This is a genomic window from Rhizobium sp. CC1099, assembly GCF_029714385.1.
In the GTDB taxonomy this organism is placed as follows: domain Bacteria; phylum Pseudomonadota; class Alphaproteobacteria; order Rhizobiales; family Rhizobiaceae; genus Rhizobium.
Genome location: NZ_CP121642.1, coordinates 1,492,086 through 1,606,282 on the forward strand (window position 1 = coordinate 1,492,086; position 114,197 = coordinate 1,606,282).

The following is a 114,197-nucleotide window of genomic DNA, read 5'->3' on the forward strand; positions in this document are numbered from 1 at the left end:
TGGGCCGCAGAGAAAGGCTACCACCGCACGCTCGTGATTTCGGATGCCTTCAACGCTTCACGCATCGATGCTCTCGCGATCCAAGGCGAGGTCGCAGTGTTTGGCGATGTCACACCGGAACCCGACATCAGTAATCTCGACAGGGTGCTGAGTGCCGCCAACGCCGCCCGGGCGGAACTCATCGTCGGCTTCGGCGGCGGCAGCGCCATGGATCTTGCCAAGCTCGCCTCCGTACTCGCCGGTTCGCCGCAAAGCCTGCGCGAGGTCGTCGGACCGAACAAGGTTCAGGGGCCGCGCAAAGTGGCGCTCGCACAAGTGCCAACGACATCCGGAACCGGCAGCGAGGCGGGCATCCGCGCGCTGGTGACCGATCCGGAAACGATGGCGAAACTTGCCGTCGAAAGCGTCCACATGCTCGCCGATATCGCCGTCATCGACCCGGCGCTGACCTTTACCGTTCCGCCCCGCACGACGGCTGCGACCGGTGTGGATGCAATGGCGCATTGCGTGGAGGCATTTACCAATCGCAAGGCGCATCCGATGATCGATATCTACGCGATCGAAGGCACGCGGCTCGTTGGCAAATATCTGGCACGTGCTGTCAGGGACGGTGCCGATGCAGAAGCGCGCGCTGGCTTGTCACTTGCCTCCCTTTATGGCGGTTTCTGCCTGGGACCGGTCAATACGGCGGGCGGTCACGCCCTCGCCTATCCGCTCGGCACTCGCTGGCATGTCGCGCATGGCGCTGCAAACGCACTGATCTTCCCGCATGTGCTAGCCTTCAACACACCGTCCGTTCCGACGAAGACGAAGGCGGTCATGGAAGCTCTCGGCCATCCCGCTTCGGATGAGGTCAAATCCGTCTTCGCAGCCGCCTATGAGTTCTGCGCGGAACTCGGCATCGAGATGAAGCTGTCGGGTTTGGGTGTGCCGGAAAGCGGCCTCGACCAGATGGCCAACGATGCCTTTGCCATCCGCCGCCTGCTCGATAATAATCCGCGCGATCTGACACGCGACGACATCCGCTCGATCTATGAAGCCGCCTTCTAGGCCGGCCCTTTCAAAGGGAATTTGACTGATGGTCAAAAATGCAAAAGTCGCAGTCACGCTCGGCGATCCGGCAGGCGTTGGCCCGGAAGTCATCGTCAAGGCGCTTGCGGCAATGCCAAGACAAGAGCGCCGCGATTTCGTGATCGTCGGCAATAGCAAAGTACTGGAGCGCGCCTGCCGCACGACCGGCATCGACCTGCGCTTCGGGCCATCTGCATCGGAAGACGGATCAACCATTGCCGTCGAGGAGGTGGCGCTTGACGGCAGCCTTCCCGAAATCGGAAAGATCAGTCCCGTCGCAGGCGACGCTTCCGTTCGCTACATCAGCCGCGCCGTCGAGCTTGCGATGTCGGGCGATGCGGACGTCATCGTCACCGCGCCGATCAACAAGGAGGCAATGAACCTTGCCGGACATCACTTCGACGGCCACACGGGCCTGCTTGCGCATCTGACCGGCTCGAAGAGTTCGTTCATGCTGCTTGCCTCTGACCGCCTCAACACGATCCATGTTTCGACGCATGTCTCGCTGCGGGGTGCCATAGAGCGCGCCAAGACGGACCGCGTCATTGCAACGATCGAAGCTGGCCATAACCACTTTGTCCGCCTTGGCAAGAAACCGCGGATCGCCGTTGCCGGAATCAACCCGCATTGCGGCGAAAACGGCCTCTTCGGCACGGAGGACATGGAGTTTCTCACACCTGCGGTCGAACTGGCTCAGGCCAAGGGCATTGACGTGGTTGGCCCGATTTCGGCCGATACCGTCTTTGCGCGTGCCTATAACGGCGCCTTCGATCTGGTGATTGCCCAGTATCACGACCAGGGCCACATTCCGATCAAGCTCGTTGCCTTCGAAACGGCCGTCAATGTGTCGCTCGGCCTTCCGATCGACCGCGTCTCCGTCGATCACGGCACCGCATTCGATATTGCTGGCACCGGAAAGGCAAACCACGCCAACATGCTTTCGGCGATTGCCTATGCGCAGCTGATGGCGCGTTCGCCCCGCCAGCGCGCATAGTCAAAACGTTACAGATAGTCTACCCACACGCCGCCGGCATCGGCAGAGCGCACGCAATTTTCCACCCAGCGCACGCCTTCGAGCCCCGCATCGATCCCCGGAAACGCCAGGCCTTCGATGCCCTCCGGTGCAAGACCGTGCTCCTTGTTAATGGCGAATCCGAAGCGCCGGTAGAGGTTTGCCCAGGCCTCAAAGAGGCCTTCTGAATGGCCGCCACCGATGCGGTCGTCGATCCTTGCTCCGGGGTAGAGATAGCCCATGCCACGTTCCAAAATGCGCGCCGGCTCTCCCTGGACCTCGTAGGAAAGCTGGTTCGGCCGCTCGTCCCACCATTCGATGCTCGCCTTTTCGCCGACGATGCGCACCTTCTGTCCGTGCATGGAGCCTGCATTGACGGCGCTCGACCAGACGGTGGCGATAGCACCGTTGTCGTATTCCATCAGCGTAACGGCATTGTCTTCAAGGGGCGCGCGGCTTTTGACAAAGCTCTGACGGGCGCACATCAACTGCTTGATCGTCAAATGCGGCAGGATCACTTCCGAGATATAGAGCGGGTGCGTTCCAACATCGCCGAGCACATAGCTCGGGCTTGCGGTTGTCGGATCGACGCGCCAACGCGTGGAAGGGTTCTGATCCTCGACCGGCGCACTGTGAAAACCATGGGCAAATTGCAGATTGACGATGCGAATCTCGCCGAGATCGCCATTCTTCACCATAGCCCGCGCCTGCTCGATCATCTGATGACCGGCATAACCCATATAGGTGAGCGCATGATTGAGAAGCTCCTGAAGAAGGTTGCGGATTTCTAGAAAGCGCATTTTTTGTGCATCCGTTTTTTATGCTTAATTTTGCGGCTTTTAACTTGCCTGTTTTATTGCGGTGCGTCATAAACGGCGCATGAGCCGTTTCGACCTGACAATTCTGGTCATAGATGAAAATGCGATCCGCGCCTCGATCATCGAGGAGGGGTTGCAGGAGGCCGGCCACACGCGCGTCACCGTCATTCACGAGGTCCAGGGCGTCGCGCGCATCATCGAAACGCTGAAACCGGACGTTATCATCATCGACATCGAGAACCCGAACCGCGACATGATGGAGCACCTATTCCAGCTGACACGAACGATCAGTCGGCCGATCGCGATGTTTGTCGATCGATCCGATACGGCTTCCATCGAAGCAGCCGTTGATGCCGGCGTCTCTGCCTATATCGTCGACGGGCTGAAGAAGGAGCGGGTCAAACCCATCCTCGATATGGCCGTCAGCCGGTTCAATGCCTTCAGCCGCCTGCAGCGTGAGCTCGCCGATGCAAAGTCGGCGCTCGAAGAGCGCAAGGTCGTCGAGCGGGCCAAAGGCATCCTGATGAAGATGCGCGGCCTTTCGGAGGAACAGGCATTCGCCCTGCTGCGCCAGACGGCGATGAACGAGAAGAAGAAGATGTCCGAAATCGCACAAAGCGTCGTGACGGCCGCAGGGTTGCTGATGTGACCCGCCGCCACGGCCAATCGATTGTCCGGAGGACTGCGGAGTGAATGCGGTGACGAGAATTGACACACAGCAAGGGCGTGTCTCAGCGCCTTCAAGGCTCAGCAGCGAAGGCCCGCGTGTTCTTCGCGCCGGCTTCATTCCCTTGGTCGACGCCTCGGTGCTGATTGCGGCCGCAGAATTCGGATTTGCCGAGAAGGAGGGCCTGACCCTCGATCTCGTCAGAGACGTTTCATGGGCGAATGTTCGCGACCGCCTGGCCTTTCGCCAATTCGATATAGCCCATATGCTCTCACCGATGCCTGTTGCGGCAGCGCTTGGACTGGGCTCGAACCCCTCGCCGACCATCACACCCTTTTCGCTCGGGCGCGGCGGCAACGCGATCACCCTTTCGACGCGCCTCTTCGAACGGATGCGCAAAACCGCAGGTCTTTCCGAGAAAGCCGGCGCCCTCGAAAGCGCGCGCGCCTTTGCATTGGTGCTGAACCAGATGCGGCTAACCGGCGAGCCGGTGCCGACACTCGGGATGACCTATCCCTTTTCCTCGCACAATTACGAATTCCGCTACTGGCTGGCCGCAGGCGGCATTGATCCCGACAAGGACGTGAAGCTCGTCGTCGTCCCCCCGCTGCTCACCTCCGACGCTCTGGCCGCCGGCGCGATCGACGGCTTCTGTGTCGGCGCGCCGTGGAACATGGTGGCGTCTGAGCGAGGCGTCGGGCGGATCGTTGCGACAAAACAGGACATCTGGCCGTCAGCCCCGGAAAAGGTCGTCGGCATGCGGCCGGATTGGGCACAGAGCCATCCGGAAACGGTCTCCCGGCTGATCGTGGCGCTCGATGCGGCAGCGCGCTGGTGCGACCATGCCGGCAACCACGATGCCTTGGCCGCGGTACTCGCCGATCAGCGCTACATTGCGGCACCCGTCGACATTATCCGATATGTGCTTGCCGGCGAGTTCAGCCTGGACGCCAAGGGCAACCGCCGCGTCATCGACAATTACTTCATGTTCCATGGCGGCTTTGCAAACTACCCGCGGCCGAGCCAGGCATTGTGGATCTATAGCCAGATGGTCCGCTGGGGACAGGCGTCAATCAGCCTGAATAGCGCGCGCGCGGCAGCTTCCGCCTATCGCCCCGACCTTTACAGGACGGCACTCGGCGAGGCGTGCACGCCTCAGGACGCCGATATCCGCATCGAAGGCGACAGCGACTACGACCGCTTCATGGACGGCCGTATTTTCGATCCGGCGCGGCTCGTGGAGTATGTCCGCGGATTTACGGTTAGGAGCACCCTGCCCTTTGCACCGGACGTGGCCGAAATCTAATTTCTCCTGCTTTGCACAAAAGGCTGGCAGCCGTCTGCGCATGAGAAACATCATTTGCACAATATATAAGCATTTCTATCATAAGCTCAAAAATTATGCATATGAGCTTAAAGCGCGGATCTTGATTTAGTTTCAATGATCTATAGTTCACATCAAAAACTGGCACACGGCTTGCAAGGGTGATCTTGCCCGGATCAATGGCGATCTTGGCGACAAGCGCGCGATCAGCGCTTGCAAAAGACATCGACGTCGCACGGGCTTTGCTGTCCGGGAACTCTCCCTTCCCGCAGACGCAATCTCCGGGCGGCGTTTTTTTATTCCGAAAATTCCTGCGACGACCAACAAGGGGAACCAGCGCATGAACAAGATCCTTACGACCGGCATGAGCCGCCGAAGCCTCCTGAAAACGACCGCCGCGGCTGCCTTGATCGGCGCAGTCCGCACAGCTTTTCCGTCCGGCGCCTTTGCAGCAGCCGCAGCACCTGAAGTCACGGGCGCCAAACTCGGCTTCATCGCGCTGACCGACGCTGCCGCGTTGATCGTCGCCAAGGAGAAGGGGCTTTTTGAAAAACATGGCCTTCCCGATGTCGAGGTCGCCAAGCAGGCTTCCTGGGGGGCAACACGCGACAATCTGGTTCTCGGCGGGGCTTCGAACGGTATCGACGGCGCCCATATCCTTTCGCCGCTGCCCTATCTGATGCATACGGGCAAGGTGACCCAGAACAATCAGCCGGTACCGATGGCCCTGCTCGCCCGCCTGAATTACGACAGCCAGGGCATTTCCGTCGCCAAGGAATATGCCGATACCGGCGTCCAGCTCGACGCATCCAAGCTGAAGGCGGCCTTCGAAAAAAAGAAGGCCGAAGGCAAGGAAGTGAAGGCCGCAATGACCTTCCCGGGGGGCACCCATGACCTTTGGATCCGCTACTGGCTTGCCGCCGGCGGCATCGATCCGGACAAGGACGTCTCGACCATCGTCGTGCCGCCGCCGCAGATGGTGGCAAACATGAAGGTCGGCAACATGGACGTCTTCTGTGTCGGCGAGCCGTGGAACGAGCAGCTCGTCAATCAGGGCGTCGGCTTTACCGCAGCAACGACCGGCGAACTCTGGAAGGGACATCCGGAAAAGGCGCTCGGCATGCGCGCCGACTGGGTCGAGAAGAACCCGAATGCCACAAGAGCCCTGCTGATGGCCGTGATGGAAGCCCAGCAATGGTGCGACAGCATGGACAACAAGGAGGAGATGGCGACAATCCTCGGCAAGCGCCAATGGTTCAACGTGCCGCCGAAGGACATCCTCGGCCGCCTCAAGGGTGACATCAACTACGGCAACGGCCGTGTCGCCCATGGCACCGATCTTTACATGAAATTCTGGGCAGGCGGCGCCTCCTACCCCTTCAAGAGCCACGACACCTGGTTCATGGCCGAGAACGTCCGCTGGGGCAAGTTCGCACCTGACACCGACATCAAGGCTCTCGTCGACCAGGTCAACCGGGAGGATCTCTGGCGCGATGCGGCCAAGGCGCTGGGTGTCGCCGCCGCCGACATCCCGTCTTCTCCGTCCCGGGGCAAGGAAACCTTCTTCGACGGCAAGGTCTTCGATCCGGAAAATCCGTCCGCCTATCTCGATAGCCTTGCCATCAAGGCCGCATCCTGATCCCCACCTCCGGCGCGTCACAGGCGCGCCGGCCTTTTGTTCACGACGAGGAGCGCCTCATGTCCGCCCTGGCAAAGAAAGAACCCATACCGGCAAAGACTGCGCCGAAGGCCGCAAATGTCGTCCGCCTTGCAAGACAACCGGGGCCCCGGATCAATGTCCGCGGCGTTGCGATGGTGGCCGCGCGCAGCATCGTGCCGCCGCTTGTCGTGCTTACGATCATTCTGACCATCTGGCAGGTGCTCTGTTCGTCGCCCGACGCCTCACTGCCCTCTCCGCACCGGGTCTGGCAGGAAAGCTTTGATCTGATCGCTTATCCATTCTTCAACTACGGCTCCCAGGACATCGGGCTTGGCTGGCGCGTCATCATCTCGCTGCAGCGCGTCGCCTACGGCTTCGGCCTTGCCGCAATCTCGGGTGTCGTCATCGGCGCCGTCATTGGCCAATCGGTCTGGGCCATGCGCGGGCTCGACCCGATCTTTCAGGTATTGCGCACCGTCCCGCCACTTGCCTGGCTGCCGCTGTCGCTCGCTGCCTTCCAGGATTCCAATCCTTCAGCAATCTTCGTGATCTTCATCACCTCCATCTGGCCGGTGATCATCAACACGGCCGTTGGCGTGCGCAATATCCCCCAGGACTATCGCAACGTGGCACAGGTGCTGCGGCTCAACCATTTCGAATTCTTCTTCAAGATCATGCTGCCATCGGCTGCGCCCTACATCTTTACCGGCCTTCGTATCGGCGTCGGTCTGTCGTGGCTTGCCATCGTCGCAGCCGAGATGCTGACCGGCGGCGTCGGTATCGGCTTCTTCATCTGGGATGCGTGGAACTCGTCGCGCCTGCCAGACATCATCGTCGCCCTGGCCTATATCGGCGTCGTCGGTTTCGCGCTCGACAAGCTGGTGGCCGCCGCAGGCCGACTGATCACCCGCGGCGCTTCGGCCAACTGAGAGGAACGATCATGACTGCCTATCTCAAGCTCGACCATATCGACAAGCATTTTGACCGGGCCGGAACGCGCGCCGAAGTGCTGAAGGGCATCAACCTGACGATTGCCAAGGGTGAGTTCGTATCGATCATCGGCCACTCCGGCTGCGGTAAATCCACGCTTTTGAACCTGATCGCCGGCTTAACGCCAGTTTCGGCCGGTGCAGTGCTTCTCGAAAACCGGGAAGTCAATGCGCCCGGTCCCGAACGCGCCGTCGTGTTCCAAAACCACAGCCTGCTTCCCTGGCTCACCGTCTATGAAAACGTCAACCTGGCCGTTTCCAAGGTCTTCAGCAGCTCAAAGAGCAGGGCGGAGCGTCACGAATGGGTCATGGCCAATCTTGATCTCGTCCAGATGGCCCACGCCAAGGACAAGCGGCCTTCTGAGATTTCCGGCGGCATGAAGCAGCGTGTCGGCATCGCCCGTGCGTTGTCGATGGAGCCGAAGATCCTCCTGCTCGACGAACCCTTCGGTGCGCTCGACGCGCTAACGCGTGCCCATCTGCAGGATGCGGTGATGGACATCCACGCACGTCTCGGCAACACGATGGTGATGATCACCCACGATGTCGACGAGGCCGTGCTGCTCTCTGACCGCATCGTGATGATGACCAACGGGCCAGCGGCCAAGATCGGTGAAATCCTCGATGTGCCGATCGAGAAGCCCCGCAACCGCATCGAACTCGCTTCGGACCGCACTTATCTCAAGTGCCGCGAGGCCGTTTTGAAGTTTCTTTACGAACGTCACCGCTTCGTTGAAGCCGCGGAGTAACTTACAACGATTACCGCTGTGCAGATGCCTTGTTCGACCACTCGGCTAGGGACGGACCCCGTTCGCGCGGGCAGAGCATGGAGATCAGGCAGCCAAGATACTGCTTGATTTTGTGGCTGTATTCGCGCATCTGCGGCGTCGTGTCCGTTGGCTCCTGCACCATCGGCGCGCCTGTAGCGAATGAATGCCAGTAACCCGTGGCGCGGTCTCATGAAAGCTAACAGTCTGAATGTTCTGGTCATTGATGAGAACCGCATTCGTGCGTCCATCATCGAGGACGGTTTGCGCGAGGCCGGTTATGACAGGGTCACGATCATCGATGACATGAATGGTCTTGCCAGGCGCATCACCGAGATCAATCCCGATGTGATCGTCATCGATCTCGAAAACCCCAACCGCGACATGTTGGAAAGCATCTTCCAGATATCGCGTGCGGTGAAGAGGCCCATCGCCATGTTCGTGGACAAGTCCGATGAAGCCTCGATCGAAGCTGCGGTCGAGGCAGGGGTTTCCGCATATATCGTTGATGGCCTGAAGCAGGAACGGGTCCGACCCATCCTCAAGATGGCGATCAGTCGTTTCAATGCGTTTGCGCGATTGAGTCGAGAGCTGGAAGAAACTCGCGGCGAGTTGGAAAAACGCAAACTGATCGATCGCGCCAAGGGGTTGCTGATGCGCACCCGCGGGCTGTCGGAAGAGGACGCTTACGCGCTATTGCGGCGCACGGCTATGAACCAGAACAGGAAAGTCGTCGAGATCGCTCAAAGCCTCGTCACCGCGGCAAACCTGCTTGATCCTGGAGCGGACGTATGAGGAACAGGCATGACATCACCGCGGGCTTCGTTCCGCTTCTCGACAGCGCGCTGCTCGTCGTCGCCAAAGAGAAGGGCTTTGCTGAAGCGCAGGAAGTGGCCCTCACGCTCGTGCGGGAGCGATCCTGGGCAACGATCAGGGACAGGCTGGCGGTCGGCCATTTCGAAGTCGCTCATATTCTTGCCCCCATGCCGATCGCCTGCAATCTCGGTCTCATGGCCCCCGCGCCGCGCATGATCGTACCCATGGCGCTTGGGCTTGGCGGAAATGCCGTCACCGTTTCGGGCGCCTTGTGGCGGGAAATGGCCGACGATGGCGCAGCCGATGCGCTTGATGCGCGCTCAAGCGGTGCGGCGCTGAAAAAAGTGATTTCGCAGCGGGCAGGCGACAGGCTTCGTTTCGGTATCGTACACCCCTACTCCGGACATAACTACGAATTGCGCTACTGGCTTTCTGGAAGCGGTATCGACCCAGACCACGAGATCGAGATCGTGACCCTTCCGCCGCAGGATATGGGTGACGCGCTGAGGTCCGGTCTGATCGACGGCTATTGTGCTGGAGAACCGTGGAATACCTTCGGCGTCCTCAAACGCGGCGCGCACCTTGCAACCGTCAAGGCGGCGATCTGGAAATCCAGTCCCGAAAAGGTGCTGGGCGTGAACAGTCGCTGGGGCGATAGCCATCCTGACGCACTCGTGGCCCTCCTGCGAGCGCTTTACAATGCCTCACTCTGGTGCGCCGACCCCGCCAATCATGAAGAGCTTGCCCTATTGCTTTCGGGTCCGGCCTATATCAACAGCCCGGCAGAGTGGCTGCGTCCATCCGTCACCGGCGTGCTTAAAGTTGGCCGCAACGCAACGCAGACGGTCAGCGACTTCTTCGTCCCGCACGCCAAGGCGGCGACGTTTCCATGGAAGAGCCACGCCCTTTGGTTCTACACGCAGATGGTCCGCTGGGGCCACGTCGATCACACCGCGGCCCACCAGAACGTGGCCGGCAACACCTACCGGCCGGATATCTACCGCAATGCTCTAAAGGCGCTCGGCGTTGCAATGCCGGCTGCAAGTTCGAAGGTTGAGGGCGCCTTGCGCATGGAAACGCCAGTTGGCTCCAGCGGCACGATGACGCTCGGTCCGGATGGCTTTTTCGACGGCAATCTCTTTGATCCCGATTGCGTCGATGCGTATATTGCTGCTCAAAAGCAGGCATAGCATGACGCCTATTTTCTATGCATTGCATAATTTTTGGCCGAAGGAACCGGCGGTCTCGCCCTAGTCATCCTGACCAAAAAGGCTGACTTGCGGAGAGAAAAGACGAAATTCGCCTAGATTTCGAATTGGCACGCCTCTTGCATTGATAATCACGAGGCCGAAAGGTCGCATGTTTCGGCGTCCAAAGACGGGCGCCTCAGGCAAAGCCGCTGATCAGGATATCCCGCGCATTCGTGTGTGCGCGACCTGGCCAGCGGCTTTTTGTTTTAACTCTCAACGATGGATTGGCACGACATTGTCGGGCCCTGGAGAAGCCATGCCTTTTTCTGAGAAACCCCAGTCTATGTCTGCTGGCGAGCCAGCCAGAGCATTGTGGATTTCGACGGTCGCCTTCACCGTTTGCTTCGCCGTCTGGACGATCTTTGCGATTATAGGCGTTCGTATCAAACAGGAACTCGGCCTCAACGAGGCAGAATTCGGATTGCTGGTGGGCACCCCTGTGTTGACCGGCTCGCTCGTCCGGATCGTGCTTGGCATATGGACGAGCCGCTACGGCGGTCGTCTGGTCTACACGCTCACCATGGTGGCAGCGGCCATAGCGACTTTCCTGCTCTCCTACGCAACAAGCTACACAGAAATGCTGATCGCAGGACTCGGGATCGGCCTCGCCGGTGGTTCCTTCGCAGTTGGTGTCGCATATGTCTCGCCGTTCTTTCCGCCAGAAAAGCAGGGAACCGCGCTCGGGATTTTCGGCGCCGGCAATGTCGGAGCCGCGGTTACCAAGTTCGCGGCGCCCTTCGTGCTCATCGCCTGGGGATGGCAGGCGGTTGCTGAAATCTGGGCTCTCGTTCTTGTGGCGATGGCAATCGTCTTCTGGTTTTCGACCACCGACGACCCGGCCTTTCGCGACCGCCGCTGTCGCGGCGTCGCCTCTAAGAGCTTCCTCGAAGAATTCGCTCCTCTCAAGAACATCCAGGTCTGGCGTTTCTCGCTTTATTATTTTTTCGCCTTCGGCGGCTTTGTCGCCCTGTCTTTGTGGTTGCCGCGCTATCTGGTCGGTGTCTACGGATTCAATCTGGAAATCGCCGGCATGATTGCCGCGGCCTATTCCGTGCCAGGCAGCATCTTTAGAGCATTCGGCGGCGTTCTATCCGACAAGAAGGGCGCAAGAAGCGTGATGTACGCGATGCTGGCCGTTTCCGCCGCCGCCACCCTCATCCTGTCTCTACCGGCTGCATCTCCATCGGGACCCGGGCCTGCGTTTGGTATCACGCCAGCAATCTTCATCATCGTCATCTTCGTGCTCGGGTTCTTCATGAGCCTCGGCAAAGCAGCCGTCTACAAGCACATTCCGGCCTACTATCCAGAAAGCGTCGGCGCAGTCGGCGGCGTCGTCGGGATGATGGGCGGCCTTGGCGGTTTCATCCTTCCGATCGCTTTCGGCCTGCTCAAGGACATCACCGGCCTTTGGTCCAGCTGCTTCCTGCTGCTCTTTGCGATCGTCGTGACGTCGCTCATCTGGATGCACCTGTCCGTAAAGCACCTGTCACGCCAGGGGCACGCCGTGCCTGCAGTGGCGGCAACCTAATCTAAGGACTTGTAACTATGACAGAAAAACTCGTTATCATCGGCAACGGCATGGCGCCCGGGCGCATGCTCGAGCACCTCTTCGAAACGGCCCCAGGCCAATACGAGGTCACAATCTTCAACGCCGAGCCGCGCGTCAATTATGACCGCATCATGCTCTCTCCTGTTCTTTCCGGAGAAAAGGACTATGAGCAGATCATCATTCACGGCGACGGCTGGTACATCAAGCACGGCATCACGCTCTACAAGGGCCACAAGATCGTTGCGATCGATCGGCACGCGAAGACCGTGACCTCCGACCACGGCGTCACCGAAAGCTACGACAAGCTGGTGATCGCCACCGGCTCCGTGCCCTTCATCATTCCGGTTCCCGGCAAGGATCTACCTGGCGTCATCACCTACCGCGACCTCGACGACGTGCAGGCAATGCTGCTTGCTGCCCAGTCACGCGAAAAGGCGATCGTCATCGGCGGCGGCCTGCTCGGTCTTGAGGCGGCAGCCGGCCTTGCCCAGCGTGGCATGGACGTGACCGTGCTGCATGTCATGCCGACGCTGATGGAGCGTCAGCTCGATCCTGCGGCCGGCTATCTGCTGCAAAGGGCAGTCGAGGAGCGCGGCATCAAGGTCATCACCAAGGCCAATACCAAGGCAATCATCGGTGATGGCAGGGTCGAGGGCATCGAGCTCGACGACGGACGGATCATTCCGGCAACGCTCGTCGTCATGGCCGTCGGCATCCGTCCGAATGTCGGCCTGGCGAAAGAGGCTGGCATCGCGGTCAATCGCGGCATCGTCGTCGATAACGGCATGCAGACCTCGGACGGCAGCATCATGGCGCTCGGCGAATGCGCAGAAGTCGGTGGACAGGTCTACGGTCTCGTCGCTCCGCTCTACGAAATGGCCCGCGTTGCCGCCGCCCACCTCTGCGGCGACACCTCGGCGACCTTCGTTCACTCCGACACCCCGACCAAGCTCAAGGTCACCGGCATCGAGCTCTACTCGCTTGGCGATTTCGCCGACGGCGACGACCGCGAGGAGATCGTCCTTCGCGACGCTTCGGCTGGTGTCTACAAGCGCCTGGTGCTGAAGGATAACAAGATCATCGGAACTGTGCTCTACGGCGAAACCGCAGACGGCGCCTGGTTCAACGATCTCAAGAAGAAGCAGACCGATATTTCCGAGATGCGCGAGACGCTGATCTTCGGACAGGCCTACCAGGGAGGGTCCCCACTGGACCCTATGGCGGCCGTTGCAGCCTTGCCGGATGACGCGGAAATCTGTGGCTGCAACGGCGTATGCAAGGGCAAAATCACCTCGACGATCACGGCCAAGGGGCTGACCTCGCTGGACGACGTGCGCGCCCACACAAAGGCGTCGGCGTCCTGCGGCTCCTGTACCGGCCTCGTTGAGCAATTGATGGCGCTGACGCTCGGCGATAGCTATAACCCTGCCGCCGTACAGCCGATGTGCACCTGCACCGAACTTGGCCATGACGACGTCCGACGCCTGATCAAGGCCAAGGGGCTGAAGACCATTCCTGCCGTCATGCAGGAGCTGGAGTGGAAGACATCCTGCGGTTGTGCCAAGTGCCGTCCAGCGCTCAACTACTACCTCGTCTGCGACTGGCCGGACGAATATGCCGACGATTATCAGTCGCGCTTCATCAACGAGCGCGTCCACGCCAACATCCAGAAGGACGGCACTTATTCGGTGGTGCCGCGCATGTGGGGCGGCGTTACCAGCTCCAAGGAGCTGCGGGCCATCGCCGACGTGGTCGACAAGTTCGAAATCCCGATGGTGAAGGTCACCGGCGGCCAGCGCATCGACCTGCTCGGCGTCGAGAAAGAGGACCTTCCGGCCGTCTGGGCCGATCTCGGCAAGGCAGGCTTCGTCTCCGGTCAGGCCTATGCCAAGGGCCTGCGCACGGTAAAGACATGTGTCGGCTCCGACTGGTGCCGCTTCGGCACGCAGGATTCAACCGGGCTCGGCATCCGCATTGAAAAGTTCATGTGGGGCTCCTGGACGCCGGCAAAGCTAAAGATGGCTGTCTCCGGATGTCCGCGCAACTGCGCGGAGGCGACCTGCAAGGATGTCGGCGTCATCTGCGTGGATTCCGGCTACGAAATTCACTTCGCCGGTGCGGCCGGTCTCGACATCAAGGGCACCGAGATCCTCGGTCTCGTCAAGACCGATGACGAAGCGTTGGAGCATATCGTTGCGCTGACGCAGATGTACCGGGAGCAGGCACGTTATCTCGAGCGCATTTACAAGTGGGCCAAGCGGATCGGCCTCGACGAGATTCGTCGCCAGATCATGGGCGATGCCGAAAAGCGCAAGGCCTATTTCGACCGCTTCGTGTTCAGCCAGAAATTCGCCCAGGTCGATCCCTGGTCGGAGCGTGTTTCCGGCAAGGATAAGCATGAATTCAAGCCGATGGCGACGATCGGCTATCCGCAGGCTGCAGAGTAAGGAGATCAACATGAACTGGATTGCGATCGGTGATATCTCCGACATCCCGCTGCGCGGAGCGCGCTGCGTGAAGACGCCGCAGGGCAAGATCGCCGTCTTCCGGACGGCTGAAAACGAAGTCTTCGCCATAGAAGATCACTGCCCCCACAAGGGCGGCCCTCTCAGCCAGGGTATCGTGCATGCCAAGGCGGTCACCTGCCCGCTGCACAACTGGGTCATCTCGCTCGAAACCGGCAAGGCGCTTGGCGCCGATGAGGGCGCGGTGCGGACCATTCCGGTCCGCAACCAGGACGGCGCGCTCTTCATTGCCCTCGAAAGCTTGATGATGGCGGCGGAATAGATGGCAGAAGAGATCAAGACAACCTGTCCCTACTGCGGCGTCGGCTGCGGGGTGATCGCCAAGATCGCAGATGACGGCAATGTGTCCGTCATGGGCGACCCGGACCATCCGGCCAATTTCGGGCGGCTGTGCTCGAAGGGCTCGGCGCTGGCCGAAACGATCGATCTCGACGGACGCGCATTGCATCCGGAGATCGCGGGACGGCGGGCCGGATGGAATGAGGCTCTTGATCTCGTGGCGCAGCGCTTTTCGGATGCCATTGCCGAGCACGGGCCTGACTCCGTCGCCTTTTATGTCTCCGGCCAGCTGCTGACCGAGGACTATTACGTCGCCAACAAGCTGATGAAGGGTTTCATTGGCTCGGCCAACATCGACACCAACTCGCGCCTGTGCATGTCATCTTCCGTCGCCGGCCACCGCCGCGCCTTCGGCGCCGATACCGTGCCCGGGACCTATGAGGATCTGGAACTGGCCGATCTGGTCATCCTTACCGGGTCCAACCTCGCCTGGTGCCATCCGGTCATCTATCAGCGGCTGGCGGCCGCCAAGGCGGCGCGTCCCGGCATGAAGGTCGTCGTCATCGATCCGCGCCGGACGATGACTGCCGACATCGCAGATCTGCACCTAGCGATCCGGCCAGACAGCGATGTCGCTCTTTTCCTCGGCCTCTTCGAGCACCTGATCGCAAACAATGCCATCGACCAGAATTATGTAGCCGAACACACGAACGGCTTTGCCGAGGCTTTTGCATCCGCCTCTGGTGTCTCCTTCAACGAGGTCCTGGAACTGACCGGCTTACCGGCAATGCAGCTTCGCGAATTCTATCGCCTCTTCGCGGCGACCGAGAAGGCCGTCACCTGCTACAGCCAGGGCGTCAACCAATCCTCGTCAGGGACCGATAAGGTCAACGCCATCATCAACTGTCACCTCGCCACCGGACGCATCGGCAAGCCGGGCATGGGTCCCTTCTCGCTGACGGGCCAGCCGAACGCGATGGGCGGCCGTGAGGTTGGCGGCTTGGCAAACATGCTTGCCGCCCACATGGCGATTGAGAGCGCACAAGACCGCGATCGCGTGCAACGCTTCTGGCAGTCGCCGGCGATTGCCGAAAAGCCGGGTCTGAAGGCCGTCGACATGTTCAAGGCAGTCGGCGACGGCCGCATCAAGGCGCTCTGGATCATGGCGACGAACCCGGTGGTCTCGCTGCCGGATGCCGATGCCGTCGAGACGGCGATCAAGGCCTGCCCTTTCGTCGTCGTCTCGGATATCCTCAAGACGACCGACACCGCCCGCCATGCCCACGTATTGCTGCCTTCCCTTGGCTGGGGCGAAAAGAGCGGTACAGTCACCAATTCCGAACGCCGCATTTCGCGCCAGCGTTCCTTCATCGACACCCCCGGCGATGCGCGCGCGGATTGGTGGCAATTGGCCGAGGTCGCACGCCGCATGGGTTTTGCCGATGCGTTCGCCTTTGCCTCTCCGTCAGACATTTTCGATGAGCATGCCGCGCTTTCCGCCTTCGAAAACAGTGGCAACCGCGATTTCGACATCGGCGCCTATGCCGGCATCGAGAAAGCTGCCTACGACGCGATGACACCCTTTCAGTGGCCGCAGCCCGTCGGCGACGAGAGGACTGTGACCCGCTTCTTTGCGAAGGGCAGCTTTTTTCATCCCGATCGCAAGGCACGCTTCGTGCCGGTCGAACCGCCCGCATCCGACCGCACCAGCGCCGACTACCCCTTCACGCTTAACACGGGACGTATCCGCGACCAGTGGCACACGATGACGCGCACTGGCAAAAGTGCGCGCCTTTCCGCCCATATCGCCGAACCCTTTGCCGAACTACACCCCCGAGATGCGATGGAAATCGGTATCGGTAATGCCGGTCTGGTCGAAATTGAAAGCCCGCAGGGAAAGGCCGTCGTGCGCGCGCTGATCACCGAACGCCAGGCCCGCGGCAGCATTTTCGTGCCCATGCACTGGAACGATCAGTTTGCCGCCAAGGCTCGCATCGACGCAGTGGTTGCCCCGCTCACCGATCCGTTCTCCGGCCAGCCTGCCTCCAAGAACGTCGCCGTCGCCGCCCGGCCATTGAAGGCAGCCCGCTACGGCTTTGCAGTCTCGGCGGGCAAACCGCAAAACCTTGGCGCCGCCTATTGGGCCTTGGCGAAAGCAGATGGCGGCTGGCGACTGGAACTCGCCTTCGACCACGCGGTCGAAGACTGGTGCGGCTGGTGCCGCAGCACCTTTGGTATTCCTGCCGAGATCGAGCCGCTCGGCTACGCGGATCAGCAATCCGGCGATCTGCGGCTCGCCTTCTTCGACGGCACGCGCCTGCTTGCTGCGCTGTTCCTCGCCCGCGAACCGGTCGCCGTCGCTCGCAGCTGGGCGATCTCACAGCTTGCCGCCGACCATGGCGACTTGCGCAAGCGCTTTGCTCTTGTCGCCGGCCGGCCGGGCGCCGACAAGCCGGACCCAGGAGCCACGGTCTGTTCCTGCTTCGCCGTCGGCGTCAATCAGATCGTAGCGGCGGTCCGCGGCGGCTGCCGCAGCGTCGAGGCAGTCGGTAAAGAGCTCAACGCCGGCACCAACTGCGGCTCGTGCCGCGCCGAAATCAAGGGGATCATCGATGGATGTCTTGCAGCAGCCGCGGAATGACAATCCCGCCCGCATGGAGCCGCTTGCAAAGCTGCCCGTCTTCTGGGCGCTTGAAGGCAAGCGGTGCGTGGTGGCCGGCGGCTCCGACGCCTGCGCCTGGAAGGCGGAACTTCTTGCTGCCTGCGGCGCTCATGTCGAAATCTACGCCGAAACGCTGAGCGGCACCTTCAAGGCGCTTCTCGCCCGCAATCTCGAGCACGCCGCGGCCAGACTGATCCATCATCCGGGGCACTGGCAGATGGAAGGTCTGACCGGCGCTGCCATTGCAATTGCCGACTGCGACGACGAGATTGAAGCTAGGCGCTTCTTCGACGCGGCATGCGCGACGGGCGTTCCGGTCAATGTCATCGACAAGCCGGATTTCTGCCAGTTCCAGTTCGGATCGATCGTCAACCGCTCCCCCGTCGTTGTTGCAATCTCGACGGATGGCGCAGCACCCATTCTTGCCCAGACCATCCGCCGCAAGATCGAGACCTTGCTCCCGCGCACGCTCAAATCCTGGGCTGGACTTGCCCAGTCGATACGCGGCAGGGTCAACGGGCTCCTTGAAACCGCTTCCGCGCGGCGACTTTTCTGGGAAAAATTCGCCGACATGGCTTTCGACGGTTCTGCTGTCAACCAGGCCGAGGCGCAGCTTTTGCTTGCTGCTCGGGGCTTGAAATCCACAACAAGCACAACCGGACGCGTCACTCTCGTCGGCGCGGGCCCTGGCGATGCCGAGCTTCTGACGCTGAAGGCGGTTCGCGCGCTGCAAGCCGCCGACGTTATCCTTTTCGATGATCTCGTTTCCACCGAGGTGCTGGAACTCGCGCGCCGCGAGGCCAAGCGCATGCTGGTCGGCAAGCGCGGCGGCCGCAGCAGCTGCCGCCAGGAAGACATCAACGCGATGATGGTAAAACTCGCAAAGGCGGGCAAGCGCGTCGTCCGCCTCAAGGCCGGCGATCCCATGATCCTCGGCCGCGCCGGCGAAGAGATCGCTCATCTTGATCGCGAAAACATTCCGGTCGACGTCATTCCCGGCATCACGGCCGCAAGCGCCATGGCCTCACGCCTCGGCATTTCGCTGACCCATCGCGAGCATGCCCAGTCTGTACGCTTCATCACCGGCCATTCCCGCCATGGCGGATTGCCGATGGATGTCGATTGGACCACCGCTGCCGATCCGCATGCGACCACCGTCTTTTATATGGGCGGGAGAACAGCGCCGCTCATTGCCGACCGGCTGATCGCCGAAGGCCTGTCGCCCGAAACGCCAGCCGTCATCATGAGCGACGTGAGCCGCACGACGCAGCGTCAGTGGCACGGGAACCTTGCAGGTCTTGGCGAAGGCATCAGCGAGATCGGCTACGAAAACCCCGTCCTGATCGCAGTCGGTGACGTTTTCGCCGCCCGGCAACACGCCGTGCACGCAGCACCTTTGTCGGCCGCTGCGTCCTGATAGGTGCTTTTCAACTGCTGCGACTGCAAAGACCTTGCGCATAAAGGAGAAAACGGCCGAGGGGCAGCGAGATTCTGCGTTGGACTTCCTTCGAAGGAATCTCGCAAAAGGGTTTACAAATAAGCCGTTCGGCAGACTTCTGAAACGAATGGTTCAGGCTGCAGCTCGCAACGGCTGCAGCATCGTCATTGACCCATTTGCGGGCAAACTCTCTCGGCGGATTTGCTCATAACGGCAAGGAGCGTCAGGGTTACCCAGAACTCATTAAGCTCTTCCTGTTGACCAACGAGGGCATCAGCAGAAGATGCTCCGGTTCGCTACGACCCTCGATCCTTGACAAAAGCGTTCGCGTCGCTGCTTCCCCGAGTTCCCTGCCCGACTGGTCGATGCTTGCCAGATTGACCAGGCTGAGTGCTGCGGTCGTCGAATTGTCATAGCCCACGACTGCCAGGTCTTCGGGTACCCGCACGCCCATTTCCGCGGCTGCGCTCAAAAGCGTAATCGCATCAAGATCGCTCCAGCAGAAGATGGCGCGGGGCCGATCGCTTCGCGCCATGAACACCCGCATTGCCTCCTCGCGCTTAGGGGAATGGACAGGAATGTGGCTAATCGGTGCTGAGGAGCTCAGTCCGGCACGCAGCATGGCGCGCCGGTATCCGATTTCACGCTGGCGCACGACGGAAACCTTGTGACCTTCGCGAGCTCCCAGGCTGAGCATTTCGATGTCGCGATAACCACACTTCAGCAATGCCTCTACCGCTATCTCTGCCCCTCGCTGGTCATCGGTGTTGACCGTGTCGAAGGTCTTTGCTTTCGGATCATGATAACCGACAGCCACGATCGGAACTTGTGCCGCAAATTCTGCAATGATTTCCGTAGGAAGGCGCGGAGCGACGAGGATGAGCCCATCCATCTTATAGTCGATCATAGATTCGATAAGAGAGGTCTCCAGTTGCATGCGGCCCTCGCCGACGCCGATCATTGCCTGGTAGTGCGACGGCGCCAGAACGCCGTTCACGCCGTCGATGACTTCGGGCAGGAAGGGATTGCGTATGTCGACAAGGAGCAACCCGATCGTGAACGTACGACCGCGCAGGCCGCGTGCGGTCCTTGACGGTCGATAACCCAGTTCTTCAATCGACCCGGTCACCTTGGCGCGAAGGTTCTCGCTCACACCATATGCATTTCGCATGACCTTCGAAACCGCCGCGACAGATACGCCTGCATGCGCAGCAACCGTCCGTATCGTCACACGATCGCGCTTTGCAGGCTTCGACTTCTCTTTGATTGGCATGAAATCCTCAGATTCGATCTGCAGGCCCTTAAGCCTCACCAAATCACCATGGCAGACCGGTCGCAAAATATCTATTGCGCTTCTGAAAAAAATGTAGAACGTTATACGAAGAACGTTCTACAAAAGATGTGGAGGATCTGATGAATTTTCAGCCGGTGGCGGCCAGCGACAATCTGGTTTCACGAGACTGGACCAGCGATATGATCGCGCCGCTGTCGGATCGCGGTCAGGGAACGGCCGCAAGTTTTGTCGCCAAGACGTTCAACTGCGATGGCGTCGAGACGCCTGCTGAACTCTTCATTTCAGCACTCGGCCTTTATCGCTGCTTCATCAATGGCAAACGGGTCGGCAACGACCTTCTGACACCCGGCTGGACCAGCTACGATCATCGCCTGGCCTATCAGCGCTACGACGTCTCAGACCTCATCAAGCCTGGTCAGAATCGCATCGAGATCTGGCTTGCGGACGGATGGTACCGGTCTCCGCTCATGTGGGGTCAAAAGGCCATTCCCAATTGCTGGGGTGACCAAACGGCAGCCATTGCAGACCTGATCGGGCCGAATGGCGTCATTGTCTCAACCGATACCACGTGGCAGAGCGGGCTGCTGCCGATCCGCAAATCCGGCATCTATTTCGGTGAGATCTATGATGCGCGCGAAGAAAGGCTTGCCGACACTCACGGCACGGTGAGGCTGCCATTCGACAAGGCGTTGCTCGTCGCGCACGAAACAGCGCCGGTCCGTGAGTTGCCGCCGATCGCTCCGATTGACAATTGGACCGACGCGGAAGGGCGAACGATCTACGACTTCGGCCAGAACATCGGCGGCTATGTGCGCTATACGGTCCGCGGGGCAGCAGGCGCCGAAATCCGCGTGGAACATTCGGAAGTCTTGGGGCCTGGCCGTCACTTCGACAACCGCAACTACCGCACCGCAGAAGCCCATACGATCTATACGCTGGGCGGAGACGGCGAACAGACCTACGCGCCACACTTCAGCTTTCAAGGCTTCCGCTATGCCAGAGTGACGGCTACGGGCGAGGCACGTATCTTGGCAATCTCGTCGGTTCCGATCTCCTCCGTGCCCAATCCGACTGGCGGCTTCCAGTCGGGCAACGCGCTCGTCAACCGGCTTGTCCAGAACACGATCTGGTCACAGCGCGCCAATTTCATCGAGGTCCCGACCGATTGCCCACAGCGCGACGAACGCCTCGGCTGGACAGGCGACGCTCAGGTGTTTGCTGCAACGGCCTGCTGGCTGACGGACAGCCAGACCTTCTTCCGGAAATATCTGCGCGATGTTATGGCCGATCAGCGTGAGGATGGTGCCATTTCCCACTTTTCGCCCGACCCGACACGCCTGCATCCGAAGAACTTTCCGGGATTTGCCGGTTCGACCGGCTGGGGCGACGCCATCGTCGTGATCCCCTGGGTTCTTTACACGCATTACGAGGATCGGGCAGTTCTTTGTGAATGCGTGAATGCGATGGTGCGCTGGGTCGACTTCGTCTGGTCGATATCGGACGGCCCGATCGTGCGCCCGCCGTCCCGCTGGGGCGACCGCGGCTTCACATTCGGAGACTGGCTGCAGCCGATCGGCGACAACCGGAAGCCGCGCCCGACAGTTGCCGACGATTGCGCTGCAACACTCTACCACTTCATCTCCACCGACTTGCTGGCGAAGATCGCAGCGATCCTCGGCAACCAGGCTCTGGAGGCGCGCATGAAGGGCCGTGCTGAAGAAATTCGACGTGCGTTTGCGCACGAGTTCATCGCACCATCCGGACGCATTGCACATAACGACCAGACGTCTTACGCGCTGGCGTTCCTATACGACCTGATCCCGGCTGCGCACCATGAGGCTGCCAAGCAGCACTTCAGACAGGTGATCATCGATGCGGACTACAAGATCGGCACGGGCTTCATAGGCACCCCCGCCCTGCTGCCGGCTTTGACGAAGCTCGGAATGGACGACCTTGCCGAAAAGGTGTTCCTGCAGGAGGAGGTTCCGGGCTGGCTCTATCAGGTGTCCAGGGGCGCAACCACGATCTGGGAGCGCTGGGATTCAATGGCGCCGGACGGCACCATCTACGAGCCTGACATGAACAGCTACAACCATTATGCCTATGGCGCCGTGTGCCAATGGCTGTTTGAGAGCGTCGCGGGCATCTCGCCAAGCCGAAGCGCACCTGGTTTTTCCGAGGTCATCGTCGATCCGGCGCCGATCGCCGCGCTCTCGCCCGTCACCGCCTATCATGACGTGCGTCAAGGTCGAATTGAAGCTCAATGGGAGTGCAGCGGCAACAGGGTCACCTATAAAGTGACGCTTCCAGAAGGCTGCGTCGGTCGATTCCGGCCCGGACGACGGCATCAGAATCCGGTGCTTAACGGCGAGCCTGTCACGGGGGAAGCCGTCCTTCGAGCGGGAACACATGAGCTGATCTTTTCTCTTCCCCATCTTTGAGGAGCATACCTGCCACCGTCAAACCGTTCAGAGGAGGAACGTCATGACAAACCGCATCAAAGTCATTCTTGCCGGTGCGTCGGTGCTCGTAGCGCTGATTGCCGCAGGGCCGTTGCACGCAGAAACGACGCTCTCGTTCCTGATCGATAACAGCCCCGATACCGTCGCAGCCGCCGAGGCGCTGGTTGCAGCTTACGAGAAGATCGCACCGGATGTAACGATCGAAATCGAGCAGCGGCCGGGTGGTGGCGAGGGCGACAACATCGTCAAGACGCGGCTGGCGACAGGCGAGATGTCGGATGTCTTCCTGTACAATTCCGGCTCGCTGATGCAGGCGCTGAAACCTGCACAGACGCTGGCCGACCTCAGTGATCTTTCGTCGCAGGCAAAAGTAGACGAGAGCTTCAAGGCCGTGGTCCGCGCTGACGGCAAGCTATACGGCGTTCCCTTCGGAACGGCGATGGCTGGCGGGATCCTCTACAACAGAAAAATCTATCAGGACCTCGGCCTGCCCGTCCCGAAGAGATGGGCCGAGTTCATGGCCAACAACGAAAAGGTGAAGGCGGCCGGCAAAGTCGCTGTTGCCCAGACCTATCGCGACACCTGGACCTCCCAGCTCTTCGTTCTGGCGGACTATTACAACCTGCATCAAGCCGCGCCGAACTTCGCAAACGACTATACGGCCAACAAGGCGAAATACGCGACGACGCCTGCGGCCATGAAAGGTTTCGAGCGCCTGAAGGAGGTTCATGACGCCGGCCTGATGAACGAGGATTTCGGTGCAGCAAGCTATGACGACGGCCTTAGGATGGTGGCGACAGGCGAAGCCGCCCATTATCCGATGCTCACCTTTGCCGTCGGCGCTTTGAAGCAGAACTATCCGGAAAATCTTGAGGGTGTCGGCTTCTTCGCGCAGCCGGGGGACGATGCGGCCAAGAACGGTCTGACGGTCTGGATGCCGCCTGCCCTTTATGTCCCGCTCGCCAGCCAGAACGCGGATGAAGCCCGGAAATTTGTGGATTTCGCCGGAAGCGTCGAAGGCTGCAAGATCATGGTTGAAACCAACACGGCCCAAGGTCCGTCCCTCGTCGACGGATGCGCGCTGCCGGCCGACGTCCCGCCCGCGGTGAAGGACATGCTCCCCTATTTCGAAGCGAAGGCGACTACGCCGGCGCTGGAATTCGTGTCGCCGATCAAGGGACCGGCCCTCGAACAGATCACCGTCGAGGTCGGGTCCGGCATCCGCCAGCCAGCCGAGGCGGCCGCGCTTTATGACGATGACGTGCGCAAGCAGGCAAAGCAGCTTGGTCTACCCAACTGGTAGTGGCCCTTCGGGAAAGCTGACCTCGCCCTTCACGGGCGAGGCCCACCCGATCGAAGAGGTAAACATGATCGAAACACGCCTCCGCTCACGCAAATCGCCCTATCCCTTGTGGTTTTTTCTTCCTGCCGCAGCCGTCTACGGCGTGCTGTTTGTCGTCCCTACGGTGTCTTCTCTCTGGTTCAGCCTCACACGTTGGGATCTTTCGAGCGCCGAGTTCATTGGATTGGAGAACTTCCGACAGTTCTTTTCCGAGCCGTTTCTGGTCAAGGGCCTCGTCAACACGCTGATCTATGCCTTAACGACATCCGGCCTGAAGACGATATGCGGGCTCCTGCTCGCCGTGCTGCTGACCGGCAATATTTTCGCTCGAGGCTTCCTGCGCACGCTCGTTTTCTTTCCAGTTCTGGTATCGACAATCGGCATCGGCATCGCCTTTACCGTGATGATGCACCCGACAAAGGGCATCATCAATGCCATGCTTGAAACGCTCGGCATTCCCGGACCAGGCTGGCTGACCAATCCGGCGCTTGCTCTTTTTTCCGTGGCGCTCGTCGATCTCTGGAAGGGCGTGGGTCTTGCCACCTTGATTTTTATCGCCGGCCTGGCAGCAATCAGCCCCGATTACTACGAGGCTGCCAGAATTGACGGTGCCACACGTTTCCAGCAGTTCTGGCGCATCACTCTGCCTCTTGTGCGTCCGGCGACGATCACCGTCATCACGCTGTCGTTGATCGGTGGCCTCCGGTCGTTCGATCTCATTTGGGCGATGACACGCGGTGGGCCGGGCTTTTCCTCGGATGTGATCGCGTCGGTCATTTATAAGCAGTATCAGGCGGGATTCTACGGTTTGTCGACTGCGGGCAATGTCATCCTGTTTGCGCTGATCGCCATCATCATTCTACCGCTTACCGTGTGGCTCAACCGGCGCGAGGTCGAACAATGAGACAGATGCGGCCCTATACGAGCGGCGCGATCGCACTTGCCGTCGCCACGGTCATCTTCGTGCTGCCCTTCGTGTTCATTGCGCTCCAGGCGGTCAAGTCGAAATCCGAGGCATCCCGGCTCGACTTCACGCTCCCGGAACAGTGGCTGTTCTGGGACAATCTCGCAGCAGTGTTCCAGGCGCGCGACTATCAGCTCGTGCTGGCATATTTCAATTCGACGCTGATCACCGTCGTCTCGGTCACCATACTGATACTGTTTTCGGCGATGGTCGGATATGTCATGCAGCGCCGCAAAACCCGCTGGAATGCCGTTGCCTCGGGTGCGCTCTTCATGGGCCTGATGATGCCACCGGCTGTCGTTCCGACGATCGGACTGCTTCAGGAAATCGGCCTCTTCAAGACCATTACCGGAATGATCCTGATCCAGGTCGCCTATAATCTCTCGTTCTCGACCCTGCTCTACCGATCGTTCATTTCGACCATTCCCCGCGATCTCGATGAGGCGGCACTGATCGATGGGGCAAAGCCTTGGCAGATATTCTTCCGGGTGATCCTGCCTTTGCTCAAGCCGGTGACGGTGACCAATATTGTCGTGCAGTCGATCGCGATCTTCAATGATTTCACGAACCCGCTCTATTACCTGCCAGGCAAAGAGAACGTCACCGTGCAGCTGACGCTCTATAATTTCCAGAGCATGTACACGAGCCAGTACAACCTGCTCTTCATGAACATCCTGCTCGTTACGGTCCCTCCCCTCATCGTTTTCATCTTCTTCAACAGGCAGATCGTGGCAGGCATGACTGCCGGCGCAGTGAAAGGTTAGTGTAAAATGGCCGAGCTCACCCTCACCCGGATTTGCAAGAGCTTTGGCGCCCTTGATGTCATCAAGGGCATCGATCTGGAGGTGCGTTCCGGTGAATTCGTCGTATTTGTCGGGCCGTCTGGATGCGGAAAATCCACGTTGCTGCGGATCATTGCCGGGCTGGAAGACTCGACGTCCGGCATGCTGACGATAGGCGGCAAGGATGTCACGGACGCCGAACCATCGAAGCGCGGTATCGCCATGGTGTTCCAAAGCTATGCGCTTTATCCGCATATGACGGTTGCGGAAAATATCGGCTTCGGGCTTTCGCTTGCCCGCCGCCCGAAATCCGAGATCGAGGCCAAGGTCCGCGCAGCAGCCGAGACCTTGCAGCTTATCCATTTGCTCGACCGCAAGCCGAAGGCGCTTTCCGGCGGGCAAAGGCAGCGCGTTGCCATCGGCCGCGCGATCGTTCGTGATCCGAAGGTCTTCCTGTTCGACGAGCCGCTCTCGAACCTCGACGCATCTTTGCGAGCCCAAATGCGGCTTGAGATTGCAGAACTCCATACCCGCCTGAAGACAACCATGATCTACGTTACCCATGACCAAGTCGAGGCGATGACGATGGCCGACAAGATCGTCGTCTTGAACGGTGGCAAGGTCGAGCAGGTGGGCAGCCCGATGGAACTCTACCGCAAGCCGGCGACGCCCTTCGTCGCGGGCTTTATCGGCAGCCCGAAGATGAACCTTTATACGGGCGAGGTTGCGCAGCGCTTCGGGTGCCAGACCTACGGGATCCGACCCGAGCATATTCGCCTTTCCCAAGCTAAAGGCGCGTGGCAAGGCAGGGTTAGACATATCGAGCGCCTCGGCGCCGATGCCATCCTCTATCTGGATGTTCCGCAAATCGGCGAAATGGTGGTGCGCGCCGAAGGAGAGACCGCCTTTGCAACAGGTGCCACCGTTTGGGCAAGTCCGGTGGAAGGCGCGGCGCACAGATTCGGCGCATAGCCGGCTCGTCGAGCCGGAATCAGAGAAAACTTGCCTCGAAAAGTTCGCGTGAGTAATCGGCATGGGTGACACCTGATTGAAGATCGGCTTTCGTCAGTTCATCGACGAAAGCACCATCTTTCATGATAAGGACCCTGTCGCACATGTGCGCGATCACTGCGAGATCGTGGCTCACGAGCACATAGGTCAGCCCATGCTCGTCGCGCTTGTCTGCAAGAAGATTGAGGATCTCGGCCTGAACGGAGACGTCGAGTGCCGAGGTGGGCTCATCGAGCAGCAGGATCGCCGGCGACAGGATAAGCGCCCGCGCAATGGCAACGCGCTGACGCTGGCCTCCCGACAATTCATGGGGAAACCGGTTGGCAAAGCTGTCGGGCAGTCCCACCTGCCGTAGCGCCTTTTGAACGGCAGACCAGCCATCACCGTGTCCCATCGAGCGGAGAGGCTCGGCCAGGGCCGTCCCGATGCGATGACGCGGATGAAGCGAACCATAGGGATCCTGAAACACCATTTGAGCGCACTTCAGCTCATTTCGCGACCGGATCTTTCCGATTGCCTTGCCGTCGAGTTCTATTGAACCCGTCCATCCCTGCTCAATACCGGCCAGAGACCGCAGGACCGTTGATTTGCCGCAGCCGGATTCCCCGACGATGCCAAGCGTTTCGCCCTTGCCGACCTCAAAGCCTACCCCTTTTACGACGTGGTTGCGCGTTTTGCCCGCACCATAGACAACATCGAGATTGCTGATCCTGATCATTGCGCCGCCTCTGCTTCCAATGCCTTCCTGTCCAGTACTTTCAGTCTGCGGACCGGATGACGGGGGTCGGGAAGCGCCGCAATCAGGCCACGGGTATAGGGATGCCGGGCGTCTTCGAGGCTCGTGAGCGTTTCAACGACACGACCCGCATACATGACCAGGATCCGCTGGCAGAAAGCCGCGACCATGCGGATATCGTGGCTGATGAGGATGAGGCCGGAATCATTTTCCCGCACCAGTTCGTCGAGCAGGACGAGGACGTCCTTCCTGACACTGACATCAAGTGCCGACGTAGGCTCGTCGGCAATGACCAGCTTCGGCTTGGCAAGCAGCATCATCGCAATCATCACGCGCTGACCCATGCCGCCGGATATCTGATGCGGGTAAAGTGCCATGACGCGGTCTGCATCACTGATCCTGACGCGTTGGAGCATGCTTCTTGCACTCTCCATCGCTTGAGCGCGACCAAGGCCAAGATGAAGCCTTGCCGCCTCCGCCACCTGCCTGCCGATGGTCAGCACCGGATTAAGCGAATAGCGTGGATCTTGCATGATAAGCGCCATCTCCTTGCCGCGCAGTGCACCCATCTGCCGTTCGGTCTTTTCAAGCAGCGGACTGCCGGCAAGATCGAAACGCTCCGCCGAGATCGCGGCGCTCGGCGAAAGAAGGCGCATGATCGCCCGTCCGGTTGTCGATTTTCCGGAACCGGATTCGCCCACAATTCCTAGCCTTTCCCGCCCCAGGTCGAAGCTGACTTCGCTTACGGCCGGTATTGAACTGCGCCCAAAGCGCACGTTCAAATTCCGGACGGAAAGGATGGTTGAGGTTTCACGATCTTGCATGGCGCGGATCCAGGATATCGCGCAGCGTATCGCCGGCGATGTTGAAGGCGAGGCTCGTGAGCAAGATGGCAATGCCCGGCATGACGGCAACCCACCAGTAATCGAGCATGAACTTGCGTCCGCTTGATATCATCGCGCCCCATTCGGGCGCCGGCGGCTGCGCGCCAAGCCCGAGGAAGCCGAGCGATGCCGCCGTCAGGATGATGCCGGCCATATTGAGCGTCAGGCGCACGATCACCGACGGGACGCACATGGGTGCGATGTAGAGAAGCAATATTCTCAAGGAAGACGCTCCATAAAGGCGGGCTGCGGCGACGTAATCGGCGTTGCGGACGACCAAGGCCTCGGCTCGGGCAAGCCGGGCAATCGGCGGCCAGGCCGTTAAGGAGATCGCGATGATCGCCGTGTTCAATCCCGCTCCAAGGGCGGCGGCAAATGCAAGGGCAAGGATCAGCGAGGGAAAGGACAGGACGATATCGGTTGCACGCATCAAGATTGCGTCTGTCCGACCGCCGAAAAAGCCGGATACGATGCCGATGAGCAAACCCACAGGGCCGACAATTATGGATATCGAGAGAACAGTCTGAATGGTGATCCTTGTCCCATAGACGAGGCGGCTGAAGATATCGCGTCCAAACTCATCTGTCCCTGCAAGATGTGCAAGGCTGGGCGGCTGCAGTGCATCACTCAGCATTTGGACATTTGGATCATAAGGCGCAAGCGCCGGCGCAATGATTGCGACGATGCAAAGCACGGCGAGGATGAGGAAGCCGGAGAGACCGAGCGGCTCGTCGGCAAGCTGGCGTCCGGCGCGAGCGAGCGAGGCGGCGATGCGGGCCGGGATTGGCGGCCGCCTGATCTCGCTTTGAGAGTGAAGCGCGTCGGTCATTGCGTGGCCTCCCGGGTGCGCGGATCAAGCAGCGCATAGGCAATGTCTGCTACAAAGTTGAGGAACATGAAGATGAAGCCAACGATGATTGTTGCGGCCAGGATGGCGTTCATATCGCCGATCATCAACGCATTCGTCATGTATTGACCGATCCCCGGCCATGAAAAGACGATCTCGGTCACGACGGCGCCTTCCAGAAGATTTCCATAGGAAATCGCAAGGACGGTGATCAGCTGCACGGCAATGTTCGGCAGAACATGACCGATCACCGTATTCGCCGGCCCGACCCCTTTGGCTCGCGCTGCGATGACGTAGTCCTGATTGAGCTGCTCAAGTGTAAAGCTGCGGGTCATGCGGGTGATGTATGCCATCGCGGCGTAAGCAAGGATGATGGCTGGCAGAATGATGTGCGAGAGCGCATTCCAGAAAATTTCGGGCTCGCCTTCAAGCAGGCTGTCCAACAGCATCAGACCGGTCCTTGGGGTTACGATACCCTCGTAATAGACATCGACCCTGCCCGGACCGCCGACCCAGTTAAGCCCGGCATAGAAAATTACCAGCCCGACGATACCGAACCAGAAGACCGGTATCGAATGACCAACGAGAGCCACGACCCGCGCCGTCTTGTCGATCCAGCTGTCGCGGAAAAGTGCTGCCGCAAGTCCGAGCGGCACACCTATGAATGTCGATATGATGACCGCCAGGGTGGCAAGCTCAAACGTTGCCGGAAATGCCTGCGCCAGATCCTTCGAAACGGGATTGCCAGTCAGGATTGCCGTTCCGAAATCACCCTGCAGCAAGCCCGTCAGATAAATGAAGAACTGCTGATAAAGTGGCAGATCAAGCCCAAGGCGCGCGCGCATCGCCGCGTAGGCGGCAGGGTCGGCAAGCTCGCCGACCACTGCGCCGACGGGATCGGCGGGCATGACGCGGCCGATCACGAAGGTGACGCAAAGCAGTATGAACAGACTGACGATGAGTTGGAGGACGCGCCTTCCAAGCTCACTCGTGGACAATTCCTTCATGATCGGCTGCCTGCCTCGGTTATTCGGTTTCTGCCTTGGTCACGGCTTCAAGTCGCGTCGTCATGTTCGGGTGGCCGACATAGTCTTTAACGCGCGCATTAAGAACGATCGGCTCATAACGCTCGAAGAGCGGCAACACTGCCGGTTTGAGGTCGACGAACATCTTTTGCATTTCGACATAAAGCTCGCCGCGTTTCTTGGCATCCGGCTCCAGCGAAGCCTTTGCGGTCAGCTTCGTCAGTTCGGGGATATCCCAGGCCGAGCGCCAGACGAAGTTGCCGGCGTTGTTTGCCTCCTTCGAATTGTCCGGATTGCTGGAGAACTGCTCCATCGAGCCAAGGACGTTCGGCATGTAGGCGCCTGTCTGCGGGATCAAGAGGTCGAAATCGCGGGCACGGTGGGCCGCGATGATCTCCGATCCATTACCCTGCTGGATATTGACCTTGATGCCGATCTGCGCAAGCGAGGCCTGGATAGCTGTAGCAAGATCGATACGCGGCGTCTGCGCGATCGTCTTCAAAGATAGCGAAAAGCCATCCTTGAACCCGGCCTCCGCCAACAGCGACTTGGCCTTTTCGACATCGAGATGCCAGTCAGGGCTCGAAATGGCATATTCGTAATTCTCCGGCACCGGCACCGTCCGCACCCTGCCGTAAGGCCCCATGATCGTCTTTTCGATGCCGGCATAATCGATGCCGTAGGCAATCGCCTCGCGGACCTTTGGATGAGACAGATATTGGTTTCCGGCATTCATGGACAGCACATAGAACCCCCCGGTCGGCACGCGCTGAATTTGGAATCCCTGCTTATTTTGAAACGTCGCAAGATCAGATGCGCTCAATGCGCTTGCAATGTCGATGTCGCCGCGCTCCAGCATCAGGCGCTCGACCTGGCTTTCGGGAACATGCCGGATAACGACGCGCCGCATCTTCGGTTCGCCCCCGACATAATCCTTGTTGACGTCCAGGATGACGATCTCGTTGGGTGTCCAGCGATTGAGCGTGAAGGGCCCCGAACCGGCAGAGTTCGTGCGCAGCCACGCGTTTCCATAGTCGTTATCCTTGACGTGCTTCTCAACCTCGACGCTGTCGACAACGCTGGTAGTCACCATGGCGAGACGATAGAGAAGCAATTCCGGGGTAACCTCGCCCGAAAGATCAATGCGCACTGTACGCTCATCGGGTGCCGTCACCAGCTTTTCAACATTGTCAGCATTGTAGCCGACTCGCTTCAGGTTGGCCGCAGCCGCCTGGTTCATCTTGAGGAGACGCGTCAGCGAAAAAACAACATCCTTGGATGTCACGGGATTACCGGAGGCAAACGCCGCTTCCCTGAGCTTGAACGTGATCCCTTTGTCATCGATCGCCCAGCTCTCTGCCAGTTGCGGTGCGATCTTGCCCCCCGGCGTCGCCAGGACCAGACGGTCATAGAGATTGCACATGATTTCATTGGCCTTGCCTTCCGTCGCCTGCTGCGGATCAAGCGACAACACCTGGGCAAGCGACGTGCCGATGACGAGTTGGTCCTTCGGCGTTTCGGCTACGGCGGCAGAAGCAGTCAGCGCCAGCAAGCTGATGGCGGCTCCAACGAATAGCCCCTTACGAAAATGCTTCATTTCAATTCCTCCCTGGTCTACTATAGAAGACATATTATGTCATCGGTATGTCGTATTATGATTTACAGAACTTCCCGCGGGTTGGCAAGAGCCGCCCATGGGCATTTGCGACAGGCGCTGTGAGGGGTTGGGATTTAAGAATGCGACGGAGCCGAGAAAGACTTGCACAGCAGTTGATCGATCAGATGCGTGCCCAGATCGAATCAGGAAAGCTCAAAGAGGGCGACCAGTTGCCCACCGAGCCGCAACTGGAGGCGACTTTCGGCGTGAGCCGCACCGTTGTTCGCGAAGCCATCGCGGATCTTCGCTCAGCCGGCTATGTCCGGCCGATCCAGGGAAAGGGAGTGTTCGTCAGCAATCCATCGGCACAAAAGGCGTTTTCGTTAACGCCGGTAGAAATCAAGAGCATCCCGGAAACCCTTGAATTGCTTGAATTTCGCATGGCCGCGGAGGGAGAAGCGGCAGCCATTGCGGCCTATCGAAGAACAGCTGAACAAGAGGCTGCGATCCGTGCAGCCAACCGCAAGATGGCTCAGATGATCGAAGATGGCGCCCCCACTGTTGAAGCAGATTACGAGTTTCACATGGCGATCGCAGCGGCGACGAATAACCGCTTCTATGTCGACGTTTTGCGGCATTTCGGGCCTCGCGCCATCCCCAGAGGGCAGTTCCCGACGCTGCCCGAGGCTCATGATCGCGCCTACCTCGACAAGGTCCACGCAGAACACATCGAGATCCTTGAGGCCATTGCGGATCAGGAGCCTGAGCGGGCGCGGCAGGCCATGCGCGCGCATTTGCTTGCCAGCCAGCGGCGCTACCGGATGCTGGCCGAACAGCAATAAGATACTCGACACCTCTCAAAATTCATATTATGTCATACGACATTACTGAATTGGAGAGGATTTCAAAACATGTATGTTGGAACCCAGGTCGCGGTTCGGGACGACGACGATTTCCGTGTTTTCGCACAGCTCGGGCTGAAGCATATCTGCGCCGACCCACCCGGACCGCCTGCGAGCTGGACCCTTGACGATTTGGAACGCCACCGCGACAAGGTCGAGAGCTTCGGATTGATTCTCGATATGGTCCAGCTGCCCCTTCCCTCGCGGCCGATCGAGAACGCCTCTTATCCAGATATTCTTCTTGCCGGTCCTAAGCGTGATCGTCAGATCGATGCCGTCTGCAGACTGATCGAGGGGATTGCCGCCGCAGGCATTCCAGCGGCGAAGTACAACCTCAATCTGATCGGCATCCCCCGCACGCCGATGGAACCGGGCCGCGGCGGCTCGATGAACGAGGCCTTTCGCTGGGAGAAAGTCGATCAGGCGGCGGCGCCGGGCCTAGCCGGGGGGCTTTGCGAGGACGAAAACTGGGAAAGAATCGATTATTTCCTCAAGCGTGTCGTGCCGGTTGCCGAAACCAATCGCGTGCGGCTCGCCTGCCATCCGCATGATCCCTACACGCCCCCCGGCTATCGCGGCGTCACCCGCGTCCTTGGGACGGTCGACGGTCTGAAGAAATTCGTGACCATGCACGAAAGCCCCTATCACGGACTGAATTTCTGCCAGGGGTCGATCGGCGAGATGCTTGAGAACCCGCGTGAAGAAATCGATGACATCATCCGCTGGTTCGGAACGCGTGGAAAAATATTCAATGTCCACTTCCGCAACATCAGAGGCGGAAAACTGTCCTTCATGGAAACCTTTCCCGACGAGGGCGACATGGACATGGTCCGCTCTGCACGGGTCTACAAGGAGGTCGGCTACAAATACATGCTGATGCCCGACCACGTCCCGACGATCAGCGGCAAGGATCCTTCCGGCGTCGCCTTTGCCTTTTGCTACGGCTACATCACAGCACTCATCGAAGCGCTTGAGACAGCGTCTGTTTAAGCCGATCCCGCATCCCTTCATCAACGAACATCGAACAGGAATGAACAATGGATCCAATTGAACTCAAGCGAGCGGTGGGCAGCGGGCTCCTCTCCTTCCCGGTCACACATTTCCAGCAAGATCTCAAATTCGACGAGGATGCTTACCGCAAACACATCGAATGGCTGGCCGGCTATGACGCAGCCGCTTTGTTCGCCGCGGGCGGTACAGGCGAATTCTTTTCGCTCAATCCGCAGGAAATTCCCTCGGTCGTGGCGGCGGCAAGAGGATCGGCAGGGAAAACACCGATCATCTCCGGCGCCGGATACGGCACCTCGCTTGCAATCGACATCGCGAAATCCGCCGAAAAAGCCGGCGCAGACGGTCTATTGCTTTTGCCGCCCTATCTGATGTTCAGCGAACAAGCCGGCCTCATCAACCATGTGAGGGCCGTCTGCAAATCGGTCGGCATCGGTGTCATCGTCTATAACCGTGATAATGCGGTCTTGACGGCGGACAGCATTGCAAGGCTTTGCGATGAGTGCCCGAACCTCATCGGCTTTAAAGACGGCGTAGGTGATGTCGACAAGGTGATCGAGATCACAACCAAGCTTCAGGACCGTCTGGTCTATGTCGGCGGCATGCCGACACATGAGGTGTATGCGCAGGCCTATTTTGCAGCCGGCGTCACCACTTACTCCTCGGCCGTGTTCAATTTCGTACCGGCGCTCGCCCACCGTTTCTATCAGGCGCTTCGCTCAGGCAATCAGCCTGTTGTCGACGAGATCCTGAAGAATTTCTTCTTTCCCTTTGTGGCGTTGCGCAATCGCAAGAAAGGTTACGCGGTCTCGATCATCAAGGCCGGGCTGCGGGTGCTTGACCGGGACCCCGGCCCCGTCCGCCCGCCGCTTATTGATCTCAGCCCGGAAGAGACGGCACTGCTTGAGCGTATCGTTCAGGCAAACGACATCGACAAAATCGCAGCGGAATGAAGAGGCAGCAGGCTATACGGTGCCCTCCCAGCCGTCCTGAACCACCTCTTCAAGAACGGCCGCGCGGCATTATTGGACCCGCGCGGTCGTCTGCTGACCAGGCTTTTAGCCTAACGGCAGGATCAGCACATCGCGCGGCGAAATTTCGATCTGGCCGCCATAATGGCTCCAGCCGATGGGCCATGACGCTCTTTCGCCAGTAAACGCTGCCCTTCCCCCGGCAAGCTCGACCCTGGTCGCCTGCGCGTTGCGCATCGGATTGACGAACCAGAGAATGCTGCCTTTTTCGCCTTTGTGGAGGCGGGAAAGCCGCGCCCTCTTCAGAGCGCGGCGACTTCTCGATCAGTGACAGCTCAGTCCTTATTCGGCAGCCTGCAGTGCCGGCACGCTCACGTCACCATTCTCCGGCAACTGACCGGCCATTGCCGCAGCAAATTTCGTCTGGTCCAGTTCGTTCTCCCAGCGCGCGACGACAACGGTGGCGACTGCGTTTCCGACGAAATTCGTCAACGCGCGGCATTCCGACATGAAGCGGTCGATGCCGAGGATGAGCGCCATGCCGGCGACGGGAACCGACGGAACGACCGAGAGGGTGGCAGCGAGCGTGATGAAGCCCGCGCCGGTAATGCCTGCAGCACCCTTCGAACTCAACATGGCGACCAGCAAGAGCAGGATCTGGTCGGCGAAGGACAGCGGCGTGTCTGTCGCCTGGGCGATGAACAGGGCTGCAAGCGTCATATAGATGTTGGTTCCGTCGAGGTTGAAGGAATAGCCGGTCGGGATCACCAGCCCGACGACGGAGCGTTTGCAGCCGGCTTGTTCCATCTTCGCCATGAGGCCGGGAAGGGCTGCTTCCGACGACGACGTACCCAGAACAAGCAGCAGTTCTTCCTTGATGTAGCGGATCAGCGCCAGGATCGAGAAGCCGTTGTAGCGGGCAACCCCGCCAAGCACGACGAGCACGAAAAGCAGCGATGTCAGATAGAAGGTGCCGATGAGCATGGCAAGGTTGGCGATCGAACCGATGCCATATTTGCCGATCGTAAAGGCCATCGCACCGAAGGCTCCGATGGGGGCCGCCTTCATCAGGATCGCTACGAGGCGGAAGATCGGCGTCGTCAAAGCCTGCAGGAAATCCACGACCGGCCGGCCGCGGTCGCCGACCATGGCGAGCGCAATACCGAACAGCACCGAGAAGAACAGCACCTGCAGGATGTCGCCGTCGGCAAAAGCACCGACAATGGTCGTCGGGATGATGTTCATCAAGAAGCCGGTAATGGTCGAGTCATGGGCTTTTTCGGCATAGGTCGCAACCGCCTTGGCGTCGAGCGTGGCCGGATCGATGTGCATGCCCGCACCCGGCTGGATGACGTTGGAAACGACAAGACCGACGGCAAGTGCGAGCGTCGAAAAGACGAGGAAGTAGATCATCGCCTTGCCGGCGACGCGCCCGACCTTTTGAAGATCGGACATGCCGGCGATACCGGTTGCCACCGTCAGGAAAATGACCGGTGCGATGATCATCTTGACGAGCTTGATAAAGGCATCGCCAAGCGGTTTCAGCGCCGTGCCGACCTCGGGGTAGAAGTGCCCGAGCAGCATGCCTGCACAGATGGCGAAAACGACCTGCACATAGAGATGCCGGTAGAATGGAACTTTGCCGCGCGCCGGCGCGGCTGGAATTGCTACACCCATAGTGTCCTCCATAAAGCCCCAAACCGACAATGGCCTCCCGGGGCGGATGATGCGGATATCTGGTAATTCAACAGCCACCCGGCTGTTTGCAGACACTTTGCAACGGGCGTGCCAGTTTGCTTTTATGCCTCTAAAGCGCTGTTTTTTCGTATCTTCTTGAAAAGCCGCTCAGGAAAGCGAGCTCGCTTGGGCGTCTTTTCGCACAAAGTGATTTGACCATTGTGCGAGATTGCGCACATTCTCCGTCATGCTTCAGCGATCAACCACAGACAACGTTCGAACCCCGCCGGACGTCATTCGCCAGGCGCGCCGTGCCTGGATCCTGTTCTTAGCTGCATCTGCGATCCTGATTGCGGCAGCGCTCGTAGGCGCCGAACTTTACGGGCGCCGGTCGGCGATCGAAGGGCTGGAAAGCCAGGCCCGCACCGACGCCAATCTCAAGGTCGCTTTGCTGACGGCTGTTCTGGAGCGCCCTCGCGCCCTGCCGCTTCTTCTTTCGGAGGATCAACAGGTTCTCGACGCCCTTTCGTCTGCAAAGAGCGGCACGACCGATCTCTTGAACCGCAAGCTGGAGCGGCTCGTCACCGGCACGCAAGCCGCCGTGCTTTATGTCATCGGTCCGGACGGGATAGCCGTCTCCTCAAGCAACTGGCGCGAGCCGATCAGTTTCGTCGGAAACGACTACGCGTTCCGTGACTATTTCCGTCGCGCGATGGAGCAAGGCACGGCTGAACACTTCGCGCTTGGCAGCGTCAGCAAACGTCCCGGTCTTTACATCTCCCGCAGAGTCGGCAGCGCGGCTACTCCGCTCGGCGTCGTGGTCGTCAAAATGGAATTCGACCGCCTGGAAAACGACTGGCGTGACGCAAGCAGGCCCGTTTACGTGACGGACAACCATGGGGTCGTTCTGATCACGAGCATCCCTTCCTGGCGTTTCATGACCACCGGGCCGGTACCGCAGCAGGATCTTGCATCCATTCGAAGCAGTCTGCAGTTCGGAGATGCACCGCTGGCAGAGCTTCCCATCATGCATCCGTCAACCATCGGCCCGGACGCATCCATTGTTTCTGCCGTCCTGCCCGGCGGCGGAGAGGCCCAGTATCTGCGCCTCTTTGCGGCCGTTCCGACGACGCCATGGCGGCTGGAATATTTAGTTCCAACCGAAATGCCGGTCGCGTCGGCCGTGCGGGAGATGCGGCTTCTCGCACTGGCGTTTTTGCTGCCCATTCTCGCAATCGCGGCCTTTTTGCTGAGACGGCGGCAGGTCTCCGTGATGAGGATCGCCAGCGAACAGGCCATGCGCGAGGAACTGGAGCGCCGGGTCGTTGCCAGGACAGATGAATTGAGTCGCGCTCGCGATCGCTTGCAGGCGGAAATTTCCGATCATCGCGATACGGAGGCGAAGCTGCAAATCGTGCAACAGGAGCTCGTGCAGGCGAACCGGCTCGCCATCCTCGGGCAGGTTGCAGCCGGCGTCGCCCATGAGATCAATCAGCCGGTTGCCACGATCCGCGCTTACGCAGATAACGCCCGCGTCTTCCTCCAGCGGAAAGAGCCAAGTTCGGCCGAGGAGAATTTAGGCGCCATTGCTCAGCTCACCGAAAGAATCGGCACGATTACCGAGGAATTGAAAGCCTTTGCGCGCAAGGGGAGAACGGCTGCCGAACCCGTTGAGCTTAGCACCATCATCGAAGGCGCCGTCGTCTTGCTGAAGAGCCGGTTTGCCGGGCAGTTGAACGCACTCGACATCCGAATGCCGCCACCGGGTCTCTTCGTCATGGGCAATCGGATCCGGCTGGAGCAAATCCTGATCAATCTCTTCCAGAACGCCCTTGAGGCGCTCGAAGGCCGCGACGACGCGAAGGTGGAGATATCCGTTGCAGAAACACCCGAGCAGGTCGCCATCGCCGTTTCGGATAATGGACCCGGCATTCCACCGGCAATTCTCGACACTCTTTTTACGCCGTTCCATACATCCAAGGAAAAAGGCTTGGGCCTCGGTCTTGTCATTTCAAAGGACATTGTTGCCGACTACGGCGGCCGGATCGATGTTACAAGCAGCGGCAACGGCACATGTTTTACAGTCCACCTTATGAGGGCAAAGGCATGAGGGATGCGTTATCGATCTTTCTCATCGACGATGACAAGGACCTTCTTCGGGCCACCAAGCAAACCTTGGAGCTTGCGGGCTTTAAAGTTTCAGCCTTTTCGGTGGCAAGTGAAGCGCTCGGTGCCCTTAACGCCGATTTTGCAGGCGCGGTCGTTTCCGATATCCGCATGCCGCAGATTGACGGCCTGCAGCTTTTCGATCGCGTGCGGAAGGAAGATGAGGACCTGCCGGTCATCCTGATCACCGGCCACGGCGATATTCCAATGGCGGTGAAGGCCATTCAGGACGGCGCCTACGACTTCATCACCAAACCGTTTGCAACCGACAGGCTGGTGCAAGCAGTAAAGAGGGCGGTGGAAAAACGCAGCCTCGTTCTGGAGAATAGGGCGCTCCGCCGGGCCGCCGACCAAGCTCGGGACGACCTGCCGCTGATCGGCCAGACACCGACCATGGAGCGGCTGCGCCGGACCTTGCGCCAGATCGCCGATACCGAGGTCGATGTGCTCGTCACGGGCGAGACCGGCAGCGGCAAGGAGGTGGTCGCCAGCCTGCTGCATCGATGGAGCCGCAGAGCGTCGGGCAACTTCGTTGCGCTCAACTGCGGGGCGCTGCCCGAGACGGTCATAGAGAGCGAGCTCTTCGGCCATGAGCCAGGCGCCTTTACCGGAGCGCAAAAGAAGCGCGTCGGGCGCATCGAGCATGCAAGCGGCGGCACGCTTTTTCTCGACGAGATCGAGAGCATGCCTCCATCGACCCAGGTGCACATGCTGCGCGTTCTCGAGATGCGGGAAGTGACGCCGCTCGGCACCAATGAGGTCAGGCCCGTCGACCTGCGCGTCGTCGCCGCCGCAAAGGTGGATCTTGGAGACCCGGAACAGCGTGGGGGTTTTCGTGAGGATCTCTATTATCGGCTCAATGTGGTCACGATCTCGATCCCGCCGCTTAGAGAACGCCGAGACGACATCCCCCTCCTCTTTGGCCATTTTGCCGAACGCGCGGCGTCCCGGTTCAAACGCGAAGTTCCGGCGATCTCGTCAGCCGTTCAACGTCATTTGCAGGGTCACGGCTGGCCAGGCAACGTGCGCGAGCTGTCGCACTTTGCCGAACGCTTCGTCCTCGGCGTTGAGCAGTTACCGGCAAGTACACGGCCGTCGGCACCTGAGACGGGCGAAGTGCTTCCGCTGCCCGATAGACTGGACCGCTATGAAGCCAGGATCATCCGTGAGGCGCTCGATGCCAATGGCGGCGACGTCCGCCGCACGATTGCGGAGCTCGGCATACCGCGCAAGACTTTTTACGACAAGCTCCAGCGCCACGGCATCGTCCGCAGTCAATTCGCAGCATCCAAATCCGGGCAGATTTAAACGGAGCTAGCAAATTCCACCGGAGCGGCTGCGTCCGGCCCGTTTAGGCAATAGCAAATGCCTCAACCTGGCCGGCCAGAGTTTGCCGCGCAACGCTTCTGCAAGCTCTTCGTGTTTGGCAAGATTGAAAACCAATATGGCTGCACCGCGTTTTGCCTGATGCGCGATGCCTCCAAATAGGCCTCGAACCCCGCGGAGGGCTTGGCCGTGGCTCCACAACGGCCGCATGGGCACAGACGGCCTTCATCCGCGCCGCTAGGTTGTGGCATATCCAGTGCCGGTTTAAAGGTCCGCGCCACGGAAAGGCCGCAGCAGAAAGACCCGCCATCAATCTCGGTTTGGACATCGATTGCTCAAAAATGCAATGCTTCTGAATCGCAAGAATCCCTGACAGAGCAGGTCATTCCAGGCCGCTTTACAATCATGGTTGGCAGCGCTAGCATCGCCCGCATGACGCAGGGGAGAGGAGCCCGTCTGGCGTCATCTGGATAGCGTATCGACATGCCTTGCCGGACCGGCACCCGACTGCAGAAAACAATCCGCAGCGGAACGTCGATGATGCCGACACCCATTCGATGCCAGTCCAAGCACGGCAACAATGGGAGGATTCGATGTATAAGACATTGGTCGGCGGCATCCTGGCCGCGGCTGCATTCACGCTTTCCCACTCCACGGCCCTTGCCGAGCCGGAAATCGTCAGCGGGCCTGCGGCCGAAGCTGACTGCTTCGTGCCGTGGGCGGCAGAAACCAAGTTCTTCAAGTTTCCAAAGAAGGACGGCCCCTACCGCATAGCGCTCGCCAACGGCTATATCGCCAATACCTGGCGCATCCAGATGATCCAGACGGCGAAAGCCTATGCCGCGCAGCCGGATGTCGCCTCAAAACTCAAGGAGTTCAAGGTCGTTTCGACCGGCGAGGACGTGCCTGCGCAAATTTCGGCAATCAACAACTTCATCGATTCAGGCTATGACGCCATCGTCGTCAATGCGCAGAACCCGACGGCATTCGGACCGGTCATCAAGCGCGCCAAGCAGGCCGGCGTCATCCTGGTCGCCTTCGACAACATCCTTGACACCGAAGACGCAATCAACGTCAACGTCGATCAGAAGGGCCTCGGCGTATTGTGGGCAAACTGGCTGGCAAAGCACCTGCCTGACGGCGGCAAGGTTCTCGAAGTGCGCGGCGTTGCCGGCACCTCGGTCGATACCGATCGTCACAACGGTATTCACGAAACCTTTGCTGCGACCGGCAAGAAATGGGATGTCGTCGAAGTGCTCGGAAAATGGGACGATCCGACAGCACAAAAGGCGACCGCTGACGCAATTGCCGTGCACAAGAAATTTGACGGCATCACCGCGCAGGGCGGCGATACCGGCGTCGTACAGGCGATGATCGATGCCGGACATCCGTTTGTGCCTTTCGGGGGAGAGACCGAAAACGGCTTTCGCAAGTTCTGCGCCAAGCATGCCGCCGAGGGCCTGAAATGCTCCTCGGCCGGTACGGGACCCGCACAGGTGGCGGTTGCCATCAAGACGGCGATTGCTGCGCTTGAAGGAAAGGTCGTGCCGCAATCCATCAAGCTGCCGCTGGCAATTGTTGAAGACCCGAATTTCAAGGAAGGCCAGGACTTTTATCCCGATCAATCCGACAACTTCTTCGTCGGCAATGCCTTCCCGACCTGCGGCATCAACTTCACCGCGCAGGAGATCATGGGGCAGTCGAAGGAAAACCAGTAGACCGGGTCCAAGCCGCTCGCTTGAACGGCGCGTCGCGGGTACCCGCGACGCGCCAGAAAAACCGGTTTCGAGGAACCTTATGATCACATCAGAAATACCGGCGGCAACGCCCCTCTTCCAGATGAGCGGTGTTTCGAAGCGTTACGGCGGCGTTCACGCACTGGAAAATGCCGAACTTGCCGTCAAACCCGGGCGGATTCACGCTATTCTCGGCGAGAATGGCGCGGGAAAATCGACCCTTATCAAGATCATGGCAGGTGTCGTCGCGCCCGATGAAGGCCAAATGTTGCTGAACGGACGCCCGGTCAGCTTCAGGTCCCCCGCCGAAGCCTCCGCTGCCGGGGTCACCTGTGTGTTCCAGGAGCTTTCGCTCATCCCCGACCTGAGCGTTGCCGACAACATCTGCATCGCCGCGCCGCCGCGCCATTTCGGCCTGATCAACCGCAGGGCCCAGCGTGCGATCGCCGAGGAGATGCTGGCCCGGGCAGGCGCCGAAGACATCCATCCGCGGGCGCTGGTCAAGGATCTGTCATTGTCGCGTCGGCAACTGGTCGAGATCGCCAAGGCGCTCGCATGGAAGCCGCGCATTCTTATTCTCGACGAGGGAACGTCGGCGCTGACGGCAGCTGACGTCGCCAAGGTTTTTTCCGTCCTGAGGCGACTACGATCCGAGGGCTTGGCGCTGCTTTACATTTCACACCGCATGCAAGAGATCGCCGAACTGGCCGATGAATGCACGGTTTTGCGCAATGGCCGCAATGTCATGAGCTTTGCGGCCGGAACGCGCAGCGGCAGCGAGATCGTCGAAATGATGATCGGCCGTGAATATTCCAGCGCCTTCCCGCCGAAGCCGGCGCGAGCGGCAACCGATACGGCTCCTCCCCCTCTTGAGTGCCGCAAGCTCTGCTGGGGGGACAGCCTGCGCGACATTTCTCTTACCGTCGGCAGAGGCGAGGTGGTCGGCCTTGGCGGTCTGGACGGGCAAGGACAGCGCGAAATGCTGCTTGCCCTTTTCGGCGTGCTTCGCGGCACCAGAGGCTCCGTCCTTGTCGATGGCAAGCCCGTCGCACTCACCAGTCCGGCAGTCGCACGCTCAAAGCATATAGGCATGGCTCTGATCCCCGAGGACCGCAAGACCGAAGGATTGATGCTGCCGATGACGGTTCGGGAAAATCTCTCCTTCGCGGTGCTGGACCGGGTATCCAAGGGTGGCGTCATAGACCGGCAAAAGGAAGAACAGCTGATCGACGAGATGGTGCAGTTGCTGGCGATCAAGACGGCAGGCCTCGACATTCCGGTCGGCGCGCTTTCTGGCGGCAATCAGCAAAAGGTCGTCATTGCCAAGTGGCTGATGCGCCGGCCTCGGATCGTGCTGCTCAACGACCCCACACGCGGCATCGATGTCGGCACCAAACAGGAAATTTACCAGTTGCTGCGGCGGCTTGCCGAGGCAGGCGCGGCCATTCTTTTTTATTCGACGGATTACGATGAACTGATCGGCTGCTGCGATCGCGTTCTCGTGTTTTATAACGGCAGCATCGTGCGCGAACTGAGGGACGACGGCATTACACAGCATGCTTTGGTCGCAAGCGCGCTCAATGTCGAGGGCGAGAAGGCGGAGAGCGCGGCATGAAGGAATGGCGTTACCGGTTGAACGAACGGCGCAGCACGCTGATGGCAGCCGGTATTTTCCTCGTCATGTTTGCCATCTATGTCTCCAACCATCCGGCCGGTTTAACGGCCAACGTCGTGCAGACCGCCGCCAACAAGGGTGTTCTGCTTGCCTTTGTCGCGATGGCGCAGACGCTGGTCGTGATCACGGCGGGCATCGACCTATCCGTCGGCATGATCTTCATCCTTACCAATGCGCTGGCCTCCTGGATCGTTCTTGGAACGGCGATCGAAACGGCCTTCGGCGTGATCGCCGTTCTGGCCACCGGTCTTTTCTGCGGGGCATTGAACGGCCTGATCGTCATTTATGGGAGATTGCAGCCGATTGTCGCCACCATCGCGACGGGCGCGGTCTTCTTCGGGATCGCCTTGCTGCTGCGGCCCTTTCCCGGCGGCTCGGTCAATGAGGAACTGGCAGATATCATGACCGGAAAGATATTCGGCACTGTGCCCGCCAGCCTGGTTGCCCTGGCTGCCATCGTTCTCATCATTTGGGTGCCGTTCAGCCGGTCTGTCATCGGACGGACGGCTTATGCATCCGGCTCGTCGGAGACCGCAGCCTATATGTCCGGACTACCGATCCGCCGCGCCAAGTTTACTGCCTATGCGCTGGCCGGCCTTCTTGCCTCGATCGGCGGTCTGTTTCTCACATTCTTCACTTTCACAGGCGAGGCAGCCCTTGCAAGCGGCAATGCCTACACGCTTTTCTCGATCGCCTCGGTCGTCCTTGGCGGCGTATCCCTTTTTGGCGGCAAGGGCAGCGCGATCGGTGCGATATTCGGAGCGCTCGCCTTCCGCACCATCGGCGACCTGCTTTTCGTCTTCGATTTCGATCCGCTGTGGCAGCCTCTGTTCCAGGGTGTGGTGCTGCTCGTCGCCGTCAGCCTCGGAGCCTTCGGATTGTTCCGCGTCCGCAATCGCCTGGAGTGGTTCGGATGAGCAACGCAGCGCGAGAAGAGCCGGTGAGCTCTCTGCCTAAAATCGTGCGGCGGCTCGATCCGGCGATCGCGACGGCCTTCGGCTGCATCATCCTTTTGCTGATCATCGGCAGTTTTTATTCGACGAGTTTCCTGTCGCCCGAATATCTCCTGCAGCAGTTGAAAGTGGCATCCTTCCTTGGCGTCATTGCCACCGGCATGATGATCGTCATCTTGCTCGGCCAGATTGATCTTTCCGTTCCCTGGTCGGTCGCCGTTGGCGGAATGATGGCTTGTGCTGCGGCTGCATATGGTCCTGCAGGCGAGATGCTTGCTATTCCCTTCGGAATTGTCTGCGGCATGGCAATCGGCCTCGCAAACGGGATCGGCGTCGCTTATCTGCGCATTCCCTCGATGATCATCACGCTTGCGACCAACGCCGTCGCTCAGGGGTTGATGGTCCTTTATACTGGTGGTTTCTCGCCACAGGATTCGGCTACATTTGCCATGCGTTATCTGGCAACCGGCTTTCTTCTCCCCGGCATACCCAATGCCGTGCTCATCTGGGCCGTGATCGGTGCCGGCACGGTCTTTGCCCTCACGCGCACGACATTCGGCCGCTCCGTCTACGGCATCGGCAACCGCGAGAGCGCGGCCTATCTATCCGGCATCAACACCCGCCGGATCGTCCTGATCGCCTTCATCGCCTCCGGTGCCCTTAGCGCCTTTGGCGGCGGCCTGCTTGCCGGCTATGCGTCGAAGGCGGCCCAATCGATGGGCGATGCTTATCTTTTGCCCTCGATCGCCGCCGTCGTCCTCGGCGGAACATCCATTCTCGGCGGCAGGGGCTCCTACCTCGGCACAGTCGCCGGCGTGATCTTAATCACCCTCCTGCAATCGATCCTCTCGGTCATGCAGATGCCGGAGGCAGGACGGCAGATCATCTACGGCGTAGTCATCATCGCCATGCTGCTGCTTTACGGCCGCAGCCCTGCCAACCGGTGACCCGCGGCCCTACCGGATTTATCCGCTGGCAAACCTCTCAAAATCCCAAAACCAAGGCACCACCGGTCAATCCGGCGCCTGCAGCCGTTAGAAGCACCGCCTCGCCCGAGGCAAACGGCCGTTTCTCCTTGGCAATCGACAGCGACAGGGCAATGGTCGCGGCAGATGAATTGCCGTAGTCGGCAATTGTGCTGACGGTTTTGACGTCCGAAATACCCAGTTTCTCGCCCACGGCGCTGAAGATTCGCGTATTGGCCTGGTGCGGCACGAACCGGCTGACATTCGACGTGACCATGCCCGCGCGCTCGAGCGCCCGCAGCGAAGAAGCCGTCATCATCTCGACAGCACGCGAAAACACCTCACGTCCGTCGCGCATCGTCATGAGAAAGTCCTCGGCCCTCATCCCCGGCGCAAACGGGCGGTTGCTGCCGCCGGCAGCGATCGAGATCAGGTCGTAACCGCTTCCATCGGACGTAAGATCGACGCCGAGGAGACCGGTGCCGGGCTCGACCGATGGCGAAAGCACGACCGCACCAGCTGCGTCGGCAAACAGAACCGAGCTCGCGCGCTCGGCCGGGTTGATCCGCCGGCTTAAGATGTTTGCGGCAACGACGAGTACCGGTCTTGCTTGGCTTCGAACAAAGCCGTCGGCAAGTGTCAGAGCATAAAGAAAGCCCGAGCAGGCGCCTGCAAGATCGATCGCTCCGGAATTTGCAAGACCGAGGCGATGGGCAAGCAGGGGCGCTGACGGCGGCAGCAAATGGTCAGGGGTCGAGGTTGCAAGCAGCGTCAAGGCGATTTCGGCCCGGTCGACGCCGGCATCGCTAAGGGCCATGGCCCCGGCGCGGGCCGCAAGCCCGCTCAAGGTGTCGCCCTCTTGCGCCCAGTGCCTGGCACGAATTCCTGTACGGCGTTCGATCCAGCCGGGTTCCAGCCCAAGCGCCCTCTCAATCTCGCCGTTTTCGACCCGTCGCGCCGGCACGCTGTGCCCGAAGCCCGCCAGCCGCGAAGCCCTCGCCGCGGTCATGCCGACACCCTGAAGTGAAAGGCGGCTTCTTCGATCGCTTCATAGGCGCGATCGAGCTCCTTGGCCGTGATGCAATAGGGCGGCATCAGGTAGATGACGTTGCCGAGCGGCCGGATGAGCAGGTGACGCTCGCGGAAGAAAGCGCGCAGCCTCGGCCCGACCTCTGCCAAGTATCCGCCCGCCACGACATCGAGATCAAGAGCCGCGATCGTTCCGATTTGCCGAACATTGCGGAAACGCACGTCGTTCGAAAAGCGGGTCAGATGCGCCCGATGCACGTCCGCGAGAGCCTTAAGCCGTGCCTGCACCGGCTCATCCCGCCAGACGGAAAGATTGGCAACCGCTGCTGCGCAGGCGATCGGATTGGCTGTGTAGGAACTCGAATGAAAGAAGGTTCTGCGGCGGTCAGTGGAGAGGTGCGCATCGAAGATTTCCGCCGTGCACAACGTTGCCGCCAGCGGTAGAGCACCTCCCGTCAGGCCTTTCGACGTACAGAGGATGTCCGGGGTAATCGCTGCCTGCTCACAGCCAAAAAGCGTTCCGGTGCGCCCCCAACCGGTCATCACTTCATCGGCAATGAGAAGCGTCCCGCAACGCTCGGCAACCTCCTTGAGGCTCGCAAGAAGCCACGGCGCATAGATCTTCATGCCGCCCGCCCCGAGGACGAGCGGCTCGATGAGAAGAGCTGCGACTTCGCCTGACCGGCAGTAGCTTTCGAAGGCATCGAGAGTTTCCTGCTCGCGGCCGGCCTCTGGGAAAGGCAGCCGGTCGACGGCAAAGAGCAGCGGTTCGTAGGCAGCATTGAACACGCCGCGCTCACCGGCCGACATCGTGCCGATCGTATCGCCGTGATAGGCATGTTCCATGACGACGATGCGATTGCGCCGCTCGCCTTTGTTATGGAAAAAACCGAGCGCCATCTTCAGTGCGACCTCGACTGCGGTCGATCCGCTGTCGGAATAAAAGACATGGGCCAGTCCGGGCGGTGCAACGGCGATCAGCCCTTCAGCCAGCTCTTCGGCCGGCGCATGCGTATATTCGGCGAAGATGAGCTGGTCATAGCGTCCAGTGGCGGCGCCAATTGCGCTCATGATGGCAGGGTGCCGATGGCCGTGGGTGATCACCCACCAGGATGAGATCGCGTCAAGAACATGATTGCCGTCCTCATCGATAAGGTAGGCGCCTGCCGTCTCAACAATCGGCTTCATGCGCGGTTCGAGCGCGTGCTGGGTGAAGGGATGCCATACACGAGAATGCGTCATGCCAGGGCTGCCTTGATGCGTCCAATATCGATGTTTTCGGCGAAAGCCTCCTGCAGTGTCTTGGGCGTTGGACCAGACAACCACGGCAGGCGGCCAAGCGACCGAATGCCTCCGATCTCGGCGATGACCCGCTGCGTTTCGGCGTTCTCGTCACCGATGAAAGCAACACCGAGGATCGGCATGGCACGGTGCTTCAGCGCCTCTAGCGACAGCAGCGTATGATTGATCGTTCCAAGCGTGGTCCTCGTGCACAAAATGACAGGGACCTGCCAATGGGCAAAAACATCCGCGAACAACAGCCGGTCCGTAAGCGGCACCAAAAGGCCGCCGGCCCCTTCCACGACCAGAGGGTGGTCGGTTTCAGGAAGGCTCAGTCGCTCGGGCTCGACCGACACGCGATCGAGCCTGGCGGAGAGATGCGGAGATGCTGGTGTCTTCAGCCTGTAAGCCTCCGGGATGATCCGTGCCGGAGAAATGCCGCCCAGCCGTGCGACAGCTTGGCTGTCTGTCTCTTCCTCAAGACCCGCCTGCACCGGCTTCCAGTAATAGCCATCCAGTGCCTGCGTCAGGGCAGCGGCGAACCACGTCTTGCCGATGCCGGTATCCGTCCCGGTGACGACGCAAGCCTGCGTCATGACCGATCCTCCTCCGCCAGGACGGCTGCAAGCTGCTCGAACATGCTGGAAATCATGCTGGAATCCACGTTAAGCGTGATTGCGATTCTCAGCCGCGCTGTCCCCTCCGGCACGGTCGGCGGGCGGATTGCCCTGATGTCGAAGCCTTGGTCGCGCATATGCGCGGCAATTGCGACGGCGCGCGCATTGTCGCCGATCATCACCGGCAGGATCTGGGAACCGCTGCCTTTGGCACCGGTCGCAGCCGCAAGTTCGGAGTTTGCAAAAGCCCGCAGCTTGTCGAGCTCCGCGCGCCGCTGCGGCTCGTCCTCGAGAACGCGCAACGCTTCGCCAACAGCGGCCGCCATCAACGGCGAAGGCGCCGTCGCATAGATGAAACCGCGGGCACGGTTGACGAGGTAGTCGCAAATGACAGCGCTTGCAGAAAGCAGCGCTCCGGCAACACCGAGCGCCTTGCCGCAGGTGTGAAGGACGATGAGGTTGTCTTGCGCTTCCAGACCTGCCGAAAAACCGCGTCCCCCCGGCCCGAAGACACCGGTTGCATGCGCTTCGTCCACGACCAGGAAGGCGTCATGCGCATTCGCAATGCTTGCAAGTTGAGCAAGCGGTGCGCGATCGCCGTCCATGGAATAGAGGCTCTCGACGGCAATCCACGCCCTGCCAGTGCCGCCTGACCGGCGCCATCTCCTGATCGCCTCATCGAAGGCGGCAACATCGTTGTGAGCGACCGACATCGCCCGTGCCTTGCTCGCCGCGATCCCCTCATGCGCGCTTGCATGGATCAGGGCATCGTGGATGATGATGTCCTCGCGCTGCGGAAGGGTCGAAAAGACAGCGACGTTGGCCGCGTAGCCGCTGCCGAAATAGACGACCCTTTCGGTTCCGAAATATGCGGCTGCCTGCTCCTCGAGCGCTTCGTGCTCGGGATGATTGCCCCGCAGCAGCCTCGACCCCCCTGCCCCGACCGCAACGCCGCGCCCGATCGCTTCGGCAATCGCGTTCTTAAGGCGCTCCGATTGAGCAAGCCCCAGATAGTCGTTCGACGTAAAATCGATACCGCTCTGGCCGATCAGCGCCCGGGCGCGGCCCTTCCGTTCAAGGCCGGCCAGTGTCCGCTCGTAGCGGGCAAGGCCCGCAAACCTCATGGGGCCGTCTCCCCGCCGTCCAGTTCCATCGGCTTCAGACCGAGGCGGCGAAACAGTGCGCTGTCATCGTCCTCGCCTGGATTGTCGGCTGTCAAAAGGGTATCGCCGACGAAGATGGAATTGGCACCGGCGAAGAAACAGAGGGCTTGCATCTCATCGCTCATATCGGAGCGTCCCGCCGAAAGCCGCAGGTGCGAGGTCGGCATCAAAATGCGGGCCAGAGCGATCGTTCGCACGAAATCGATCGGATCGACGGGTTCGGCGTCGGCAAGCTTCGAACCCGGGATCGGGATCAGCATGTTGATCGGCACGCTCTCGGGAGGCACGGCCAGATTGGCAAGCGTCACCAGCATCGCGATGCGGTCGGCGGCCGTCTCTCCCATCCCGAGGATGCCGCCCGCACAGACCTTGATGCCGGCGTCACGAACATTCGACAGTGTCTCCAAACGGTCGGCAAATGTCCGCGTGGTTATGATCTCGCCGTAGAAGCGTTCGGAGGTGTCGATATTGTGGTTGTAATAGTCAAGCCCCGCTTGCGCGAGCGCAGCGCTCTGTGCCGGCGTCAGCATGCCGAGCGTCATGCAGGTTTCCATGCCCAGCGCCTTGACGCCCTTAACCATGGCAGCGATCGCATCCATGTCGCGATCCTTCGGGCTGCGCCATGCCGCGCCCATGCAATAGCGGGTCGCGCCGCCCTCCTTTGCCCTGCGCGCTTCAGCAAGGACACGCTCGACCTCCATCAGCTTCGAGGCCTTGAGCCCGGTCGGATAATGGGCTGACTGACTGCAATAGCCGCAGTCCTCGGCGCAGCCGCCGGTCTTGATGGACAGCAGACGGCTCATCTGGACAGCGTTCGGATCAAAGTTTTCGCGATGAACGCCGTGAGCGCGAAAAAGAAGATCGTTGAATGGCAAATTATAGATAATTTCTGCTTCCTCAGCCCGATGCCGAGGGGCGAGAGGCTCCGCAATCTCGTATGCACCATTCAAATCAGCCGTTTCAGCCTGCATCGAACGAGGTCCTCCCTTTTGGATGCGTTGCCATATAGATATCTTCCAGCTTTATCTATAATAATGCAGCGCAACATAAGGCAAGGGCAGAGGTGAATTTTCCGCCAGCGACAGATTGCAGCGATGGGTAAACGGCCTGCTCAGCCGACGATCGCGAAACGCTCGGCGTCGGGAGCAGCGCCGCTTCTTGCCGGCCGCCGGCCGATCCATTGGACATGCCGCTCCAGGACAGTGGCCGCGTGTTCGGTTTCTCCTTCGCGAAGAAAACCGAGGATCGCTCGATGATCGCGGTCCTTGGGTGTCATCCAGCCCGAGTTCCACGTTGAAAAAAGAAACCGCGCGCTCGCAGCGTGCAGATCATCGATTGCCGCCAAGAGGCGCGGCATCCCGCAAGGCGAAAGCACCAGCCGGTGAAAGCGCCTGTTTGCCGCTTCCCAGCCGCGAACATCAACGGCCTGGTCGCCTTCAAGGGTGGCGCGTTCGGCATGATCGAGGATGGACGGCGTCAGGTGGGGAGCAGCATGGCGAAGCGCCAGAACTTCGAGCGCAGCGCGCATGCGCGCTACTTCCTGCACTTCTGCAAGATCGAATGACGCAACGCGGACGCCTCGCCTCGGCTCGCTGATCGCAAGCCCCTGCGCCTCCAGCCGCCGAAGTGCCTCGCGCACTGGTACATGGCTGGAGCCGAATTCCTCGGCGATATGATCCTGCTTGAGTTTGGAGCCGGGTGCGAGCTGTCCTGTCACGATCCGGTCAGCAAGTACGCGGCTTATCCGCGCGGCAATTGTCTCGTCACTGTGATCGGTCATTTTTTATAGATAATTCGCTTCGCCACGACTGTCGAGACGGCAACCGCCTCATGGCCGTGGTCAAGAACTGGTGGCAAGTTGGGCATCGTATAGGCGCCTGTAATGGCCGCGCCGCTTTAGCAACTCGGCATGCGAACCCTCTTCCACGACACGTGAGCCGTCGACGACAACGATCCGGTCCGCGTCGCGTATTGTTGCCAGCCGGTGCGCGATAATCAGCGTCGTCCTGCCTTCGGCAAGCTTGGCCAGCGATTGTTGTATCTGACGTTCGGTCTCCGTGTCGAGCGCCGACGTCGCCTCGTCGAGGATGAGGATCGGCGGGTTCTTCAGGAACATGCGGGCAATTGCCAGGCGCTGTTTTTGGCCACCCGACAATTTGACGCCGCGTTCGCCGATCATCGTATCCAGCCCGTCTGGCAGCGACGCAATCATGCCGTCAAGCTTGGCGCGCATAGCGGCCTCGACAATATCGGCTTCGCCGGCGTCCAGCCTCCCATAGGCGATGTTTTCGCGAATCGTTCCTGCGAACAGAAAGACATCCTGCTGCACGACACCGATCTGACGTCTGAGCGAGGCGAGTTTCATATGGCGGATGTCGATGCCGTCCACTGAGATGGCGCCGTCGCCGACTTCATAAAAACGTGGCAGCAGCGAGCATATCGTCGTCTTTCCCGCGCCAGAGGGGCCGACGAATGCAACCGTCTCGCCTGCCCTGATCGTCAGATTGACATGCTTAAGCGCCGGCTTTCCGCTGCTATAGGCGAAAGACACGTCGCGATAGGCGATTTCGCCCCTCAAATGATCGACTTCGATCGCGTCGGGCGCATCCTCGATATCGGGTTCTGTGTCGATCAGTTCGGTAAACCGCCGGAAACCGGCAATGCCTTTCGGGTAGGTCTCGATCACCGAGTTGATCTTCTCGACGGGCCGGAAGAAGACGCCGACGAGAAGCAGGAAACCAATGAAGCCACCGGCCGTCAGCTCGCCCGCCAGAACGAAATAGCTGCCGGCGATCATCACGATCATCTGCGTCAGCCGCATGCTCATGTAACTCAGCGACGTGCTGGCAGCCATGATGCGGTAGGCTTGGAGTTTCGTCTTCCGGTAGCTTTGATTGTCATTTTCGAAGAGAGCCCGTTCATGGTCCTCGTTGCCGAAGGCCTGCACGACCCTGACGCCGCCGACGCTCTCTTCGATCCGGGCATTGAAATCGCCGACGCGCCCGAAGAGCGCCCGCGAATTCCTCGTCATCCGGGTTCCGTAACGGCTGGTCACCCACGCCGTCAGCGGCACGATGATGGCGGTGATGAGCGCGAGCTGCCAATTGACAGTCAGCATCAAGATGAGTGCGCCTGCAAAAGTCATCACCGCAATGAAAAGATCCTCGGGACCGTGATGGGCCACCTCGCCGATCTCTTCGAGATCCTTCGTTAGACGGCCGACCAGGTGTCCGGTCTTCTGATTGTCGTAATAGCTGAAGGAAAGCTTCTGAAGATGGTCGAAGGCCGCTCGGCGCATGTCGGTCTCGATGTTGATGCCGAGCATGTGGCCCCAATAGGTGACGATCGCCATCAGGCCGGTGTTGATCGCATAAACCACCAGAAGACCGGCAGATGCCAATAAAATGAGCAGCCAGTCCTGGCCGATCAGAAGCCGATCGACGAACAGCTTCACAGCCATCGGAAAGCCGAGCTCGAGCAGGCCGGAGATGATCGCGCAGCTGAAATCCAGCACGAAGAGGCCGCGATAGGGCCTGTAATAGGAAAAGAAGCGGCGGAGCATTTCGACCTTTAAAGGGAGTAAGCTTAAACGGCGGCATTGACGATAAGCGCGCATTGATGCGAAACATGATCCGCATTCTCATATTTTTTGACGAGAGCCAATAGGGCGCTGTGCATGACATTGCATGTTGATAAGAAACCGGCAACTGCCGCTAAGGCGAAAGGTTCCGACGCGGGCACCGCTTCCATGCTCTCTCTTCAAGGCGTCAGCTTCGTCATCGAGGGCCGTACCCTGCTGCACCCGCTGACGCTGGATTTTGAAGCCGGCAAAACGGTCGGGCTGATCGGCCATAACGGTTCCGGAAAATCGACGCTGCTGAAGCTTCTCGCCCGCCAGCAACAGCCTTCTTCCGGCACGATACGCTTCGAAGGCAAGGCGCTTGGCGAATGGCCGGGCCGCGCCTTTGCCCGCCGCCTCGGCTACCTGCCGCAGCAGACGCCGGCAGCGCCGGGGATGCTTGTCGCGCTCGGCCGCTACCACCCCTGGCATGGTGCGCTCGGCCGCTTCGCAGAAGCGGATCGCACCAAGGTTTCCGAGGCGCTTGAACTGACAGGCACCGCCTCATTGGCCCGCAGGCTTGTCGATACGCTGTCGGGCGGAGAACGCCAACGCGTTTGGCTGGCCATGCTTGTAGCCCAAGATGCCGATTGCCTACTGCTTGACGAACCCATCTCGGCACTCGACATCGGCCATCAACTCGAAGTGCTGGCCGCTCACCCAGACACTTTCGCGCGAGAAGGGCCTCAGCGTCATCGCCGTGCTTCACGACGTCAACATGGCGGCGAGATTTTGCGACGAAATCGTCGCGCTGCATTCCGGGCGCTTGATCGCACGGGGGACACCGGCGGAAATCATGAGACCTGCCGAACTCGATAAGATCTACAATGTCCGGATGGATGTGATGCAGCAACGATCCGGTCGGCGTGGCGGTGGCCCAATAATCCCTGGATTGCAAGTTCGAAGGCGGAAACTTCCCGCCTGATAGTTGACGGTTATTGGCAACTTTAATAGGTGTCGGGCACGGAAGCCACGGCCCTGCGCCCCAGCCACCAGCATTTCATTTCGATATCGAATTTTGCCTGGGGAGCAGCGATGTCCTTTCGTTCCGCGCTTGGCCGCACCACTCTTTCTCAGCGCAGGCTTTTTTCTACCAGCGCTTGCGCAGGATCAGGCAGCGACGGTGCCGCAGCCTGTCGTCATCCAAGGGGATGGCGGTGCACACAGCAGCGGCATATTCGAAGAGGAAGGTTACGTTGCCAAAGCCGGGCGCGCTGCCGGCAAGAGCGATAAACCGCTGATCGAAACGCCGCAGTCCGTGTCGGTGATCACGGCGGACCAGATCGACGCGCAAGGTGCCGAAACTCTGAATGCGGCCCTGCGTTACAGCGCAGGCGTCGCCGGCGAGAATAATGGATCGGATACTCGCGGCTATGGGCTGCAAATCCGCGGCTTCAACGTCTCCGACGAAATCTTCTATGTCGATGGCCTGCATTCGAAGGGAACGGAATTCGCCTCCTTCCTGTCGCTGGAGACTTACGGCGCCGAAGCCATCGAGCTTGTGCGCGGTCCGGCTTCCGTACTTTACGGGCAGAACAGCCCCGGTGGCATCATCAATTACTCCAGCAAACGCCCGACTGCCGAAGCGTTCGGCGAAGTGGGCCTCAGCGTCGGCAGCTTCGACCGCTACGAAGCACAATTCGATATTGGTGGTCCGATCACCGAAGACGGCGTATTCAGCTACCGCCTGACGGGTCTTAGCCGCAAGGGCGACACACACGTGGACTTCGTCAACGACGATCGCGTCTACCTCGCACCCTCCGTCAAATGGGCGCCGGACGACGAAACGAGTCTGACGGTCTTTGCAAAATACCAGAAGGACTTCACCGGCTGGGGCATCCAGTTTCTGCCTGCATCCGGAACGGTCCTGCCGAACGCCAATGGCGAAATTCCACGCGACAGGTTTGTCGGCGAACCGGATTTTGACCGCTATGACCTGACGATTGCGACGATCGGCTACGCGTTCGAGCACCAGATCGACGAGACGTGGGCTTTCCGGCAGAACGCGCGCTTTTCCTATCTGAAAAACGTACAGGAAGGCGTTTTTGGCAACGGACTCGACGCCGACGGACGCACACTCATGCGCTATGCCGACGAAGGCCGATCGCAGCTGGCAAGCTTTGCGATCGACAATCAGGCGGAGGCAATGTTCGACACCGGTCCGCTTGCGCATAAGATGCTTTTCGGGCTGGATTATCAGTATACGCATTTCAAAGACTGCGGAACCTATGCCGATGTCGATCCCATAGATGTCTTCAATCCGGTCTACGGCTCGCCGCTGCCAGCACTTGATGTCTACACAGACGCGGAGACGACACAGCATCAGCTCGGCCTTTACGTGAACGACCAGGTCAAGTTCGACAAATTCGTGCTGACGGGCGGCCTCCGTCACGACTGGGCGCGAACGGAAACGCTCGAGCAGTTTGACGGAAGCCGCACGGACAAATCCGATAGTGCCTTTACCGGCCGCCTCGGCCTTGTCTATCTGGCCGATAACGGTCTTGCGCCCTACGCCAGCTATTCGACCTCGTTCATGCCGGTGCTTGACGATCCGAGCTTTGATCCCAAAACCGGGCGGCAATACGAGGTCGGCGTGAAGTATCAGCCGGAAGGCTATAACAGCTTCGTGACGCTTTCGGCCTTTGATCTGACGAAAGACAATGCAGTTCGCTATCAAGGAAGTACTGCGGTGCAGACCGGAGAAATCCGCTCCCGCGGCATCGAACTCGAAGGCGTCGCAAGCCTCGATGAGGGCTGGGATATCAAGCTCGCTTATGCCTATCTCGATACCGAGATCATGGACGATACCGAGGGAACCGGCGGCAACACGCCCTACGGCGTGCCGCGCCATCGCGCGTCGTTGTGGGCAAAGTACACGGTCCAGCGCGGCACGTTGGAGGGTCTCGGCCTAGCGGCAGGCATCCGCTACATCGGATCGACCTATGGCGACGATGCTAATTCCTTCAAGGTTCCGAGCGTCACGCTTGTCGACCTTGCCGCAAATTACCAGTGGAAAGACTACGAGTTCCAGCTGAACGTCAGTAATCTCTTCGACAAGCGCTATGTGGCCTCGTGCTTTTCGCAAACGGCCGGATGCTTTTTCGGCGAGGGCCGCAAGATCGTCGGCTCGGTGAAATACCGTTGGTAATGTTTACCCGGCGGACATTACTCGGCGGGCTTGCCGCATCGGCTTTTGCACCGGCGGCCTTCGCAGCCCCGCCGCGACGCATCGTCTGCCTCGAATGGACATCGGCCGAAATGTTCATGTCGCTCGGCGTGCAGCCATTGGCGGTTGCCGATCTCAAAGGCTATCGGGACTGGGTCGCTGCGCCCGCCCTGCCCTTGTCGACATTTGATCTCGGCGCCCGCGGTGAACCGAACCTCGAAGTGATCAGCGCGCTTCGTCCCGATCTGATCGCAGGCGCCTATGGCTACGGGATCGATGAAACAATGTTTGCGCGCTTTGCGCCGGTTTTCAGCGTTCCGTTCTATGACGGAAAGAGCACGCCGCTTGCTCAGGCGGCAGCCGAAACCGTAAAACTCGGTGCTCTTCTCCGACGGGAGGAGGAAGCGCGGGAGCATGTCAGCCAAGCCATGCGCACGATCGATGATACCAGGGATGCTCTTCGCACCCGCCCGGCCGGTCCGATCGTGATCGTCAGCATGTTCGACGACCGCCACGTGCGGGTCTATGGAAGAGGCAGCCTGTTTCAAGACGTGTTTGACCGCATCGGGCTGGTCAACGCGTGGACCGGAGGGACATCGGACTGGGGATTTTCAACCGTTGGCATCGATGCGCTTACGGCAATCGGGTAATGCCCGTCTGGTTTCGCTCGATCCGATCCCGGCGCATATCCGCATCCGCATTGAGCAGAGTTCGCTCTGGACCAGCCTGCCCTGTGTCAGAGCTGGAAATGTTGTAACGATTCCGCCGGTCTGGCCCTTCGGCGGGTTGGCCGCTGCCGCCCGTTTCGCCAACTTGATCGAAAACGTCGTGCAGGCATGATGGCAATCGATCAGCCGATATCGGCGGAACGCAGCGGCCTTTGGAAACTCATCCTGCTCGTCGCCATTCCCGCGATCACCGCGATGGCCCTGACCGTTGCCGGAGCCGAACGGCTGTTGCCGCCTGCCTCCTGGTGGTCCGCGCTTGTCGATACCGACAATGCGAAATCGCAGGAATTGCTTTTCCGCCATGCCTTCATGCCACGTGTCGCGGTCAGCATCCTCGCCGGCTTGGGCCTCGGGCTCTCCGGCATCCTGATCCAGCATCTGCTTCGCAATCCGCTGGCAGAGCCAGCGACCATCGGCACGAATGCCGGCGCCGGGCTCGCCTTGACCATCGCAACGCTTTACGCCCCCGTCGCGCTCGAAAACGGACGCGGTGTCATCGCGCTTCTGGGCGGTGCGTTGACGACGTTCCTCGTCTTTTTGCTCGCACAGCGCCGGCAATTTTCGCCAGTCGCCGTCATTGTCTCAGGGCTTGTCGTCAGTTTGACCTGCGGCTCGGCGAGCGCCCTGCTCATGGCCATCAATCGCGAGTACACCGAGGAGCTTTTCATCTGGCAGAGCGGATCGTTGATCCAGAACGGCGACGCCGTCATCCGAGCGCTCCTTCCGCAGGTTACTATTTGCAGTGTCCTTACATTCATGTTCCTGCGGCCCTTGCGGCTGCTGGAAGCGGGTGATGAAAGTGCCGGTAGCCTTGGCATGAGGCCGGCAGCCATCAGGCTGATCGGTCTTTCGATCGCAGTAGCAATAGCGCATTCGTCGTTGCGGCAGCCGGCGTCATAAGCTTCATTGCACTCGCAGCCCCGGCCTTCGCGCGCATAGCCGGCGCAAGGACGCTGCTGCAGCGCATGGTCTGGTCACCACTGATTGCCGCCTCGCAGCTTTGGCTGGTCGATCAACTGATCCAGTTCCACTTCAGGGAGGTGGCATTTCCCGCAGGCGCTGCGACAGCATTTCTCGGAGCACCCTTGCTGTTCTTCTTCCTGCTTCGTTTGAAGACCGTGTCCCTGGACAGCCGAGAGGGCACATTCGCTGCCGTCACTCCTCACGGAATGCCGGCTCTTCTTCTGCTTGCCGTGGCACTTGTTGTTGCGACAGGCCTTGCTTTTTTCTTCGGAAAGGGTGCAAACGGCTGGGGCTCCATCGCGGCAGCAGAGATCGGTCAATTGGCCGAATTGCGGTTGCCACGGATCGGCGTGGCGCTTGCAGCGGGAGCCATGTTTGGCGTTTGCGGCACATTGCTTCAGCGGATGACCACAAACAGCATGGCTGCTCCCGAAGTGATCGGTGTCTCAGGTGGGGCAAGCCTCGGCGTACTTGCGCTTTTTGTCGTCACGTCCAGCATCGATCGGCTTTCACTGGCAGTGGCCGCAAGCGTCGGCGCCTTCGCAACACTCGCGCTCGTCATGTTTGTCGCTGGCCGGCAGCGCCTTTCGCCGGAGAAGCTTCTGCTCGCGGGGACATCTGTGACGACGCTTGCCTCGGCGCTCGCAGCTCTCGCTCTTGCAAGCGGCGATCCGAGGACGGACTTCCTGCTCGCCTGGCTCTCGGGATCCACCTACCGGGCAACTCCAACTCAGGCGACAGCAGCAGCCGCTGTCACGATCCTTCTTCTATCCGTCGCGCCTTTGACGATCCGCTGGCTCGCCGTCTTGCCGCTTGGCGAAACCGTGTCGCGCTCGCTGGGCCTCGGTGTCGTTGCCGTTCGCGCCATCCTCCTTTGCCTCATCGCGATCCCGACAGCCGTCGCCACGCTGCTGATCGGACCGCTCAGTTTCGTCGGGCTGATGGCCGCACTTTGCGAGAATGACGGGGTTCCGAAGACCGGCCGGCGAAATATTCGCATCCGCTTTTTACGGTGCACTCATATTGATCGCGGCCGACTGGACGGGAAGAACCATCATTTTTCCGTGGCAGATACCGGCAGGTCTGCTGACAGCTCTCGCCGGCGGCCCGTTTTTTCTGATCGCAATGAGCCGCTCCCGATAGACATCGCCTTCTGCCTTTAGCAGCGAAGCGATCAATCGCCGGTCAATGAGAGCGAACGGACATTCCGGTCTGCGGACTGCAGCAGTTCGAAAGCCCGGTACCTGTTATTGTGCAGAGCCGCAATCGCGCCACCGGTCGGATGGAAAGTTTTGGAGAGACGCGACATCGCCTTCATCGCTTCCGGCAGGGAATGATGATGTCCGCCCGCGACGGCCCCGAGCATTGCCGCACCGAGCAGCACAGGCTCCTCGGTGTCGGCGATCGCCACGGGCAGATTCGTCGTATCGGCCAGAAGCTGGCGCACGAGATTGCTTTGCGCCGCACCACCGCTGGCAACGATCAGGTCAAGCGTAATGCCGTCCTGCGCCAGTTTTTCCAAGAGCTGCTTGAGGCCGTAGCCGATGCCGCAGAGGCCGGCGATGTAGAGGGAAATCAGGTCGGAAATGTTTGTATCAAGTCCGATGCCGGCGACGACTGCCCGCGCGTCGGGGTCAGCATGCGGTGACCGGTTTCCGAGAAACTCCGGCACGACGTGAAGAGACTTGGCAAGCTCGACGGCGCGCCCAAGGTCCGGGCACATCTCGGTGGCTTGCCCGTCAAGCCATGTAACAAGAGACACGCCCGCGGCGGCAGCGTTCGCCTGTGCTTCACCGGACGCGGGATGCATCGTTACAAGATGGTCTATGGCAGCACCTGCCGCTGACTGCCCGCCTTCCGTCAGCCAGAGCCCTGGCACCATGGCCGAGAAGTACGGTCCCCAGACGCCATCGACGAATACCGGGTTGTCGCTTGAGGCCATCGAGCAGGCGGATGTACCGAAGATGTAGGCAAGCCTGTTTCTGACATCCGAATCGCCGCTTGCCTCGGCCCCGCCAAGCGTGCCGACACCGCCCGCATGCGCATCGATCAGCGCAGCTCCGACCGGCGTTGCGACCGCCAATCCGAGATCGGCGGCGGCTTGTTCGGTGAGCCCATTTGCCAGCGCCGTGCCGGGATCGACGATGTCCGTGCCTATCCTGGAAAAGCCTTCGGCTGCCAATTCTTCGAGCCCGATCGCCTCGAAGTACCGTGCATCCCAACGGTTCTCGTGGGCAAGAAAGGTCCATTTGCAGGTGACCGTGCAGACCGACCGGCTGAGCGAGCCTGTTGCGCGCCAGGTCAGATAGTCCGCAAGGTCGAAGAAGTGACCGGCAGCGGCAAAGGAGGCCGGCAGATTGCGCTTCAGCCAGAGAAGCTTCGGCGTTTCCATTTCCGGGGAGATCCGCCCGCCGACATAACGCAGGACCTTATGGTCTCCGACATTGATTTCCGCAGCTTCACCGGCGGCACGGTGATCCATCCAGACGATGATATTGCGGTTGGGGTCGCCGGAGGGACCAACGGCGACCGGGGCGCCGTCGGCCGTCACTGAAACGAGAGAACAGGTGGCATCAAAACCCAGACCGGCAACAGCTGCAGGTGGAATTCCCGCCGCTGCGACAGCTTCCTTGACGCTGTCGCAGACCGCTTTCCATATCTGCTCGCTCGATTGCTCGACGATGCTGCCTGCCTCATACCAGATCGTGATGGGGCGTTTTGCAGCCGCCCGCAGAATGCCGTACTCGTCGAAGACCCCTGCGCGCGCGCTGCCTGTACCCACATCGACGCCGATAAAGAACTGCGCCATGGTCAAAGGTCCGTGCTGTGCGGCAAGATGACGAGGTCGCGGATCGTCACGTTGCGTGGTCGCGTCAGCATGAAGAGCACGGCGTCTGCGACCTCCCTGGCTTCCATCAATCCTCCTGCGGCAATCGTCTCATCGAGTTTTTCCTGCGGCCAGTCGCTGATCAGCGCCGTCACCACGGGGCCGGGTGCGACCGCGCCGACGCGAATGCCATGCTTTATGACCTGGCGCCTCACCGTATGGACGAAGGCCTGCACGGCATGTTTGGACGCAGTATAGATCGGCTCCCACACCACGGGAACCAGGCCGGCGATCGAACTGGTCATGATGATGTCGCCGGTCTTTCTCTCCACCATATGAGGCAAGACCGCCTGAACCGATCGGAAGGCTGCATTGATATTCAAGTTCAGCATTCGGTCCCAGGCATCCGGATCGCCGTCCACGACCTGCCCGCCGATGTAGGAGCCCGCATTGGCGTGAAAGATATCGAGCTTTCCGAACCGCTCCAAAATCTGCGGCATCATCATTGAGACGCTGGCAGGATTGGTCAGATCGGCGGCCAGCGGGAAAGCGTTCGCACCCAGCTCGGAGCATATGCTCCTCAGTGATTCTTCGGCCTTGTCGATGAGAGCGACGCTCGCACCCTCCCGCAATAAAGACTTGGCGCATTCAAGACCGATCCCCGAGGCAGCCCCGGTAATCGCTGCGACCTTTCCAGAAAGTTCCTGTCCCATATCAATCCTTGCTTTCGTAGTTGTATCAGGCGCGGCCGTGCGAGACTCTCGACCGGCGTGCCAGCGAGTCGACGATGACTGCGATGGCAAGAACTGCGCCGGTGATCATGTAGCGAAGGGCCGAAGACAGATCGAGCATCGTCAGACCGCTTGCGATCGACTGGATAACGATGATGCCGAGAAGTGCCGAGTAAGCGCTGCCGCGGCCACCGAAGAGGCTTGTTCCGCCGATGACGGCTGCTGCGATCGCATTCAGGTTGACGTCGCCCGTCCCGGCCTGCTGGCTTGCCGATGCCAGACGCGCCGCCGCAAGCACGCCGCCGAGTGCGGCAAACATGGCGCAGAGAACGAAGGCGCTGGTGTAGATGAGCCGGACATTGATGCCTGCACGGCGTGCCGCCTCGCGATTGCCGCCGACGGCCGCCATCGAGCGGCCCCATTGAGTCCGCGTGAGCGCGTAGTTCATCACGATCGCAAGCGCGACGAAGAGCGCGAACATCCACGGGATGCCGCGATCCTGATTGAGATAAAAGACGACGAATTCGAGAAGGATCGTGATTGCAGCGACACGCACGACGAGAGCACCGATCGAGCGCGACGAGAGATTGGCTTGTCTGCGGCGTTGCGCAGCCCGATAGCCTGAAATCAGCATCACGACGCCCGGCAGCAGCGCAAACAAGTATGCGAGTGGACGCGGAATGACGAGCAGCTGGCCGAAATTCACCAAAGACGAGCCGTAAGGCAGGTTGATCGAGCCTGTTGCGCCAAGCAGATAGAGCTGCATTCCGAGCACCGCCAGCAGGCCGGCAAGCGTCGAAACGAAACTTGGCATTCCAAGGCGATTGAAAAGCAGAGCATAGAGCGAGCCGATCAATCCGCCGACAAGGACGGCGGCAATGATCGCAACCGCCACGGGCCAACCCTGATTGACCCACAGCATGCCGACCATGGCGGAAGCAAAGCCACTGATTGAACCAACGGACAGGTCGATCTCGCCGACCATCAGCACGCAAACGATTCCAAGCGAAATCACCCCGACCGTTGAGGCGTCGAAAAGCAAGTTTGCAAGGTTGTTGCTTGAAAGAAATGTCGGGTTGAGGGTGCCGAAGACTGTCCAGATGATCACCAGGCCGACGACCACGGGAAGCGAGCCGAGATCGCCCGAGCGCACCTTATCGATCGAAGAGCGGATCGTCGCGCCAATGCCCGCATCGTGGCTGACGCGAACATCGCCGCGATCCAGAAGCGTTGCCGTTTGTTTCACATCGCTGGTCATATCTGACCCTCCTGCCTCATATCCTGCTGCGCCTGACGACGGCCGGCGCGGCGCGAGACTGCATTTTCGGTCGCCCCGGTAATGGCGGTGACGAGTTCCTGGTTGGACGCATCGGGATAGAAAACTCCGTTGTTCCGCCCGAGCCTCAAAACGACGATGCGATCGGCTACTGCACGCACGTCCTCCATATTATGGCTGATCATTACGACCCCGAGGCCGCGGTCGCGCACCCGCTCGATCAGGTTCAGCACCTCTGCCGTCTGGGCAACGCCAAGGGCGGCCGTCGGTTCGTCGAGCAGGATGAGTTTCGGCTCCAGAAGCAGGGACCGGGCAATCGCCACCGTCTGTCGCTGTCCACCCGACAGCGATGCGATCGGAATGCGGACACTTGGAATGCGGGCCGAAAGCTCGTTCAACAGCGTCCAGGCACGAACCTCCATCGCGGTCTCGTCAAGCTTTAACGGACTGAGCTCCCGGCCGAGGAAGATGTTGGCAACGACATCAAGGTTCTCGCAAAGCGCAAGGTCCTGAAACACGGTCGCAATCCCCAAGGAGAGCGCCGCACTCGGGTCGGCCAGCGTCACCTTGCTGCCGCGGAAAGTGATCTCGCCCGAACTCGGCTGGTGGACGCCGGCAAGGATCTTCACGAGCGTCGATTTGCCGGCGCCGTTGTCGCCGACGAGCGCCACAACTTCGCCTGCGTGAACGTCAAGATCGATATCGGTGAGCGCCGAGACGGCACCGAAATGTTTCGAGATACCTTTTAGGCTGAGCACCACTTCGCCGGCCGGGGCTGCTTGGTTGGAAGCGTCAGTCATCTGTCGCGAGCCTTTCATCATGAATTTCAGGCCCTTCGACCGCTCGCAAGAGCGGTCGAAGGGCCTTCTGGGAGGATAGATCAGCTGCCGATGCCGAGCTTTTTGCAGCCTTCGGCGTAGCGATCCGTGCAGAGCTGCTCCGGGGTCTGGATCGGTTTGCCATTGACGGTTTTGTCGATGATCTCGGCCTTCAGGTTTTCGGCGGTAACGAGCGCCGGCGTGAAGAGTTGCGTCGGCGTGTCGAAGAGCGTGGTATCGGCCTTCGGGGTTTCGCCCGACAGCAGCTGGATGGCGACATTCGCCGCAGCCGCGGCCACGATCTCGCTTGGCTTGGAGATGGTGTTGTACTGATCGCCCGCGATGATGAGCTGCAGGCCAGCGATCGTCGCATCGTTGCCGGTGACCGGCGGCACAGGATCGATGCCGGCGGCCTTGAGGGCTGCAACGGCAGCACCACCCGTGCCGTCATTGGCGGCCACAACACCGATGATCTTCTTGCCGAAACGGGTGATCTGTCCGCTCGCCCACTGCTGCGCCTTCGGCGGAGCCCATTCCGGCGTATCGAATTCGGCAAGGATGGGATAGCCGCCTTCGGCGAGACCGGCATGAATGCCCTTCTTGATGAGGCCCGCGGCAGCATCCGTCGGCGAGCCGTTGATCTCAAGAAGACCGCCGTCGCTAGCTTGGACGTTCTTTTTCTTCAGATGATCGACCAGCGATTTGGCGATCATCTTGCCGATTTCCTCATTGTTGAAGGAGACGTAATAGTCTGCAGCGGCAGAGGGAATCGGCCGGTCATAGGCAATCACCTTGACGCCCTGGCTTTGCGCCATTTTGACCAGCGATGCGGCAGCCGTGGAATCGACCGGGTCGAGCACGATCGCCTTGGCGCCTTGCGAGATCGCCGAGTTGAACTGCTGCTGCTGGCGCGAAGCGTCGCCGTTTGCGTTCTGGTAAATCACCTTGCAACCGGCGCAGAGCTTTTTCATTTCCGCTTCAAAGCCCGGATAGTCGTGCTCCTCATAGCGTGTGGAGCTCTGGTCGGGCATCAGAAAGGCGACCGTTGCATCGGTTACCTTTGCAGACTGCGCAAAAGCGGACGTGCCGCTGAGAAGACCGACGGCGAGCGCTGCTGCGCCTGCCAATTTCCATGCGAAGTGGGTCATTGGAATTTCTCCGTACCAAATGGTAACTGTTTCAACGAAGTCTCAAGCTCGCTCGAACTCGACACTCTTTGTGCGATCCGGCCGTCCGAGGCGCCTTCTTAACCGGCGCTTCTCAGGCTGGTTTGAGGACAAGCAATCCCGTTCGGGCCACTTGTGTGCCCGTTCGCCTTGCCCTGGTTGTTTGTTTTCTCCTCCCCGGTCCTCCCTTTTTTAAGCGGCCTCCACCGCTCTTGCATTTTGTGCCAGCAATGTTCTGAAACGCGAGGGCGCCATGCCCTTCTGATCCAGAAAACGGCGATTGAAATTCGAGATATTATTGAAGCCGGCCGCAAAGCAGATGTCGGTTATCGACATGGCGGTTTCGCTCATCAGCAGATGGCAGGCGAAGTTGATCCGCAGCCGGTTCACATATTGAACGAGCGCCATGCCGGTATGCCGACGGAAGCTGCGGGAGAACGCACTTGGGCTTTGCCCGGTCAACTCGGCAAGGTCACCTTCGCTGAAAGGTTCGGTCAGATGCGTGTTGATAAAGGCCAGCGCCTGGTTCACCCCGGCTGACATGAAGCCCGAGGGATCCGGATGATAAAGCGCGCTTGCGAGGGTGCGCGTGCCCTGCGCAGAACTCAGCGCGTCGAGCACGTTCATGAAAAGCTCGATGCGGCGAATTCCCTTAGCTTCCACCAGCTCCCCAAGGAGCGGGCCGACGAGCGACGCCGTTTCCGGTGTGAACAGCGCACCCCGACGGCTCATTTCCAAAATGCCGGCACAAGCCGAGAGTTCGGGAAAAATCCGACTGGCATCTGCAAGGAAGGACTCGCTGAATTGAAGCACCCGGCAGCGCAGCGGCAGGCATGTGCCCGGCGGGACGTCGCTCACCCAATTGTGCGGCAGGTTCGGTCCGGTGAGCACAAGGTTGTCGGGCTCGAATTCGCCGATGAAATCGCCGACGAAATACTGTCCCGTCGTCGCGACGACATGGTGGATTTCATATTCGGGATGGAAGTGCCAGCGGACCGTACGGTAGGGATAACCATGCTCCCAGGCCTTGAAGGACTCGCCGCTGCCGATCGCGACCACTTCCAAATCTGGATTCATGGAACCTTCCTCCCTGCGCTTCAGCCGGAATTTCTCCGGCAATGGCGCCTCCTCCCAGAGGTCATCATCTGAAGGGACTTTACGCGCAGGCATCAGCGATCGCTACTACGCCATCGACCTCTCGCTGATACTTTTTTGACAATTCTGTCGGGATTTGTAGGCCGATCGCGCAAGTTCCTGTCTGTCATGTCTCTGATTTAGCGCAGATTGCGTGTCCGATCCTCGAATGAATCCCCAAACACCAGCCTTATCTAAGCCTACGGGCCTGAAGTCGTGCAACTCCGCACAGGAGGACATCCGGGACGCGCGGTTTGCGTTCAAATTGCGAACTACACCCGATTGGCTATCGGCCTCCCCAAACGGACGTAGACGAATTGCCGGCTCACCTTTTTGCGCGACAGGCTTCAAAATAAGCATCCGATACGCGCCCGTGCGCGCTGCAAATGACTGCGGCCCAGGTCGCTGGGAGATACGACGATGGCGGAATCACGACTTTTGTCGGAAGACGCACAGGACACGAACACCAATCAGGGTGCAATTGCCACCGGACATCTCGCACTGGTCCCGACGTGGCTGCCGCTCGATATTGCGGCCAATGCCGGCTACAACGCTGCAGGAAACGGCGGCGACGGCACAAGTGTCGGGACGATCAGCAGCAATACACTCGCTGTCTTCATGCCCTCAAATTCGGCCATCGCCGGTCCACAGACCGACGCAGACGCCCAACAAGGCAACAACGCCCTGATCAATCAGGACTCCACCGAAATGGCTGGTCTTGGCGGGCACTGTGGGAGCGGCAACCTGGCGATCGGCAGCGCTGACAACGCCAATCTTGCCGGCAACGGCGGCAACGGAACCTTTCTCGGCGCCCTCGTCAGCACCGACACCGCAGTGTTCGCCCCAGTAAATACGGCGGTCGCAGCAGGGCCGGGCGGGACAGCAGCGGATATTTGATGCGCGGCGGCAGGTCATGCAATCGGAGATTGCTATCACGCAGCAGAGGATAAAGCAGGTGCTGGAGGAAGTGGCGGGCTTAAGCGCCCAGAAAGCCGCCTTGATCCAGAGGCGTAATATTTCCCATGGGGAGCTTGAAACCGTCTCGATGCTTACCGCCAAGGGCTTGGAAAGGAAGAGCCGGGTTCTTGTCCTGGAGCGGGAAAAGGCAGATATCGGCGGCCAAATCGGTGATGTCACTGCGCGCATTTCGCGCGCGCACCAGGTCATAAGCGAGGCTCATTCCTACCTTGTGAAACTGCGCAGCGACCGGTTGAACGAAGTCGCGCTCAAACTTCGCGACACGGAGAACCAGCTTCTGCAGCTGCGCGAGCGATTGCGCGCGATCGATGACCAATTGGCGAGAACTGAGATCCGGGCGCCCGAGGACGGGGTGATCATGGATCTGCACATCCATACGACAGGCGGTGTGATCGGTGCCGGCGAACCGTTGGCTGAGCTTGTCCCGCGCACGAGCAATCTTGTGATCGCAGCGCGCGTGAAGCCGGAAGACATCAATGAGGTGCATCCGGGGCTCGAGGCACACGTGCATCTTATCCCGTACAATCAGAGGCGGGTCCCCCTTCTCAGGGGCAAGGTCGAGTATGTGTCCGCGGATCATTTGGTCGATCAGAAGGCTGGCCATTCCTATTATGCAGTGACGATTCGTGTGACGGACGAACGTCTTGGGAGGATGACCGATGTGGAGATGGTTCCCGGAATGCCGGCGCAGATAATGATAAGGACAGGCACGAGCAGCGTGGCGCTCTATGCATTGCGACCGCTCCTAGCTAGACAGCTTCAACAGGGCGTTTCGTGAGAACTGAGGCATCCGGTCACTGGAAAAACCTGTGGACTTGCATGCCTCATTCGGTTCCTCCAAGGACGGCCGCGATGGGCAAGCGAAAATTCAACGATGAAGAAGTCACGGATATCCTCAAGGAACATCAAGCCGGCGCGACCGTCTCTGATGTCTGCCAGCGATATGGCATCAGCCAACCGACTTTCTACCGCTGGCATTCATTGCAGCTCAAGGATGCTAGCCTCGACGCCAAGCGAATGCGGGCGCTGGAGCTGGAAAATCAGAAGCTCAAGAAACTGCTTGCGAAAGCCATAACGGCAAGCATGCGTGTCTCCGTCCACCACCATCTTCCCGAGATTCGCATGGTCCGCCCATTGCGATTTGCGGGGTACGGGCCGGTGGTCCGGTGCTGAGGTGTGTCCGGGCCTCCGTGGCGACTTCAACACGTCGCGGCCTCTTAATTGAATAAGTGGATCGGATTCGACGAGGCGTGCGCAAGGCGCTTATCGACTAAATGATTCTTCCGATCCCGTTTCTGACCGAATGCCCATAATCCTCGATTCGACCTCACGACATTCCCGTCGTCGCGCGATCCCCGGTCTTCGTTACGCAGCGCCAGGGATCGGAGCTTCATGGACGCCACTGCGAGCCATCAAGGCCCAGGGGAGGCGTGCTAATTTGCTTGCCAAAGCCACTGATATTAACTTCGGCGGTTTCTTCAAAAGCAATCTCGCCAGCCGCGGCCCGCCGGGGTGCTCCATACCCGTCTGGCCCGGCGGCCAAAGGCGGTAGCAGCCAAGGACAAGGACCCGTGGTAGTGCCAATGCGTCGATAAACTTGGCGCAAATCGCACAGACCCCTGGAATGGTCATTAATCGCGAGGCGGCATCGTCCTGGCGGGCGCGGGGGCGTATTTGCGCTTCAGATCTCCGAACCTAAATTAGTAGGAGAGCTTGGGATACCAGTCCGGCGCACGTCCTTCCGGCGTGGAATCTAGCACCGTCCAGATGGGCATAAGGTCGGGCGCACCGCGCGGATCCTGTCCCAGGTCGGCTGTCGCCGGTCCCATTTCCTCGCTCCAGAAATGCCGGATCGTACCGTCGCGTCGCGTGAAGACGTTAAACGCCGCATCATCGCTGCCGCCCTTACCGAGCGCGCGATAGTCCCGGCTATAGTCGCCATCAATGTCCGAATAAAGCGGCAGATAGCGCCAACCGCGCTCCTTCTTGAACGACAGCAGCCTTTCGAGGGGCGAACGGGCAACGACTGCGAGCGCTACGCGCTGCTGCATGTCGGGCACCTCCCCGTCCCAGGCGGACAATAAGGATGTACACATAGGACAAGGACGTTCACGTTCAGGACCGAACATGTAGCTGTAGACAACCAGCGTGTCCTTGTCGGCGAACAGGTCTTTCAATGACACGAAACCGGTCTTTCCCTCAAACCTGTATTCCTTCGTCACTTCACCCCCAGGCGGAAGAGCGCGCCTTTGCTCGGCGACGCGTTCTATGTGGCGGCGTAGCTCGATCTCTTCGGCAAGCAGCGCATCGCGCGCACGCCGATAGTCTTCACTCTCATTCGGAAATCGGGCACCGTTTCTGCGGGCGAGTTCGATTGCGGGTGTCAGGTGCTGATGATCAGCCATAATATCCTCCATCGATCTGATCGTGAGAGAGGAGCCGTGTGCCGTCTCTCCCAGGCTTTTGAACGCGAGGCGCCGGCCGTCATTCCGGAACTGGAGCGCTCGCCTGTTCAAGGACGATTGACGGCCGCCGAAATCGACAGCGCTGCTGATAAATGTCTTTTGGTGCATGCCAAGAAAGATCGGCCGACCCGGCGACGACGACTTGGCCGAGGCGAGCCTATTGGAACATGGCTTGCCGAACCTGCGGATCAAGGCGGTGGAGGTCGAACGTCGAAGGTGTGTTCTTTGGCCGGGAACCGTCGATTCCGGACATCGTCAGCATAGGCGCTTGCCGCCTCCTCGATTGTCTGTGCAAGACCGGCATAGCGTTTGACAAATTTGGGCTTGAAATCGGTGAAGACGCCCAGCATGTCCTCGGCAACCAGGATCTGGCCGTCGCAGGCCGGCGAAGCGCCGATGCCGATCGTCGCGGCGTGGATCGAGGCGGTCACCTCGCGCGCCAGGGGCTCCACCATTCCCTCGATCACGACTGCAAAAGCGCCGGATCCGCCGACTGCTCGGGCATCGCGCCTGACCCTGGCGATCTCGCTTTCGTTGTGGCCGAGCGAGCGGTAACCGCCGGCGGTGTGCACCTGTTGCGGCATCAGTCCGATATGTCCGCATACCGGCACGCCGCGCGCGGTCAAAAAGGCGATGGTCTCGACCATCTCCTCGCCGCCCTCCAGCTTGACGCCGTCGCAGCCGGTTTCCTGCATGATCCGCACGGCACTGCGAAAAGCCTGTTCCTTCGATTCCTGGTAGCTGCCGAAGGGCAGATCGACGATGACGCAGGCCCGCGAGACTCCCCGCATGACCGCCTGACCGTGGGCGATCATCATGTCGAGCGTAACCGAAGTCGTGCTCGGCAGGCCGTAGAGCACCATGCCGACGGAATCGCCGACCAAAAGCAGATCGCAATGGGCATCAAGGGCGCGCGCCATCGGTGTCGTATAGGCGGTCAGGCAAACGATCGGCGCTGAGCCCTTCATGGACTGGATGCGAAATGGTGTCAGCCGCTTTTGACTGGAAGGCTTGCTCATCACGCAGCCCTCGACTGGGTTTGGCGCCGGTGGCCGATGATCCTGTTGTCAAGAAGCCTGGTCGAACCGATCCGTACGAAGAGGGCGACAAGGGCTTGCCGATCGCGCAAGGTTTCAAGCCGTGTCAGGGTCTGCGGATCGCGAACGGCGACGACTTCAGCCACGGCGAGCGGCTCGCGTGCAATGAACGCGGCCAATACCGCCTCCAGAGCCTGCGGCTCGTCGATTCCGTCGCGGTAAAGTCGTTCGGCTTCGTCAAGTGCCTTTGGAACGATCACCGCAGCGGCACGTTCGTCCGCCGTCAGGTAACTGTTTCGCGATGAAAACGCCAGCCCGTCGGCCTCCCGGACAGTCTCGACGGCGACAATGCGGACCGGCAGGGCAAGATCCTCGACCATCCGTTTGATGATTACGACCTGCTGGTAGTCCTTTTTGCCAAAATAGGCCGCATGCGGCTGAACGATATTGAAAAGCTTGGTCACGACGGTCGCAACGCCGGCAAAATGTCCGGGCCGCACGGCACCCTCCAACTCGCTGCCAAGCGCCGGCACGTCCACGATCGTCTGCATCGGCTGCGGATACATCTCCTGAACGCTTGGGGAAAAAAGGATATCGACGCCGGCGGCAGAGAGCATGGCGCTGTCCCTTTCGAAGTCTCTCGGATAGCGCGTAAGGTCTTCGTTCTTTCCGAACTGCAGCGGATTGACGAAAATAGAGACGACGACAGCATCGTTGTCACTGCGTGCACGCGCGACCAGTTCCATATGCCCGGCGTGAAGGTACCCCATCGTCGGGACGAACCCAAGGGACCGGCCTTCATTCTTGATCGCCGCGATGTGCTCCCGCAGTTCGGCAATCCTTGTTACGACACGCATCCTTCAACCTCCCCAAAAAGCGGTGGCGGATAGAAGTTGATTTCGCGCGAAGCGTCAACTTACCTGCTAAGATAATATCGATTAGAAGCTGCTGAAACTGCTTTCACACCGCCGCTTGCTTTGATCTGCGGTCAACCGACATTGTTTTTCCGGGCAACGAAGTCTGCAAGATGCGGCACGTAATCCTCGGGACCGTTGCCGCCGCCTGCCACTGCCGCGGCATAGGAATTCTTCACCGCACTTGCAAGCGGCGTGGCAACCGTCGCGTCATTTGCCATGGATTCCAGATATTTCAGATCCTTATACGCGTTCGAAAGCGTGAAGCGATGCGCATTTCGGTTACCTTCCAGAGCATAACCCATGAAGGTCTGGTAAAATCCGCTGTCCATGCGCCCGCCCCGGATGACGCTGTCGAAGCGTTCCACGGAGATTCCGACCTTCCGGGAGAGTGCCAGAGCCTCGGCAAAGAGAGCTCCCATGCCCAACGAAATGAAATTGTTGAGCAGCTTCATGCGATGACCGTCGGCGACCCCGCCGATATGGACGATCTTCGCCGCCCAGGTCGATATCACCGGCTGGATCCGCTGGAACGTCGCATCATCGGCACCGACCATGCAGTCCAAGGTCCCCTCCCACGCCTCCTTCGGCGTCCGGCTAAGCGGTGCGTCGGCAAAATAGACTTTCTGCGCCGCAAGCGTTTCGGCAAGACGCATTGTCACCGTTGGATCCCCGGTCGAGCAGTCGACAATCACCGTTTCCGGGGCAAGGGCCGGCCGCATTTCCTCGATAACGCAGGACACTTCCTTCGAGCTTGTGAGGCACAGAAAGATCATGGTCGAATTTTTCGCAAGCTCCGTAAGCGAATGGGCCTCGCGGGCGCCGCGGCCGAGCAGGTCTTCGACGGGTTTGCGATTGCGGTGCGCGATCACCGTCAGCGGGAAGCCTTTTTCGACGATGTTCTTCGCAATACCGTGTCCCATCAGTCCAACACCGACAAATCCGACTCTTTCCTCGATTTCAGCCATTTTTCTCTCCCGTCCAATCGTTTTGAAGTTGCGCCGCCGACGCGGCCTAAGGAAGGTTGAAGCGTTTGCGCAAGTCATCGACCTGTTCTGCGGTCAGCATCCTTTTGGCGTGATGCTGCAGCATGAGAAAAAGCTTTGCAGTTTCTTCAAGCTCTTCGGTGGCGAACTGGGCGTTTGCAAGCGTCGTGCCGGCGACGACCGGCCCATGATTGGCAAGCAGCATCGCGTGATGACGCCCGGCGAGCGACCGGACCGCGTCTGCAAGCGCCATGTCCCCGGGCGCGAAATAGGGGACAAGCGGCAAGCGTCCGACACGCATGACGTAATAGGCGGTCAAGGGCGGCAGGACATCCTCAGGATCGATATCGCGCAGAATGCTGACTGCTGTTGCATGGCTCGAATGGAGATGGACGACGGCGCCGGCATCACCGCGCTCGCCATACATCGAAAAATGCAGAAATGCTTCCTTGGTCGGCGCGTCGCCGGACAGGAGTTTGCCCGAGGCGTCGAAGAGGGAAAGCCGGGCCGGGTCAAGAGAGCCCATCGATGCATTGGTCGGCGTCATCAGCCAACCTCCATCGGAAAGGCGAACCGAAATATTGCCGGTCGAGCCGGAGGTCAGCCCGCGCTCGAACAGCGACTGCCCCGTACGGCATATCTCTTCACGCAGGCGGTTAATCTCGTGCATCCGACCCCTCCGTTTCAAGCTGCGCCCATGCTTTCAGGAAGAAATCCGGAGCGCCGAAATTGCCGGATTTCAAAGCCAGCACAATGTCCGGACCGCTTAGGCTGCGGGTCCATGGCACGCCTGGATCGATTTCAGGGCCGATCGAAAGCGTCTTGACGCCGAGCGCATTGATCACCGCGCCTGAAGTTTCTCCGCCGGCAATGAGAAAGCGGGTAAAGCCCTTCTGCTTCAGTCGCTCGGCAACCTCGGCCAGCGTCTGTTCGACAAGCGCTCCGGACTCGTGCCGTCCCATGGCCGCCTGGATGCTCTGAAGCTCCTCCGGACTGGCGCTGGAATAAACGAGCGGCAGACGGTCCTTGTCTTGCGAAATCACCCAGTCGGCGATTTCTGCAGCGCTCTGGCTTCCATCGGCAACCGCCGAAATATCAAGCCTCAGAAGCGCAGCAGCGTCATTGCGGGCAACCTCGATCTGGACACGGGTTGCAAGCGAGCAGGATCCGGCAAGGACGACCCGGCGCCCTGCCGGCGCCATCATGCGGGTCATGGCCTTGCGGACTGGCAATTTTTTGCGTTTTCTGAAATTTTCGGGCAACCCCATGGCAATGCCGGAGCCGCCCGTGACAAGCTTCATGCCGTCGCAGGCCGCCCCGATGGTGCGCAGATCGGCATCCGACAATGTATCGACAACGAGGATGCGCTTTCCTGCCGCCTTCTGCTGCGCAAAAGCCGCCCGGATGGCGTCTTCGCCCCTGGCGATCACCGGCCAATCGATAAGACCGACCGGACGTCTTGTCTGCCGTTGCAGGACGCGGACGAGATCGGAATCGTGCATCGGCGTTAAGGGATGGTCCTTCAGAGAGCTTTCCGACAGGAGCCGGTCGCCGACAAAAAGATGCCCCTTATAGACGGTGCGGCCGGTTGCAGGAAAGGATGGACAGGCAATCGTCAGCTCGCCTCCGGTCAGATCCTGAAGCGCGTCGGCGACCGGCCCGATATTGCCGTCATCGGTGGAATCGAACGTCGAGCAATATTTGAACAGCAGCTGCTCTGCGCCGGCGGCAATGAGCTTGCCGGCCGCCGCCGTCGATGCCCTGACGGCTTCTTCTGCAGGGATCGTTCTCGATTTGAGCGCAACGACCACCGCATCCGCATCGCCAAAATCAGCCCCCTCCTCGGGCACGCCGATCACTTGCAGGGTCTTCATGCCTTCACGCGACAGCATGAGGCAAAGATCGGTGGCTCCGGTGATGTCGTCGGCTACTGCACCGATTAGCACATCGTTTCTCCTGCCTGTTTGCGTTGAATGCCCGGGCTGACGAAGGGTCCAATTCCCCGATGAGAAATAGAACTTGCAATCCATTCCGCCGATAAGCTAACCATAGAGTGGCAGCGCTGTCATTAGTTTTTCGCGGATCACAATTCAAGCCAATTCCGCACCGGATGAAAGCAACAATGGATTTCGAACATGAGCGAAGCGGTTAACCTGAAGGTCTGTGTCATCGGTCTCGGATCGATGGGTTTTGGCGTCGCGACATCACTGCTGAAAAAAGGATTTAAGACCGGCGGCTACGACATCAGCGCCGAGACGACAGCACGCTTCGTCGCGGCAGGCGGCAAAGGGGCTGCAAGTCCAGCCGAAGCAGCTGCCGGCGCCGATGTTGTCGTGACCGTGGTCGTCAATGGCGCCCAGACAGAACAGGTTCTATTTGGTAAGGGCGGTGCGGCGCAGAGCATGTCGAAGGGCGGCACGATCCTTTCCTTTGCAACGATGCCGCCGCAGACGGCCGAAGATCTGGCACAGCGCGCTGGCGCGCTTGGTCTGAACTATATTGACGGGCCCATCAGCGGCGGCGCAAAGCGCGCCGCTGCCGGGGAACTCACGATCATGGCATCGGGACGACCCGAAGCTTTCAACCATGTGCGCCCCGTGCTCGATGCGATCGCCATGACGGTCTACGAACTCGGAGACCAGGCCGGCATCGGATCATCCTTCAAGATCGTCAACCAGCTCCTTGCCGGCGTTCATATCGCGGCCGCCTGTGAAGCGATAACCTTTGCCAAGGCGCTCGGCCTTGATATCGACAAGGTCTATGAGGTCATCACAGCGTCGGCGGGCAATTCCTGGATGTTCGAAAACCGCGTTCCACACATCCTTCAAGGTGATTACTCGCCAAAGAGCGCCGTCGATATTTTCACGAAGGACCTTGGCATCGTATCGGACCTTGGGCGCGGGATGAAGTTTCCGCTGCCGATCACGTCCACGGCACTTCAGATGTTCATCATGACGGCTGCAGCCGGCATGGGCCGGGACGATGATGCCTCCGTCGCAAGGCTGATCGCAAAGGTGACGGGCATTGAGCTTCCCGGCGGGCCGGAGGCTGCGTGATGCCGCAATTTGCCGCAAATCTTACGATGATGTTCAACGAGGTGGCGTTTTTGGAACGGTTTGCGGCAGCCGCAATGGTCGGCTTTTCCGCCGTCGAGTTCCTGTTTCCCTATGACCACCCGCCGGAGGTCATCGGCGAGCGCCTGCGCGAAAACGGACTGACAGTTGCACTCTTCAATTTGCCGCCAGGAAACTGGCAGGCCGGCGAACGCGGCCTTGCTGCGCTCGACGGCCGGCAGAGCGAATTTCGAACCTCGGTGGATACCGCCTTGCGATACGCCCGAAGCGCAGGCGCCCGCACGCTGCATGTCATGAGCGGTCTGGCCTCGCGCAGGGATCCGGCCGCGATTGCGATTTACCGCGACTCTCTGGCATTCGCCTGCGATCGGGCAGGCGAAAGCGGCATCGACATCGTCATCGAGCCGATCAACCCACGGGACATGCCGGGATATTTTCTCAACAACTTCGACTTTGCTGCCGACATTATCAGTGCATTGAAGAGGCCAAACCTGAAGCTGCAATTCGACATCTATCATCGTCAGATCATTCACGGCGACGTGCTCACGGGGCTCCGGCGGCTGATGCCGCTCATCGGCCACGTACAGATTGCTTCGGTGCCGCTGCGCAACGAGCCCGCAACCGGCGAACTTGACGATTTTCGTCTGCTCACAGAGCTAGATGTTCTCGGCTACAAAGGCTTCGTGGGCTGCGAGTATCGTCCTGCAGGCAAGACGGTGGCAGGTCTTAGCTGGCTTGATGCGTTTGCAAGCCGCTGAGAACAAGCGCTGCGGCAATCGATCGTGTGGGTCTCGTTGAGCTGGCCCTTGATGTATGGGCCAGTGAACGACTGGAGATGATGCCGCCTGCGGGCTGAAGCAGGAGGACTTAATGCAGCAAAAACAGCGTCTGCCGGCAAGGAAAAGCAAGGTGACCGTCAGGGATATCGCCCTTCGAGCCGGCGTGGGCGAATCGACGGTCTCGCGGATCATGCGCAACAAGGGGCCGGTCGCAGAGGAAACGCGCCGGCGGGTGATGGAGGCCGTTCGGGCGACGGGTTATGTCCCCAACCGGATTGCCGGTTCGCTTGCCTCGCTCGATTCCCATCTGGTTGGCGTCGTCGTTCCCTCACTGTCCAACATCGTCTTTCCCGAAGTTCTGCAAGGCGTCCATGCCGCTTTGCGCGGCAGCGACTACCAGCCCGTCATCAGCATTACGGGCTACGACATTGATCTGGAGGAAACGATCGTTCGCGGACTGCTGTCATGGAAGCCCACAGCCATCCTGATTGCCGGCTTCGATCATACCCCGGCAACCCACCGCATGCTTTCTGAAAGCGGCATCCGCATTGTCGAGATGATGGACATCGATTCGACGCCGATCGACATCGCCGTCGGCATGTCGCATCGGCGTGCTGGCTACGCCACCGGCCAATACCTCATCGAGCGCGGATACCGCCAGTTCGGATATGTCGGTCATGACTGGAACGCCGACCGGCGGGCGCGGCTGCGCTACGACGGGATTTGTGACGCCTTGGGCGACGCGGGATTACGAATTGCCGCCCACGCGATCGCCGATGCGCCGAGTTCCGTCGGTGTCGGACGGGAGATGACCGCACGTCTTTTCGCCGAGCCGGTGAAGCTCGATGCGATCATCTATTCCAACGACGACATGGCGGTCGGAGGTGTCTTCCAGTGCCTTAGTGCCGGCGTGCGCATGCCCGACGATCTTGCCATTTTTGGCTTCAATGGCCTGGATATTGGCCGCGAACTGCCCCAGCCCCTTGCAACGGTGCGCTCCAACCGCTTCCTGATTGGCCGCACATCAGTGGAAAAGGCATTCGAAACGCCGGAGCGGCCGCAAACGAAATCAATCGTCGATACAGGCTTCGAGATTTTTCCAGGCGCCACGGCTTAAGGCGCTGAAGCGCGCCATGTTCTTCAATAGGTGGCACGCCCGCCCGACAGGTCGAATGTCGAGGCTGTGGTAAAGCTGTTTTCCTTGGACACCAGCCAGGCGACCATGGACGCGGCCTCCTCGACCTTCAAAAAGCGGCCGCGCGGGATGCGCGAGCGCATGTATTCGATGAACTCCGGCGTCAGCTGTTCCAGAATCCGCGTCTGAGCGGTTGCCGGCGTAATGCAATTGACGGCGATGTCGTAGCCGGCAAGCTCCTTGCCCAGCGATTTGGTAAGCCCGATGACGCCTGCCTTCGAGGCGGAATAGGCTGCAGCGTTCGGATTGCCCTCCTTGCCTGCGATCGAGGCGATATTGACGATGCGGCCGTAGTTGCGCGCCTTCATATCTGGGACCACTGCGCGGTTGACATAGAAGGTGCCGGTGAGATTGATATCGATGATCTTCGTCCACATGGCGATGTCATAGGTATCAACCGGCGCTGCATCTCCGGCGATGCCGGCGGAATTGACGACGATCGAAACCGGTGGGCCTTCGGCGGTAGTGGCGGCATAGGCAGCCTCGACCTGGTCCCAGCGTGAGATATCGGCGACGGCGCTGCGAGTTCCTGCGCCAAGCGCAGCCTCCGCCTTTTTGAGCAACGGCCCATCCATGTCCCAAAGTGTGACCGCCGCACCGGAGGCACTGAGACGGCTGGCGATTGCAAAACCAATGCCCTGTGCACCCCCTGTGACGATCGCATGCTGTCCTTCCAGATCAATCCTGTTCATCCGCCCCTCTCTCTCACGAACGCTGACAGTCAAATTTCGTCATTCCTTCACCGCGCCGGTCATCGACGAAACATAGTAGTCGACGAAGAACGAATAGAGGATCACGACGGGCAGCGAGCCGAACAAAGCCCCGGCCATCAGCGATCCCCATTCGAACACGTCGCCGCGCACCAGCTCGGTCAAAACACCGACGGGAATGGTCTTGTTTTCCGACGACTGAATGAATGTAAGCGCATAGATGAACTCGTTCCACGAGAGCGTGAAGGCGAAAATGCCGGCCGATATCAACCCGGGCACGGCAAGCGGCAGGATGATCTTCACCAGGATCTGCCAGCGGTTGGCGCCGTCGACCAAGGCACTTTCCTCGAGCTCGAAAGGGATCGACCGGAAATAGCCCATCAGCAACCAGGTGCAGAACGGGATCAGGAAGGTCGGATAGGTAAAGATCAGCGCCAGCCTGGAATCATAGATGCCGAGCTTGAAGACGATGAAGGCCAGCGGGATGAAGAGGATCGATGGCGGCACGAGATAGGCGAGAAAAATAAGGAGCCCGACCGGGCGCGATCCGGTAAAGCGCACGCGCTCGATTGCGTAAGCGCCGAAAACGGATGCTGCAAGCGACAGCACCGTCGATCCGACCGCAACCAGCATCGTGTTCCAGAGCCAGCCCGGATAGGAGGTTTCAAGGAACAGATATTTAATGTGGTCCAGCGTCGGCTCGACCACCCAGAAGGGGCTGTAGTTGTTGTAATCGGTCAGCTGCGAGTTCGGTTTGACGGCGGTGATCGCCATCCAATAGAACGGAAAGAGCAGCACGAAGACGAAGACCGCCATCGGCAGATAGAGCATGACGATGCGCCGTGGCAGGCGATTGAGATAACTCATCCCCTGGACGTTGTCGGTCAGAACCTGATCGGTAGTGTTGGCGTTCATGATTGTCTCCCGACCGTTAATCCTGGCCGCCCTGCTGCCATTTGCGGCGCTGCAGACCGAAGAAGCTGAACATGATGGCGGCAAGCAGGAAGGGGATCATCGCGACCGCAATGGCAGCTCCCTCGCCCAACTGGCCGCCCGGAATGCCGCGCTGGAAGGACAGCGTCGCCATCAGGTGCGTTGCATTGACCGGCCCGCCTTTGGTCAGCACGTAGATCAGCTGGAAATCGGTGAAGGTAAAAAGCACCGAAAACGTCATCACGACGGCGATGATCGGCGTCAGCATCGGCAGCGTCACATAGCGGAACCGCTGCCAGCTGGTTGCACCGTCGAGTGAGGCGGCTTCCTGGAGCGAGGCGGGAATGGTCTGCAGGCCGGCGAGCAGCGAGATGGCAACGAACGGTATGCCGCGCCAGACATTGGCGATAATCACCGAGATCCGCGCATTGGTGGGATCGCCGAGAAAATTGATCGGTCCATCAATCAGCCCCATCTGCATCAGCGACCAGGAAAGGATCGAGAATTGGGAATCGTAGATCCACCAGAAAGCCAGCCCCGATAGCACCGTCGGGACGACCCATGGAAGCAGGACGATAGCGCGGAAGAAAGACTTGAACGGCAGGTGCTGATTGAGAAGCAGCGCCAGCCAGAGGCCAAGCACGAATTTTAAGACGGAGGCAACGAACGTATAAAGCAGGGTGTTGAAGACCGAGAGCCAGAAAACGGAATCGCTGGCAAGGAACTGATAGTTCTCAAGCCCGATGAAGATACCGTCGCGACCGATCCGGGTGTCGGTGAAGCCGAGCCAGACACCCAGTCCGAGCGGGTAGGTGAGGAAACATACGAGAAAGATGGCCGCCGGCAGCATGAACAAGAAGCCGAGCATGTTGTTGTTCTGCATGAGCGATGCGACCCGGCCGCGCGTCGTATCCCCGGATGTCACGGTCGACATGGTTCTATCTCCTGATGGACAATCGCAGCATGCCGTCGCCGGCATGCTGCAGACCTTTAAGCGGGCTTAAACCCGGTAGTAGCGGTTTGCCCGGCGCTCTGCTTCTTTCATCGCGTCTTCCGGCGTCATCTGGCCGGTTACAGCAGCGGCGAACATGTCGACGAGCACGTAGTCGGCCATGGTGCCTGCCGAAGCATAGCCGAGGGGGCCCGCATAACCGTTCGGCCGCAGCGTCTCCGAAGCACGCGCATAGGGCGCATGGATCGGATCGGACGTCCAGACGGGATTGTCGGAAAAGGCCTTCAGCGGCTGGCAGCAATAGGCGCTGGAACCTGTAATCCAAGCATTCATCTGGTCGGCTTCCATCATGAACTTGATGTAGGCTTTTGCAGCTTCCGGGTACTCGGTATGGCTGAAGAGAAGCAGCGAGCTCGTCTGGTGCAGCTCGACGCTCTTGCCGACCGGACCAATCGGGAAGTTCGTGGTTCTCATGTCTGCGGCGATTTCGGCAAGCTTTGGATCTTTTTTCGCCGCATAGTAGACCGACACACCGTTTGCGATCAGCGAAACCTGCCCGGCGAGGAATGCCCGGTTGTTGTTGATGTCCTGCCAGCTTTCCGTGCCCGGGATGAAGGTTGCATAGAGTTCCTTCGCATAGTTGATGGCAGCCAGCGTTTCGGGGCTGTTGATGGTCACCTTGCCGCTTTCGTCCACCATCTTGCCGCCATGACTCCAAAGCAGCCAATGGGCATAGTTGTTGCCGTCGCCGACCGCCTTGCCATGCGGGAAGCCGGCGGGCGTGCCCTTGGCCTTCATTGCCTTGCAAAGTTCAAGAAAGCCTGCCGTATCCTTCGGGAACTCGCTGAAGCCGGCCGCCTTCACATGGCTGTCGCGGTAGACGACGGCATTGCCAATCGCCGTGAGCGGCATAGCGATGAACTTGTCGTCGCGGGTTGCATAGCCGCGGACACCGTCATACCAGCCGCCGTACTTGTTGCCGAGATAGGTCGCAAGTTCAGTCAGGTCGACGAGTTTGTCGGGATACTGATGGGCGTCGTCGAACCAGCACATCACCATGTCCGGACCGGAGCCGACATTGGCGGCAACGGCAGCCTTCGGACGGATATCTTCCCAGCTTTCCTTGTCGACGCGAACGTCGACGCCGGTCGCCTCGGTGAACTTCTTGGTGTTGGCAAGCCAGGCATCCTCGTCTCCCTTGACGAAGGGCGTCCAGCGAAGAAGCCTGAGGCTTGCGCCTTCTTCCGGCTTGTAGCTCGGTTCGGCCTGGGCGAAAGACGGTCGGACCCCGAACGGCGAAAGGCCCGCGATACCGGCCGCGGCCGCCGACGCGGCAAGAAAATCACGTCTTTTGATTGTCATAATACTCCTCCTTGAAAAGCGGGAGCGAATTCTCCGGCGTTCACCTTCCCGCTTGGCGAACGACGGTCATCGCATCGGCGGATGAGCAGGGAAGGCTCCTCTTCTTCCCTGTCTCCACTGAAGCGTTATCAGGCACTCAATCTCTGTCCGCTTTCGGCATCGAAGAGATGCACATGCGGCGCGTCGATCGAGACGCGCAGCGTCTCGCCGGGGCGCGCGTTGACGCGTTCGCGGAAGACGCAACTTACGTCAGCGCCCGCGAACCTCACGATCAGCTGCGTTTCGTAGCCGGTCGGCTCGATGACGACGATCTCAGCCGGCAGACCATTGGCATCGAGCGCGATATATTCCGGGCGCAACCCATAGATCAGATCGCGTCCCTTTGCCCCGGCAGGCGGATTTGCAACCGGCAGGGCCGTTCCGTCCGACGCAATGAACTGGTTGGCGTTGTCCGGATTGAGGCGGCCCTTGAACATGTTCATCGCCGGCGAGCCGATGAAGCCTGCGACAAAGAGGTTCGCCGGATTGTCGTAAAGATCGAGCGGCGCTCCAACCTGTTCCACGACGCCCTCATGCATGACGACGATCTTGTCGGCCATTGTCATTGCCTCGATCTGATCGTGGGTGACATAGACGGTCGTGGTGCTAAGGCGCTGGTGAAGCTCCTTGATCTCGGCGCGCATGGCGACGCGGAGCTTGGCGTCGAGGTTGGAGAGTGGTTCGTCGAAGAGGAAGACCTGCGGATCGCGCACGATCGCCCGGCCCATGGCGACGCGCTGTCGCTGGCCACCGGAAAGCTGGCGTGGATAGCGGTCGAGAAGTTTGGTGAGGCCGAGGATGCCGGCGGCCTTGTTCACGCGCTGATCCATGTCCGCCTTCGGCGCACGTTTGAGCATCAGCGAAAACGCCATGTTCTGGGCGACCGTCATGTGCGGATAAAGCGCATAGTTCTGAAAGACCATGGCGATGTCGCGTTCTCCAGGCGCCAGCCCGTTGACGACGCGGCTGCCGATGCGGATTTCCCCGGCGGATATGTTTTCGAGGCCGGCGAGCATTCTCAAAAGCGTGGATTTTCCGCATCCGGACGGCCCGACCAGGATCACGAACTCCCCGTCGGCAATCTCGATGTTCACACCCTTGATGACGGGGAACGCCCCGAATGATTTCCTGACATCGACGAACTCGACAGTTGCCATAAAAGTCCCTCCCAGACCTTGTCTTCGCCTTCGGCCTTCATCTGCCCGGCCATCCCTCCTCCAGGATAACACCGCCAGGGCGCAGGCCAATTCAACTTGGTTATGCCTATCCCCTTCCCACGAGGGGCATCTTTGTCGCCATCACAGTCATCGTCAGCACGTTTGCCTCCAACGGCAGGCTTGCCATATAGACGACGGCGCGGGCGATATGCTCGGACGGGATCGTCGGCTCGCTCGCAATCTCTCCATTCGCCTGCAGCACTCCCGAGCTCATCTTCGACGTCATATCCGTTGCGGCATTGCCGATATCGATCTGGCCGCAGGCGATATCGTATGGCCGTCCGTCGAGTGCGGCCGATTTCGTCAGGCCGGTGATCGCATGCTTTGTCGCCGTATAAGGAGCGGAATTCGGCCTCGGCGTCGTGGCGGAAATCGATCCGTTGTTGATGATGCGGCCGCCGCGCGGCTCTTGCGATTTCATCAACCTGAAAGCCTGCTGGGTGCATATAAAGGCGCCGGTGAGGTTGGCCGCAACCACCCCGCTCCACTGATCGAAGCTGACGTCCTCCAGCGGGATCGCCGGAATATTGCTGCCGGCATTGTTGACGAGAAGGTCAAGCCTGCCGAACTCGGCTTTGATCTGACCAAAAAGGTCTGCCACCTGCTCGGCAAGGCTGATATCGCAGGTCATCGCCCGGACCGTCCCGCCGGTTTCGGCAGCAAGCTCGGCGGCGGCTTTTTCCAGAACATCGCTCCGGCGGCCGGTAATGACGACGACATAGCCTTCAGCGCTCAAGGCGCCGGCGATGCTGCGGCCGATGCCGGTGCCTCCGCCGGTGACGAGCGCGATCTTGCCTTTCTGCAGGGTTGCGGATTGCGGCATCTTAGATTTTACCCCCGAGTTCGTCGTCTATGTGGATCTTGATGATCTCGTCGAAATTGGCTTCGGCCTTGAAACCGAGCGCGGTGGCGCGCTGCGCGTCGAAATCCGTCGCCCAGCCGGAAACAATCGAACGAACGGCGGGGTCGGCCTCGCGGCGGATGAGCTTGACCGCCTTGTCTCCGGCAACGCGGCGCAGCGCCTCGATCTCTTCGCCGACGAGCGCGGAAAGGCCGGGCATGGTCAGATTGCGGCGCGGCCCGATCTTACTGGTGTCGATCCGCGCGGCATGGACGAAGAAGCCGACCGCCGAACGGGGGCTTGCAAACCAGTGGCGGACGTTCTCGTCGACGGGGAGCACGGCCTCCTGGCCGACCAGCGGCTCGCGCAGGATATTGGAAAAAAAGCCGGAGGCGGCCTTGTTGGGTTTGCCGGGACGAATGCAGATCGTCGGAAGGCGGATGCCGATGCCGTCGAACATGCCACGCCGTGAATAATCGGCCAACAGGAGCTCGCAGATTGCCTTCTGCGTCCCATAGCTCGTCAGCGGCGTCGTGAAGAAATCATCTCTGATCTTCTCCGGGAAAGGCTGGCCGAAGACGGCGATGGATGACGCAAAGATCAGGCGCGGGGTGTAAGGCTCTTTCTGGCCTTCGAACCGGATCGCCTCAAAGAGCGAGCGCGTGCCGTCGAGATTGACGCGGTAGCCTTTGTCGAAATCCGCCTCGGCCTCGCCGGACACGATCGCCGCGAGATGGAAGATCAGATCCGGTCGCAAGGAGGCAAGCGTGCCTGCGGCGCCGGCATCCGAGAGATCAAGCGCCAGCGCGTTAGAAACGGAGGCAAGTGCGGCAGGCACCGGCGGAGCAACGACATCGACGAGCGTGAGCCTGTCGATGCTGCGGCCGAGCGCTTCAGCGTTGGAGCCGAGCTTTTCCACCAGTTTGCGTCCGATCATGCCGGCTGCGCCGATAACCATCACATGCATATCAGGCAAATCTCCTCATGCTGTCCGGCTCACGCGGGACCGCCGGCGCTCAAAAGAGCCCTGGTCGTTTCGTAAATGCGCGTCAGATGATGGCGAAACGCGGCGATCACGGCGTCCCGGTCATGCCGTTCAAGGGCCTCGGCGATCGCAACGTGATCGGCGTAGCTGGCCTCAATGGCGCCCGGCTGAGACATGGCGTTGCGTCGGTAGTCCATCATGTAGGTGTATAGATCGGTGACGAAGTCGGCGAGCAGCGGGTTTCCGCAGGCGCGATAGATTGCGACGTGGAATTCACGGTCACAGATGAGAAAGCGCATTGCATCGTCTCCACCCAGACGCTGCGCTTCGATGAGGCCCTGCACCTTTTTCAGCGTTTCGGCGTCTATCCTTTCGGCGGCATCTCCGACGATCTTGAGTTCGATATGCAGGCGCGCCGCATGGACCGATTCCAAATCGTAGCTGTCGATGGCGTTTGGGGATGCGATGGTGACGGTGATGTGGCTGAGGTCGACCTTGCCGACGCGGCTGCGGCTGCCGTGCGAAACTTCGATGATGCCTTGGGCGGCCAGCATCTGGATTGCGCCGCGCACCGTTTCCCGGCTAACGTGAAGAACATTGGCAAGCTCGCGCTCGCCCGGCAGCTCGTCGCCCGGCCGAAGCATGTTCGTGGCAATCAGGACCATCAGCTTTTCAGCGATGACGTCGCGCGCCGTCTGGCGGGAAAGGCTTCGCCCGACATTCGGTACCTGCGTCAATATCGGGCTCTCGTCCATGGTCCCCGCCGTCACTGATCCACTGGTTGGTCCACCAGATCAGTTGAGTAAAGGTTACAGCAGGACGGCCGTCAAGAGATATTCGTCGCCGCATTGCAGCATTTGGGGGCGCGCGCCGCGTAACGGCGCGCACCCGGGTACGGCGGGAACGGGTGCCGCCACCCGGCTTTCCGCCTCATCGCGCGGCCGCTTAGTGAAGGCCGCTCGACTGCGAATGGTGGCCTCCGTGCCGCGATATCCCCGCAAGAGCTGCGCCGGCCGACGCTTTTTCGGCGACAGTAGCCAGATCGCCAAGCGACAATATGCCGACCAGCCGTTTGTCCCGATTAACCACCGGAATGCGCCTGATCTGTTGATCGGCAAGGTTCTTGCAGACTTCGTCGGTGTCCTGATCATCAAAGCAGTATCTGACTTCGGACGTCATGATATCGCCGACCTTCGCCTCAGGTCCCTGCCCCTGGGCAATGGCGCGAACCGCGATGTCGCGATCCGTCAGCATGCCAACGAGCCGGTCATTATCCTCGACCGGCACGACGCCGGCGTCGAGTTCGGCCATGATCTTTGCCGCTTCCTCAATCGTGTCACCCGGCCTGACGAGCCGGACGTCGCGCGTCATCACTTCGCTCACTTTCATGATTTTTATCCTCCGCCTTGTATGGATTTCTACAGAAGTCCAACGTATCTGGCTCGGCAATGTTCCAAGCGTCATCGATTAACGTCCCTGTCAGCAATTTGGACGCTCACGCCAGGCAATTGCCCGCATATAGACGCTCCACGGCCGTTTTCTTTGCGAATGACGAAACAATTGCAGCCAATTGCAGTTGTGCTCTTTGAGAAGGATGTTCGGGCTTCGACCGGCCCCTTGCAAAGGAGGGTCTCAATATGAGCACAACCGGTCTCGATGTCTTCGACAAGACACTGCAAACCACCAATATCTGGCTGAACGAAATCATGGCCGACCATGGTCCCGACCGGCACGTCGCATGGCATATTCTGGGCGCCGTCCTTAAGGCCTTGCGCGACAGGCTTTCGCCGGACCTTGCGGCCCATCTCGGCGCAGAACTGCCGCTCATCGTTCGCGGCATCTACTATGATCAGTATCGACCTTCCCAGATGCCGGACAAGACGCGTTCACGCGATGAATTCCTCGAGCGTGTCGCCGAAGGGCTAAAATCCATTCGTCCGGTCGATCCCGCCGATGCGGCGAAATCGGTTTTCCACGTTCTTGCCCGTCATGTCGATCTCGGCCAATCGGCGAAGGTGCGCGACGCACTGCCCAAGGAGATTCAGGCTTTGTGGCCCGACAGCGTCGGCGTAAGATAGCGGCGGACCAGCGGGCCGCCGCCCTTTTCGCCGGAACCTCGGGCGCATTGCGCTGCCCGATCAGCACTTGCCAAGTCGGATCAAATGAAATCAGCTCATCCTAGGTCTGATAGGTCCCGGTAATGCTTGCCTCGGCGAGCATATGTTTCCTTGCTTCGTTCCACATCGAAGCGATACCGGCGTCGCCGGGAACCGAAAGCCTCGGGACGTCGAGCGCGGCAAGGCGAAAGATATAGTGATGCGCCTTGTCGCCCCGTGGTGGCTGCGGACCATCATAGCGCGCATTGCCGAAATCATTCGTGTAAAAGCGTGGCGCGTTTTCCGGTGCGGTATCGGCGCTTTCGGCCAGAGCATCCCAATCGGATGGGATATTGGCTATGCCACAATGGCGGAAGGTGCCGCGCGGCGCGTCCGGGTCTTCGACGATCAAGGCAAAGCTTCTCGTTCCTTGCGGAGCCCCGCCCCACTTGAGAGGCGGGAACAGATTTTCGCCGGAGCGCGCATATTTCTTGGGAATGGGATTATCCTGTGTGAATGCCGGGCTCATCAGGGTCAGTGCCATTGCGCTTCTCCTTTCATCCTGCTGCCTCACGCGCAGCCTCTGGGGCTTTTGTGTTGAAGCAAGATCAACCTGAAGACAGCGGTATTGTTCCCGAATTGATGGCTTTTCGGCAGCTTTATCTTGAGGATCGTCGGTAGCCATTGGCAGTCAGCGCCTCGAGATACGGCCCGACGGTGAAGACACCGCCACGCTCGGCCTGTCTAGCAATTTCGCCTGCCGCCACCTTAGGCTGGCGAAGCGCTTTTTGGAGGCCTTCGATCGCCACCGACAGACCGATCTTGTTGCGATATCGGAAGCCCAGCATGGCGCGACTAAGCCCGCCAGCTGCTTCCGGAAGGCTTAGTAGCTTTCGAAGAGCGCCCCATCTGTGGCTCGACTGCTATCCCAGTTCGCGGGATCGCGCCCAGCAAAGACGCCATCGAGCCTACGCAGCCCGGAGCAAACCGGCACCCCCTTGTTTTTGTCCGGGCGACCGCCTCGACGCCATGAGCCGTCTCACGGGTCCCTCGCCAGCGATGCCAACCGCCTGTGTCATGGGCATTCTCCACTATCGATAGGGCGCGTCGTGAAAACCGATCTCCAGCTGCTGGACCCGGCCGAAGATGCTGCTGAGCCGCGACCGCTCGACGGGATCGAGGGGATCGGCTGCAAGGTCGAGCTCCGCCTTAAGCCAGCGCGCCTGGGCGGCAAAATCCTCGTGGGCGTGGAGGTCCACCCATTCCTTGAGCAATGGATCGTCGATCCGGCATTCGGCCGCCTGTCTCGACCAGGTCCAATACATCCATTCAGCAGCAAACATGGCGGCGATCGTGTCGAGGAAGCCTCCGGATCTTGCGATCTCCAGCATGCCGTTGCGGAAGTCCGCCACCTCCGGACGATCGACATCGAAGGCTGTGGGATCGATCCCGCGTGCGGCGAAGGTCTTCTCGAAATAGGCAGTCTGCTGATTGGCGAGCGTGTCAAGCACACCGATCAGCCATCGCTTCTGCGCAATGGTCTCTGCCTTGGCCGTTGCATAGGCGAACATGGAGATGGCAGTTTCGACAAAGGCACCCTCGTAAACGAGGTATCTGTCGAAGACTTCCTTCGACAGGCGACCCGCCTTGATGTCCTCGACAAAGCGATGACTGACCATCGCCTCGAAGACGGACCGGTTTTCCCGGATGACCTGATCCGACATACTCTCCCGGATGCCGTTCATCCCTTCAAAGCCGGTCTGGCGGCTGCAACGAAGGCCTTGACGCGCTCGATGTCGACCGGGTTCCACCACACGCCGCCGTGCTTCAGCGAGGAGGCGACGATGACGCCGTTGGTGCGCCTCAGGATTTTGACGATATTCTCCTTGCTGACGCCGGAACCGACCAGCAACGGCAGGTGGGTCGCTGCGCCGATTTCCTCAATTTCCTCGATGCTCGCCGTGTTGCCTGTGCGCTGTCCCGTGGCGATCACGGCATCGGCGTCGAAGAAAGCAAGGTCGCGGGTCAGTTCCTTGATCGTGCGGTCGGCGGTGATGGCGTGTGCGCCATGCTTGACGTGGCTGTCGGCGAAAACCCTAATGTGCTCGGCTCTCAGCATCGACCGGTAGCGCATCGCCTGCGCCGCGCGGCCTTCAATGAAGCCCTCATTCGCGACATAGGCGTTGGCCCACTGGTTGACCCGGATGAACTTCGCGCCGCCGGCCATGGCGATGGCGAATGATGGGATCGGCGCATTCGCAAGGACGTTAATCCCGAGGGGGACATCAACGGCCCGTGCGATGCGATCGGTGACGACCGACATGAAAGCCGCGGTCTCCGGGCCGATATCCTCCGGCTTCGAGAAAGGGATGTCGCCGTGATTTTCGATAATCAGCCCGTGCATACCGCCCTCTATGAGGGCCTCGGCGTCGCGCAGGCAGGCGTCATAGATGGCGTTCATCTCTTTGCCGCGGTAACGCGGCGCGCCGGGAAAGGCGGGGCAATGGATCATGCCGATCAGCGCCTTGTCAGTCCCGAATATTTCCCGTATGGCGCTTGAGGTCTTGTCGGATATTTCCTGCATCTGTTTCCCTTTCGAAAGCCCGTCATGCGCGCTTATGTCATCGGCAACGTCACAGTGGACGAAACCATTTCCGTATCGGCCATGCCCGAGGCAGGCGCCTCGATTCTCGGTCACGAGGAAACCCGTGACCTTGGCGGCAAAGGCGCGAACCAGGCCGTGGTGATGGGCCGTGCCGGTCTTGCCTCCATCCTTGTTGCAGCCGTCGGCGATGATTTTCGCGCTGAGATCATTCGCAGCCAGTTGGCCGAAGAACCGGTCGACGCGCGACTGGTCCGACTCGCTGGAAAAGCGAGCGATTTCTCCATCATCTTCACCACCCCCGATGGCGAGAATGCCATCGTCACGACCACAGATTCTGCCGGTTCGCTGACCCTTTCGGAAGCAATTCGGCCGCTTGCCGAAAGTACCGCTGGCGATCTCGTTGTCCTGCAGGGCAACCTTTCCGATGACGTTACCCGCGGCATCCTTGAAGAAGCCAGGCGCCGACAGCTGGTCACCGCCTTCAATCCCTCACCCCTTCGTCGCTTTTTCGCCGATCTCTGGCCGCTCATCGACATCGCCTTTCTGAATAAAGGCGAAGCCGAGAGCTTGACTGGAACCGGCGGCCAAGCTGCCGCGTCGACCCTGATCTCTGCGGGGGTCAAATATGCTATCCTGACACTCGGCGGCGAAGGCGCAATGCTCGCAAGCCGGGCAGGCACCCTTAAGATCCCGGCAGCCCCCGTCACCGCCATCGATACGACGGGCGCCGGTGACACCTTCATGGGCACGGCACTCGCCTCTTGTGCCTTGCGCGGCGTGCCGCTCGATGCCCGCGCCATACGCCACGCGACCACTGCTGCTGCCTTAACGGTCAGCCGGCGGGGCACCCGATCTGCGTTTCCCACCAATGCCGAACTCCATGCCATCCTCGCCGCCTGAGCTTCAGCGCGCCTCGGTCATCCAGGCAAGGAGATTGGTCCACAAGCGTCCATACCCTTCCCACTCGCAAAAAGCCGGCGACAGCCAGTGAGGACCGATATCGGAGGTCCAGGCGGCCGTGCGGCCCTTGCCATGCGAACCCAGCACCAGCAAGGGATGGCTCCCCTGATCCTCCGGCAGGCGGGCAAGCACCTCAATATCGGCACGGTCGCGCAGTTCCACTTCGTTGACGCCGAGAAGCAGCGGCCATTCGCCGTCAAGCCCGGCCATGACTGGATGTTCCGGCTTCAGGACAACGGCCGTCGATCCTTCCGGCATTTCAACGCGATCGTCATAGGGAAGGCAGGTGACGGGCAAGACGTCTTCGACCGGCGTGCGGCGCCAGCGCGCCTTGCCGTCGATCCCCTGAAACGAGAAGTAGCCGCCGACCATCAACAGCGCGCCGCCCTTCTCGACCCAGGCCTTGATGAGTTTCAGCCGGTTCGGCACCGTCTTCGACTGCAGCCAGACCGCCGGCGGCAGGAGCAGCGAGTTCGCGCCGATGTCTGACAGGATGACCGCGTCATAGGCGTCAAGCCCGGCCATGCCGAAGGGAAATTTTTCCACCGCCTCGTGCGCCGGCATGTAGGTCAGTTCGAATTCGCTACCCTGAAGCGCCTTGACCAGCGGCTCGGCGCCCAAATGGAAAGTTACGCTGCCGAACTGGTCGAAGCCCTTGTAGTGGGTGGCCGAACTGACCCAGCTTTCACCGACGAGGAGTACTTTCTTTGTCATTGTCCTTACCGTTTCTTTGATGGAATCCAGCCGTCAGGCAGCAGCCTGGAAGACCGACCGTGGATTGTCGCGCATCATTTGGCCGATGATCCGGTCATTGAGGCCGTGGCGTTTGAGGCGCGGGATGAAATGCCTGAGGACGTAGGCATAGCCGTTGCCGCCGTATTTCGTCAGCATCATCTTCAGGAAAACGTCGTGCGACAGCAGGATACGGCCGGCGTGTCCCATCTCGACGAGCTTGACGATGGCCCGTGCAGCCTCCTCGTCGCTCGGGCATTGCACCTGCTGGTCGGCATAGAAGAAATCCATGCCGATCATGTCGTATTCGAGGAACGCGCCGCGCGAAGCGATCTCGCCCTGATAGCCGAGATCGTCATGCGAGGGATTCATGTGGCAGAGAACGGTGTGGCGGAGATCGCCACCCTCCTTGGCCACGATGTCGAGCACCTTGTGGCCGAGCCGGAACCAGCCGGGCAAATGGACCATCAGCGGCAGACCTGTGCGGCAGTGTGCTTGGGTTGCGCCGCGTAGGGATTTTTCCTCCTGCGCGGTGAAGTCGGAAGAGACGCCAATCTCGCCGATGAGACCGATCTTCACATCCGTGCCTTGAGCACCCTCAAGAGCCTCACAGACGATCTCATCGGCAATCTCTGCGACACTCATGCCAGCAACCTTGGCCGGATGCGACGAGGCCAGGTAATAGCCCGCACCCATCACGATATTGAGTCCCGTGGCCTTGGCAATGCGCCTGAGCGCCAGCGGGTTGCGGCCGATGCCCTGGCATGTCGGCTCGACGACCGTCCTGCCGCCTTCCTTCGCGAAATCCTCAAGCTCGGCAATGGCCAGCGGCTCGTCGTCCAACGTTATGTTGTGCTTATTGACGAACGGGTCCTGGCGGAGCTCACCGAGAATCTCCATGCAAACGAAACCTTCGGCAAGATATTGCCGCTCCGGCGTCTTTGGTGGATGCCACCAGCAACGGCAGTCGTTGAGGACGTGCTCGTGCATCAGCGTAACGCCGAGCGCATCAGCTGCAACCGGCCCGGCAACGGTCATCACCTTGCCGGATCGGATATGGCCTTCGGAGAGTTCACCTTTCATCACTCAGCCCTTCTTCTTGCCGCCGAAACGGAAACTGGTGGTGAAGATGCGGGTATTGAGCCAGATCGCCAGAAGGATGATTGCACCGGTCACGATCTGGGTGAAGAACGGCGAGATGTGCATCAGGATGAGGCCATTGCCGATCACCGCGATGGTCAGCGTTCCGAGTACCGTGCCGAGGATCGTGCCGCGGCCACCCATCAGCGACGTACCGCCGAGCACCACGGCCGCGACGACCTGCAGTTCGAAACCGACGGCTGCGTTTGATGAGCCGGAGCCAAGACGCGCCGCAATCAACAGCCCGGCCAGCGCCGAGGCCGCGCCGGAAACGAGATAGACCGAGGCAATGATCCACTGCGCCGGCATGCCGACGCGGCGTGCTGCTTCCATGTTGGAGCCGACGGCCACAACCTGGCGTCCATATTTGGTCGAGGAGATCACGACATAGCCGATGGCGGCAACGAGAATGGCGATCAGCGCAGGGACCGGCAAGCCGATAAACTGGCCGCGTCCCAGCCAGAAGAAACCCGGCACGTCCTTGATCGGGATCGAATAGCCCTGCGTCAGATAAAGCGCCAGGCCGCGCAGGATCGAAAGTCCCGCCAGCGTGACGATGAAGGCCGGGATTCCCTGATAGGCAACGAACCATCCCTGCGCTATGCCCATCAGCGCCCCGAAGGTCAGCATACCCGCGACAACGAGCGGCCAGGGGTAACCCATGGCGAGAATGATCGCCGCCACGGCGTTGACGAGCGCCACCTGCGACCCGACCGACAGATCGATACCGCCGGTGACGATGACCAGGGTCATCGCGACGGCCACAATAAGAATCGGCGCCGCCTGCCGTACGACATTCAGGAGATTTCCAACGGTCATGAACGTATCGGTCGTGACTGCAAAGAAGGCCACACAGGCGAGGAAGAAAAAGGCAATCGACAGGACCTGCGCGTGCTCGGCAAAGAAGTCGGCAAGCGGCGAGCCTTTGGCGCGTTCGGTATAGACGGTCACTGCCTTTCTCCTCCGACGATGAGCTTCACGAGATCCTCCAGATCGGTCTTGCCGATCTCGCGCTCGGCGACTTTGGTGCCTTCGTACATGACGGCAATCCGGTCGCAGACCCGGAAGAGGTCCTGCAGGCGATGGGTGATGAGGACAACGGAAACGCCCTTCGCCTTGACGCGGTTGATCAGCGAGAGCACGGCTTCCACCTCGGCAACGGCAAGTGCCGATGTCGGCTCGTCCATGATCAGAACCTTGGGATTGAAGGAGGCGGCCCGGGCAATTGCAATGGCCTGGCGCTGGCCACCGGAAAGCTTTTCGACCTTTGCAGTCAGCCGCGGGATGCGAATTTCCAGCGCATCGAGCATTTTGCGCGCCTCGGAAAGCATGGTCGCACGATCGAGAAAAGGTCCCTTGGTGATTTCGCGGCCGAGAAAGAGATTGCCGACCACATCGATATGATCGCAGAGGCTCAAGTCCTGGAAGACCATCTCTATATTGCGCGAGCGGGCCTCGGCCGGACCGGAAAAACGCACCTCTTCTCCATCGATCGAGATCGTTCCACCGTCGGGGATATAGGTGCCGGAGATAATTTTAGTAAGCGTTGACTTACCTGCCGCATTGTCGCCTACAAGGCCGAGGCATTCCCCGGGGTAAAGGTCGAGGTCGACGCCGCGCAGCGCCTGGTGCGAGCCGAAGGTCTTGCGGATATCGCGGAGCGATATGCGCGGCCGTTTTGTCGCCGCCCCGGATTGCCGGGAGAGCATGGCTCCCCCGGTTCCGGAGACCGCGCTTGGGTGCTGTCCGTGGCTGATCATTTAAAAACGGCCCTGTATGGTTCCACGTTCTCCTTGGTGACGATGGTCACGGGAACCGCGATGTTCTTATCGACCGAACCGCCATCCGAGACCTTCTTCAGCGCGTCGACGGCCGCAGCACCCATGGCTGCCGGATCCTGCTGTATCACGGCGGCAACGTAACCGGCGTCGATGCCGGCGATCGCCTGGGCAGTGAGATCCCAGCCGAACACCTTGATGGCATCCTGCTTGCCCTGGCTTTCGACAGCGGCGATGGCTCCCATCAGCGCCGGTTCGCCGGTCGCATAGACGGCGGTCATATCCGGATTGCCGGTGATCAGGTTCTCGGCGGCGGCAAGCGCATTGTCCTGAATGTTCTGACCATCGACGACGCCAGCCTTTTCGATGCCGGAGACACCTTCGAGCGTCTTTTCAAAGCCCTCCTGGCGGACGTTCTGGATGAACGAATTCAGCGCACCGACGACACCGACCTTTGCCTTGCCGTCCATGTTCGCCTTGACATAGTCGAGGAAGAATTTGCCCATATCAGCGCCGGCCTTGGCGTTGTCGACGCCGATCTGCGCCTTCTGGGGGCCTTCAGGGAGGATTGCATCGATCGCGACCACGGGGATACCGGCGTCTGCCGCCTGCTTGACGGCCGGCATGATACCGTTGACGTCGATGGCAACGACGGCAAGACCGGCGACTTTCTGCTGGATGTAAGTCTCGATTGCGCTGTTTTGGGCAGCCGGATCGTTGTTGGCATTGAAGATCACGAGTTTTACGCCTGCTGCATCGGCCGCCTTCTGGGCACCCTCGTTCATCTGGTTGAAAAACAATGCCTGCTGGTTGATCTGCACCAGCGCAAAGGTCTTTTCCTGCGCACTTGCGCCCAAGCCTGCGAGCGAGGCGGTTGCCAATGCGGTGAAGCCGAGAGCGGCTGTAAATGTTCTGCGTTTGATAGTCCGGGTCATGTTCTCATCCTCTGGTTCTTTTTTTGTCCATTGCGGTTTTTGGATTCGCCGGCGGCGCAACGGAATTCCGCACGACGATTTCGACCGGCAGGAGCTCTTCCACAGCGGACGGGGCACGCTCCTGCCAGTTTGTCTCAAGAAGCAACGACAGCGCGCGCTGGCCGATCTGCCGAACGGGCTGGCGGATGGCCGTCAGCGGCGGCGCAAAAAGATGCAGCGGCCCGACGTCGTCGAAGCCAACGACCGACACGTCCTGCGGGATCGAAATGCCTTGGCTGCGCAAGACTTCAATGAGACCGATGGCGATTTCATCCGAACTCGCGAAGATCGCGCTGGCGGGCATGCCCTCGGCTATGAAGCGCTTGGCGGCTTCCCGCCCGAAGGCGACGGTGTATTCGCCCTTGTAGTTGAGCAACACGGCAACAGCACCCCACAGTTCGTACATCGCCCTTTCGAGCCCTTGGAAACGGCGCTGTGCGCTGATCATCCGTTCAGGCCCGCCGATGAAAAGGACGCGGCGATGCCCCATCTCCGCAAGGTGCGTTCCTGCCAGATAGCCGCCCCTGTCGTTGTCGCAGAAGAGCTTCGGTGCCAGCGCATCCGGGACGTCTTCGTCCACGACAACAACCTTGCCGGTGCGGTTGATGAGCGCCCCGAGTTGCCCGTCATCCGGATGGTTGGTGACGAAGATCAATCCATCGACGTGGTTGCGCTCGATAAGCTGAAGATAGGCAACCTCGCGGCCAGAGCGGTTCAGCGTCGCGTAGAGTGAGACGGCAAGCTCGCGGCGGTCCGCCTCCTCCTCCACCGCCGCGACAAGCGTTGCGAAGAACGGATTGGCGATGTCGGGCACCACGAGACCGATCGTATCCGAGCGCCCGCGGCTTAGGCGCCGGGCGTGCGGATTGGGCTGATAGTTGAGATCACGGATCGCATCCTCGATCCTCTTCTTCGTCTCGTGGGGAAGCTCGAGCGATCCGTTCAGCAGTCGCGAGACCGTCGTCACGGAAACGCCGGCAGCACCGGCGACATCCTTCAGACTGGTGACACGCTCATTCGCCATCGCCTTGTAAACCGCTTTAGTAAACCGATTTACCATTTAGGTCACCGATCCCTTTATGAGTCAAGCGGACTTTGTGCGCGTTATTGCGGTTGCCAAACACGAGTGCAGCTTCATTACTGCAACTGCGGCTTTCGAAGAAAACTGTTGCGGTCGGCCGACTTGACACGCAGCCATGCCTCGCGGCCGTCGCGCAATATCCTCATGGGGATCTCCACGCCGGCGGGGCCGCTCCTCCATAGCTTGCGGTAAAAGTCGGCAAGACCGGCGACCTCCCCATCCCGTATCTCCGAGATGATATCTCCCTCACGCAATCCCGCTTGAGCCGCCGGACCCCCTTCAGCCACGCTCATGACCACCACGTCGCCATTACTTTCGGCAGAGAAGGCTCCGAGCCAGGGACGTGGCGGCTTGTTCACTTGGCCGCGCGTGAGCAGATCATCAAGAATGGGTGGCAGCAGGTTGATCGGCACGACCATGTTGATGTCCGCGCTCTGTCCCCTTTGGCTCATTTGCAGGCGCAGCGAGCCAATGCCAAGAAGTTTGCCGTCGGAGCCGATGAGTGCCGCACCTCCCCAGGAAGGGTGTGCGGGCGCGATGAAAATTGCCTCTTCGAGCAGGTATTCCCAATAGCCGGCGAATTCCTGCTTGGCGACAATCGTAGCCTGCACGAACTGACCGATACCGTCAGCAAGCATGACCGGTTCGCCGACCTCCGCTTCGGCAGCATCCCCAAGATCCAATGCGGGAACGTCAAGCGACCCAAGCGCCTGCACCAGACCGAAGCCGGTTTCCTGATCATAGGCAAGCGCATGCGCAGGAACGACATACCCGTCATTGCGCGTCAGCCAAACTTCCTCGGCCTCGGTGATCAGGTAGCCGATCGTGACCACCAGCCCATTTTCCCGGATCACCACGCCGCTTCCCTCCCTTTGGGTACCGAGCGTCATCGCCGTGAAGGCATCTTCCGGAATTGAAGAACGTACGGCCACAACGGACCGCAAAATTCTGTCGATGTTCATGCTTTCGTTCCTGATGAGCAAGATTTACGCACGGCAAAGCGTCACCGCTTTCATGCGGCGCCTGGCATTCCTCTAAAATATGGCTCGTCACGGGGCAGGACAAGCCGGAAGAGCCGAATCTGCTTTCAGGCCGATGCAGCAGACGAAGAGTAACCGGATCAATTGAGCGCCCGTTTAACATCTTCCCCCGCTTGCAAGCGGGGGATTTCCGAGGGGGCGCGAAGCTCCGCCGATCGTTATCGCTTCAACGGAGAGCGGCTGCCCTTCCTCCACGATCATAGACGCCGTGTTCCGACGCAGGATGTTGATTGCAGCATTGTGGTCGGCATGGGCGCGCAAGCCGCATTGGCAACAGCGGAAAGACGCTTGGCTTTCGCGGCTTTCCCTGTCCACGGCGGCGCAGGCCGAACAGGTCTGCGAGGTGTGGCGGGGATCGACCTTGCACAGGTATCCGCCCCGTTCTTCGAGCTTGTCGGCCAACACGGTTTCAAAGCCGTGCCAGCCTTGTTCGAGGATCGCCCGGTTCAGGCCGGCCTTCTGGCAGACGTTGGTTGCGGGCGCGTCCACGGTTCCCCTGGCGCTGCGCGTCATGTTGCGCGTGGCGAGGTCTTCCAGCACGACCGTTGCGAAGCGACGGGCGATATCAAGACTGGCCTTGTGCCGCCAATCCTGCCGGATGCGGGCAGCACCGGCCTGCAAGGCTGCAACGCGGCGGCGGGCCTTGGCGTGGCGGCGCGACCCGCGCTTGCGCCGCGCCAGAACGCGCTGGGCCCGGCGCTTCCTGCGCTCGATCTCCGCAAGGCCGGCAGGCATCCACCAATGCTCCCCGGTCGAAAGCGTCAGCGTGTTCGCCACGCCCCGGTCGATCCCCACGGCGGGCAAATCGTTTTGCGGGACGGCATGGTCGATTTCGCAGGCGAAGGCGATGTGCCAGCCGTTCGCCGCCAGGCTCACCGTCACATTCATGGTCTTGCCACGCAGGCGCCGCGTGTCGCGGAACTTCACCCAGCCGATCTTGGGAAGGCGCGCGGCGGACCACTTGCCGTTCAGGCGCTTGACCTCGATCTCCCGCCCCTGAAAGCGGAAGGCGCCGTTCACGCCCTTCTTGCGGCGCGCGGGATATCCTGCGCGCCCGGCGAAGACGTTGGCATACGCCTTATCCAGATCGCGCAGGGCCTGCTGCTGGGGCGTCACATGCACGGCGGCAATCCAGTCGAACGCGGCCCGCAGTGCGGTCAATTCCCGCGCCTGGGCGATGTCGTTCAAGCGGTTCCCGGTCTGCCGCCGGTAATGCCGCCACCAGTCCCTGCGCTGCTCCAGCGCCAGATTATAGACCAGCCGCACAACACCCGCGAACTGCCGCAACAGGACTTCCTGTTCGGCGGTCGGAGCGAGCTTGTAGCGGAAAGCGCGGTGGATCATGTTACGATTCTATCAATTGCTCCAAGGAGCGCAACCGTGGATCGCACCGGCAGGCATGTCGTCGACATGCTCCATGGTCATTTGGTCTTTGTCACGAAATACCGCCGTGACGTTCTGTCAGAACCGGCAATCCGCCACCTGCGGCGCATCTTCGCCAAGCTGTGTCGCGACTTCGAGGCCGAATTGATCGAATGCGACGGCGAGGACGATCATGTTCACCTGCGGGTGCATTACCCTCCGAAGATCGCCCTGTCGAAGCTGGTCAACAGCCGCAAAGGCGTATCCAGCCGACGTCGGCGCGAGAGCCGCCCGGAAATCACCGGGCGCTACCACAACGGCGTTTTGTGGTCGCCGTCCTCCTTTGCGGCAAGCTGTGGCGGCGCACCGCTCTCGGTGATCGCCGAATATGTCAAATCCCAGCGGGAAGCGGCCCAAGGCCGCTCTGGCGTTCCTCCCCGGCCTGAACGCCGGGGTATCCCGCGAGGTTCACGGTGAAACTGTCCTTCGATGCGACGTATAGCAGACAGCGGGCAAAGGATTGACGTTTCATACACCACAACAAGCACTTGCCGGGCTCCCTCCCTTGTCAGCAGAGCTGCATCATCTCAGATGAAGGAAGAGTAGTGCTTGTATTGCGTCTGAGTATGCCAATGAAAATCGTCGAGTTAGCCAGTTCTGTGTCTCGCCCCGTTTATGCCATTGGCGATGTTCATGGGATGGCCAGCTTGCTTGAGGTTCTGTTAGCGACAATTGACGAAGATGCCGACAGATGCGGCGCGGAGCCGCGGGTCGTATTCCTTGGCGATATCGTCGACAGAGGGCCGGACAGCCGGCGAGCGATGGAAATGGTGCATGCGACGCTTCAGGAACGTGAGGGATCGCAATTCATTCTCGGAAATCACGACTACCTGTTTCGCGAGGCGTTGAATAACCATCTCGGCGATCCGGCGCTTGATCATTGGCTGTCAGGCCTAGGCGGAAAGTCGACCCTTCGGTCTTACAGTCACCGCATGCCGGGCTGGGCAGGAGAGCTGCCGGACCTGCTGCTTCCCCGATATGCGCATCATCTGGCACTGCTCAATCGAGCCGCAGACATGGTCATCGTGAATGGCTACTGCCTCGTCCATGCCGGGATCGACCCGAAGAAGCCCCTTGCGGACCAGGACGAGCGGGATCTTCGCGAAATACGCGAACGCTTCCTCGATGTCTCAGACCCACTCGAAAAGGTCGTAGTGCATGGTCACACGATCACGGGCTCAGAACTTCCGGAGATCCATTCGAACCGCATAGCGATCGATACGGGGGCCTATCGCACAGGACGCCTGTCAGCCGTCGTGATTGCAGGCAATAGCGAGCCGCGCTTCCTTTATGTCTCCCACTCCGACTAGCCCACCACTTCACGCTTTACGCCTCGCAGAACGGAAAGCGCAGTGCGTTCATTGGTCCAAATGATGCCTCTGCCGGCCTTCCGCGAACGAGAACAAGAGATCCGAGGCATGAAAGTTCGTGCGATGAAACGTTAGACGAACAGGATGGTGGGATGCGCCCGGTACTTTGATCTTCGATCAGGTCGGCTGCGATACGGGTCATGTTCCATTCAGTTCGGGTGTCGCACGCTGGTTGAACGCCGACATGCCCGTGACGGCACTTTGACCAAGCCGGATCTGATTGCCCTGCCAGATTTGGGAGGCGTAGGACTTATCAGCCCATCACAGCGCAGAGACTGCCGCAGTTTATGTAGATATTTGCGTGAAGCGCCTCCTAAAATGCCTTGACAGCCTGGTACTCACCCGCTTCCCAGGCTCGGAGTTCGCCGGCTTCGCAAGTGTAGTTCTCGTCCGTTTTCACCGGCCTGAATAGGGATGTTATCATAGAGCTAGTCAAAGTCATCCGGACAGAAAACCGCAAGTGCCTTGCGGTTTCCTGTCTTTTCTGTATTATTCAGACAACACAGGAAGGGCAGGTTCATGACCAACAAGACCGTTTCGACAGCCGAATTTATGCGGCACTTCGGACGTTATCACGACGAAGCCAAACGACACCCCATCACTTTGACCAAACATGGCCGCGCATCCGTAGTGGTCGTTCCAATCGATCTCTACGAGCGCATGACCGGCAATGAAGACCCACGCCGCGCCTATGGTCCGGGCGAGATGCCCCGCGACCTGGCCGACATGTTCATGGAACAGCTAGATAAGGATTCCGCCGATCATCAGGCGTCCAAGGATGACTGAGCATTTCGTCAAGGGCGATATCGTCACCTACCCCTTATGTGGACGGCCCCCCGCTCGCAAGATATTTTGAGATGATTTTGATCCGATCGCTTGCGTCCATATGTCCGGCCTTTTGTTGCGCTCGCACATGAACGCTGGCCAAGATGGTTTCCGCAACGTGAGTTCCAAACATCTCTACGACCTTGTAGAAGGCCAAGGGATAGCACGGAGTGTCTCACGCCGTGGATCGATCGATCACACCATCTGCTCCTATCTTGCAAGTTCGGGCATCAGCAACTTAACGCGGATTGTAAGTTAGAACTTTCTGTGTCGTGCTGATCTTCATGCGGCGTCAACCATCAGGGCTGACGCATATTTTGCGTTGTATCTCTCCCCGGACACCATGATCTTCCAGGCGATACGCGCCATCTTGTTGGCGAGTGCGACGGCTGCCAGTTTCGGCGGCTTGCGCTTGAGCATTTCGGCCAGCCATGGAGAGGCCTTGCCGTGTCGCCGAGCATGTTGAATGACGGCCGTTGCCCCGGCCACCAGCACCGCTCGCAATGCCTCATCGCCTGCCCGCGTGATGCATCCGAGTCGCAGCTTGCCGCCGGTCGAGTGATCCTTTGGCGTCAACCCAATCCACGCCGCGAATTGACGGCCGGATCGGAATATCTCTGGCGCCGGTGTCTTCATGATCAGAAGCGCCGCGCCGATCGGGCCGATGCCGGGAATAGCATTGAGACGTTTGCTGCGTTCGTCGGCTCGCTGCCATGCCATGAGCCTGGCATCCACGTCTGCAAGCTTTTCTTCCATCTGGGCGTATTCCTCCGCCTGGCTCGCGAACAATTCCCGTGCCAGCTCCGGCACGGTCTCGTCGGACTGTATCCGTTCAAGCAGCAGGGGAATATGCGCCAGCCCCTTGGCGACGGAAATGCCGAATTCAGCGGCGTAACCTCGGATTGCATTGGCGAGTTGGGTGCGGTTGCGGATCAAACGATCCCGGACGCCGACCAACATGGCGGCGGCTTGCTCATCGACTGCCTTGACCGGCACGAACCGCATCGTCGGGCGGCTCATCGCCTCGCACAATGCCTCAGCGTCGGCGGCGTCGTTCTTGCTTCGCTTGACATAGGGCTTCACGAGCTGCGGCGCGATCAACTTCACCTCATGCCCGAGCGAGGTCAGCAGCCGAGCCCAGTGATGGGAACCGCCACAGGCTTCGATGGCGATCACGGTTGGCGGACAGGTCGTGAAGAAGTCGATCATCTCCTGGCGGCGCATCTTCTTGCGCAAGACCGGTTTCTCAGCGACGTCCACGCCGTGCAGCTGAAAAACATGCTTTGACGTATCCATGCCGATGCGAATAATCTTGTCCATGGGCGGTTCCCTTTGTTTGAGATCTTAACGACTCACTCTGGCACGTTTCGATGCCGTTCGGGGGCCGTCCACCCCAACATCTCTGGCGCTGGCAGGATGACAAGGGGCAGGAACACGGCGAAAAAGACCGCCCGGTTTGCCTGCTGCTTGCCATGCGGGACGACAAGGATAATACCCACATCCTGTTGCTGCCGATTTCCTCGGCACCCCCGTATTCGGGGCAAACTGCCCTCGAAATTCCGGCACTGGAACTCAAGAGAGCCAAGCTTTCGGACCTCAAACGCGGCTGGATTACAGTCAGCGAGTGCAATTACGATATCCTTGGCAAATCCTACCATTTCGACATGACACAGACGCCGCGAGGAAAATTCAGTGGCATTTTCCTTGAGGAAGTGCGCAAGGCCTTCGCGCCTTTCCTCGCTGCAGGACGCGCCCGCGTCGATCGGACGAGATAGGGCAGGTCGCCAATCTGTAGTTCCGGATTTCCTGCCTCGCATACGTAGAGATGATGGGCCGGTAGCTTCCTCGGGGCGGAATCGTATCGCCCGGCGATACATTCTTTTTTCAATCATGTAGGACATTCGGAGCCAACCAGTCACGGCGCCAACTTGGCATCTAAAGTCACCTTCCTCGAATTCGCCACTCTTCCGGAAAAACAAATCGATGCAGCTCGCAGTCAGCTGAGCCCAGCTGTTTTGAGACAAGCAAGCGTCAAATCGACGCCAACCGGCGGTAGTTGCCGTTCTACCACCCTTCCCCCTCGTCCGGGCAGCGCTATCGACGCTTCTTTAGGTTAGGATATGGGTCTCGCCCCAACGCTTTGGCGACCTTTTGCCAATCCCGTCCGCCCATTCCTGGTATCCGCAGCGCCTCTGCTGGTGACAGGTGTTGTATATCTCCGGCCACCTCACCGTAACCGCAGCCATATCCCCACGTGATCAGCCGGCACGAAAGCTCGTTTGCGCACCTCTCCAGCTCCGAGCGGCTTCTGATACAGGCAGCGCCAGAATGCAGATCGTCGTCAAAGGCAATCTCATCATCTCCGAATCTGTCGTTTGTAAGCGACTTTCGGATTTGCACCATGGAAAGCCCGGCATCGATCTCTATCCACTGGCATTGCGTGTCCACAGTCGTCGAACTCTCGCCGACGGATCCAAGCAAGACCCCTATTCGCTCTGCCGGAAGTTGCGGATCCGGTCGAAAAGCACAGCAAGCACGATGGCGCCGCCAATGAAGGTCCCCTGCCAAAAAGCGTTGATGCCGAGCAGGCCGAGACTGTTGCGGATCACTTCGATCAGGGCGGCTCCGACCAACGCGCCGAGAGCGGTACCGACGCCGCCTGCCAGGTTGGCGCCGCCAATGACGGCGGCCGCGATGACCTGAAGTTCCATTCCGGCACCTATATTGGTGGTGACGGCGCCGAGCCAGCCGGTTTGAACAATGCCGGCAACCCCCGCCGACAGGGCGGAAATCATATAAACTGCCACCTTGATCCTGCGTACCGGAACCCCGGTCAACGTTGCGGCATGCTCATTGCCGCCGATGGCAAAAACATAACGTCCGAACCTCGTCCAGCGCAGCACGAAACCGGTCAGCAGCGCCAGAATGATCATGTAGAGCACCGGGTTGGCGATGCCGAGAAACCACGCGCCGCCACCGAGTGCCAGAAGCGTGTCGTGATCCGGCCCGAATTGGAAGACCACGGTATTGTTTGATGCGACCATCGCAAGACTGCGCGCAATCGACAGCATACCGAGCGTCACGACGAAAGGCGGGAAGTCGAGATAGGCGATCAACAGTCCGTTGAAGGCCCCGATGACCAGGGCGGTGCCGATCGACGCGGCAATACCGACTTCGATGCTGTAGCCGGCATGCATGACCACCGCCAGGACCATGCTGCACAGGCAGAGCACCGATCCCACGGACAAATCGATGCCGCCGGTGATGATCACCAGCGTCATGCCGAGCGCAATGATCGCAACGAAAGTGACGTTGCGGGTGATATTGTAGAGGTTCTTCGCCGTGGCGAAGGAGTCGGTTGCAGCAGACAGGAAAAGACAGGCGAGGATGACTGCGATCAGGACCCAGAAGGTTTGCCCGCCCACGATTGATGCAAGCCAGTTCCGCTGCTTCTGTGCAATTGTCTGGTCAAGAGTAACAGCCATCATCGACCTTCATTTCTTCCACTATCCAAGCAGCGCGATCACACCTGTTCGATCGCGCCGGTGATAAGACCTGTGACTTCTTCTGGCGAACTTGCCGCAATCGGCTTGTCGGCAACTTTTCTGCCTCGCCGCAACACGATGACGCGGTCGGCAACCGTAAAGACGTCCGGCATGCGATGGCTGATCAGGACAACGGCAATGCCGCGGTCACGCAGTTCGCGGATCAGATTGAGCACCTCCGCCACCTGGCGAACGGAAATTGCCGCAGTCGGCTCGTCCATCAGTACGATCTTTGCCTCCGACAGCATCGTGCGCGCAATCGCCACCGCCTGCCGCTGGCCGCCTGACATCTGCCTTACAAGGTCCCGGGGACGCGTCTCCGACTTCAGCTCCCTGAAAATCTCGCCGGCACGCCTATACATGGTCTTGTAGTCCAGGACTTTCAGCGGACCGACGCCGCGCCGCAACTCGCGTCCGAGGAACACGTTCGCCGCTGCCGTCAGATTATTGCAGAGTGCCAGATCCTGGTGAACGATCTCGATGCCGTGCTGGCGCGCCTCCACCGGCCGGTGCATGACGATATCCGCGCCGTCGAGGCGTATGGTGCCCTCGCTCGGCCGGAAATTGCCGGCAATCATCTTGACCAGTGTCGACTTTCCGGCGCCGTTATCGCCCATGAGGCCGACGACCTGGCCCGCCTCCAGCGAAAGCGAAACGTCATTGACTGCCTGGATGGCACCGAAATGTTTGGAGATGTTGGTGAGTTCGAGAACCGCCACCAGCCTGCTAACCTCCCAAAACCTCTCAGGCTTCCTCATTGCCCTTAGATGTCGTCCAAGGGATGGATGCCCGCAATCTCGCCTTGCCGATGTCCTCCCAGGAAAGCGATTCCATCGCATTTACGCAAAACCTTGCGAAAGCGTCAATCAGGCGAATCAAGCAGACATCACAAAAATCTGTTTTGTATGACAAATACCCGTTGACGTGCGAAGCAGGCGGATATTAGCTGTTTGTGGGAGAGAGAGCATGCTGATCCTTGTTACCGGTGCGACGGGCAAGGTCGGGCGGCGCTTCATTGCTGGGCTGCTTGACGATCCGAGATTTTCGAAAGCACGCATCCGCGCGCTTTGCCATAATCGTTTGCTTCCTGAGACCGGCCGTGTCGAAGTCACAAAGGGCTCGATCGCCGACCCGCATGTCGCGGCCGCCGCAATGAAAGACGTTACCCACGTTCTGCATCTTGCCACTTGCAAGGAAACGCCTGCCGCCGTCATGGACGTAACGGTCAAGGGTCTTTTCTGGTTACTCGAAGCCTTCCGTACGAGCGCTACTGCACAACAGTTCATCCTCATCGGCGGTGATGCCGGTATCGGCCATTTCTACTACCGCCACGACGGACCGATCACCGAGGATACGCCGCATTGCGCCTATCCTGGAAGTTACGCGCTTTCCAAGGTTCTCGAGGAGGTGATGCTTGACCAGTTCGCCATCCAGTACGGCATCAACAGCTGCTGCCTTCGCGCACCGTGGATCATGGAAAAGGATGATTTCAGATACACGCTGTCCTTCGGCGATGATGTTTTCGGCGGCCCCGACTGGAAGGCGCTCGTCCCGCAAGGCGATGCGAGACGTTATGTGGAAGCTAGCACAGTGCCGCTGCTGCGCGACGCCGACGGACGTCCGCTAAAGCGTAATTTCGTACATGTCGACGATCTGGTATCGGCCATTCTGGCCGCGATCGACAATCCCCGCGCAAAGCGCCAACTCTTCAATATCTGTATGGACCGGCCGGTCGACTACGGCGAGGTCGCAGCCTATCTGGCGCACACGCGAAACCTTGAGGCTGTCGACATCCCAAGCCAATATCATTCGAATTGGATGGACAATAGCAAAGCCAAATACCTGCTGGACTGGCAGCCCAGCTACGATCTGGAAAGGCTTATCGACTCGGCCTGGCAGTACGAGCGTTCGCAGGATGACCCTCGCATTGTCTGGTACCCGGGTTGATTTCGTATGGCGGTCGCGTCGCGCCCGTCTGTTTCAAGGGAGGAAACCATGAGGAAGGCATTACTACTTGCATTCACGGCCTTGGCACTCACCGCCGGCCCGGCGCTTGCCAAGAAGCAGCTCGTCATCGTCGTGAAAGGACTCGACAACCCGTTCTTCGAAGCGATCAACCAGGGTTGCCAGAAATGGAACAAGGAAAATCCAGACTCGGAATATGAGTGCTTCTATACGGGCCCGGCATCGACATCCGATGAAGCCGGCGAGGCCCAGATCGTCCAGGACATGCTGGGCAAGGCCGACACGGCTGCGATCGCCATCTCGCCGTCGAACGCCAAGCTTATCGCCCAGACACTCAAGACAGCCAATCCGAGCGTTCCGGTGATGACGCTCGACGCCGACCTCGCCCAGGAAGACGCCGCTCTGCGAAAGACCTATCTCGGCACCGACAACTATCTGATGGGCAAGCGCATCGGCGATTACATGAAAGAGGCCAAGCCCGATGGTGGCAAGGTCTGCTCGATCCAGGGCAATCCCGGCGCCGACAACATTCTGCGTCGCGCACAGGGCTGGCGCGATTCGCTGTCGGGCAAGGAAGGGCTGACCGAGCTCAAGGGTGAAGGCGGCTGGACCGAGGTCGCCGGCTGCCCAGTGTTCACCAATGACGACGGCGCCAAGGGCGTGCAGTCGATGACTGACATCCTCGCCGCCAATCCCGACCTCGCCGGCTTCGGCATCATGGGCGGCTGGCCGCTCTTCGGCGCCCCCCAACCCTACCGCGACCTGTTCAAGCCGATGGCCGACAAGATCGCCAAGAACGAGTTCGTCATCGGCGCCGCCGACACGATCGGCGACGAAGTGGCGATAGCCAAGGAGGGCCTTGTCACCGCGCTGGTCGGCCAGCGTCCCTTCGAAATGGGCTACAAGGCACCCTCCGTGATGATGGACCTGATCGCCGGAAAGCCGGTTGAGGATCCGGTGTTCACCGGGCTCGACGAATGCACCAAGGACACAGTCGACACCTGCATCCAGAAATAACGCGTGGTTCGGAGCGCCCAAAACCACTGGGCGCTCCGGTTCTCCCGATCATCTCAAGGTGATAAAGGCTCGCTGACGTCTCTTGTCATTGCGGCAACTTTTGACCTAGTCCGTGCTGGGGATCACAAAGTGCTGAGGCGATTGAATCAGATGCCGGACAGGAAAACAGCAAAGCGCTCTGACCCGACCATCCCCCGCATGGCCGGCGGAAGCGTGCATGTTTCGGTGGCCGGCGAGATCGGGCTTCGCATCGTGCGTGGCGACTATCCGCCCGGAACCATTCTGCCGAATGAGGCGAAATGGTCCGAAATGTTCAATGTCAGCCGATCGGCCGTGCGCGAGGCGATCAAGATGCTGATGGCAAAGGGCCTGCTCGCCTCGCGCCCGAAAATCGGTAGCTGGGTGGAGCCCAAAGAGCGCTGGAACCTCTTGGACCGCGACGTCTTGGGCTGGTATGCGGCATCACCCGACCGCGAGCCCTTCTTAAGGGCAGTGCAGGAGCTTCGCCACATGATCGAGCCGGAGGCGACGGCGCTGGCCGCCGAGCGGCGAACCGAAGAGCAGATGATTGAGATCAGCCGGGCCCTTCATGAAATGGCTCGGGCGACATCGCCCCAGCAACGAAGTGAGTCCGACGCTCGGTTTCATATCGCGATCTTGCGCGCCTCCGGCAACGACCTGCTCGTACCCTTGGGCCTTCTGATCGAATCCGCCCTCAATCATCTTCTTGCCCATGTCGTGCGGGAGGGCAGCAGCCTGCGGCATACGCAGATGCTTCATGAACGCATCGAGAGAAGCATTCGATTGCAACAGCCGCACACGGCCCGCAGTGCGGTTCGAAAGGCCTTGGCAAACACTGATGAAATCATCGCCGGGCGCTCGCGATAGGCGGCGCTTCGCACCGATCCGGCGCGATACTCGGGCTTCGTGGCCGGCCTGCCCGAGGCGATCGCACCTTTCCGCTGCTCCTGCATTTCAACCACAAGAGAACCACACCAGGATGTCTCGTCCGGAGGACCGCATTGCCGCAGTCCTCCGCTCTCCTTGTTTCAAGCCCGCGCCGGGGTCCTTGCCGGCACGACTGCATTGACAGCCACCGCGACGGCGATGTTTGCCGCAAGGGCAAGAAGACCGGTATAGATGGTGAACGGTTCTCCACCGAGGCTAATCAGGTGCAACGGCTTCCAGCCGGCATCCCACACGAGGAAGGTGCCGCCGATGAAGCCGACGAACCAGCCGGCGAGTAGGCCCGGTGCACGGAACCAGTTGGTATAGAGGCCGAAGACCAGGGCCGGCAGCGTCTGCAGGATCCAGATGCCGCCAAGCAATTGCAGGTCGAGTGCAAACTGCGTCGGCAGGAAGATGATGACCAGCAGTGCGCCGACCTTGACGACGAGCGAGGTCAGTTTGGCGACCTTGGCTTCACCCGCATCGCTGACATGCGGGTTGACATAAGCCTTCCAGAAATTGCGGGTGAAGAGGTTGGCGGCGCCGATGCTCATCACCGCCGCCGGCACGAGGGCACCGATCGCGATCGCTGCGAAGGCGAAGCCGGAGAACCATCCCGAGAACAGCGTCTTGAACAAGGCCGGCACGACGTCATTGGCGTTTTCGAGCTTCAGCCCGGCGGCATGGCCCATATATCCGAGCAGGGCGAGAAGACCGAGCAGTAGCGTATAGGCCGGCAGCAGGACGGCATTCTTGCGGATCGTCTTGCCGCTGTTCGAGGCGAAGATACCCGTCAGCGTATGCGGATACATGAAGGCGGCGAGCGCCGAGCCAAAGGCTAGCGTCGCATAGGCGACATACTGGTTGCCGGCGAGCAGGAGATCTCCCTTTCCCTTGACCTGGAAAGCCGCATCAGCCGAGGCAAATACGTTGGCATAGCCGCCGAGCTTCGAGGGAATGAGCGCCACGGCTGCGATGACCACGATATAGATCATGATGTCCTTGACGAAGGCGATCAGCGCCGGGGCACGCAAGCCGGCGGAATAGGTGTAAAGGGCAAGCACGATGAAGGCGATCGCCAGCGGCAGTTCGCCATGCAGGCCGAGCGCCTTGAGCACCGCTGTCATGCCGACGAGCTGGAGCGCAATATAGGGCATGGTGGCGATGACGCCGGTTGCGGCGACGGCGAGCTCGAGGCCGCGCGAACCGTATTGACCGTGCACGACGTCGCCGGCCGTCACATAGCCGAAATCCCTGGCGCGTTTCCAGAGGATGGGCATGACCATGAAGACGAAGGGATAGACGACGATGGTATAGGGCAGTGCGAAGAAGCCGTAGGCACCGACCGTGTAAACGAGTGCCGGAACGGCGATCACCGTATAGGCCGTGTAGAAGTCGCCGCCGACCAGGAACCAGGTGATCCATGTGCCGAAGCTGCGACCACCCAAGCCCCACTCGTCGATATGGGCAAGCGTTTCAGGCTTACGCCAGCGGGAGGCGACGAAGCCCAGGATCGTGACGAGTGCGAAGAAGAAGAGGAAGACGCCGAGCGCCGTGCTGTCGATATCAGTCGTCATGGCGCGTGCTCCGATAGGCGATCCAGGTCAGCGTGGCGGTGATCGGCACCCAGAGAAGCTGGTACCAATAGAAGAAGGGAAATCCGAAGAGTGCCGGCTCGCGGATATTGTAGAGGGGCGGCCAGAGCAGGCCGATATAGGGAATGACGAGCAGCCAGAGCGCTGCTTTGTTCCGTGATTTTTCCATGTCGGATACCTCTCGGGCGCCAGATGTGGCGCCAAGTTGCAGTTGTCGGCGTGGAAGGCGGGCTTGTCAGTCGATCGCTGGGGCGAACCTGGCTCAGGCTGTCGCGACGGCTTTTCCGACTGAACGGAAGCAGGCGTAATGCAATTGAAATCCTCCCAACGGCTCGCTTTGGGCCAGCCGTGGTGAAGTCCTATGGCGGCGGTTTTCGTCTGGCAAGATGGCAGGAAGCGTAAAATACTCGCGTCTACCCAGAAGTGGGTAGATGCGATTTATTCTGCTTTGACGCTTAATCCGTGATCGAGCACACAGCAATCAATCATGCATCGAATTTCGCTGGAAGTGAGCATTCCCCGCCAGCCTGCCTTGGCTGACCGCTAAGCGCGCCACGCGCTTGCTGTGTCGCCAGGGCGTCGTAGCCGCTTAAGTTGAAGTCTAGGCGAGCTCCTCAAAGGCAGCTATTTCTTCAAACCGGTCAATGTTTCACTTTTTATGGGCATGCCCCTTCGAAGCACTTGCAATGTGGGAGCGAAGGCGAGCCCTTTCAACCGACTGGTCACTGCGGTAGCCCTCCCAGTCGTCAGCCCGCTTTGCGCAGCGCGACCACCGGGTGACTGGTATTGCGCGGAAATTTTGGCAACAAGAGCGAAAACCGGCAAAATACGCGGGCCTACCCAGCACGCGTAGGCCGCTTAACTGTCGCCCCAGGTCAATCCGTTCTCGATAGCATAGCGGGTCAATCCGGCCGTCGTCGTAATGTTGAGCTTCTTCTTGATGTTCTTGCGATGCGTCTCGACTGTTGCAGCCGAGATACCGAGTGTCTGGGCAATATCACGGTTGCTCTTTCCTGCCGCCAGCAACAATAAAACATCATGCTCGCGCGTCGTCAGAGGAAGCGCATCCGGCGTCTCCTTTCGCTCGAGCAGAACTTCCGAGACGCCGGAAGAGAAGTAGGTTTTGCCGTTTGCCACGGCTTCGATTGCAGCGATGATCTCGTCGGTGGAGACATCCTTGAGAATGTAACCGGAGGCTCCGTGCAACACCGAGGTGGAAATATATTCGCGACTGTCGTGCATCGACAGCATCAGGATCCGTGTTTCCGGCAGTTGTTCCTTGAAGAGCTCGATGGCATCGATTCCGCTGAGCTGCGGCATATTGATATCCATCAACACGACAGCTGGCCTTTCCCTCAGCGCAATCTCGAGCCCTGCGCGTGCCAATCCGGCGGTACCGACAATCTCGAGGTGTTCATAGGTTTCCAGCACCGCCCCCAACCCGTCCAGAACCAGGGGATGATTGTCGATCAAAAGAACCTTGATACTTTTCCTGCCGCTCATGCTGCTTCCTTGCCTTGCGCGCGGTTCACCGTTGCCGACCTTGGAAGCATCGCTGTCAGGATCGTGCCTGCTGGTGTCGTCTTGATCAGCAGCAGGCCGCCGAAATGGGCCAGGCGCTCCTGCATATTGCGCAGTCCGAGCCCGCCGCCGAGCGCTTTCTTCCCTTCGGCGATGTTTTCATCGAAACCGTTTCCGTTGTCGGAGATCGTCATGCGGACGCGGCCCCCAACGCTCCAAATCCTGATGTCGACACGCGTTGCTCCGGAATGCCGCTCCACATTGTTCAACGCCTCCTGCGCTACGCGATAGAGCGCCGTGCTCGCCTCAGGCTTCAGCATATTCTTGAAGGTCAGCGCCTCAAGATGTGTATCGATGGCCGTACGCTCCGAGAAATTATCGCAAAGCGCCTTGAGCGCCGGTCTCAGGCCAAGATCGTCAAGCGCTCGCGGACGCAGGTCATGGGACAGGCGCCGTACCTCCTTGATCGCCCCGTTCAGCGCCTCCGCCCCGCGATCGATTGCACGGGCGGCATCTTCGGCCTGGCTTGCGACCTTGCGGCTCGCCAGATCGATCGCATAGCGGACGCCGATGAGGTTCTGCGATATCCCGTCATGCAGTTCACGGGCAAGGCGGGCCCTTTCCTCTTCCTGCGTGTCGATGATGCGCTGTGCGAGCTGTTTAAGCTTGCTATCGGCAAGGCGGCGCTCTCTCAACGTCAGCAGCATGCCGGTGGCAAAGACGATGAGAACCGCCGGCACGGCAATCAGGGCAACGATCAGAAATGTCTTGCGGACATTGGCGCGAAAATCGGCATTTGCGGCGGCGGTCTGTGCAAAGACGTCATCAAGATAGACGCCCGTTCCAAGCATCCACTTCCATTTGTCGAGGCCGACGGCGAAGGACAGTTTGTCGGCCACCTCTCCGGAGGAGGGTTTCTGCCACTTGTATTGGTGAAGGCCGCCGCCCTCCTTGGCCTTCTCGATGAGATTGGCAACAACCTTGTCGCCATCGGAATCCGTCAGGTTGAGCCAATTGTGCCCCGGCCGAAACGCCTGGCGCGGATGCACGACATTGTTGCCGTCGTAGTCATAGACAAAGAAGTAGCCATCCTTGCCGTAGTCGAGAGCGGTCAGGATGGCGCGAACCTTCTCCTTTGCGACTTCGTCGTCCGGACCGGCGGCTTCGTAGATGTCATGAATGGCAGAGAGCGCAAGATTAGTCAGATTAAGGAGTTCCGTTTCCTTGGCCTTGAGCATGTTTCGCTCGAACGTGTCGATGCTGCTTCGTACAAGCGTCGCCGATTGCCAGGTGATGAACGCTGTGACGATCAGGATGGCCAGGATCAATGGGATGATGGCCAACGCCACAATCTGATGTCTAAGATTCATAGGCCGCCTCCCTGCCGCCTTGGTCACGCGGGCAAGGTTATATATGAAACGACATCGACGGATAGCTCAAGCTTCGCCCGATCTGCAAACGTCCGGGCGTTTCGGCAAACGGCATCACGCGCGCGGCGGCTTTGCCGGAGGTGGTCTCCCGGAACTTTGCCAAATTTCAGTTCTATCGAGCGTTTGGCCTCGAATGGGTGCACCGGAGGAAGCGAGATCGACCCCTTGAAAGCCAGCGGAATCTTCAGGAGCCGGAGCGAGGTAAGCCATTGGGCCGCATGCGTAGCATGCTGGGCGTTTTTGCCGCCGGCCGGCTGTTGAACTCAGCATGTAAGCTCATTGTCGAGGAGTTGAACGAGGCCGGATTTGCAACGCTGGAAGCGGCCAACGGTCAGGAAGCACTCGAGTCCATCTTATCGAAGTGGCCCGACATCGTTATCACCGACATCTCGATGCCGATCATGGACGGCCATCAACTAATCGCCGAGGTTCAGGTCAATCACCCGCAATTCTCCAACATTCCGTTTATCTTGCTGACGGCACTCACGGATCGGAAAAACATGTTGAGCGGTCTTCGAGCAGGCGCGGCGGACTATCTGACGAAACCCATCGACTTCGACCTATTGCTTGCGAAAGTTACAGGCTGCGTCACGCGGACTGAAAACGACAAAGCGGCCGGCCGCGCATTCTAATTGGCGGTCGACCCATTCCGCAAAGCGTTGACGCAGCACCATGCGCCGGTGCAGTGACCTATCCCAACGCCAGCCAGGGCAGTCGCTCTTCTCCTGCCTGACGGAGCTTTCATCGCTATGGTCTTTCAAAAGCCACAAAGCTGCGCAGGCTGGGGAGCGCACAGACTGATCAAACAAGATCTTCGCCGACCGCGTGGCCGGCGTGTCAGTGCAGCGGCTTTTTTCAGCTTTGAAAAGCCGTTCTTGCCCAGACGGACATTACCATCAGGACCTGAATGAGAAGGTTCGCCGCGACCAAAGCAGAAGTGCGAGGTTCAATGCGATGCATTCCATCCAAGAAGACGTTTCAGTTTCGATCATCATTGCGAACTACAACTACGCGCGCTTCTTAAAGCGCTGCATCGATAGCGCGCTGGAACAAAGCCATGACAACGTAGAAGTCATCGTTGTCGACGACGCATCGGCTGACGACAGCGCTTGTGTGATTGCGGCATATGGCTCGAGGATCACAGCTCTCTTAAGAGAGAGCAATGGCGGTCATGCGGCTGCGTTCAACACAGGATTTGCGGTCAGCCGAGGCCAGATCGTTCTGTTTCTCGACGCCGACGACTATCTTTATCCGAACGCCGTATCGGAGATAATCGAGGCATGCGACGGCGATACCGCCCAGGCGCAATTCAGATTGCACATTGTCGACGAACGCCAACGCGTCAAGGATGTGTTTCCACCTCAGGAGTTCCCCTTCGATTCAGGTGATGTCACCCCCCAGCTGTTGCAGAAGGGACGCTATCAAACCACCGTGACAAGCGGGCTGGCCTTCAGGCGTTCGGCTTTGGAGGCGATCATGCCTATCCCCGAGACGGACTTTCGCCAGGGGGCGGACGGATATCTGGTCACTGTCGCGCCTCTCCATGGAAAGGTGACGTCGATAGATTCTTGCCTTGGCGCCTACCGCATGCATGGCGCCAATCATTCCGTCTTTGCAGAAAGACTTGGCCAGCGGGCACGCTGGCGGGTGGAGCACGACTTCCGCCGGATGGAAGCCTTGTCCGATCAGGCCGCCGATGTCGGCTTGACGGTGCCGCCGGACGTCAGTCTTCACGATACGGTGCATCTCGAAGAGCGCTTGGCATCGCTTTGCATAGACCGCCAACGGCATCCCGTTCCCGAGGATTCGAGGCTCACTCTCGGCGCTGCAGGTGCCGTGGCGAGCCTGGAAATGAATGTCTCGCTCAGACGCCGTGCCGTCCTGGCGGCCTGGTTTCTCTCCGTCGGCCTACTTCCCCGGCGCATGGCAAAGGCGCTCTTGTCGTGGAAGCTTGTCGCCTCTTCGAGACCTGCCTTCCTGCTGCGACTGTCGAAAACCATTCGCCATGCCATGGGCTA

The 114,197-nt window shown here is 59.9% G+C and carries 100 protein-coding genes and 6 pseudogenes (2 of these 106 cut by a window edge); 51 read left to right on the top strand and 55 right to left on the bottom strand.

Annotated features, from left to right (window positions below; all coding sequences use genetic code 11):
* Both QA644_RS28335 and pdxA read left to right on the top strand, forming a co-directional pair.
* Positions 1-1,050: the 3' portion of an iron-containing alcohol dehydrogenase gene (locus tag QA644_RS28335; RefSeq protein WP_283072612.1), read on the top strand. Its footprint begins 84 nt before the window's first position; 1,050 of the gene's 1,134 nt are visible here — the last part of the coding sequence; its start codon lies beyond the left edge, outside the window; its stop codon occupies positions 1,048-1,050.
* A gap of 28 nt (positions 1,051-1,078) precedes the next feature.
* On the top strand, positions 1,079-2,065 hold the full coding sequence (gene pdxA, locus QA644_RS28340) for a 4-hydroxythreonine-4-phosphate dehydrogenase PdxA (RefSeq protein ID WP_074072118.1): 987 nt from the start codon (positions 1,079-1,081) through the stop codon (positions 2,063-2,065).
* Between the two features lie 8 nt (positions 2,066-2,073).
* Here the strand turns inward: pdxA and QA644_RS28345 are convergent.
* Positions 2,074-2,832 (bottom strand): annotated as a pseudogene (locus QA644_RS28345) (Gfo/Idh/MocA family oxidoreductase); the annotation flags it as partial.
* 130 nt (positions 2,833-2,962) lie between these two features.
* Between QA644_RS28345 and QA644_RS28350 the strand changes: the two are divergent.
* The 12 genes from QA644_RS28350 to cysG all read left to right on the top strand — a co-directional run bounded on the left by QA644_RS28350 (position 2,963) and on the right by cysG (position 18,806).
* Entirely contained in the window at positions 2,963-3,550 is a 588-nt protein-coding gene (locus QA644_RS28350) for an ANTAR domain-containing response regulator (RefSeq protein WP_040115676.1), read from the top strand.
* 49 nt (positions 3,551-3,599) lie between these two features.
* A complete protein-coding gene (locus QA644_RS28355; RefSeq protein ID WP_283072613.1) occupies positions 3,600-4,874 on the top strand; it encodes a CmpA/NrtA family ABC transporter substrate-binding protein in 1,275 nt (424 codons plus the stop codon).
* Between the two features lie 358 nt (positions 4,875-5,232).
* Positions 5,233-6,531 (top strand): CmpA/NrtA family ABC transporter substrate-binding protein, encoded by a 1,299-nt coding sequence (locus QA644_RS28360; RefSeq protein ID WP_074073095.1) that lies wholly within the window; start codon positions 5,233-5,235, stop codon positions 6,529-6,531.
* A gap of 59 nt (positions 6,532-6,590) precedes the next feature.
* On the top strand, positions 6,591-7,481 hold the full coding sequence (ntrB, locus tag QA644_RS28365) for a nitrate ABC transporter permease (RefSeq protein ID WP_283072614.1): 891 nt from the start codon (positions 6,591-6,593) through the stop codon (positions 7,479-7,481).
* An 11-nt stretch (positions 7,482-7,492) separates the two neighbouring features.
* The gene (locus QA644_RS28370) at positions 7,493-8,290 is read left to right on the top strand and encodes an ABC transporter ATP-binding protein (protein ID WP_074072122.1); all 798 of its coding nucleotides are present in this window, start codon (positions 7,493-7,495) and stop codon (positions 8,288-8,290) included.
* 210 nt (positions 8,291-8,500) lie between these two features.
* On the top strand, positions 8,501-9,103 hold the full coding sequence (locus QA644_RS28375) for an ANTAR domain-containing response regulator (RefSeq protein WP_239600477.1): 603 nt from the start codon (positions 8,501-8,503) through the stop codon (positions 9,101-9,103).
* Positions 9,100-10,314, top strand: a complete 1,215-nt coding sequence (locus tag QA644_RS28380; protein WP_239600476.1) for a CmpA/NrtA family ABC transporter substrate-binding protein — start codon at positions 9,100-9,102, stop codon at positions 10,312-10,314. Before QA644_RS28375 ends, QA644_RS28380 begins: the two co-directional genes overlap by 4 nt.
* Positions 10,315-10,630: 316 nt before the next feature.
* Positions 10,631-11,902 carry a nitrate/nitrite transporter gene (locus tag QA644_RS28385; RefSeq protein ID WP_074072124.1) on the top strand — a complete coding sequence of 424 codons (1,272 nt, stop codon included), beginning with the start codon at positions 10,631-10,633 and terminating at the stop codon, positions 11,900-11,902.
* Between the two features lie 17 nt (positions 11,903-11,919).
* On the top strand, positions 11,920-14,370 hold the full coding sequence (gene nirB, locus QA644_RS28390; RefSeq protein ID WP_194730988.1) for a nitrite reductase large subunit NirB: 2,451 nt from the start codon (positions 11,920-11,922) through the stop codon (positions 14,368-14,370).
* A 10-nt stretch (positions 14,371-14,380) separates the two neighbouring features.
* Positions 14,381-14,710 (top strand): nitrite reductase small subunit NirD, encoded by a 330-nt coding sequence (nirD, locus tag QA644_RS28395; protein WP_074072126.1) that lies wholly within the window; start codon positions 14,381-14,383, stop codon positions 14,708-14,710.
* Positions 14,711-17,368 (top strand): nitrate reductase, encoded by a 2,658-nt coding sequence (locus QA644_RS28400; protein WP_283072615.1) that lies wholly within the window; start codon positions 14,711-14,713, stop codon positions 17,366-17,368.
* A complete protein-coding gene (cysG, locus tag QA644_RS28405) occupies positions 17,340-18,806 on the top strand; it encodes a siroheme synthase CysG (protein ID WP_283072616.1) in 1,467 nt (488 codons plus the stop codon). The genes QA644_RS28400 and cysG overlap by 29 nt, the downstream gene beginning before the upstream one ends.
* A 250-nt stretch (positions 18,807-19,056) precedes the next feature.
* Here the strand turns inward: cysG and QA644_RS28410 are convergent, their stop codons facing one another.
* The gene (locus QA644_RS28410) at positions 19,057-20,100 is read right to left on the bottom strand and encodes a LacI family DNA-binding transcriptional regulator (protein ID WP_283072617.1); all 1,044 of its coding nucleotides are present in this window, start codon (positions 20,098-20,100) and stop codon (positions 19,057-19,059) included.
* A gap of 140 nt (positions 20,101-20,240) precedes the next feature.
* Here QA644_RS28410 and QA644_RS28415 point away from each other — a divergent pair, with 140 nt between their 5' ends.
* From QA644_RS28415 to QA644_RS28435, 5 genes are all read left to right on the top strand, one after another.
* Complete coding sequence (locus QA644_RS28415) at positions 20,241-22,562, top strand: alpha-L-rhamnosidase (protein ID WP_283072618.1); 2,322 nt, start codon at positions 20,241-20,243, stop codon at positions 22,560-22,562.
* A gap of 43 nt (positions 22,563-22,605) precedes the next feature.
* On the top strand, positions 22,606-23,886 hold the full coding sequence (locus QA644_RS28420) for an extracellular solute-binding protein (RefSeq protein ID WP_283072619.1): 1,281 nt from the start codon (positions 22,606-22,608) through the stop codon (positions 23,884-23,886).
* Positions 23,887-23,950: 64 nt separating this feature from the next.
* A complete protein-coding gene (locus QA644_RS28425; protein ID WP_283072620.1) occupies positions 23,951-24,829 on the top strand; it encodes a sugar ABC transporter permease in 879 nt (292 codons plus the stop codon).
* On the top strand, positions 24,826-25,653 hold the full coding sequence (locus tag QA644_RS28430) for a carbohydrate ABC transporter permease (RefSeq protein WP_283072621.1): 828 nt from the start codon (positions 24,826-24,828) through the stop codon (positions 25,651-25,653). Before QA644_RS28425 ends, QA644_RS28430 begins: the two co-directional genes overlap by 4 nt.
* Positions 25,654-25,659: 6 nt before the next feature.
* The gene (locus tag QA644_RS28435) at positions 25,660-26,643 is read left to right on the top strand and encodes an ABC transporter ATP-binding protein (protein WP_283072622.1); all 984 of its coding nucleotides are present in this window, start codon (positions 25,660-25,662) and stop codon (positions 26,641-26,643) included.
* Between the two features lie 19 nt (positions 26,644-26,662).
* Here the strand turns inward: QA644_RS28435 and QA644_RS28440 are convergent, their stop codons facing one another.
* From QA644_RS28440 to QA644_RS28460, 5 genes are read right to left on the bottom strand one after another with little or no spacing between them, the layout of a single operon-like run.
* Positions 26,663-27,400, bottom strand: coding sequence for an ABC transporter ATP-binding protein (locus tag QA644_RS28440; RefSeq protein WP_283072623.1), 738 nt, complete (start codon positions 27,398-27,400; stop codon positions 26,663-26,665).
* Positions 27,397-28,242: an ABC transporter ATP-binding protein gene (locus tag QA644_RS28445; RefSeq protein WP_283072624.1), complete on the bottom strand. Its 846-nt coding sequence runs from the start codon at positions 28,240-28,242 to the stop codon at positions 27,397-27,399. Before QA644_RS28445 ends, QA644_RS28440 begins: the two co-directional genes overlap by 4 nt.
* The gene (locus QA644_RS28450; protein WP_040115694.1) at positions 28,229-29,131 is read right to left on the bottom strand and encodes an ABC transporter permease; all 903 of its coding nucleotides are present in this window, start codon (positions 29,129-29,131) and stop codon (positions 28,229-28,231) included. Before QA644_RS28450 ends, QA644_RS28445 begins: the two co-directional genes overlap by 14 nt.
* Positions 29,128-30,156: an ABC transporter permease gene (locus QA644_RS28455; RefSeq protein ID WP_194730976.1), complete on the bottom strand. Its 1,029-nt coding sequence runs from the start codon at positions 30,154-30,156 to the stop codon at positions 29,128-29,130. The genes QA644_RS28450 and QA644_RS28455 overlap by 4 nt, the downstream gene beginning before the upstream one ends.
* Positions 30,157-30,175: 19 nt before the next feature.
* The gene (locus QA644_RS28460; RefSeq protein ID WP_283072625.1) at positions 30,176-31,771 is read right to left on the bottom strand and encodes an ABC transporter substrate-binding protein; all 1,596 of its coding nucleotides are present in this window, start codon (positions 31,769-31,771) and stop codon (positions 30,176-30,178) included.
* A gap of 140 nt (positions 31,772-31,911) precedes the next feature.
* On the opposite strand from QA644_RS28460, the gene QA644_RS28465 reads away from it, so the two are divergent.
* From QA644_RS28465 to kdgD, 3 genes are all read left to right on the top strand, one after another.
* Entirely contained in the window at positions 31,912-32,613 is a 702-nt protein-coding gene (locus QA644_RS28465) for a FadR/GntR family transcriptional regulator (RefSeq protein WP_040116614.1), read from the top strand.
* Between the two features lie 69 nt (positions 32,614-32,682).
* On the top strand, positions 32,683-33,663 hold the full coding sequence (locus QA644_RS28470) for a mannonate dehydratase (RefSeq protein ID WP_283072626.1): 981 nt from the start codon (positions 32,683-32,685) through the stop codon (positions 33,661-33,663).
* Between the two features lie 47 nt (positions 33,664-33,710).
* Positions 33,711-34,634 (top strand): 5-dehydro-4-deoxyglucarate dehydratase, encoded by a 924-nt coding sequence (gene kdgD / locus QA644_RS28475; protein WP_283072627.1) that lies wholly within the window; start codon positions 33,711-33,713, stop codon positions 34,632-34,634.
* A 360-nt stretch (positions 34,635-34,994) separates the two neighbouring features.
* Here kdgD and QA644_RS28480 read toward each other — a convergent pair whose 3' ends face one another.
* On the bottom strand, positions 34,995-36,329 hold the full coding sequence (locus QA644_RS28480; protein ID WP_283072628.1) for a dicarboxylate/amino acid:cation symporter: 1,335 nt from the start codon (positions 36,327-36,329) through the stop codon (positions 34,995-34,997).
* 247 nt (positions 36,330-36,576) lie between these two features.
* Here QA644_RS28480 and QA644_RS28485 point away from each other — a divergent pair, with 247 nt between their 5' ends.
* From QA644_RS28485 to QA644_RS28510, 6 genes are all read left to right on the top strand, one after another.
* Entirely contained in the window at positions 36,577-38,439 is a 1,863-nt protein-coding gene (locus QA644_RS28485; RefSeq protein WP_283072629.1) for a sensor histidine kinase, read from the top strand.
* Positions 38,436-39,803, top strand: a complete 1,368-nt coding sequence (locus QA644_RS28490; protein ID WP_283072630.1) for a sigma-54 dependent transcriptional regulator — start codon at positions 38,436-38,438, stop codon at positions 39,801-39,803. Before QA644_RS28485 ends, QA644_RS28490 begins: the two co-directional genes overlap by 4 nt.
* A gap of 611 nt (positions 39,804-40,414) precedes the next feature.
* Positions 40,415-41,539, top strand: a complete 1,125-nt coding sequence (locus QA644_RS28495; RefSeq protein ID WP_194730968.1) for a sugar ABC transporter substrate-binding protein — start codon at positions 40,415-40,417, stop codon at positions 41,537-41,539.
* A 79-nt stretch (positions 41,540-41,618) separates the two neighbouring features.
* Positions 41,619-43,172: a sugar ABC transporter ATP-binding protein gene (locus QA644_RS28500; protein WP_283072631.1), complete on the top strand. Its 1,554-nt coding sequence runs from the start codon at positions 41,619-41,621 to the stop codon at positions 43,170-43,172.
* Positions 43,169-44,149, top strand: coding sequence for an ABC transporter permease (locus QA644_RS28505; RefSeq protein WP_074072158.1), 981 nt, complete (start codon positions 43,169-43,171; stop codon positions 44,147-44,149). Before QA644_RS28500 ends, QA644_RS28505 begins: the two co-directional genes overlap by 4 nt.
* Positions 44,146-45,132: an ABC transporter permease gene (locus QA644_RS28510; RefSeq protein ID WP_074072159.1), complete on the top strand. Its 987-nt coding sequence runs from the start codon at positions 44,146-44,148 to the stop codon at positions 45,130-45,132. The genes QA644_RS28505 and QA644_RS28510 overlap by 4 nt, the downstream gene beginning before the upstream one ends.
* Before the next feature lie 37 nt (positions 45,133-45,169).
* Here QA644_RS28510 and QA644_RS28515 read toward each other — a convergent pair whose 3' ends face one another.
* The 7 genes from QA644_RS28515 to QA644_RS28545 all read right to left on the bottom strand — a co-directional run bounded on the left by QA644_RS28515 (position 45,170) and on the right by QA644_RS28545 (position 52,802).
* Complete coding sequence (locus QA644_RS28515) at positions 45,170-46,159, bottom strand: beta-ketoacyl-ACP synthase III (protein WP_239600465.1); 990 nt, start codon at positions 46,157-46,159, stop codon at positions 45,170-45,172.
* On the bottom strand, positions 46,156-47,421 hold the full coding sequence (locus QA644_RS28520) for an adenosylmethionine--8-amino-7-oxononanoate transaminase (RefSeq protein WP_283072632.1): 1,266 nt from the start codon (positions 47,419-47,421) through the stop codon (positions 46,156-46,158). The genes QA644_RS28515 and QA644_RS28520 overlap by 4 nt, the downstream gene beginning before the upstream one ends.
* The gene (bioD, locus tag QA644_RS28525) at positions 47,418-48,056 is read right to left on the bottom strand and encodes a dethiobiotin synthase (protein WP_283072633.1); all 639 of its coding nucleotides are present in this window, start codon (positions 48,054-48,056) and stop codon (positions 47,418-47,420) included. Before bioD ends, QA644_RS28520 begins: the two co-directional genes overlap by 4 nt.
* Positions 48,053-49,201, bottom strand: coding sequence for an 8-amino-7-oxononanoate synthase (locus QA644_RS28530; protein ID WP_283072634.1), 1,149 nt, complete (start codon positions 49,199-49,201; stop codon positions 48,053-48,055). Before QA644_RS28530 ends, bioD begins: the two co-directional genes overlap by 4 nt.
* Positions 49,198-50,190 carry a biotin synthase BioB gene (gene bioB, locus QA644_RS28535; RefSeq protein ID WP_283074041.1) on the bottom strand — a complete coding sequence of 331 codons (993 nt, stop codon included), beginning with the start codon at positions 50,188-50,190 and terminating at the stop codon, positions 49,198-49,200. Before bioB ends, QA644_RS28530 begins: the two co-directional genes overlap by 4 nt.
* Before the next feature lie 161 nt (positions 50,191-50,351).
* On the bottom strand, positions 50,352-51,020 hold the full coding sequence (locus tag QA644_RS28540; protein ID WP_194730960.1) for a GntR family transcriptional regulator: 669 nt from the start codon (positions 51,018-51,020) through the stop codon (positions 50,352-50,354).
* Positions 51,021-51,080: 60 nt separating this feature from the next.
* Positions 51,081-52,802, bottom strand: a complete 1,722-nt coding sequence (locus QA644_RS28545; RefSeq protein ID WP_194730959.1) for an ABC transporter ATP-binding protein — start codon at positions 52,800-52,802, stop codon at positions 51,081-51,083.
* Between the two features lie 186 nt (positions 52,803-52,988).
* Between QA644_RS28545 and QA644_RS28550 the strand changes: the two are divergent.
* From QA644_RS28550 to QA644_RS28575, 6 genes and pseudogenes are all read left to right on the top strand, one after another.
* A pseudogene (locus tag QA644_RS28550) lies at positions 52,989-53,784 on the top strand (ATP-binding cassette domain-containing protein).
* Positions 53,785-53,913: 129 nt separating this feature from the next.
* On the top strand, positions 53,914-56,007 hold the full coding sequence (locus QA644_RS28555; RefSeq protein ID WP_283072635.1) for a TonB-dependent siderophore receptor: 2,094 nt from the start codon (positions 53,914-53,916) through the stop codon (positions 56,005-56,007).
* Positions 56,007-56,675, top strand: coding sequence for an ABC transporter substrate-binding protein (locus QA644_RS28560; RefSeq protein ID WP_283074042.1), 669 nt, complete (start codon positions 56,007-56,009; stop codon positions 56,673-56,675). Before QA644_RS28555 ends, QA644_RS28560 begins: the two co-directional genes overlap by 1 nt.
* Positions 56,644-56,865 carry a hypothetical protein gene (locus QA644_RS28565; RefSeq protein WP_283072636.1) on the top strand — a complete coding sequence of 74 codons (222 nt, stop codon included), beginning with the start codon at positions 56,644-56,646 and terminating at the stop codon, positions 56,863-56,865. Before QA644_RS28560 ends, QA644_RS28565 begins: the two co-directional genes overlap by 32 nt.
* Positions 56,865-57,653: an iron chelate uptake ABC transporter family permease subunit gene (locus QA644_RS28570; RefSeq protein ID WP_283072637.1), complete on the top strand. Its 789-nt coding sequence runs from the start codon at positions 56,865-56,867 to the stop codon at positions 57,651-57,653. Before QA644_RS28565 ends, QA644_RS28570 begins: the two co-directional genes overlap by 1 nt.
* 5 nt (positions 57,654-57,658) lie before the next feature.
* A pseudogene (locus tag QA644_RS28575) lies at positions 57,659-58,859 on the top strand (iron chelate uptake ABC transporter family permease subunit).
* 31 nt (positions 58,860-58,890) lie between these two features.
* Here the strand turns inward: QA644_RS28575 and QA644_RS28580 are convergent.
* The 6 genes from QA644_RS28580 to QA644_RS28605 form a co-directional block, all read right to left on the bottom strand.
* Positions 58,891-60,525, bottom strand: a complete 1,635-nt coding sequence (locus QA644_RS28580) for an FGGY-family carbohydrate kinase (RefSeq protein WP_283072638.1) — start codon at positions 60,523-60,525, stop codon at positions 58,891-58,893.
* 2 nt (positions 60,526-60,527) lie between these two features.
* Positions 60,528-61,256 (bottom strand): SDR family oxidoreductase, encoded by a 729-nt coding sequence (locus QA644_RS28585; RefSeq protein WP_239600456.1) that lies wholly within the window; start codon positions 61,254-61,256, stop codon positions 60,528-60,530.
* Positions 61,257-61,281: 25 nt separating this feature from the next.
* Positions 61,282-62,532 carry a sugar ABC transporter permease gene (locus tag QA644_RS28590; RefSeq protein ID WP_239600455.1) on the bottom strand — a complete coding sequence of 417 codons (1,251 nt, stop codon included), beginning with the start codon at positions 62,530-62,532 and terminating at the stop codon, positions 61,282-61,284.
* Positions 62,529-63,350, bottom strand: a complete 822-nt coding sequence (locus QA644_RS28595; RefSeq protein ID WP_074073100.1) for an ATP-binding cassette domain-containing protein — start codon at positions 63,348-63,350, stop codon at positions 62,529-62,531. Before QA644_RS28595 ends, QA644_RS28590 begins: the two co-directional genes overlap by 4 nt.
* Positions 63,351-63,430: 80 nt before the next feature.
* Positions 63,431-64,516 carry a sugar ABC transporter substrate-binding protein gene (locus QA644_RS28600; RefSeq protein WP_283072639.1) on the bottom strand — a complete coding sequence of 362 codons (1,086 nt, stop codon included), beginning with the start codon at positions 64,514-64,516 and terminating at the stop codon, positions 63,431-63,433.
* A gap of 210 nt (positions 64,517-64,726) precedes the next feature.
* A complete protein-coding gene (locus tag QA644_RS28605; protein WP_194730951.1) occupies positions 64,727-65,611 on the bottom strand; it encodes an AraC family transcriptional regulator in 885 nt (294 codons plus the stop codon).
* 477 nt (positions 65,612-66,088) lie between these two features.
* On the opposite strand from QA644_RS28605, the pseudogene QA644_RS28610 reads away from it, so the two are divergent.
* The 3 genes and pseudogenes from QA644_RS28610 to QA644_RS28620 form a co-directional block, all read left to right on the top strand.
* Positions 66,089-66,544 (top strand): annotated as a pseudogene (locus QA644_RS28610) (hypothetical protein); the annotation flags it as partial.
* Between the two features lies 1 nt (position 66,545).
* Positions 66,546-67,431 (top strand): annotated as a pseudogene (locus QA644_RS28615) (HlyD family type I secretion periplasmic adaptor subunit); the annotation flags it as partial.
* 67 nt (positions 67,432-67,498) lie between these two features.
* Entirely contained in the window at positions 67,499-67,819 is a 321-nt protein-coding gene (locus QA644_RS28620) for a transposase (RefSeq protein ID WP_283072640.1), read from the top strand.
* Between the two features lie 527 nt (positions 67,820-68,346).
* On the opposite strand, the gene QA644_RS28625 is transcribed toward QA644_RS28620, so the two are convergent.
* The 6 genes from QA644_RS28625 to otnK form a co-directional block, all read right to left on the bottom strand.
* Positions 68,347-69,051 (bottom strand): DUF899 family protein, encoded by a 705-nt coding sequence (locus QA644_RS28625; RefSeq protein WP_283072641.1) that lies wholly within the window; start codon positions 69,049-69,051, stop codon positions 68,347-68,349.
* A 248-nt stretch (positions 69,052-69,299) separates the two neighbouring features.
* Positions 69,300-70,130, bottom strand: a complete 831-nt coding sequence (gene panB, locus QA644_RS28630; protein WP_022716154.1) for a 3-methyl-2-oxobutanoate hydroxymethyltransferase — start codon at positions 70,128-70,130, stop codon at positions 69,300-69,302.
* The gene (gene panC, locus QA644_RS28635) at positions 70,130-71,005 is read right to left on the bottom strand and encodes a pantoate--beta-alanine ligase (protein WP_283072642.1); all 876 of its coding nucleotides are present in this window, start codon (positions 71,003-71,005) and stop codon (positions 70,130-70,132) included. The genes panB and panC overlap by 1 nt, the downstream gene beginning before the upstream one ends.
* Positions 71,006-71,136: 131 nt before the next feature.
* The gene (locus QA644_RS28640; RefSeq protein ID WP_283072643.1) at positions 71,137-72,030 is read right to left on the bottom strand and encodes an NAD(P)-dependent oxidoreductase; all 894 of its coding nucleotides are present in this window, start codon (positions 72,028-72,030) and stop codon (positions 71,137-71,139) included.
* Positions 72,031-72,076: 46 nt separating this feature from the next.
* Positions 72,077-72,718: a 3-oxo-tetronate 4-phosphate decarboxylase gene (gene otnC / locus QA644_RS28645; RefSeq protein WP_074072178.1), complete on the bottom strand. Its 642-nt coding sequence runs from the start codon at positions 72,716-72,718 to the stop codon at positions 72,077-72,079.
* Positions 72,705-73,994 (bottom strand): 3-oxo-tetronate kinase, encoded by a 1,290-nt coding sequence (gene otnK / locus QA644_RS28650; protein WP_283072644.1) that lies wholly within the window; start codon positions 73,992-73,994, stop codon positions 72,705-72,707. Before otnK ends, otnC begins: the two co-directional genes overlap by 14 nt.
* A 189-nt stretch (positions 73,995-74,183) precedes the next feature.
* Between otnK and ltnD the strand changes: the two genes are divergently transcribed.
* From ltnD to QA644_RS28665, 3 genes are all read left to right on the top strand, one after another.
* Positions 74,184-75,104, top strand: coding sequence for an L-threonate dehydrogenase (gene ltnD, locus QA644_RS28655; RefSeq protein WP_283072645.1), 921 nt, complete (start codon positions 74,184-74,186; stop codon positions 75,102-75,104).
* Positions 75,104-75,880 carry a 2-oxo-tetronate isomerase gene (gene otnI / locus QA644_RS28660; protein WP_283072646.1) on the top strand — a complete coding sequence of 259 codons (777 nt, stop codon included), beginning with the start codon at positions 75,104-75,106 and terminating at the stop codon, positions 75,878-75,880. Before ltnD ends, otnI begins: the two co-directional genes overlap by 1 nt.
* A gap of 112 nt (positions 75,881-75,992) precedes the next feature.
* Entirely contained in the window at positions 75,993-77,018 is a 1,026-nt protein-coding gene (locus QA644_RS28665; protein ID WP_283072647.1) for a LacI family DNA-binding transcriptional regulator, read from the top strand.
* Positions 77,019-77,041: 23 nt separating this feature from the next.
* On the opposite strand, the gene QA644_RS28670 is transcribed toward QA644_RS28665, so the two are convergent.
* From QA644_RS28670 to QA644_RS28710, 9 genes are all read right to left on the bottom strand, one after another.
* Positions 77,042-77,788, bottom strand: coding sequence for an SDR family NAD(P)-dependent oxidoreductase (locus QA644_RS28670; RefSeq protein WP_283072648.1), 747 nt, complete (start codon positions 77,786-77,788; stop codon positions 77,042-77,044).
* Positions 77,789-77,827: 39 nt separating this feature from the next.
* On the bottom strand, positions 77,828-78,721 hold the full coding sequence (locus QA644_RS28675; RefSeq protein ID WP_027510397.1) for a carbohydrate ABC transporter permease: 894 nt from the start codon (positions 78,719-78,721) through the stop codon (positions 77,828-77,830).
* A gap of 16 nt (positions 78,722-78,737) precedes the next feature.
* A complete protein-coding gene (locus QA644_RS28680; protein ID WP_022716144.1) occupies positions 78,738-79,673 on the bottom strand; it encodes a sugar ABC transporter permease in 936 nt (311 codons plus the stop codon).
* Positions 79,674-79,739: 66 nt separating this feature from the next.
* Positions 79,740-81,053: an ABC transporter substrate-binding protein gene (locus QA644_RS28685; protein ID WP_239600439.1), complete on the bottom strand. Its 1,314-nt coding sequence runs from the start codon at positions 81,051-81,053 to the stop codon at positions 79,740-79,742.
* A gap of 128 nt (positions 81,054-81,181) precedes the next feature.
* Positions 81,182-82,249, bottom strand: coding sequence for a sn-glycerol-3-phosphate ABC transporter ATP-binding protein UgpC (gene ugpC / locus QA644_RS28690; RefSeq protein ID WP_283072649.1), 1,068 nt, complete (start codon positions 82,247-82,249; stop codon positions 81,182-81,184).
* 106 nt (positions 82,250-82,355) lie between these two features.
* Complete coding sequence (locus QA644_RS28695; protein WP_283072650.1) at positions 82,356-83,132, bottom strand: SDR family oxidoreductase; 777 nt, start codon at positions 83,130-83,132, stop codon at positions 82,356-82,358.
* Position 83,133: 1 nt separating this feature from the next.
* Positions 83,134-84,117 carry a D-erythronate dehydrogenase gene (gene denD / locus QA644_RS28700; RefSeq protein ID WP_283072651.1) on the bottom strand — a complete coding sequence of 328 codons (984 nt, stop codon included), beginning with the start codon at positions 84,115-84,117 and terminating at the stop codon, positions 83,134-83,136.
* Between the two features lie 29 nt (positions 84,118-84,146).
* Entirely contained in the window at positions 84,147-84,890 is a 744-nt protein-coding gene (locus QA644_RS28705) for a FadR/GntR family transcriptional regulator (protein WP_283072652.1), read from the bottom strand.
* A 190-nt stretch (positions 84,891-85,080) separates the two neighbouring features.
* Positions 85,081-85,524, bottom strand: coding sequence for a CBS domain-containing protein (locus QA644_RS28710; RefSeq protein WP_239600438.1), 444 nt, complete (start codon positions 85,522-85,524; stop codon positions 85,081-85,083).
* 248 nt (positions 85,525-85,772) lie between these two features.
* Between QA644_RS28710 and QA644_RS28715 the strand changes: the two genes are divergently transcribed.
* Positions 85,773-86,213: a DUF2267 domain-containing protein gene (locus QA644_RS28715; RefSeq protein ID WP_239600437.1), complete on the top strand. Its 441-nt coding sequence runs from the start codon at positions 85,773-85,775 to the stop codon at positions 86,211-86,213.
* 100 nt (positions 86,214-86,313) lie between these two features.
* Here QA644_RS28715 and QA644_RS28720 read toward each other — a convergent pair whose 3' ends face one another.
* The 4 genes and pseudogenes from QA644_RS28720 to QA644_RS28735 form a co-directional block, all read right to left on the bottom strand.
* Positions 86,314-86,775: a YbhB/YbcL family Raf kinase inhibitor-like protein gene (locus QA644_RS28720; RefSeq protein ID WP_194730929.1), complete on the bottom strand. Its 462-nt coding sequence runs from the start codon at positions 86,773-86,775 to the stop codon at positions 86,314-86,316.
* 115 nt (positions 86,776-86,890) lie between these two features.
* Positions 86,891-87,070, bottom strand: a pseudogene (locus QA644_RS28725) (hypothetical protein); the annotation flags it as partial.
* A gap of 252 nt (positions 87,071-87,322) precedes the next feature.
* Positions 87,323-87,955, bottom strand: a complete 633-nt coding sequence (locus tag QA644_RS28730) for a TenA family protein (RefSeq protein WP_283072653.1) — start codon at positions 87,953-87,955, stop codon at positions 87,323-87,325.
* A gap of 17 nt (positions 87,956-87,972) precedes the next feature.
* A complete protein-coding gene (locus QA644_RS28735; RefSeq protein WP_074072192.1) occupies positions 87,973-88,815 on the bottom strand; it encodes a BtpA/SgcQ family protein in 843 nt (280 codons plus the stop codon).
* 24 nt (positions 88,816-88,839) lie between these two features.
* Between QA644_RS28735 and QA644_RS28740 the strand changes: the two genes are divergently transcribed.
* The gene (locus QA644_RS28740) at positions 88,840-89,736 is read left to right on the top strand and encodes a ribokinase (protein ID WP_283072654.1); all 897 of its coding nucleotides are present in this window, start codon (positions 88,840-88,842) and stop codon (positions 89,734-89,736) included.
* A gap of 3 nt (positions 89,737-89,739) precedes the next feature.
* Here QA644_RS28740 and QA644_RS28745 read toward each other — a convergent pair whose 3' ends face one another.
* The 8 genes from QA644_RS28745 to QA644_RS28780 form a co-directional block, all read right to left on the bottom strand.
* Positions 89,740-90,510 carry a glutamine amidotransferase gene (locus QA644_RS28745; protein ID WP_194730926.1) on the bottom strand — a complete coding sequence of 257 codons (771 nt, stop codon included), beginning with the start codon at positions 90,508-90,510 and terminating at the stop codon, positions 89,740-89,742.
* A 33-nt stretch (positions 90,511-90,543) separates the two neighbouring features.
* Entirely contained in the window at positions 90,544-91,611 is a 1,068-nt protein-coding gene (locus QA644_RS28750; protein ID WP_283074043.1) for a phosphotriesterase, read from the bottom strand.
* Between the two features lie 3 nt (positions 91,612-91,614).
* Complete coding sequence (locus QA644_RS28755; protein ID WP_194730925.1) at positions 91,615-92,619, bottom strand: ABC transporter permease; 1,005 nt, start codon at positions 92,617-92,619, stop codon at positions 91,615-91,617.
* The gene (locus QA644_RS28760; RefSeq protein ID WP_074072197.1) at positions 92,616-93,428 is read right to left on the bottom strand and encodes an ATP-binding cassette domain-containing protein; all 813 of its coding nucleotides are present in this window, start codon (positions 93,426-93,428) and stop codon (positions 92,616-92,618) included. The genes QA644_RS28755 and QA644_RS28760 overlap by 4 nt, the downstream gene beginning before the upstream one ends.
* Positions 93,425-94,381, bottom strand: coding sequence for a substrate-binding domain-containing protein (locus QA644_RS28765; protein ID WP_239600431.1), 957 nt, complete (start codon positions 94,379-94,381; stop codon positions 93,425-93,427). The genes QA644_RS28760 and QA644_RS28765 overlap by 4 nt, the downstream gene beginning before the upstream one ends.
* Positions 94,382-94,385: 4 nt before the next feature.
* Entirely contained in the window at positions 94,386-95,444 is a 1,059-nt protein-coding gene (locus QA644_RS28770; protein WP_283074044.1) for a LacI family DNA-binding transcriptional regulator, read from the bottom strand.
* 113 nt (positions 95,445-95,557) lie between these two features.
* Positions 95,558-96,463 (bottom strand): S1C family serine protease, encoded by a 906-nt coding sequence (locus tag QA644_RS28775; protein WP_283072655.1) that lies wholly within the window; start codon positions 96,461-96,463, stop codon positions 95,558-95,560.
* A 174-nt stretch (positions 96,464-96,637) separates the two neighbouring features.
* The gene (locus QA644_RS28780) at positions 96,638-97,885 is read right to left on the bottom strand and encodes a transposase (RefSeq protein WP_283072656.1); all 1,248 of its coding nucleotides are present in this window, start codon (positions 97,883-97,885) and stop codon (positions 96,638-96,640) included.
* Between the two features lie 66 nt (positions 97,886-97,951).
* Between QA644_RS28780 and tnpA the strand changes: the two genes are divergently transcribed.
* From tnpA to QA644_RS28795, 3 genes are all read left to right on the top strand, one after another.
* On the top strand, positions 97,952-98,380 hold the full coding sequence (gene tnpA / locus QA644_RS28785) for an IS200/IS605 family transposase (protein ID WP_283072454.1): 429 nt from the start codon (positions 97,952-97,954) through the stop codon (positions 98,378-98,380).
* 221 nt (positions 98,381-98,601) lie between these two features.
* Positions 98,602-99,273, top strand: coding sequence for a metallophosphoesterase (locus QA644_RS28790; RefSeq protein WP_283072657.1), 672 nt, complete (start codon positions 98,602-98,604; stop codon positions 99,271-99,273).
* A 579-nt stretch (positions 99,274-99,852) separates the two neighbouring features.
* Entirely contained in the window at positions 99,853-100,119 is a 267-nt protein-coding gene (locus QA644_RS28795) for a type II toxin-antitoxin system prevent-host-death family antitoxin (protein WP_283072658.1), read from the top strand.
* 321 nt (positions 100,120-100,440) lie between these two features.
* Here the strand turns inward: QA644_RS28795 and QA644_RS28800 are convergent, their stop codons facing one another.
* Positions 100,441-101,478 (bottom strand): IS110 family transposase, encoded by a 1,038-nt coding sequence (locus QA644_RS28800; protein WP_283072659.1) that lies wholly within the window; start codon positions 101,476-101,478, stop codon positions 100,441-100,443.
* A gap of 50 nt (positions 101,479-101,528) precedes the next feature.
* On the opposite strand from QA644_RS28800, the gene QA644_RS28805 reads away from it, so the two are divergent.
* Positions 101,529-101,933, top strand: a complete 405-nt coding sequence (locus QA644_RS28805) for a hypothetical protein (RefSeq protein ID WP_283072660.1) — start codon at positions 101,529-101,531, stop codon at positions 101,931-101,933.
* A gap of 711 nt (positions 101,934-102,644) precedes the next feature.
* On the opposite strand, the gene QA644_RS28810 is transcribed toward QA644_RS28805, so the two are convergent.
* Both QA644_RS28810 and QA644_RS28815 read right to left on the bottom strand, forming a co-directional pair.
* Positions 102,645-103,643, bottom strand: coding sequence for an ABC transporter permease (locus QA644_RS28810; protein WP_074073105.1), 999 nt, complete (start codon positions 103,641-103,643; stop codon positions 102,645-102,647).
* Between the two features lie 38 nt (positions 103,644-103,681).
* Positions 103,682-104,461: an ATP-binding cassette domain-containing protein gene (locus tag QA644_RS28815; protein WP_194730920.1), complete on the bottom strand. Its 780-nt coding sequence runs from the start codon at positions 104,459-104,461 to the stop codon at positions 103,682-103,684.
* Positions 104,462-104,669: 208 nt separating this feature from the next.
* Here QA644_RS28815 and QA644_RS28820 point away from each other — a divergent pair, with 208 nt between their 5' ends.
* The 3 genes from QA644_RS28820 to QA644_RS28830 all read left to right on the top strand — a co-directional run bounded on the left by QA644_RS28820 (position 104,670) and on the right by QA644_RS28830 (position 107,573).
* Positions 104,670-105,650 (top strand): NAD(P)-dependent oxidoreductase, encoded by a 981-nt coding sequence (locus QA644_RS28820; protein WP_239600425.1) that lies wholly within the window; start codon positions 104,670-104,672, stop codon positions 105,648-105,650.
* A gap of 48 nt (positions 105,651-105,698) precedes the next feature.
* A complete protein-coding gene (locus QA644_RS28825; protein ID WP_283072661.1) occupies positions 105,699-106,685 on the top strand; it encodes a sugar-binding protein in 987 nt (328 codons plus the stop codon).
* Positions 106,686-106,835: 150 nt separating this feature from the next.
* Complete coding sequence (locus QA644_RS28830; RefSeq protein ID WP_283072662.1) at positions 106,836-107,573, top strand: FadR/GntR family transcriptional regulator; 738 nt, start codon at positions 106,836-106,838, stop codon at positions 107,571-107,573.
* A 161-nt stretch (positions 107,574-107,734) separates the two neighbouring features.
* Here QA644_RS28830 and QA644_RS28835 read toward each other — a convergent pair whose 3' ends face one another.
* The 4 genes from QA644_RS28835 to QA644_RS28850 form a co-directional block, all read right to left on the bottom strand.
* Entirely contained in the window at positions 107,735-109,210 is a 1,476-nt protein-coding gene (locus tag QA644_RS28835) for a sodium:solute symporter family protein (RefSeq protein ID WP_239600423.1), read from the bottom strand.
* Positions 109,200-109,397 carry a DUF3311 domain-containing protein gene (locus tag QA644_RS28840; protein ID WP_074072210.1) on the bottom strand — a complete coding sequence of 66 codons (198 nt, stop codon included), beginning with the start codon at positions 109,395-109,397 and terminating at the stop codon, positions 109,200-109,202. Before QA644_RS28840 ends, QA644_RS28835 begins: the two co-directional genes overlap by 11 nt.
* Positions 109,398-110,086: 689 nt before the next feature.
* A complete protein-coding gene (locus QA644_RS28845) occupies positions 110,087-110,731 on the bottom strand; it encodes a response regulator transcription factor (RefSeq protein WP_074072211.1) in 645 nt (214 codons plus the stop codon).
* A complete protein-coding gene (locus tag QA644_RS28850; protein ID WP_239600422.1) occupies positions 110,728-112,119 on the bottom strand; it encodes a cache domain-containing protein in 1,392 nt (463 codons plus the stop codon). The genes QA644_RS28845 and QA644_RS28850 overlap by 4 nt, the downstream gene beginning before the upstream one ends.
* 287 nt (positions 112,120-112,406) lie before the next feature.
* Between QA644_RS28850 and QA644_RS28855 the strand changes: the two genes are divergently transcribed.
* Together QA644_RS28855 and QA644_RS28860 are read left to right on the top strand one after the other, a co-directional pair.
* Positions 112,407-112,811: a response regulator gene (locus tag QA644_RS28855; protein ID WP_283072663.1), complete on the top strand. Its 405-nt coding sequence runs from the start codon at positions 112,407-112,409 to the stop codon at positions 112,809-112,811.
* A 322-nt stretch (positions 112,812-113,133) separates the two neighbouring features.
* On the top strand, positions 113,134-114,197 hold the 5' portion of the coding sequence (locus QA644_RS28860) for a glycosyltransferase (protein ID WP_283072664.1). The gene runs 1 nt beyond the window's last position; only the first 1,064 of its 1,065 coding nucleotides appear in the window; it begins with the start codon at positions 113,134-113,136; its stop codon straddles the right edge of the window (only 2 of its three bases are visible, at positions 114,196-114,197).

What these genes read in the sequence shown, in the direction of transcription:
- QA644_RS28490 (WP_283072630.1), top strand. Translation starts at nt 38,436, where the DNA reads ATGAGGGATGCGTTATCGATCTTTCTCATCGACGATGACAAGGACCTT.
- QA644_RS28540 (WP_194730960.1), bottom strand. Translation starts at nt 51,020, where the DNA reads ATGACCGATCACAGTGACGAGACAATTGCCGCGCGGATAAGCCGCGTA.
- QA644_RS28560 (WP_283074042.1), top strand. Translation starts at nt 56,007, where the DNA reads ATGTTTACCCGGCGGACATTACTCGGCGGGCTTGCCGCATCGGCTTTT.
- QA644_RS28665 (WP_283072647.1), top strand. Translation starts at nt 75,993, where the DNA reads ATGCAGCAAAAACAGCGTCTGCCGGCAAGGAAAAGCAAGGTGACCGTC.
- QA644_RS28850 (WP_239600422.1), bottom strand. Translation starts at nt 112,119, where the DNA reads ATGAATCTTAGACATCAGATTGTGGCGTTGGCCATCATCCCATTGATC.
- cysG (WP_283072616.1), top strand. Translation starts at nt 17,340, where the DNA reads ATGGATGTCTTGCAGCAGCCGCGGAATGACAATCCCGCCCGCATGGAG.
- QA644_RS28545 (WP_194730959.1), bottom strand. Translation starts at nt 52,802, where the DNA reads ATGCTCCGCCGCTTCTTTTCCTATTACAGGCCCTATCGCGGCCTCTTC.
- QA644_RS28625 (WP_283072641.1), bottom strand. Translation starts at nt 69,051, where the DNA reads ATGGCTGATCATCAGCACCTGACACCCGCAATCGAACTCGCCCGCAGA.
- QA644_RS28855 (WP_283072663.1), top strand. Translation starts at nt 112,407, where the DNA reads ATGCTGGGCGTTTTTGCCGCCGGCCGGCTGTTGAACTCAGCATGTAAG.
- QA644_RS28465 (WP_040116614.1), top strand. Translation starts at nt 31,912, where the DNA reads ATGCGACGGAGCCGAGAAAGACTTGCACAGCAGTTGATCGATCAGATG.
- QA644_RS28845 (WP_074072211.1), bottom strand. Translation starts at nt 110,731, where the DNA reads ATGAGCGGCAGGAAAAGTATCAAGGTTCTTTTGATCGACAATCATCCC.
- QA644_RS28385 (WP_074072124.1), top strand. Translation starts at nt 10,631, where the DNA reads ATGCCTTTTTCTGAGAAACCCCAGTCTATGTCTGCTGGCGAGCCAGCC.
- QA644_RS28805 (WP_283072660.1), top strand. Translation starts at nt 101,529, where the DNA reads ATGCCGTTCGGGGGCCGTCCACCCCAACATCTCTGGCGCTGGCAGGAT.
- QA644_RS28360 (WP_074073095.1), top strand. Translation starts at nt 5,233, where the DNA reads ATGAACAAGATCCTTACGACCGGCATGAGCCGCCGAAGCCTCCTGAAA.
- QA644_RS28515 (WP_239600465.1), bottom strand. Translation starts at nt 46,159, where the DNA reads ATGACCGCGGCGAGGGCTTCGCGGCTGGCGGGCTTCGGGCACAGCGTG.
- QA644_RS28350 (WP_040115676.1), top strand. Translation starts at nt 2,963, where the DNA reads ATGAGCCGTTTCGACCTGACAATTCTGGTCATAGATGAAAATGCGATC.
- QA644_RS28765 (WP_239600431.1), bottom strand. Translation starts at nt 94,381, where the DNA reads ATGACCCGGACTATCAAACGCAGAACATTTACAGCCGCTCTCGGCTTC.
- QA644_RS28680 (WP_022716144.1), bottom strand. Translation starts at nt 79,673, where the DNA reads ATGTCGACCGTGACATCCGGGGATACGACGCGCGGCCGGGTCGCATCG.
- QA644_RS28730 (WP_283072653.1), bottom strand. Translation starts at nt 87,955, where the DNA reads ATGTCGGATCAGGTCATCCGGGAAAACCGGTCCGTCTTCGAGGCGATG.
- QA644_RS28605 (WP_194730951.1), bottom strand. Translation starts at nt 65,611, where the DNA reads ATGAATCCAGATTTGGAAGTGGTCGCGATCGGCAGCGGCGAGTCCTTC.
- QA644_RS28835 (WP_239600423.1), bottom strand. Translation starts at nt 109,210, where the DNA reads ATGACGACTGATATCGACAGCACGGCGCTCGGCGTCTTCCTCTTCTTC.
- otnI (WP_283072646.1), top strand. Translation starts at nt 75,104, where the DNA reads ATGCCGCAATTTGCCGCAAATCTTACGATGATGTTCAACGAGGTGGCG.
- QA644_RS28825 (WP_283072661.1), top strand. Translation starts at nt 105,699, where the DNA reads ATGAGGAAGGCATTACTACTTGCATTCACGGCCTTGGCACTCACCGCC.
- QA644_RS28505 (WP_074072158.1), top strand. Translation starts at nt 43,169, where the DNA reads ATGAAGGAATGGCGTTACCGGTTGAACGAACGGCGCAGCACGCTGATG.
- nirD (WP_074072126.1), top strand. Translation starts at nt 14,381, where the DNA reads ATGAACTGGATTGCGATCGGTGATATCTCCGACATCCCGCTGCGCGGA.
- QA644_RS28695 (WP_283072650.1), bottom strand. Translation starts at nt 83,132, where the DNA reads ATGCCGCAATCCGCAACCCTGCAGAAAGGCAAGATCGCGCTCGTCACC.
- tnpA (WP_283072454.1), top strand. Translation starts at nt 97,952, where the DNA reads ATGCTCCATGGTCATTTGGTCTTTGTCACGAAATACCGCCGTGACGTT.
- QA644_RS28735 (WP_074072192.1), bottom strand. Translation starts at nt 88,815, where the DNA reads ATGCAGGAAATATCCGACAAGACCTCAAGCGCCATACGGGAAATATTC.
- QA644_RS28750 (WP_283074043.1), bottom strand. Translation starts at nt 91,611, where the DNA reads ATGAAAGGTGAACTCTCCGAAGGCCATATCCGATCCGGCAAGGTGATG.
- QA644_RS28500 (WP_283072631.1), top strand. Translation starts at nt 41,619, where the DNA reads ATGATCACATCAGAAATACCGGCGGCAACGCCCCTCTTCCAGATGAGC.
- QA644_RS28795 (WP_283072658.1), top strand. Translation starts at nt 99,853, where the DNA reads ATGACCAACAAGACCGTTTCGACAGCCGAATTTATGCGGCACTTCGGA.
- otnC (WP_074072178.1), bottom strand. Translation starts at nt 72,718, where the DNA reads ATGCACGAGATTAACCGCCTGCGTGAAGAGATATGCCGTACGGGGCAG.
- QA644_RS28800 (WP_283072659.1), bottom strand. Translation starts at nt 101,478, where the DNA reads ATGGACAAGATTATTCGCATCGGCATGGATACGTCAAAGCATGTTTTT.
- QA644_RS28570 (WP_283072637.1), top strand. Translation starts at nt 56,865, where the DNA reads ATGGCAATCGATCAGCCGATATCGGCGGAACGCAGCGGCCTTTGGAAA.
- QA644_RS28705 (WP_283072652.1), bottom strand. Translation starts at nt 84,890, where the DNA reads ATGGACGAGAGCCCGATATTGACGCAGGTACCGAATGTCGGGCGAAGC.
- QA644_RS28775 (WP_283072655.1), bottom strand. Translation starts at nt 96,463, where the DNA reads ATGAACATCGACAGAATTTTGCGGTCCGTTGTGGCCGTACGTTCTTCA.
- QA644_RS28790 (WP_283072657.1), top strand. Translation starts at nt 98,602, where the DNA reads ATGGCCAGCTTGCTTGAGGTTCTGTTAGCGACAATTGACGAAGATGCC.
- QA644_RS28485 (WP_283072629.1), top strand. Translation starts at nt 36,577, where the DNA reads ATGCTTCAGCGATCAACCACAGACAACGTTCGAACCCCGCCGGACGTC.
- QA644_RS28520 (WP_283072632.1), bottom strand. Translation starts at nt 47,421, where the DNA reads ATGACGCATTCTCGTGTATGGCATCCCTTCACCCAGCACGCGCTCGAA.
- QA644_RS28495 (WP_194730968.1), top strand. Translation starts at nt 40,415, where the DNA reads ATGTATAAGACATTGGTCGGCGGCATCCTGGCCGCGGCTGCATTCACG.
- QA644_RS28760 (WP_074072197.1), bottom strand. Translation starts at nt 93,428, where the DNA reads ATGATCAGCCACGGACAGCACCCAAGCGCGGTCTCCGGAACCGGGGGA.
- QA644_RS28425 (WP_283072620.1), top strand. Translation starts at nt 23,951, where the DNA reads ATGATCGAAACACGCCTCCGCTCACGCAAATCGCCCTATCCCTTGTGG.
- bioD (WP_283072633.1), bottom strand. Translation starts at nt 48,056, where the DNA reads ATGACGCAGGCTTGCGTCGTCACCGGGACGGATACCGGCATCGGCAAG.
- QA644_RS28410 (WP_283072617.1), bottom strand. Translation starts at nt 20,100, where the DNA reads ATGCCAATCAAAGAGAAGTCGAAGCCTGCAAAGCGCGATCGTGTGACG.
- QA644_RS28430 (WP_283072621.1), top strand. Translation starts at nt 24,826, where the DNA reads ATGAGACAGATGCGGCCCTATACGAGCGGCGCGATCGCACTTGCCGTC.
- pdxA (WP_074072118.1), top strand. Translation starts at nt 1,079, where the DNA reads ATGGTCAAAAATGCAAAAGTCGCAGTCACGCTCGGCGATCCGGCAGGC.
- QA644_RS28745 (WP_194730926.1), bottom strand. Translation starts at nt 90,510, where the DNA reads ATGACAAAGAAAGTACTCCTCGTCGGTGAAAGCTGGGTCAGTTCGGCC.
- QA644_RS28595 (WP_074073100.1), bottom strand. Translation starts at nt 63,350, where the DNA reads ATGACTGACGCTTCCAACCAAGCAGCCCCGGCCGGCGAAGTGGTGCTC.
- QA644_RS28460 (WP_283072625.1), bottom strand. Translation starts at nt 31,771, where the DNA reads ATGAAGCATTTTCGTAAGGGGCTATTCGTTGGAGCCGCCATCAGCTTG.
- QA644_RS28715 (WP_239600437.1), top strand. Translation starts at nt 85,773, where the DNA reads ATGAGCACAACCGGTCTCGATGTCTTCGACAAGACACTGCAAACCACC.
- QA644_RS28675 (WP_027510397.1), bottom strand. Translation starts at nt 78,721, where the DNA reads ATGAACGCCAACACTACCGATCAGGTTCTGACCGACAACGTCCAGGGG.
- panB (WP_022716154.1), bottom strand. Translation starts at nt 70,130, where the DNA reads ATGAGCAAGCCTTCCAGTCAAAAGCGGCTGACACCATTTCGCATCCAG.
- QA644_RS28530 (WP_283072634.1), bottom strand. Translation starts at nt 49,201, where the DNA reads ATGAGGTTTGCGGGCCTTGCCCGCTACGAGCGGACACTGGCCGGCCTT.
- QA644_RS28770 (WP_283074044.1), bottom strand. Translation starts at nt 95,444, where the DNA reads ATGGCGAATGAGCGTGTCACCAGTCTGAAGGATGTCGCCGGTGCTGCC.
- QA644_RS28780 (WP_283072656.1), bottom strand. Translation starts at nt 97,885, where the DNA reads ATGATCCACCGCGCTTTCCGCTACAAGCTCGCTCCGACCGCCGAACAG.
- ntrB (WP_283072614.1), top strand. Translation starts at nt 6,591, where the DNA reads ATGTCCGCCCTGGCAAAGAAAGAACCCATACCGGCAAAGACTGCGCCG.
- kdgD (WP_283072627.1), top strand. Translation starts at nt 33,711, where the DNA reads ATGGATCCAATTGAACTCAAGCGAGCGGTGGGCAGCGGGCTCCTCTCC.
- QA644_RS28415 (WP_283072618.1), top strand. Translation starts at nt 20,241, where the DNA reads ATGAATTTTCAGCCGGTGGCGGCCAGCGACAATCTGGTTTCACGAGAC.
- QA644_RS28670 (WP_283072648.1), bottom strand. Translation starts at nt 77,788, where the DNA reads ATGAACAGGATTGATCTGGAAGGACAGCATGCGATCGTCACAGGGGGT.
- QA644_RS28455 (WP_194730976.1), bottom strand. Translation starts at nt 30,156, where the DNA reads ATGAAGGAATTGTCCACGAGTGAGCTTGGAAGGCGCGTCCTCCAACTC.
- QA644_RS28820 (WP_239600425.1), top strand. Translation starts at nt 104,670, where the DNA reads ATGCTGATCCTTGTTACCGGTGCGACGGGCAAGGTCGGGCGGCGCTTC.
- QA644_RS28810 (WP_074073105.1), bottom strand. Translation starts at nt 103,643, where the DNA reads ATGGCTGTTACTCTTGACCAGACAATTGCACAGAAGCAGCGGAACTGG.
- QA644_RS28740 (WP_283072654.1), top strand. Translation starts at nt 88,840, where the DNA reads ATGCGCGCTTATGTCATCGGCAACGTCACAGTGGACGAAACCATTTCC.
- QA644_RS28480 (WP_283072628.1), bottom strand. Translation starts at nt 36,329, where the DNA reads ATGGGTGTAGCAATTCCAGCCGCGCCGGCGCGCGGCAAAGTTCCATTC.
- QA644_RS28440 (WP_283072623.1), bottom strand. Translation starts at nt 27,400, where the DNA reads ATGATCAGGATCAGCAATCTCGATGTTGTCTATGGTGCGGGCAAAACG.
- QA644_RS28450 (WP_040115694.1), bottom strand. Translation starts at nt 29,131, where the DNA reads ATGACCGACGCGCTTCACTCTCAAAGCGAGATCAGGCGGCCGCCAATC.
- QA644_RS28600 (WP_283072639.1), bottom strand. Translation starts at nt 64,516, where the DNA reads ATGACCCACTTCGCATGGAAATTGGCAGGCGCAGCAGCGCTCGCCGTC.
- QA644_RS28470 (WP_283072626.1), top strand. Translation starts at nt 32,683, where the DNA reads ATGTATGTTGGAACCCAGGTCGCGGTTCGGGACGACGACGATTTCCGT.
- QA644_RS28375 (WP_239600477.1), top strand. Translation starts at nt 8,501, where the DNA reads ATGAAAGCTAACAGTCTGAATGTTCTGGTCATTGATGAGAACCGCATT.
- QA644_RS28830 (WP_283072662.1), top strand. Translation starts at nt 106,836, where the DNA reads ATGCCGGACAGGAAAACAGCAAAGCGCTCTGACCCGACCATCCCCCGC.
- QA644_RS28510 (WP_074072159.1), top strand. Translation starts at nt 44,146, where the DNA reads ATGAGCAACGCAGCGCGAGAAGAGCCGGTGAGCTCTCTGCCTAAAATC.
- QA644_RS28580 (WP_283072638.1), bottom strand. Translation starts at nt 60,525, where the DNA reads ATGGCGCAGTTCTTTATCGGCGTCGATGTGGGTACAGGCAGCGCGCGC.
- QA644_RS28370 (WP_074072122.1), top strand. Translation starts at nt 7,493, where the DNA reads ATGACTGCCTATCTCAAGCTCGACCATATCGACAAGCATTTTGACCGG.
- QA644_RS28585 (WP_239600456.1), bottom strand. Translation starts at nt 61,256, where the DNA reads ATGGGACAGGAACTTTCTGGAAAGGTCGCAGCGATTACCGGGGCTGCC.
- QA644_RS28420 (WP_283072619.1), top strand. Translation starts at nt 22,606, where the DNA reads ATGACAAACCGCATCAAAGTCATTCTTGCCGGTGCGTCGGTGCTCGTA.
- QA644_RS28685 (WP_239600439.1), bottom strand. Translation starts at nt 81,053, where the DNA reads ATGACAATCAAAAGACGTGATTTTCTTGCCGCGTCGGCGGCCGCGGCC.
- QA644_RS28815 (WP_194730920.1), bottom strand. Translation starts at nt 104,461, where the DNA reads ATGAGGAAGCCTGAGAGGTTTTGGGAGGTTAGCAGGCTGGTGGCGGTT.
- denD (WP_283072651.1), bottom strand. Translation starts at nt 84,117, where the DNA reads ATGCATGTGATGGTTATCGGCGCAGCCGGCATGATCGGACGCAAACTG.
- QA644_RS28445 (WP_283072624.1), bottom strand. Translation starts at nt 28,242, where the DNA reads ATGCAAGATCGTGAAACCTCAACCATCCTTTCCGTCCGGAATTTGAAC.
- QA644_RS28380 (WP_239600476.1), top strand. Translation starts at nt 9,100, where the DNA reads ATGAGGAACAGGCATGACATCACCGCGGGCTTCGTTCCGCTTCTCGAC.
- ltnD (WP_283072645.1), top strand. Translation starts at nt 74,184, where the DNA reads ATGAGCGAAGCGGTTAACCTGAAGGTCTGTGTCATCGGTCTCGGATCG.
- QA644_RS28710 (WP_239600438.1), bottom strand. Translation starts at nt 85,524, where the DNA reads ATGAAAGTGAGCGAAGTGATGACGCGCGACGTCCGGCTCGTCAGGCCG.
- QA644_RS28840 (WP_074072210.1), bottom strand. Translation starts at nt 109,397, where the DNA reads ATGGAAAAATCACGGAACAAAGCAGCGCTCTGGCTGCTCGTCATTCCC.
- QA644_RS28435 (WP_283072622.1), top strand. Translation starts at nt 25,660, where the DNA reads ATGGCCGAGCTCACCCTCACCCGGATTTGCAAGAGCTTTGGCGCCCTT.
- QA644_RS28620 (WP_283072640.1), top strand. Translation starts at nt 67,499, where the DNA reads ATGGGCAAGCGAAAATTCAACGATGAAGAAGTCACGGATATCCTCAAG.
- ugpC (WP_283072649.1), bottom strand. Translation starts at nt 82,249, where the DNA reads ATGGCAACTGTCGAGTTCGTCGATGTCAGGAAATCATTCGGGGCGTTC.
- nirB (WP_194730988.1), top strand. Translation starts at nt 11,920, where the DNA reads ATGACAGAAAAACTCGTTATCATCGGCAACGGCATGGCGCCCGGGCGC.
- panC (WP_283072642.1), bottom strand. Translation starts at nt 71,005, where the DNA reads ATGCGTGTCGTAACAAGGATTGCCGAACTGCGGGAGCACATCGCGGCG.
- QA644_RS28640 (WP_283072643.1), bottom strand. Translation starts at nt 72,030, where the DNA reads ATGGCTGAAATCGAGGAAAGAGTCGGATTTGTCGGTGTTGGACTGATG.
- QA644_RS28400 (WP_283072615.1), top strand. Translation starts at nt 14,711, where the DNA reads ATGGCAGAAGAGATCAAGACAACCTGTCCCTACTGCGGCGTCGGCTGC.
- QA644_RS28720 (WP_194730929.1), bottom strand. Translation starts at nt 86,775, where the DNA reads ATGGCACTGACCCTGATGAGCCCGGCATTCACACAGGATAATCCCATT.
- QA644_RS28590 (WP_239600455.1), bottom strand. Translation starts at nt 62,532, where the DNA reads ATGACCAGCGATGTGAAACAAACGGCAACGCTTCTGGATCGCGGCGAT.